The following is a 108,983-nucleotide window of genomic DNA, read 5'->3' on the forward strand; positions in this document are numbered from 1 at the left end:
CACCGTCATCGCGGTGGAGACGGGGGCCGACGCGCTGGCGCAGCTGGAGGACGGCGCGCCGAAGGTGGTGCTGCTCGACCTCCAGCTTCCCGACATGAACGGGATGGAGGTGCTGAAGCGCATCAACGCCCAGGCCCTGCCCTGCGCCGTCATCGTCATCACAGCCCACGGATCGGTGAAGGCGGCGGTCGAGGCGATGCGCTACGGCGCCTACGATTTCCTGGTCAAGCCCTTCTCCGCCGACCGGCTGGTCGTCACCGTGCGCAACGCGGTGGAGCGGCTGCGGCTGGCCCAGATCGTCGACAGCTTCGAGAAGGATCTCGGGCGCGCCCGCTACCACGGCTTCATCGGCTCCTCGCTGGCGATGCAGGCGGTCTACCGCATCGTCGACAGCGCGGCCTCGTCGCGCGCCACCGTCTTCATCACCGGCGAATCCGGCACCGGCAAGGAGGTCTGCGCCGAGGCGATCCACCGGCAGAGCCAGCGCGCCTCGCGGCCCTTCATCGCCATCAACTGCGGCGCCATCCCGAAGGATCTCATGGAAAGCGAGATCTTCGGCCACGTGAAGGGCTCCTTCACCGGCGCCGTCGCCGACCGCGAGGGGGCGGCCGCCCGCGCCGACGGCGGCACCCTGTTCCTCGACGAGATCTGCGAGCTCGCCCCCGACCTCCAGACCAAGCTGCTGCGCTTCATCCAGACCGGCACCTTCACGCCGGTCGGCGGCTCGAAGCTGGAGAAGGTCGATCTGCGCATCGTCTGCGCCACCAACCGCGACCCCCTGCGCGAGGTCGAGGAGGGGCGGTTCCGCGAGGACCTCTATTACCGCCTGCACGTCATCCCCATCCACCTGCCGCCGCTGCGCGAGCGCGAGGACGACGTGCTGGAGATCGCCCGCCATTACCTGGCGGACTTCGCGGCCGAGGAGAAGAAGGGCTTCCTCCAGTTCTCCCCCGAGGCCGAGCAGGCGCTGCGCCATTACCACTGGCCGGGCAACGTCCGGCAGTTGCAGAACGTCGTGCGCATCGTCGCGGTCCTGCACGACGGCGACACGGTGCGGCTGGACATGCTGCCGGCGCCGCTGGGAAGCCTGTCGCCGGCCCCGGGATCTCCAGGAACGCCGGCCGCCACCCCGGCTCCCGGCCCGGCGGCCCCGGCCGCGCGTCCCCCCGCCCCGCTGACCCCCGACGCGATCAAGCCGCTGTGGGAGGTCGAGAAGGACGCCATCGAGGACGCCATCGCCGCGTGCGACGGCAACATCCCGCGCGCCGCCGCCCTGTTGCAGATCAGCGCCTCGACCATCTACCGCAAGCGCCTAGCCTGGCAAGCGGAAGGCAAGCTCTGACCGCCCTTTTCTGGCGGTGCAGCACAATAGTGGAAAGACCACCAACAGCACCGATGGATCGAGCCGGGTCGCAATCGGCTTATTTCCCGCGCGCCGTCCACCGTCGATAGGCCTATGTCGTGAGACGGAATTGCCCGCAACCGCAGCCTGCGGCTAGCTTCCCCGCACATTGTCTTGGTTTCGCTTGTCCGACGCGTGCTTTGCCGGCGGTCAGCGACCGATCATCCAGGGAGAAGCCCAATGACCACCGGCACCGTGAAATGGTTCAACACCACCAAGGGTTATGGATTCATCGCCCCGGAGGCCGGGGCCAAGGACGTGTTCGTCCACATCACCGCCGTCCAGCGGTCCGGCCTGCACGCGCTGTCGGAAGGCCAGCGGGTGCAGTTCGAGGTGTCGCGCGGCAACAACGGCAAGGATTCCGCCGTCAACATCAGCGTCGTCGAGTGAGCGGCGGCTGACGCCTCAATCGAGATAGCCGGCGGCGCGGTAGGCGGCGATGGCCTCGCCGGCAAGGCGGGGAATGTCGCCGCGCAGCGCCTCCGCCGGGGCCGCGGCGCCGTCGCGGCAGGCCATCTCCAGGGCGCGGGCGGCGGCGCAGAGGGAGCGGGCGCCGAAGGTCCCCGCCGTGCTTTTCAGGGTGTGCGCCTCGCGCGTCAGCAGGGCGAGGTCGGACAGGCCGGCGATGCGCTCCACCCGTTCCCGCGTCTCGGCGACGAACTGCCGCAGCACCTCCCCCAGCAGCTCCGCCCCCAGATCCTGGCCGAGTTGCGTCAACACCTCCGGATCGAGCACCCCGCCGTCCTCGTCCGCCGCCGCCGCCGCGCAGGGCGCCGGGATCTCCCGCTCGGCCGCCGGCCTCAGCCAGCGCGCCACGGTGTCGAGAAGCTGCGCGCGGTCGATCGGCTTGCCGACATGGTCGTTCATCCCGGCCTCGCGGCAGCGGGCGCGGTCGCCGTCGCCGACGTCGGCGGTCATGGCGACCACCGGCACCCTCCCCGCCGCCCCCGGCAGGCCGCGCAGCAGGCGGGTGGCGGTCAGCCCGTCCATCTCCGGCATCGACACGTCCATCAGGATCAGGTCGAAACCGCCGTCCTGCGCCGCCATCACCGCCTCCAGCCCGTTGCCGGCCGTCTCGATCCGGTAGCCGGCGGGGGCCAGGATGGCGGTGACCAGCGTCTGGTTCAGCGGGCTGTCCTCGACGACCAGGATGCGGCGCGGCGCGGTCGGCTCCGGTTCCGTGGGGAGAAGCGGCGAAGGCATGGAACGGGCTTTCCGGAAAGGCGGACGGACGGATTCACTGTAGGAGCGCCGGGGCGGCGCGTCCACGCCGCTCCGGCCGGGATCCGCCCTCCCGCACCGGATTTCCGATCGTCATCGCCGCCGAACGGGGTAGCGGGCGGCGAATTCCCGCGCCGCACGGCCCCGATGCCATGGGCGGACGCTTCAAATCGGCGCGCCGCGCCGGTATGGTGGCGCCCTTGGCGGCGTGCGCCCCTCGCTCCAGCCCTTCGCTTCAGGCGGTTTCGCAGACGATGACCATACCCAACAGCTACCGTTCCGGTCCCGACGAACGCGGGCATTTCGGCGTCTATGGCGGCCGCTTCGTCGCCGAGACGCTGATGCCGCTGATCCTCGACGTGGAGAAGGCCTACCACGAGGCCCGCGCCGACCCCGCCTTCGAAGGCGAGATGCGCCAGCAGCTCAAGCAGTATGTCGGCCGCCCCAACCCGCTCTATTACGCGGAGCGCCTGACGCAGCATCTCGGCGGCGCCAAGATCTACTTCAAGCGCGAGGAGCTGAACCACACCGGCGCGCACAAGATCAACAACTGCATCGGCCAGATCCTGCTGGCCCGGCGCATGGGCAAGACCCGCATCATCGCCGAGACGGGCGCCGGCCAGCACGGCGTGGCGACCGCGACGGTCTGCGCGCTCTACGACATGCCCTGCGTCATCTACATGGGCGAGACCGACATCGCCCGCCAGGCGCCCAACGTCTTCCGCATGAAGCTGCTGGGGGCCGAGGTGCGCGCCGTGACCTCCGGCGCCAAGACGCTGAAGGACGCGATGAACGAGGCGCTGCGCGACTGGGTCACCAACGTCGCCGACACCTTCTACATCATCGGCACCGCCGCCGGCCCGCATCCCTACCCGACCATCGTCCGCGACTTCCAGTCGATCATCGGCGACGAGGTGCGGACCCAGATGCAGGAGCTGGAGGGCCGGCTGCCCGACTCGCTGATCGCCTGCGTCGGCGGCGGCTCGAACGCCATCGGCCTGTTCCACCCGTTCCTCGACGAGCCGACGGTCAAGATGGTCGGCGTCGAGGCCGCCGGGCGCGGCATCGACAAGGGGCCGCTCGACCACGCCGCCTCGATCAACGGCGGCCGGCCGGGCGTGCTGCACGGCAACCGCACCTACCTGCTCCAGGACGAGGACGGCCAGATCCTGGAAGGCCACTCCATCTCCGCCGGCCTCGACTATCCCGGCGTCGGGCCGGAGCACAGCTGGCTGCACGATGCCGGCCGGGTCGAGTATTCGGCGGCCACCGACGCCGAGGCGCTGGAGGCCTTCCAGCTCTGCGCGAAGACCGAGGGCATCATCCCGGCGCTGGAATCCGCCCACGGCCTCGCCGAGGTCATCAAGCGCGCGCCGACCCTGCCGAAGGACCATCTGATGGTGCTGTGCCTGTCCGGCCGCGGCGACAAGGACATCTTTTCCGTGGCCCAGCATCTGGGAGTTTCCCTGTGAGCGCCGATCCGATTGCCGATGGCCGCATCGCCCGCCGTTTCGCCTCGCTGAAGGCGGAAGGCCGCGCCGGCCTGATCACCTTCATCACCGCCGGGGATCCCGACGCCGCCACCTGCCAGGCCCTGCTCGACGGGCTGCCGGCGGCCGGCGCCGACCTGATCGAGCTGGGCATGCCCTTCACCGACCCGATGGCGGACGGCCCGGCGATCCAGGCCTCCTCGCTGCGGGCGCTGGCCGGCGGCATGTCGGTGCGCCGGACGCTGGAGCTGGTGCGCGGCTTCCGGACCAGGGATGCCGACACCCCGATCATCCTGATGGGCTACTACAACCCCATCGATTCCTACGGGGTCGACCGCTTCCTGGCCGACGCCAAGGCGGCCGGGGTCGACGGGCTGATCGTCGTCGACCTGCCGCCGGAGGAGGACGACGAGCTGTGCATCCCGGCGCTGAAGGCCGGGGTCAGCTTCGTCCGCCTGACGACGCCGACCACCGACGACCAGCGGCTGCCGGCGGTGCTGACCAACAATTCCGGCTTCATCTACTACGTGTCGATCGCCGGCATCACCGGCACGGCCAGCGCCGCCAACACCGCCGTCGACGCGGCGGTCGCGCGGCTGAAGCGCCACACCGCCCTGCCGGTCGCCGTCGGCTTCGGCATCAAGACGCCGGAGCAGGCGGCGGAGATCGCCCGCGTCGCCGACGCGGCGGTGGTCGGCTCGGCCATCGTCACCCGTCTGGCCGACGGGCTGGACGCCGACGGCAAGGTCAAGCCGGGCACGATCGAGGACGTGCTGGGCTTCGTCCGCGAACTGGCCGACGGCGTGCGCGGGGCGCGCGGCTGACGAAAGCCGCGCCGGACCGTTCCGCCCTTTGACTCGGGCGGAACGGTTTACAAGCGCCGGAAAGAGCATTACGACACCGGCAACACGATCGCTCACGGCGACCGGCCGGCCCCATCGCCCGACGCGGCGACGACCGCCAGCGGGATTCAGTGCATCGCCGTGCCGTTGAAAGGCGTTCCATGAACTGGCTCACCAACTACGTCCGTCCCAAGATCCGCGCCCTCTACGCCCGCAAGGAGGTTCCCGACAACCTCTGGCACAAGTGCCCGAGCTGCGAGGCGATGCTGTTCCACCGCGAGCTGGAAGAGAACCTGCACGTCTGCCAGCATTGCGGCTTCCACATGCGGCTCGACCCGATCAAGCGGCTGGAATCGATCTTCGACGACGGCGCCTATGACGGCGTGGAGCTGCCCAAGTCGGTCGCCGACCCGCTGAAGTTCCGCGACCAGAAGCGCTACACCGACCGCCTGAAGGAAGCCCAGACCAAGACCGGCCGCACCGACGCCATCGTCGTCGGCGACGGGCGGATCGGCGGCCAGCCGGCCGTGGTCGCCGCCTTCGACTTCGGCTTCATGGGCGGCTCGATGGGCATCGCCGTCGGCGAGGGGCTGCTGACCGCCGCCAAGCTGGCGGTGGCGAAGAACGCGCCGCTGGTCGTCGTCCCGGCCTCGGGCGGGGCGCGCATGCAGGAAGGCATCCTGTCGCTGATGCAGATGCCGCGCACCACCATCGCGGTGGAGATGGTCAAGGAAGCCGGCCTGCCCTACATCGTCGTGCTGACCGACCCGACGACCGGCGGGGTCACCGCCTCCTTCGCCATGCTGGGCGACATCCACATCGCCGAGAAGGGCGCGCAGATCGGCTTTGCCGGCGCCCGCGTCATCGAGAGCACGATCCGCGAGACCCTGCCGGAAGGCTTCCAGCGCTCCGAATACCTGCTGGAGCACGGCATGGTCGACATGGTCGTCCACCGCCGCGAGCTGCGCGGCACGCTGACCCGCGTCATCGACCTGCTGACCCGGCCCCGGCGGGCCGAGCCGGACGACACCGACTTCGTCGCCGCCCAGGCGGTCGAGGCCGAGATCATCCCGCCCGCGCACCCCGCCGCGATCCAGGCCGGCGACGACTGACCCCGACACGTCTTCCAACCCCGCGCGGCCGCCATGACCGATCCGACCAAGGCTCCGACCATGGGCCCGACCCGTTCCGACCCCGTGCTGGAGCGCCTGAAGGGGCTGCATCCCAAGGTCATCGACCTGTCGCTGGACCGCGTGCACCGGCTGCTGGCGGCGCTCGGCCATCCGGAACGGCGGCTGCCGCCGGTGGTCCATGTCGCCGGCACCAACGGCAAGGGCTCGACCGTCGCCTTCCTGCGGGCGATGCTGGAGGCAGCGGGTTACCGGGTCCATGTCTACACCTCGCCGCATCTGGTGCGCTTCCACGAGCGCATCCGGCTGGCCGGCGCCCTGATCGACGACGACCACCTCGCCTCCCTGCTGGAGGAGTGCGAGCGGGCCAACGCCGGCGGCCCGATCACCTTCTTCGAGGTGACGACGGTCGCCGCCTTCCTCGCCTTCTCCCGCGTGCCGGCCGACGTCGTGCTGCTGGAGACGGGGCTGGGCGGGCGGCTCGACGCCACCAACGTGGTCGACCGGCCGGCTGTGACGGCGATCACCCGCATCTCCTACGACCACCGGCAGTTCCTCGGCAATTCGCTGATGGAGATCGCCAGCGAGAAGGCCGGCATCTTCAAGCCGGGCGTTCCTGTGGTGCTGGCCGTGCAACCGGCCGCCGACGCGCTGAAGGCGCTGAGCCTGCGGGCCGGCGCCATCGGCGCGCCGATCCAGGAGTGGAGCGCCACGCCGCAGCCCGGCGGCTTCCGTTTCGAGAGCGCGAAGCGCCGCGTCGACCTGCCGATGCCCGGCCTGCCCGGCGCGCACCAGATCGGCAACGCCGGGCTGGCGCTGGCCTGCCTCGACCATCTGCCGCTGGCGGTGGACGACGCGGCGGTGATCCGGGGGCTGGCCGCCGTGGAATGGCCGGCGCGGCTGCAACGTCTGCGGCGCGGCCCGCTGGTCGAGGCCCTGCCGGTGGACTGGGAGCTGTGGCTGGACGGCGGCCACAACGATTCGGCCGGCGAGGTGCTGGCCCGGCAGGCGGTCGATTGGGCGGCCGCCCCGGACGCCTCCGGAGACTCTTCCGGGGCGGCCGGTGAAGCGCCGCGCCCGCTGCTGCTGATCTACGGCATGCTGGCGAGCAAGGACCCCTATGAGTTCCTCGCCCCGCTGGCCCCCTTCGCCCACGCCATGCGCACCGTGGCGATTCCCGGCGAGGAGGCCTCGCTGACCGCCGAGGAGTCGGCCGAGGCCGGGCGGACCTGCGGCATCCAGGACACCGCCGCCGCCGCCGGCGTCGCCGAAGCGCTCGCCAGCCTGACGGAAGGGCGCGACGGCCCGGCCCGCGTGCTGATCTGCGGATCCCTCTATCTCGCCGGGGCGGTCCTGGCGGAAAACGGCTGAGCCCGGCCGCTGGGTCCCGCCGCTCAGCGCTTGCGGCGTCCGTCCAGCTCCAGCATGCCCCGCAGGGCCGCGATGGTCTTGCTGAGCGGGCTGGAGTCGCTGTCCGCCTCCGCGCGCTTCTTCCCGGCGGGCGGCGCGGGTTTCTCGGGCGAAAGCTCCATCGGAGCCTCCTCCGGGGAGTCCGCGGCCGGAAACTCCTCCGCGCGGCCGAAGGACGGCCGGACGACGACCGCCGGCTTGGCGGGAAGCGGTTTGGAGAGGGGCGGATCGTCGTCCTCGACCAGATCGCGCAAGGCCCTCATGGCCTCCTCGATCTCGCGCTCCTGGGCCGAGCGCTTGGGGCTTCCCCCCGCCTTCGCCGCCCGGCCCACCTTGCCCGGAGCCTTGACGGCGGGCGGCTCGTCCGGAACGGCGGCGTCAAAAATGGCGGATTCGGCACCGGCATGGCCGGAGTCCTTCGGGTCGTCCGGCGGCGCGGGGGGTTCGGCGGACGGACGGGTCTTGCGGCGGATGGGCACCGGCTTCGGCTCGACCGCCGCGTCCTCGATCATCGAGCGCAGCGCCGCCAGGGTCCTGTCGAAGCCGTCGCCGTCGTTGGCCGGCACCGGCTTCGCCGGGCGCTCGGCCTTGGGAGACGGCGCCGGCCGTTCGGGATCGCGGATGGCGAAGGCGACGATGTCCTCGTCGGCGGGTTCCTCCTCGCCGCTTTCCCCACCGGCCTCATCCCCGCCCCACCCGGAATCGTCGCCGGACACATCGACCTCGTCCCAATCCTCGTCGGAATCGTCGAACCCGGTGCGCGCGAACACCTTGTGGGAAAAGACCGGCGGCAGATCGGAATCGTCGTCCCCATCCCCGTCGTCTCCGTCGTCCCGGTCCCCCGCCTCGTTCACGGCCTCATCCACCAGGGCGGGTTTCGGCGCGGCCCGCCGGCCGGCGTCCTCCGGGTCGGCATCGGCCAGATCGGCGTCGGCGAAGAAACGGCGCATGGCGGCCAGGGTTTCGTCGAGCGGACCCTCGTCCGCCCCGGCGGTCGCCACATCCCGCTCGGCGGGTTCGAAGCCGGTCTCGCCGGCCGGCTCCCCCTGGCGGCTGTCCAGGCGGGCGGCCATGTCGGCCAGCGACACCGGCTCCCACAGCGGCCGCGCGTCCGCGTCGGCGGGGCCGTCGGCCGCAAGCTCCTCCAGATCGCGCGTGACCTTGCCGAAGGCGGGAGACCGGACAGGGGGCGGTTCGTCCCAATCGGTTTCGGCCAGATCCGTTTCGGCGAGATCGGTTTCGGCCAGATCGATCGCAGCCGGCCCCGGCGCGGCCACCAGCGGTTTCGGCGCCGCGAACGGCTTGAAGGCCGGCAGGGAATCCTCGGGATCGTCCAGCCCGCTCCAGGGCGGCGGGGAAACGGCGGCCCTGGCGGCGGCGGGCTTCTCCGAACCGCGGACCGAGGCCAGCAACCCCTGGAGGGCGGCCAAGGGAGCGTCGAAGGAGAGATCGTCGGGGGGAGGCGCCGCATCCCCGGCGAAACGGTCCGGCACCGCCGGCCGGCTTTCGGTGTCGCGGGCCTCGCAGCGCGAGCAGCGGTAGTGCGGCGCGATGGACAGCACGGGATAGTTCGGGCCGAAACGCCGTTCCAGGATGGAACGCGGCAGGATGCCGCCATGCCCGCAGGCACGGCAGCGCAACTGCACGTCGACGTCGATGTCGCGAAGGAACAGCATGCGGGCCATGGCCGCAGTATAGCCAAGCGGCCAAGCCTTTCCCAAGAGTTTCGGGCGCTTGGAGGGGCGGCGCTTGTGACCTCGGGCGGCGGCTGTCATGGTGGCCGGCGGGGCGGAGACGACGCGAAGGAACCGGCATGGCCGTGGACGAGAACCATGTCCCGTCGCCCTGCGTGCGGCTGTGCACGCTGGACGGGGCCGACGTCTGCCTGGGCTGCTTCCGCAGCATCGGGGAGATCAAGGCGTGGGGCGGGCTGGACGCCGACGGGCGGCGCGCCGTCCTCGCCGGGGCGGAGCGGCGCCGCGCGCAGGCAGCGCCGTCCCCCTGGAGGATGGCGGTCGTCAGGCCGCGCGGGTGACCGTCAGGCCGAGGACGGCGAGGCTGGCGCTGAAATCCTGGAACTTGCGCAGGTAGCGCGGCTTGTAGGCGTCGAAGTCGGCGGCGATGGCCGCGTCGGCGTCGGCGGCCTTGGCGAACTCCGCGACACGGTGCGGGTTTTCCGCCCGGTACAGCGCGAAGGCGCCCTGGGTGACCAGATCGTCGGCAATCATGGATGCGTCCTCGAAGGAAACGGTGGAACGTGAGGCGGCCAGCCTACGCCCACCCCTCCCCCTCGGCAATGCTGCGTCGCAACATCACACCACGACGCCACGCAACGCCGCCATGCGGTCACGGTCGACCCGGATGCGGTCGAGATGCTGGGCGACCACCGCCGTGATCGGCAGCGGCAGATCCTTGGACAGCGCCACGTCGTAGAGGCGGATGCACTCGTCCTCGCCGCGCTCCACCTCGGTGATGATGGCGGCGCGGTCGTGGCCCATCACGGCGGCCTTCAGTTCCAGGAAGAAACGGTGGGCGCCGCCCAGCATCGTGCCGCCCATGTCCGGCGCCCCGCCCTGCTCGGCGACGAGGCGCTGAAGCTCGCGGACGATGGCGCCGCGCTGGGCCGCCAGATCGTTGAACAGGGCCTTGAGGTCGTCGGCGTCGGCGCTTTCGGCGGCCTGCCGGTAGCCCTCGTGGCTGTCCTCGACGATGCGGATGAGGTCGTTGAGCGTGTCGACGATCTCGTTCTTTTCCATGACGGCTGCCCTCCCGTGCGCGCTGCCCCACCGCAGCACAACCTCCGGCCCCGCCAAAGGTTCCCGGACCGGCCGGGGTCGCCCATCGGACTCCCCCGCCGCGCTCCGGACCGTCAGGCCGCGGCCAGCGAGGCCGGCGGGGAGACGGCCGCCACGGGCCGCCGGGTACGGGCGCGCCACAGGCTCCAGGAATGGCCAGCCAGCGCCATGACGTCCGATCCCAGCCCGAAGACTGAGCCGGCCAGCGCGTTGTGCCCCGCCCCGACCAGCGTCGCCGACAGGAAGAACAGGCGCATCGCCGCCACCTCGGTCTGCCAGCGCCCCAGCGTCGCCAGGATGAAGCCGCCGGCCGACAGCGCCGACATCGGCCCCTGCCACGTCAGGGCGGCCACCACCAGCGCGGCCGGCAGGGTCGCGGCGAACAGCGCGTTCAGCCGCCAGGACCGCCGACGCGGGTAGGAGGCGGCCATCTGGACCAGGCCGAGCACGCACATCAGCGTGCCGGTGCGGGCGCCCAGGCACAGGAAATGGATGACGAACAGGAGGGAGGCCGCCGCCTGCGCCGCCAGGATCGCCCGGCGGTCGGTCATCAGGGTCGACAGTGTGCCGAGCGCCAGCCCGGCGAAACCCGTCACCGTCACCAGGGACAGCGCCTGGATCAGATCGGACAGGGACGGCAGGTGATGAAGCAGGAACACCATGATCGGGTCGCTTTCGCCTTGTGGTCATGCCGCGTTGCAGCAAAGGCGTCGGACCCTAGGCGCCGGTGGTTAACCGGATCTGAAGCGGGGCGTGATCAAGTCCGGGCGGAAATGCGCCGCCCTTGTGACACACCTCCGGCCGTACCCTCCGATGGGAGAGGCGTGAGCGCGGCCGCATCGCCGCCTGTTGCCGGACCGTCACGCCGCGCATGGCCACGGGCGCTCCGCCGCGTGGCGGTTTCCCTCCGCTCGCGGGCCGCTCGGGGCGGGGCGGGAAGACGGCGGAGACGGCGCTGTGTTGCTCCCGCCACAGGGGAGGACGGACTTTCGCCAAGCTGTACGGTTATCGGGGGCGACACTGGTGGAATCCTTCGGCTTTCCCTGAGGAGGCACCCCTCACGGCATACCCCCAGGGGGCAGGAGACGGGTTTTCCTATCCCTTCGTGACGTTGGTTTTGCCGCACCGCACCGTCATTCTCCGCCCCGTCATCGCCGGGGGACGGCGGCACAAGGGGAATTCGACATGACGCTCACCATGCACCGGCCACCGCTCACGCGATCCGAAGACAGGAGCGCGGACAGCGGCGGCGACACGCCGGTCTGCTGCTCCTGCGGGCAACCGATCCGCAGCGGGGAGCCGCACTGGGCTGGCGATGCCCAGAACCGCGCCTGGCACTACGGCTGCGCCGAACGGGCGGGCGTCACGCTGACGTGGAGCCGGATTCGCCAGCGGATGACCGCGGGAGCGTCGCGGTAAGGGGCGGATCGCCGTCCCGCCGCCCATCCGGCAAAGCGGCGGCCGGCTGGCCGAGGACGGAATCCCGGCCACGCTGGAAGGCGGTCCGTTCGGCGGCGAGGATGGCGTCGGTCAGCTGGCGCTCGAAATCCCGCTCGACCAGCGTCGAGAACAGGTCGATGCGGAAGCGCGCCTGAAGGGCGCGGCTCAGCCGTCGGGCGCGTTCGGTGGGTGGCATGGCGGCGTCTTCCCAAGCGGTGGGCAACGGAACCGTCAGGGTAAGGCCCGGAGCGGTCCGGGCAACGGCGCAACGGAGGGTTTCGCGGGTGCGAAAGATGTGGACCCTTCGGCCTGCGGCTCTGTTGGACGGAGAGTCCGAATGTCCAGCCCCGACACCAGCCCCAACGGAGGACCGACGATGAAAGGCAGCCCGCGCAGCCTCTGGCTGTCCATGACCAACCGGATGGCCAATCAGGCGATCGGCTGTTGGAGCGTCCTGTTCGCCAACGCGGCGAAGCGCAACCAGTCCGCCTTCCTGAAGAGCCTGACGGCCCCGCCGAAGCCGCCGTCCAAACCGAAGAGGGCCAGGAAGGCCAGGCACGGCTGAACGGGGCGCGGATGGTTCGCGTGCGGCGTCGTGATCCGGCATGGCGGCCCGGCCGTAGAACCGGCATGCCCTTCCCCAACGCCCCACCAACGGACCGCCCGCGATGACCTCCCGTCCTTCCTTCCGCGCCGCCGCGCTCGCCGCCGTGCTCGTCCTGGCCGGGCCGGTCGCCGCCCTGGCCGCCAGCGCCCATGATTTCATCTTCAAGGGCATCGACGGCCAGCCGCTGCCGCTGGCGCAATTCGCCGGCAAGGCCGTCCTGGTGGTGAACACCGCCTCGCAATGCGGCTTCACCCCGCAATACAAGGGGCTGGAGGCGCTGTGGCAGCGCTATCGCGACCGCGGGCTGGTGGTGGTCGGCGTGCCGTCCGACGATTTCGGCGGGCAGGAGCCGGGCAGCGCCGCGACCATCAAGGATTTCTGCGAGGTCAACTACAGCATCGACTTCCCGCTGGCCGACAAGACGGTGGTGTCGGGCGACGGCGCCCACCCCTTCTACCGCTGGGCCGGCGACGAGCTGGGCTTCCTCGCCAAGCCGCGCTGGAACTTCCACAAATATCTGGTCGGGCCGGACGGCCGGCTGATGTCCTGGTTCTCCACCGTCACCGACCCCGAGTCGGACCGCGTGCGCGAGGCGATCGAGGCGCTGCTGCCGCCGAAATCCTGAACGGCGACTCCGGACCGCCCCTACTCCACCGCCTGCCGCAGCGCCGCCGCCCCCGCCCAGGGGGCGAGCGGCAGCGCCGCCGCCAGGATGCCGGCGAGCAGCAGCAGGTGCGGGCGCGGCGTCAGGCTATTGATGGCGGCGTCGATGGCGCCGGCCCCGAAGATCAGCACCGGGATGTAGAGCGGCAGGATCAGCAGCGACAGCAGCACCCCGCCGCGCCGCGCGCCCAGCGTCAGCGCGGCGCCGATCGCCCCGATCAGGCTGAGGATCGGCGTGCCAATCAGCAGCGTCAGCACCAGCGCCCCGAAACCGGCCGCGTCCATGTTCAGCAGCACCGCCAGCAACGGGGCGGCGACGATCAGCGGCACGCCGGTCACCAGCCAGTGCGCCAGCGTCTTGGCGACCACCACCGCCTCCAGCGGCAGCGACGACAGCGACAGCAGCTCCAGCGAGCCGTCCTCGTAGTCGGTCAGGAACAGCCGTTCCAGCGACAAGAGCGAGGCGAGCAGCGCCGCCACCCAGATGACGCCGGCCGCGATGCGGGCGAGGATGTTCGGCTCCGGCCCGACGCCGAAGGGGAACAGCACCACGCACAGCACGAAGAACATCACGGCGATGGTGGCGTCCGACCCCTGGCGCAGCGCCAGCCGCAGGTCGCGCCCGACCAGTCGCAAAAAGCGGTTCACGCCGCGTCCTCCCTTTCCTCGTCCCCATCGACGCCATCGTCGCCGTCACCATCGTCGCCGTCCGCGTAGGGCGCGAAATCGTCCAGATGCAGTTCCTCGCCGCCGGGGGTCGCGATGTCGGTGTGGGTCGACAGCACCACCATGCCTCCGCCGGCGCGATGCTCGGCGATCAGCCCCTCGAACAGCGCGATGGCGGCGCGGTCGAGCGCCACGGTCGGCTCGTCGAGCAGCCACAGCGGCTTGGGCGCCGCCAGCAGGCGGGCCAGATTGAGCCGCCGCTTCTGCCCGGCCGACAGGTAGCGCCCGGGCACGGCGGCGATGTGCGGCACGCCCAGCCGCTCCAGCGCCGTGCGCGCGTTGGCGTCCGGGTCGGCGGCGCCGCCCAGCGCGGCCCAGAAGGCGAGATTCTCGGCCGCCGTCAGCACCGGCTTCACCGCGTCGAGATGCCCGACATACTGGATTTTCGTCCGGTGCTGCTCGGGCTCGTCGGCGACGGCGACCCCGTCCCAGCTCAAGCGCCCGCGGATCGGCTTCAGCAGGCCGGCCATCACCCGCAGCAGGCTGGACTTGCCGCTGCCGTTGGGGCCGAGCAGCACCAGGGCGCCGCCAGGGGCGAGGCTGAACTCCAGCCCGGTGAAGACCAGCCGGTCGCCGCGCAGGCAGCTCAGCTCGGATCCGGCGAAAACAGGCATGGCGGCTATCGGGGGTCGCTGTGGCGGGGCGGAGGCGCTGCTATAGCACAGCCCGCCCGCGGGACCGGAGAAAGAAAGCCGCAAAAAAGAAACGGCCATCGCGAGGGGGTTCTCGCGATGGCCGCGCGTCCAGCCGGGGTCTGGCTGGGAACTGCTCGGCCGGCAACTCGCCGGTGCGGGCGTTAGGGGGGACGCCGGTTCGCACCCTGATGCGGCTGCCGATTGGTTGCCCTTACGACTAATCCAAGAAAGTGGCAAAATTTTGATCGATTGCAGCGGCCCCGGCCCGGCGCCGCCCGTCTTCGGTGACAGAACCGTGACCGATGCGCCGTCGCGGCGAAGAGTTGTTTTGAATCAATGGCGGGCGCCGCCGGTTGCGACAGGGTGTGGCCGCCCGCCGACCGGTGGGCGGGTCCGGGGCGGCCGCCCCGCGACGCTCCCCTTCGTGGAAACTGGACACCGAATCATGCCGGCGCTCGCGGACGTCTTTCTCGCCATGCCCCCCATCGCGCGGGTGGTCTTCGTGCTGGGCCTGGTCTCGGCCGTCGGGCTGGCGCTGGGGCACATCAAGCTGCGCGGGGTGGGGCTGGGCATCGGCGGCGTGCTGTTCGCCGGCATCGCCGGCGGCCACCTCGCCAAGGAGGGCGGAGTCACCTTCAACCCGGAGATGATGGACTTCATCCGGGATTTCGGCCTGATCCTGTTCGTCTACACCATCGGCATCCAGGTCGGCCCCGGCTTCTTCGCCGCCCTGCGGCGGACCGGGCTGACGCTGAACCTGCTGGCGCTGCTGATGGTCGGGCTCAGCGTCCTGCTGACCGCCCTGCTGGCGGCGAGCGGCCTCCTGTCGCTGGGCTCGTCGCTCGGCGTCTTCGCCGGCGCGGTGACCAACGCCCCGGCGCTGGCCGCCAGCCAGCAGGTGCTCAAGGAGGTCGGGGCAGGCGCCGCGGTGATGGCGCTTCCCGGCCTCGCCTTCGCCGTCACCTACCCCTTCGGCATCGCCGGCAACCTGCTGGCGATGGCCGCCGTCCGCATCCTGTTCCGCATCGATCCGGAGGCCGAGGCCAAGGCCTTCGAGGACTGCCGCCGCTCGGAGGTGTCGGCGCTGGAGACGATGGATCTGGCGGTGCGCAACCCGGCGCTGGACGGCGTGACGCTCGGCGAGGTGACGCGGCTGGAGTCGCTGGGGGTCATCGCCTCGCGGCTGCTGCGCGACGGGCGTCTCCAGGTGCCGCACGCGGCGACCCGGCTGAGGCTCGGCGACGTGCTGCACGTCGTCGGTCCGCGCCCGAGGCTGGAGGAGGCGCGCGCCCTGCTCGGCCAGGAATCGGACGTGCCCCTCACCACCAAGGGCACCGACCTGCGCTGGGAGCGCATCGTCGTCACCGCCAACGGCGTGCTTGGCAAGTCGATCGCCGCGCTGAATCTCCAGGACGCGCACGACGTGGTGGTCAGCCGGGTCAACCGGGCCGGCGTCGAGCTGGTGCCGAACGCCGCGCTGAAGCTTCAGTTCGGCGACATCCTGACGGTGATCGGCAAGCCCGACAGCCTGCGCGCCGTCGGCCGCGTCTTCGGCAATTCCGAACGCCGGCTCCAGCAGGTCGAGATGATCCCGGTGTTCCTCGGCATCGCGCTGGGGGCGGCGCTGGGCGCCATCCCGATCTTCCTGCCCGGCATGCCGGCGCCGCTGCGGCTGGGGCTGGCCGGCGGGCCGCTGATCGTGGCGCTGGTGCTGGCGCGCATCGGCCACATCGGCCCGCTCGTCTGGTTCATGCCGCCGGCCGCCAACCTGGCGCTGCGCGAGATCGGCATCGTGCTGTTCCTGGCCGTGCTCGGCATCGCGTCGGGCGACCGCTTCGTCGAGACGCTGGCGAGCGGGGCCGGCTGGCCCTGGATGCTGTGGGGCGTGCTGGTGACGCTGGTCCCGCTGGTCGTCACCGGGCTGGTGGCGCGCGGGGTGATGCGGCTGAACTTCCTGACGATCTGCGGCGTCCTGGCCGGGGCCCAGACCAACCCGCCGGGGCTGGCCTACGCCAACGCCCTGATGGCGTCGGAGGCGCCGGCGCTGGCCTACGCCACCGTCTACCCGCTGTCGATGTGCCTGCGCATCCTGGCGCCTCAGGTCATCGTCCTGCTTTTGTGGTGACGGCACCCTTTTGTGAGGAAGACACCCTTTTGTGAAGAAGACACGGGCGACGCTGTGAAATCCGCGTTGCGGAACCCACACGCGGCGGTCTAGCCTGTGCCGCATTGGTCAGTCCACAACCACCGCCGGTTTCCCGCATGCACCGACACCCGCCCGTCAGCGACACCGCCCCCGCCGCCGTCGTCGTGGAGGATCTTCACAAGCGGTTCGGCGAGCTGGAGGTGCTGAAGGGGGTGTCGCTGACCGCGCGGGAAGGCGACGTCATCACGCTGATCGGCTCGTCGGGATCGGGCAAGAGCACGCTTCTGCGCTGCATCAACATGCTGGAGATCCCCGACGACGGCCGCATCGTCATCGGCGGCGAATCGATCGGCCTGAAGAAGATCCGCAACGGCCGCGTCACCGTCCCCGCCGACGCCCGGCAGGTGGAGCGGATGCGCACCCGGCTCGGCATGGTGTTCCAGAGCTTCAACCTGTGGACCCACATGACGATCCTCCAGAACGTCATCGAGGCGCCGGTCCATGTGCTGGGCGTGCCGAAGGCGGAGGCCGTCGACCGCGCCCGCATGCTGCTGGACAAGGTCGGCATCCTGTCCAAGGCCGACTCCTACCCGATCCAGCTCTCCGGCGGGCAGCAGCAGCGCGCCGCCATCGCGCGGGCGCTGGCGATGCAGCCCAAGGTGATGCTGTTCGACGAGCCGACCTCGGCGCTCGACCCCGAGTTGGTCGGCGAGGTGCTGCGCGTCATCCGCCAGCTGGCGGACGAGGGCAGCACCATGATCCTGGTGACGCACGAGATGGGCTTCGCCCGCGAGGTGGCGTCCAAGGTCGTCTTCCTGCACCAGGGCCGCATCGAGGAGGAGGGGGCGCCGGACAAGGTGCTGACCAACCCCGATTCGGAGCGCGTGCGGCAGTTCCTCTCCCGCCACCTGTCCGGGGCGGCCTGAGGCATCCTTTCGCTTGAAACTTTTCCAGGAAATCGTGACGCTCGAAAGCGTGTGCGAACCGAACCGCCCGTGTTGAACAAGGGCAAACCGAACAGAGGAGTTTTCCCGTGAAGAAGATCGTTGCGGCTCTGGCGCTCGGCGCCCTGATGGCGGTCACCGGCGGTGCGGCCGAGGCCAAGGACTGGAAGAAGGTCCGCATCGCCACCGAGGGCGCCTACGCCCCGTGGAACGCCACCGACCCGTCGGGCAAGCTGGTCGGCTTCGAGATCGACCTCGCCAAGGAGCTGTGCAAGCGCATGGAGGCCGAGTGCGAGATCGTCGCCCAGGATTGGGACGGCATCATCCCGGCGCTCCAGCAGGGCAAGTACGACGGCATCATGGCCGCCATGTCGATCACCGACGAGCGCAAGAAGGTCATCGACTTCACCAACCCCTACGGCACCGAGCCGTCGATGTTCGGCATCCTGAAGACCTCGCCGTTGGCCGGGACCAAGTTCGACGTCGAGCGCTACGACCTGACCAAGGAGACGCCCGAAGGCAAGGCCGCCATCGCCAAGCTGGACGAGGTGCTGAAGGGCAAGACGGTCGGCGTCCAGACCTCCACCATCCAGGCCAACTTCATGGAGAAGCTGCTGCCGAAGGTGACGGTCCGCACCTACGACAAGCTGGACAACGCCGGCATCGACATGGCCGCCGGCCGCGTCGACGCGATCTTCGGCGACCGGTCGGCGGTGGCCGCCATCCTCGACGCCGATACGGCCAAGAACATGACCCTGTGGGCCCCGGCCTTCTCGCGCGGCGTGCTGGGCGAGGGTGTGGGCGTCGGCCTGCGCAAGGCCGACAAGGACCTGAAGGAGAAGCTCAACAAGGCGATCGCCGACGCCAACAAGGACGGCACGATCACCAAGCTGAGCACCCAGCATTTCGGCTACGACATCGCGATCAAGTAAGGATACGAGCGAACACGGCCTCTCCATCCGCACCGTCCGTCATGACCGGGCCAGCCCCGGTCATCCACGCGGAACCTTGGGATTCGCCCGTGGATGCCCGTGCCGAGCACGGGCATGACGCGTCGGACGGAAGGCGGAGCGGCTGTCCACCCACCCCGATCCTTACCTGAGCGGCCCATGCTCGAACTTCTTTCCTTCGGACCGAACGGCTGGGGCGGACAGCTCCTGACCGGGCTGGCGATGACCATCGCCGTGTCGGTGTCGTCCTTCGCGCTGGGCATCCTGTTCGGATCGGCGGGCGCCGCCGCCAAGCTCAGCCACAGCCTCCTCCTCAACGGCATCGCCGAAATCTACACCACCGTCGTGCGCGGCGTGCCCGAGCTGCTGGTCATCTACCTGCTGTTCTTCGGCGGCAGCGGCATGATCATGGCCGTCGCCGGGGTGTTCGGCTACGAGGGCTACATCGAGATCAACGCCTTCAGCATCGGCGTCGCCGCCGTCGGGCTGATCTCCGGCGCCTATTCGACCGAGGTCATCCGCGGCGCGGTGCAGTCGGTGCCCCCCGGCCAGATCGAGGCCGCGCGCGCCTGCGGGATGAGCCGCTGGCTGATCCTGCGCCGCGTCCTGGCGCCGCAGACCCTGCGCTACGCCCTGCCCGGCCTCGGCAACGTCTGGCAGCTCACGCTGAAGGACACCGCCCTGATCTCGGTGACGGCGCTGGCCGAGATCATGCGCGTCGCCCACGTCGCCGCCGGCTCCACCCGGCAGCCGTTCCTGTTCTATACCACCGCGGCGGTGCTCTACCTGCTGCTCACCACCGTCTCGACCGCGCTGTTCGAGCGGGCGGAGCGGCACGCCAACCGCGGCGTCCGGAGGGCCTGAGCTGATGGATTGGGAACTGATGTGGGACAGCCTGCCCAAGCTGCTCGGCGCCCTGCCGGTGACGCTGGAGCTGGTCGGCGGATCGCTGCTGCTGGGCGCCGTGGTCGCCTTCGTCACGGCGCTGCTGCGCCTGTCGGGCAACCGCGTTGCGGAAATCCTCACCACGGCCTACGTCTTCGTGTTCCGCGGCACGCCGCTGCTGGTGCAGATCTTCCTGATCTACTACGGGCTCGGCCAGTTCGAGTTCGTGCGCGACAGCGTTCTGTGGCCCTTCCTGCGCGAGCCGATGTGGTGCGCCATCCTGGCGCTGACGCTGAACACCGGCGCCTACACCAGCGAGATCCTGCGCGGCGCCATCCTGTCGGTGCCGCTGGGGCAGGTCGAGGCGGCGCGCGCCTGCGGCATGTCGCGGGCGCTGGCCTTTCGTCGCATCGTCCTCCCGGTGGCGGTCCGCCAGATGCTGCCGGCCTACGGCAACGAGGTGATCCTGATGGTCAAGGCCAGCTCGCTGGCCAGCACCATCACGCTGCTGGAGGTCACCGGGCTGGCCCGCAAGATCATCTCGCAGAGCTTCGCGGTGTTCGAGATCTTCATCCTGGCCGGCGCCATCTACCTGCTGCTGAACTTCCTCGCCTCCCGCCTGATCAAATACGCGGAATGGCGGATGACGCCCTACCTGCGGGCGCGGGCCTGACGGCGCCTTCCCGCAAGGACGCCTCCTGCGACAAAACAGCACCGGCCGCCCGCGCCGGCCCATCCCCGCCACCGGCGGAAAGGGCCGGAAGCGGGCGGCCGCGCCGTGTTGTGACAATCTCTCATACCATGGTCTGACCGCCCCAACTTCCTGACTAAGATCAAGGCGAAACCCCTCGCGCTCCGGCATACATGCGCCTATATCCTCGCCAAGCGCGACCGAAGGTCATGTCCTGGGGCCAGTCAATGCATCGTTTCGCCAACCCCGCCCGCTTCCTGCGCCTGTCGGCCGCATTGCTGCCGTGGAGCGCCGGTGCGGCCGTGATCCTGACGATCGTCGGGCTCTATCTCAGCCTGTTCGGCTCGCCGCCCGACTACCAGCAGGGCGAGACGGTGCGGATCATGTACATCCATGTGCCCGCCGCCTGGATGAGCCTGTTCGTCTACACCAACATGGCCGTCGCCGCCGGCGCCGGGCTGGTGTGGAAGCACCCGCTGGCCGACCTGTTCGCCAAGGCCGCCGCGCCCATCGGCGCCGGCTTCACCTTCGTGTGCCTCGTCACCGGCTCGCTGTGGGGCGCGCCGATGTGGGGGACCTGGTGGGTGTGGGACGCCCGGCTGACCAGCGTGCTGATCCTCTTCTTCCTCTATCTCGGCTACATGGCCCTGGTGAACGCCTTCGACGATCCGCAGCGCGGGCTGCGGGCCGGCAACGTCCTGCTGCTGGTCGGCATCGTCAACGTGCCGATCATCAAGTTCTCGGTCGACTGGTGGAACACGCTGCACCAGCCGGCCAGCGTGGTGAAGATGGGCGGTCCCAGCATCGACCCCACCATGCTGCTGCCGCTGCTGGTGATGGCCGGGGCCTTCACCGCCTACTTCGTCGCGGTGGTCCTGCTGCGCCTGCGGACCGAGATCACGCAACGCAGGATCCAGACGCTGCGCCTGAGCGCGGCCGGCGAGGGAGCGCAGGGATAACGCCATGACAGACTTTCTCTCGATGGGTGGTTACGCCGCCTTCGTCTGGCCCGCCTACGCCATCGCGGCGCTGGTGCTGCTGGGCCTGCTGCTGGCCACCTGGAAGGGGTTGCGCGACGCCGAGACGACGCTGAAGGCGCTGGAAAGCGCCCGTCCGGCGCGTCGCCGCACCCGCCCACGGGCCGATGGGAAGCCCGACACGGCCGCCGGAACGCCGGCGGGAGCGAGTGAAGGATGACCAGGAAAAAGCGCCGCCTCTACATGCTTGGCCTCGCCCTGCTCGGGCTGGGCAGCGCCACCGCCCTGACGCTGACCGCGTTCCAGGACAACATCGTCTTCTTCTACAGCCCGACCCAGTTGCAGACCCAGCAGGTCGGCGACCGCAGCTTCCGCCTCGGCGGGCTGGTCGAGGAGGGCAGCGTCCGCAAGTCGACCGACGGTCTGGTCACCGAGTTCCGCGTGACCGACACCGCCCACACCATCGACGTGAGCTACCGCGGGCAGCTGCCCGACCTGTTCCGCGAGGGCCAGGGCGTCGTCGCGGAAGGCAAGCTGACCAAGGGCGTCTTCGTCGCCCGCGAGGTGCTGGCCAAGCATGACGAGAACTACATGCCGCCGGAGGTCTCGGAGGCGCTGAAGCAGGCCGGCGTCTACAAGGACGCCAGGAACGGCGCCCATCCCGGCGCGGCCCCCTCCGGCGCGCCCGGCACGGCCCAGGCCGCCACGGCGAAATAGTCCACGTCCGCCCGTCAGGGACGGCTTCGAGGTCGACATTCAAGGAGCAGCGGGACCGTGATCCCCGAACTTGGCCATTACGCGCTGGTGCTGGCGCTGTTCGTGGCGCTGGTGCAGGCCGGCCCGCCGCTGGTCGGCGCCGCCACCCGCAACACCGCCTGGATGAACGTCGCCGGCCCTGCCGCCGTCGCCCAGATGCTGCTGGTGCTGGTCGCCTACGGCGCGCTGACCTGGGCCCATGTGGTGTCCGACTTCAGCGTGCAGAACGTGGTGCAGAACAGCCACTCGCTGAAGCCGATGCTCTACAAGGTGTCGGGCGTCTGGGGCAACCACGAGGGCTCGATGATCCTGTGGATCGTCATGCTCTCGGTCTTCGGCGCCGCCGTCGCGGTGTTCGGCCGCAACCTGCCGCCGACGCTCAAGGCGCGCGTGCTGGCGGTGCAGGGCCTGATCGGCATCGGCTTCCTGCTGTTCATCCTGGCGACCTCCAACCCCTTCATCCGGGTGATCCCGCCGCCGCTCGACGGCAACGACCTGAATCCGCTGTTGCAGGATCCCGGCCTCGCCTTCCACCCGCCCTTCCTCTACGCCGGCTATGTCGGCTTCTCGATGGCCTTCTCCTTCGCGGTCGCGGCCCTGATCGAGGGGCGGGTCGATCCCGCCTGGGCGCGCTGGGTGCGGCCCTGGACGCTGGCCGCCTGGTCGACCCTGACCATGGGCATCGCCATGGGCTCCTGGTGGGCCTATTACGAGCTGGGCTGGGGCGGCTGGTGGTATTGGGACCCGGTCGAGAACGCCTCCTTCATGCCCTGGCTGGCCGGCACCGCGCTGCTGCACTCCGCCATCGTCGTGGAGAAGCGCGACGCGCTGAAGAGCTGGACCATCCTGCTCGCCATCGTCACCTTCTCTCTGTCTTTGATGGGCACCTTCCTGGTGCGCTCGGGCATCCTGACCTCGGTCCACGCCTTCGCGGTGGATCCGGCGCGCGGCGTCTTCATCCTGGTGCTGCTGGCGATCGCCACCGGCGGTTCGCTGCTGCTCTACAGCCTGCGGGCGCCGACGCTGAAGGCCGGCGGCCTGTTCGCCCCGGTCAGCCGCGAGGGCGCGCTGGTGCTGAACAACCTGCTGCTGTCCACCGCGACGGCGACGGTGTTCATCGGCACGCTCTACCCGCTGTTCCTCGACGTGCTGAATCTGGGCAAGGTCTCGGTCGGCCCACCTTTCTTCAACGCGACCTTCCTGCCGGTGGCGATCCCGATGGTCGCCGCCATGGTGGTCGGCCCCTTCCTGTCCTGGAAGCGGGCGGATCTGGGCGCGGCGCTGACCCGGCTGTGGGTGGCCGGCATCGCCGTGGTCGTCATGGTCGCCGTCGCCGCCTATCTGACGGCCGGCGGCGGACCGCTGCTGGCGCTGGTCGGCATCGCGCTGGGGGCCTGGGCCTTCGTCGGCTCGCTGGTCGAGTTCGCCGAGCGCATCCGCCTGTTCCGCATCCCGGTGAAGGACAGCTGGAACCGCGCGGTGCATCTGCCGCGCAGCGCCTGGGGCATGACGATCGCGCACGCCTGCGTCGGGCTCGCCATCTTCGGAATGACCGGCACCTCGGCGTGGCAGACCGAGTCGATCTCGGCCATGAAGCCGGGCGACACCGCCAGCCTCGCCGGCTACGAGTTCCGCTTCGACAGCATCGGCACGGTGCCGGGGGCCAACTACCGCGCCGACCGCGCCGTCTTCACGGTCAGCAAGGACGGCGTTCCCTTCGCCACCCTGACGCCGGAGCGCCGCAGCTACCCGGTCACCCGGATGACGACCACCGAATCCGCCATCCACACGACGGTCTTCTCCGACCTTTACGTGGCGCTGGGCGACCCGACGCAGAACGGCACCGCCTGGATCGTCCGCATCTACCACCACCCGCTGGTGCCGTGGATCTGGATCGGCGGCGTCGGGATGATGCTGGGGGGCTTCGTCAGCCTGACCGACCGGCGCTTCCGCATCGGCGCGCCGGAGCGCCGCCGCGCGGCCAAGCCCGCCGTCCAGCCCGCCGAGTAGCGCGGACAAGTAAGGATACACCCCTATGCGCCGCCTGCTCTACCTGCTGCCCTTCCTGCTGTTCATCGGCGTGGGTGTGGCTTTTTACCTGGGATTTCAAAGGGATCCTCGCGACATCCCGTCGGCCCTGATCGACAAGCCGGTGCCGTCCTTCGAGCTGCCGCCCTTACCCGGCCGTCCCGAGGGGTTGTCGGCGGAGCGGCTGAAGGGCGACGTGACGCTGGTCAACGTCTTCGCCTCCTGGTGCATCCCCTGCAAGGCGGAACACCCGATCATCACCCGGCTGGCCCGCGAGCAGGGCGTCACCGTCCGCGCCATCAACCACAAGGACAAGGCCGAGGACGCGCTGGCCTGGCTGGCCCGCAACGGCGATCCTTACGCCAGCATCGGCGCCGACCTCGACGGGCGGGTGTCGATCGACTGGGGAGTCTACGGCGTGCCGGAGACCTTCCTGGTCGACCGCCAGGGCCGCATCCGCTTCAAGCATGTCGGACCGCTCACCCCGCAGGTGGTGGACGAGCAGATCCTCCCGATGGTCAAGCATCTGCGGGGGCAGGGATGAGGCGGCTCCTTCTCGCCGCCGTCCTGGCGCTGTCTGCTCCCATCCTGGCCGCCGCCCCGGCGCTCGCGGTTCAGCCGGACGAGGTGCTGCCCGACCCGGCGCTGGAATCCCGCGCGCGGGAGATCAGCAAGGAGCTGCGCTGCCTCGTCTGCCAGAACCAGTCGATCGATGACAGCAACGCGCCGCTGGCCCGCGACCTGCGCGTGCTGGTGCGCGAGCGGCTGAAGGCGGGCGACAGCGATGCCGGCGTGCTGGGCTACGTCACCGACCGCTATGGCGATTACGTGCTGCTGCGCCCGCCCTTCAAGGCGACGACGCTGCTGCTGTGGGTGGGGCCTTTCGCGATCCTGCTGCTGGGCGGGGTGGCGACCGCGCTGTTCCTGCGCGGCCGGCGCGGGGTGGCCGCCGGGGCGGACACCGTGCCCCTGAGCGATGACGAACGGCGGCGGCTCGACGCGCTGCTGCGGAAAGACGACGCGTGATGCTGTTCTGGATTCTCGCCGCCGCGCTGACGGTGGCTGTTCTGCTGCTGATCCTGCCGCCGCTGCTGAAGCCGGCGGACGCGGCGCCCGCCCGCGACGACTACGACCGCGAGGTCTACCGCGACCAGCTCGACGAGCTGGAGCGCGACCTTGCGCGCGGCGTCATCAGCCCGGCCCAGGCCGAGGCGGCAAAGGCCGAGATCGGCCGCCGCATGCTGGCGACCGCCCAGCCCGCTCCGCAGCCGGCCGCCCGTCCCGCCCGCTCGGCGAAGGCGCTGGCGATGGTGCTGGCCCTGACGGTGCCGGTGGGGGCGCTGGCGGTCTATGGCGCGGTCGGCCGTCCGGACCAGCCGGCCCGGCCGCTCGCCTCGCGCAACCTGGAGCAGGAGCGCGGCGGTCCGCCGAAGAGCGTGCTCGCCGCCATCGACAAGCTGAAGCAGCAGTTGGCCGAAAGCCCGGACGACGCCCAGGGCTGGGCCATCCTGGGCCAGGCCTACGTCAAGATGAACCGCCCCGCCGAGGCGGCCGACGCCCTGCGCCGCGCGGTGGCGCTGAACAAGGACGACCTCGAGCTGCTTGGCCTGTTCGCCGAGACGCTGACCGAGGCCAACGACGGCACCGTCCCGGAAGAGGCGCGCGCCGCCTTCGACGGCGTGCTGGCCAGGGATCCGAAGGACGCCCGCGCCCGCTTCTTCGCGGCGCTGGCCCGCCATCAGGCCGGCGACCAGCGCGACGCGCTGGAACGCTGGCGCGCCCTGCTCGCGGAATCGCCGGCCAACGCGGCGTGGGTGCCCACCGTGCAGGCGCAGATCCGCGAGGCGGCCATCGCCCTCAACCTCGACCCCGCCGCCGTGACGCCGAACCCGCTGCCCGCCGAGGAGACTCCCGCCACCGCGCAGGCGCAGGGACAGCCGCAACAGCAGCCCTCCGCCGAGGAGCGCGAGCAGATGGTGCGCGGCATGGTCGACGGCCTCGCGGCGCGGCTGGCAGCCGACCCGTCGGACATCGACGGCTGGGTCCGGCTCGTCCGCTCCTACAACGTGCTGGGCGAGCCGGCCAAGGCCCTGGAGGCGGCCCGCAAGGCCCGTGAACGGGCGCCCGACCGGCCCGACGTGCTGGTCGTCTACGCCAGCTCCATCCTTCAGAACCAGCCGCGCAGCGACCCGCCCGCGCCGATGCCCGAGGAGGCGACCGCCGCCCTGCGCAAGGCGCTGGCCGGCGACGCCACCAACCGCGACGCGCTATGGCTGCTCGGCCTCGACGCGATGACGGTGGGCCGCAAGGCCGAAGCCACCGACTACTGGACCCGGCTGATCGCCCAGTTCCAGCCGAACGACCCGGAATACGCGCTGTTGAAGACGCGTTTGGACGCGTTGAAGACGGGAAGCTGAGCGGCGTTCCAGCCCGGACTTTCCCGCCGGATCATGGCCGCGCTACACTGGCGGCCATGATCGTGCTCTTCACGGATTTCGGGCTGTCCGGCCCCTACACCGGGCAGGTCAAGGCGGTGCTGGCGCGGCAGGCGCCGGGTGTGCCGGTGATCGACCTGTTCGCCGACGCCCCCGCCTTCGACCCACAGCTCTCCGCCTATCTGCTGGCCGCCTACGCCCCCGCCTTCCCATTGGGGAGCGTCTTCGTCTGCGTCGTCGATCCCGGCGTCGGCACCGACCGCCGCCCGCTGGTCGTCGAGGCCGACGGGCACCTTTTCGTCGGTCCTGACAACGGCCTGTTCGAGCTGGTCCGCCGCCGCGCCGCCAGCGTCCGCGCCTGGAGCATCGATTGGCTGCCGGACCGTCTGTCCGCCAGCTTCCACGGCCGTGACCTGTTTGCCCCCGTTGCGGCGCGTTTGGCGACCGGACGGGAGGTGGAGCGCACCGTCCTGCCGGACGGCGCCGTCGCCCGCCCGGATTGGCCGGACGATCTGCCGCGCATCGTCTATGTCGACGTCTACGGCAACGCCATGACCGGCCTGCGCGCCGCCACGCTGCCCGAGGATGCGGTCCTGACGACCGGTGGGCGGACGATGCGCCGGGGCCGCACCTTCGCCGACGCCGAACCGGGCGAGGCGCTGTGGTACGAGAACGCCAACGGGCTGGCGGAGATCGCCGTCAACCGGGGCCGCGCGGATGTGGAGCTTGGGCTTCGGGTCGGTTCGGAGGTGAGCATTACCCGGACCTCAATCCCCTTTCCCCCCCGGGGAGAGGGTTAGGGTGAGGGGGTTCCGCCTGCCGGACGCTCCCCGCCACCGATCCCCCCATCCCGGCTCTCTCCCCGAGGGGCGGGAGAGGGGGGATCTTCACACCCTCAGCTCATAGACCGCGACCGGGTCCGCCAATCCCTTGACCGTGTGGTGGCCGATGGCATCGAGCCGGTGACCGCCGCCCTCCCCGTCCGCCCTGACCAGCGCCGCGAAGGCCGCCGAGGTCAGCACCGTGCGCTCCAGCCGGCCGCACAGCCCCTCGATGCGGCTGACCAGATTGACCGCCGGGCCGATCACCGTGAAGTCCAGCCGCTCGGTCGAGCCGATGTTGCCGTACATCACCTCGCCGACATGCAGCGCGATGCCGCAGCGCAGGGTCGGCTGGCCCCAGGCGGCCCGCTCGGCGTTCTGCGCCGCCATGGTGGCGAGCGCGTCGGCCGCCGCGTTCAGCGCCTTCACAGCGGCGGCGGCGTCGCTTCCGTCCTCCTCCCCGGCCAGGGGAAAGATCGCCAGCATGGCGTCGCCGATGAATTTCAGGATCTCGCCGCCGTGGCGCTCCACCGCGTCGCCCATCGATTCGAAATAGCCGTTCAGCAGCGCGATCAACTCCTCGCGCGGCAGCCGGTCGGCCAGCGGGGTGAAACCGCGCAGGTCGCAGTACCACAGCACGGCGCGGACGTCGGCCCCGGTGCCGCGCCGGATGTCGCCGGACAGGATGCGGGCGCCGGTCTTGCGGCCGACGTAGGTGTCGAGCACCGTCGCCGCCAGCCGCCGCAGCGCCAGCGTCTCCAGCACCGTGCCGAGCGCCGGCAGAAGGGCGTCGAGCAGCGCGAGATCGTCGGTGGAGAAGCCTCCCGCCCGGTCGGTGGCGAAGCTCATCGCGTTGCGCCGCCCGCCGGCGAACAGCACCGCCATCGCCGCGTAGTCGGTCAGGCCCGTCGCGCGCAGTTCCCCCAGCACCGGGTAGGGCCAGGGCGCTTCCATCCGCTCCAGCGGGTAGCGCATGCCGTCCGCCCCCTCGTCGATCAGCGCGGCGAAGGTGCTGGTGCGGTAGGGCTCCAGCAGTTCGGTGCCGTGCGGGGCGGTGACGGCCTCGATCGCCGGATCGCCCCGGCGCCAGAAATAGACCATCGAGCGGATCTGCGGGTGGAGCAGTTGCAAGGCCAGCACGCAGCGCGCCAGCGGCACGCCGGCGGCGATCAGCCGGCCGCAGAAATCCTCCACCAGGGACTCGGCATCGGGCGCGTGGCGTCCCTCCCGCAGCAGCCAGCCGACGACCGAGGCGGCGTCATGGGACGGGGAGGATGGGGCGGCGTGCCCGGTCCGCGAAATCGTCACAACGAAATAGCCCCAAAGGAATAACCGGACCAATCCGGTGCTTGATCCGGCCGGCGATTCTGCCCAAATTTCAGGAGCGCCGCCAGCCCAGTTCGGCGCCGATGGAGGATAGCACCATGTTCATTCAGACCGAGCAGACGCCCAACCCGGCGACTCTCAAGTTCCTGCCGGGGCGAGACGTGCTCGGACGCGGCACCGCCGACTTCACCAGCCGCGAGGACGCCGCCCGCTCGCCGCTCGCCCAGCGCCTGTTCGAGATCGACGGCATCGCCGGCGTGTTCCTGGGCGCCGATTTCGTCACCATCACCAAGACCGACGCCAAGGACTGGTTCCTGCTGAAGCCGTCGATCCTCGGCGTCATCATGGAACACTTCACCGCCGACCGTCCGGTCCTGCTGAGCGACGCCGGCGACGGCCACGCCGCCAGCAGCGGCGACGACGACGAGATCGTCGAGCAGATCAAGGAGCTGCTGGACACCCGCGTCCGCCCATCGGTGGCGCAGGATGGCGGCGACATCACCTTCCAGGGCTTCGACAAGGGCGTCGTCTATCTGGCGATGAAGGGGGCCTGCTCCGGCTGCCCCAGCTCGACCGCGACGCTGAAGCACGGCATCGAGAACATGCTGCGCCACTACATCCCGGAAGTGGTCGAGGTCCGGGCGGTCCAATGACGCCGGACAGCGCCGCGACCAGGTAAGGATAGGACGGAAAAAGGGGCGCTCCCGCGTGGGAAGCGCCCCTTTTTCGTGGCCTGAGCCCCGGCTTTCCTTACCCGCCCCTCCCCCGCCGACGCGGGAAAGGAACGGATGGGAAGCGACCGCGGTCAGTCGGCCTTCTTGGTCAGGTCCTCGCCGGTGGCCTGGTCGACCTGCTTCATCGACAGCTTGACCTTGCCGCGGTCGTCGAAGCCGATGACCTTCACCTTCACGGCGTCGCCCTGCGACACCACGTCCGACACCTTGCCGACGCGCTGCTGCGCCAGCTCGGAGATGTGGACGAGGCCGTCGCGCGAACCCAGGAAGTTCACGAAGGCGCCGAAATCGACGACCTTCACGACCTTGCCGGTGTAGACCACGCCCAGCTCCGGCTCGGCGACGATGCCCTTGATCCACTCGATGGCGGCGTCCGACTTCTTCTGGTCGACCGCCGAGACCTTGACGGTGCCGTCGTCGTCGATGTCGATCTTGGCGCCGGTCTGCTCGACGATCTCGCGGATCACCTTGCCGCCGGAGCCGATCACGTCGCGGATCTTCTCCTTCGGAATGTTGATCACGGTGATGCGCGGGGCGTTCTCGTTGACGCCGTCGCGGGCGCCGGTCAGCGCCTTCGACATCTCGCCAAGGATGTGCAGGCGACCGTCCTTGGCCTGGGCCAGGGCGATCTTCATGATCTCCTCGGTGATCGAGGTGATCTTGATGTCCATCTGCAACGCGGTGACGCCGACTTCCGTCCCGGCCACCTTGAAGTCCATGTCGCCGAGATGATCCTCGTCGCCCAGGATGTCGGACAGCACGGCGAAGCCGGTGTCTTCCTTGATCAGGCCCATGGCGATGCCGGCGACCGGACGCACCAGCGGCGCGCCGGCGTCCATCAGCGACAGCGAGGTGCCGCAGACGGTGGCCATCGAGGAGGAGCCGTTCGACTCGGTGACTTCCGACACCACGCGGAGCGTGTAGGGGAAGTCCTCCTTCTTCGGCAGCAGCGGGTGGATGGCGCGCCACGCCAGCTTGCCGTGGCCGATCTCGCGGCGGCCCGGCGAGCCCATGCGACCGGCCTCACCCACCGAGTACGGAGGGAAGTTGTAGTGCAGCATGAAGTGCTCGCGGTACTCGCCCTCGAGCGCGTCGATGATCTGCTCGTCCTGGCTGGTGCCGAGCGTGGTCACGACCAGCGCCTGGGTCTCGCCACGGGTGAACAGCGCCGAACCGTGGGCGCGCGGCAGCACGCCGACCTCCGAGACGATCGGGCGGACCGTCTTGGTGTCGCGGCCGTCGATGCGGCGGCCGGTCTTCAGCACCGCCCCGCGCAGGATGTCGGCCTCGAGCTCCTTGAACTCGGTGCCGATCTGCTGGGCCTCGTACTCGGCGGCCAGCGTCTCCAGGGCCTTCGCCTTGGCGGCGCCGACCTTCTCGTAGCGCGACTGCTTGACCGTCTCGGTGTAGGCGGCCTCGACGTCGGCGCCGACGGTCTCGCGCAGGCGGGCCTTCAGGGCCTTGCGGTCGTAGGCCGGCTCCGGCAGGTCCCAGGGCTCCTTGGCGGCCAGCTCGGCGAGGTCGATGATCGCCTCGATGACCGGCTGGAAGCCGCTGTGGCCGAACATGACGGCGCCGAGCATGACCTCCTCGGTCAGCTCCTTGGCCTCCGACTCGACCATCAGCACGCCTTCGGTGGTGCCGGCGACGACGAGGTTGAGATCGGTGTCCTCGACCTCGTCGGCGGTCGGGTTCAGGATGTACTGACCGTTCTTGTAGCCGACGCGGGCGGCGCCGATCGGACCGAGGAACGGAATGCCCGAGATCGTCAGCGCGGCCGACGCGCCGACCATCGCGACGATGTCGGGATCATTCTCGAGGTCGTGGCTGAGGACGGTGCAGACGACCTGGGTCTCGTTGCGGAAACCCTCGGCGAACAGCGGACGGATCGGACGGTCGATCAGGCGGCTGACCAGCGTCTCCTTCTCCGTCGGGCGGCCTTCACGCTTGAAGAAGCCGCCGGGAATCTTGCCGGCCGCGAAGGCCTTTTCCTGGTAATTGACCGTCAGCGGGAAGAAATCGACGCCCGGCTTCGGCGCCTTGGCGGCGACGGCGGTGCAGAGGACGGTGGTGTCGCCATAGGTCACCAGGACGGCGCCATTGGCCTGACGGGCGATCTTGCCGGTCTCCAGGACCAGCTTGCGCCCACCCCATTCGATTTCTTTACGATGCACAGTGAACATGATTTTTTCCTTCCATCCGACGCCCAGGACGGCCGGATTGCCGCCCGAGACCGGGGCCGCCAGTCGTAAGGCCCCGCAGAGAGTAAAAGCGTTGGAAACGACAACAGAGATTGATGCGAAAAAGGCCGGTCCCCCGATCGAGGATCGGGGCCGGCCTGTCCATCAAAAAGCTCTAAAGATCAATCGCGTCGCAACAGGAAGACGTGCTGAAAAACGCGACGCCCCAACCGGCGCGCCGCACCCGCCGGAACCCGAGGGTGCGGCGAGGCGGCGGCTGGCTGGGGCGTCGTATCCGGTCACGGTCTGGACAGCGCGCCGATCAGCGACGCAGGCCCAGGCGCTCGATGAGCGTGGCGTAACGGGAATTGTCCTTCTTCTTGAGATAGTCAAGAAGACGACGGCGCTGACCGACCATCACCAGCAGACCACGGCGGGAGTGGAAGTCCTTCTTGTGGCTCTTCAGGTGTTCGGTCAGGTTGCTGATCCGCTCGGTCAGGATCGAAACCTGGACTTCGGGCGATCCGGTGTCAGCCTGGCCGCGCGAATATTCCTTGATCAGCTCCTGCTTGCGCTCGGGCGTAATCGACATCGGGGTCTCCTAAATCGTCAAAGGTTGAGGACGCGCACCGGACGGACCTCCGCCCCCTCGACACGGGCCAGCGCCACCGGCTTGCCGCCGAAAAGCGCAATGACGGTGCCATCCCCAGCGGCAGCCCCGCGAAGCGCTTCGAGGCGTTCGCGATCCTGCCGGGTGAGGAGAGCCACCGTCTGGCCATGTCTCAGTCGGTGCGCTTCCGCTTCGGTCAGGGCCAGCGCCGGGATGTCGTCCAGCGCGGTCTCGATCGGCAGCAGAAGTCGTTCGACGGCGGCACCTTGCTCCAAGGTTGCCAGTTCGTCCAGGGAAATCGCGCCGTCCAGCGTGAAAGGGCCGACGCGCAAACGGCGCAGCAGATGGACGTGGCCGACCGTTCCCAACGCCACGGCGAGGTCGCGGGCCAGCGAACGGACGTAGGTGCCCTTGCCGCAATCGACCTCGAACAGGGCGTGGTCGTCGTCCGGCCGCTCGACCAGGTCGAAGCGGTCGATGCGGACGCGGCGGGTGGCCAACTCGACGGTGCCGCCCTCGCGGGCGATGTCGTAGGCGCGCTCGCCGTCGATCTTGATGGCGGAGAATTGCGGCGGCACTTGGTCGATGTCGCCGAGGAAGGCCGGCAGAGCCGCCCGGATCGCCTCGTCCGAGGGCCGGACGTCGGAACGCTCGACCACCGGGCCCTCGCGGTCGTCGGTGGTGGTGCGCTCGCCCCAGCGGACGCCGAAGCGGTAGGTCTTGGCGCCGTCCATGGCGTAGGAGACGGTCTTGGTCGCCTCGCCCAGCGCGATCGGCAGGATGCCGCTGGCCAACGGGTCGAGCGTGCCGCCATGGCCGCCCTTGTCGGCGTTCAGCAGGCGCCGCACCTTGGACAGCGCCTGCGTCGAGCCCATGCCTTCGGGCTTGTCGAGCACGATCCAGCCATGGATCGGCTCGCCCTTGCGCTTACGAGCCACGGCGCCCGCCCTTGCCGGCCTCGTCCGCGTCGCTTTCGTCCGCGTCGTCGAGGTCGGGATCGTCGCCGTCCTCCTCGTCGCCCTCCTCCTCGTCCCAGGAATCGTCCTCGTCATCCTCGTCGTGGTCGTCGTCGCCGTTGACGCGGCCGAGGTCGCGGGCGACCGCCGGGCTGTGCAGGATGGTGTCGATGTGCTGGGCGTAGTCGAAGGAGGTGTCGCCCTCGAAGGTCAGGGTCGGGGCGTGGCGCAGGTTGACCATGCGGGCGACCTGCCCGCGCAGGAAGGCGGCGGCGCGGCGCAGCGCCGTGTGCGCCTCGTCCATCCGGCCGCCGCCCAGCGTGGTGAAGAACACCGTCGCGTTGCTGAGGTCGGGGCTGATCCGCACCTCGGTCACGGTGATGTTCAGCCCGGAAAGCTCCGGATCGTGGAAATCGCCGCGGCGGAACAGATCGGCCAACGCGTGGCGCAGTTCCTCGCCGACGCGCAGTTGCCGCTGGGACGGGGGTTTGCCGGCGTTGATCGCGCCGCGATTCTTGCTCGCCATGGTCGCTGTCTTTCGTGAATGTCTTGCCCGCCGGATGGCCCGGAACCGGGTTTTCTGGCCGGAAGGCCCTGGAATTCTAGAGGTCGGTCGGCGGCGACCGTGGTCAAGCCGCCCGGACAGTTTCCCAAGCCGGGACGGCTGTCCGGACCCGCGTCCGACGGAAGACGGAAGCGCGTCCCCCGCTTCCGAGGGGGAGAAGCGGAAAGCCCGCCCATCCCCGGCAGGACACCGGGAATGGACGGGCGATCCGAACAACCACCGCTCGCTTGGACGAGGCCTTACAGCTCGCGGGCGATTTCCTCGATCTCGAAGGCTTCGATCTGGTCGCCCGGCAGGATGTTGTCGTAATTCTCGAAGGCCATGCCGCACTCGTACCCTTCGCGGACCTCCTTGACCTCGTCCTTGAAGCGCTTGAGCGTCTTGAGCGTGCCCTCGTGGATGACGACGTTGTCGCGCAGCAGGCGGACACCCGCACCACGCTTGACGGTGCCCTGGGTGACCATGCAACCGGCGACCTTGCCGACCTTGGTGATGTTGAACACCTCGCGGATGGTCGCGTAGCCGATGAAGCGCTCGCGCAGCGTCGGGGACAGCAGACCGGTCAGCGCCGCCTTCACGTCGTCGATCACGTTGTAGATGATCGAGTAGTAGCGGATCTCGACGCCGTCGCGCTTGGCCAGATCGCGGGCCTGCGGGTTGGCGCGGACGTTGAAGCCGATGATCATCGCGTTCGACGCGTTGGCGAGCGTGATGTCGGATTCGTTGATCGCACCGACCGAGTTGTGCAGGACGCGGACCTTGACCTCGGTGTTGGTGGCCGTGAGCTTCTCCAGCGAGCTGGCGATGGCCTCGATCGAGCCCTGCACGTCGCCCTTGATGACGACCGGCAGTTCCTTGGCCTCGCCGGCCTGGATGCGGCTGAACATGTCCTGGAGCGAACCGCGCGCCGTGGCCGCGTTGCTCGCCTCGCGCTTCTTGCGCTGACGGAACTCGGCGATCTCGCGGGCACGGGCTTCCGATTCCACCACGGTGAAGTCGTCGCCGGCCAGCGGGGTGCCGTTCAGGCCCAGCACCTCGACGGGGACGGCGGGGCCGGCCTCGTTGACGTTCTGGCCGCGGTCGTTGATGAGCGCGCGGACACGGCCCCACTCGGCGCCGGTCACGAACACGTCGCCGACCTTCAGCGTGCCGCGCTGGACCAGCACGGTGGCGACCGAACCACGGCCGCGCTCCAGCTTCGCCTCGATGACGACGCCTTCGGCGGTGCGGTTGGCGTTGGCGCGCAGCTCCAGGATTTCGGCCTGGAGGAGGATGGCCTCCTCCAGCTTGTTCAGGTTGCGCTTGGCCTTGGCCGACACCTCGACGTCGAGCACGTCGCCGCCCATCTCCTCGACCACCAGCTCGTGCTGGAGCAGCTCCTGGCGGACGCGCTCCGGCTTGGCGTCCGGCAGGTCGCACTTGTTGATGGCGACGATGATCGGAACCTTGGCGGCCTTGGCGTGACGGATCGCCTCGATGGTCTGCGGCATGACGCCGTCGTTGGCGGCGACCACCAGCACGACCACGTCCGTGACGTTGGCGCCGCGGGCGCGCATCTCGGTGAAGGCCGCGTGGCCCGGCGTGTCGATGAAGGTGATCTTCGCACCCGACTCCAGCTGCACCTGATAGGCGCCGATGTGCTGGGTGATGCCGCCGGCCTCGCCCGACACCACGTCGGTCTGGCGCAGCGCGTCGAGCAGCGAGGTCTTGCCGTGGTCGACGTGGCCCATGATGGTGACCACCGGCGGACGCGACACCAGGACGGCGCCCTCCTCCTCGGTCGCCCGCAGGCCGATCTCGACGTCCGACTCGGACACGCGGCGGACGCGGTGGCCGAACTCGGTGATCAGCAGCTCGGCGGTGTCGGCGTCGATGGTCTGGTTGATCGTCGCCATGACGCCCATGCGCATCAGCGCCTTGATGACGTCCGCACCGCGCTCGGCCATGCGGTTGGCGAGTTCCTGGACCGTGATGACTTCCGGCAGCACGACGTCGCGGGTGACCTTGGCGGTCTCCTGGCGGCTCATCAGACGCAGACGCTCGCGTTCGCGGGCACGGCGGACGGCGGCCAGCGACCGGGTGCGGTCGCCGCCATCGTCGCTGAGCGCCTGCGACACGGTCATCTTGGCGCCCTTGCGGCGGTCGGCGCCGACGGGAGCCTTGGCGGCGGGCCGCGCCGGCGCGGCCTTGGCCGGGCCGGGGCCGCCACGGCCGCCCTTGCGGCGGTTGTCGTCCTCCTCCTCGGCGCGGGCCGGAGCCGCGGCGCCGGGCAGGGTGCGGCCGGGAGCGGCGTCCGAACCCGGACGGGCCGGAGCGGCCGACGAACCGGGGCGCGACTCGCCCGAGCGGGACGGGCCGGCACCGGCGGTGCGGGGGCCCGCACCGTCGCGGGCGCCGTCGCGGCGCGGAGCGGCGGCCTCGGCCTCGCGGCGCTTGGCCTCCTCGGCCTCCTTGCGCCGGGCTTCCTCTTCCTTGCGGCGGGCCTCGGCCGCCTCGGCGACCTTGCGCTCCTCCTCCTGGATGGCGCGCATCTCGGCCATCTCGCGCTCGCGGAGGGTCTCGGCGTCCAGGATGACGGGCGGGGCTTCCTCGACCGGGGCCGGCGGCGGGGCGAGCGCGGCGGCGGCAGCCGCCTCGGCGGCGGCGGCCTCGGCGCGGGCGGCCTCCTCCTCCGCGTCGATGCGGCGCTGCTCGTCGGCCTGCGCGGCACCCTGCAGGGCGCGCATGCGGGACGCCAGCTCCTCGCTGGTCAGCTTGCGGCCGGCGGTCGGGGCGCCACCGCCGCGGGGGCGCTGGCCGGCTCCGCCGCGGATGGGGAGGCCCTGGGCGGCTTGGCGCGCGGCGGCACCGCCGTCGGCGATGCCGGGCACGGCGCCCTTTTCAACATGACGCTTGCGCTTGACCTCGACGGTCACCGGTTTGGACCGGCCATGGGAGAAGCTCTGCCGGACCTGGGTCTCGACCGGCTTCTTCGACTCCAGCTTCCCTTTGCCGGCGCCGGAGTTGAGGTGCAAGACTTTCTTCTGGTCCTGGTCGTTGCTGTCGGTCATCGGTTCCCGAATGGTCAGACGTTACATCGCAGGCCGGCCGGCGCCATCGCCGACTCCCAAGCCCTTATCAGACATCCCCTGCTCACGTTGTTCGCAGGGGCCCTTCAGTCCTTTGAGGCGCGCCGCGTCACGAGCCAGCCCCTTGGCCAGCCTGCCCCGCGCCACCACCGCGTGCACCGCGTGATCGCGCCCCAGGGCGGCGGCCAGATCGGCCGACGCGAAGAGATCGATCACCGGCAGCGACGGCGCGAGCGCCGTCACCTTGCCGCGCTGGTCGAGCGAACCGTCGGCGGCCTCGACCAGAAGGGCTGGCGGGGGACCCGCGCGACCGACCTGGTTGACCTTCAACGCCTCGCGCACCTTCTCGTACCCGGCGAGAACGTGGCCCGCACGGCGGGCGAGGCCCAGACCGTTCAGACAACGCCGTTCCAGCAGCCGCTCCAGCCTTTCGGCCAGATCCGGCGGCACCCTCACCGCCCGGCGGGCGGCCTTGGCGAAGACGGACTTCCCCATGGCCTTCGCCAGCGCCGCCCGATCCGCCGTGACCCACAGGCCCCGGCCGGGCAGCGATTCCTCAAGGTCGGGAACCACCTCGCCGTCCGGCGCGATCACGAAGCGGATCATGCCGTCCTTGCGCTGCACGGCGTGCGAGACGATGCAGCGGCGCAGAGGCCCCTTCTCGTCGTCGGCCGGCAGATGTTCCCCCGCCCCGTCCCCGAACTCGTTCCCAAGCTCGTTCGTCGTCTCCGGCACCGCGCCCTCCCCCGTCTCGGGGGTGTCGGCGGCGTCCGGTGCCTGTGCGTCGTTCCGCGCGGTCATCCGTTCGTCATCCGCCTTCCGCGGTCCCAAAACCGATCAATCCCTGCACACCAGACCAATCAGGCCTGGGCGCCCTGCCCGTCCGCGGCGGTCGCACCGCCGGCCGGAGCCTCGCCGCCCTCACCGTCGAACCAGTGGGCGCGCGCGGCCATGATGATCTCGTTGGCCTCATCCTCGGTCGGGCCGTCCTTGCCGAGAATCTCGACCAGTTCGTCGCCCGCCAGATCGGCCAGATCGTCCAGCGTCTTCACGCCGGCCTCGCCCAGCTTCACGAGCTGCGACGCGGAGCAGCCGGTCAGCTCGGCGACCACGTCCTCGACGCCCAGCTCCAGCCGGCGGTCGTTGGCCTCGCTCTCGCGCACGTCCAGGAAGGCGAGCGCGCGCTGCTTCAGCTCGTCGGCGACCGACTCGTCGAAGCCCTCGATCTCGGCCAGCTCCTCGGTCTCGACGTAGGCGATCTCCTCGACCGAGGTGAAGCCTTCGGCGACCAGCAGGTGCGCGATCACGTCGTCGACGTCCAGCGCCTGCATGAACAGGCCGGAGCGGTTGTGGATCTCCTCGGAGCGGCGCTCCGATTCCTCGTTCTCGGTCAGGATGTCGATGTCCCAGCCGGTCAGCATCGAGGCGAGGCGGACATTCTGGCCGCGGCGGCCGATGGCCAGCGAGAGCTGGTCGTCGGGCACCACCACCTCGATGCGGCGGTTCTCGTCGTCGAGCACGACCTTGGCGACCTCGGCCGGGGCCAGCGCGTTCACGACGAAGGTCGCGGCCTCGCTCGCCCACGGGATGATGTCGATCTTCTCGCCCTGCAACTCGCCGACGACCGCCTGGACGCGGCTGCCGCGCATGCCGACGCAGGCGCCGACCGGATCGATCGAGCTGTCGTGGCTCAGCACCGCGATCTTGGCGCGCGAGCCCGGGTCGCGGGCGACCGCCTTGATCTCGATGATGCCGTCGTAGATCTCCGGCACTTCCTGCGCGAACAGCTTCGCCATGAACATGGGATGCGTGCGCGACAGGAAGATCTGCGGGCCGCGGGCTTCCTCGCGGACGTCGTAGATGTAGGCGCGGACGCGGTCGCCGTTCTTGAAATGCTCGCGCGGCAGCAGCTCGTCGCGGCGCAGGATCGCCTCGGCGCGGCCGAGATCGACGGTGACGTTGCCGTACTCGACGCGCTTGACCAGACCGTTGACGATCTCGCCGTTGCGGTCCTTGTATTCGTTGAACTGCCGCTTGCGCTCGGCGTCGCGCACCTTCTGCACGATGACCTGCTTGGCGGTCTGCGCGGCGATGCGGCCGAAATCGATGGGCGGCAGCGGATCGACCAGGAAGTCGCCGACCTTGGCGCCGGCCTTGCGGCGCTGCGCGTAGGGCAGGGTGACCTGCGTCGCCTCGTTCTCCACCGTCTCGACCACCTCCAGATGGCGGGTCAGATGGATGTCGCCGGTCTTGCGATCGATGCGGGCGCGGATGTCGTGCTCATGGCCGTACTTGGAGCGACCGGCCTTCTGAATCGCCTGTTCCATCGCCTCCAGGACTTCGTCCCGGTCGATGTTCTTTTCGCGGGCGACCGCGTCAGCGACTTGCAGCAGTTCCATCCGTTACACTTCCTGGCGGCGTGTGGTCTTGCGAAATGCCGGGCTGGGGATCAACCCTGCGCGTCCTGGCTGGCGCGGATCAGATCGTCCGTCAGAACCAGCTTGGCGCGCAGAATGTTGTCGAACTCCAACCGGGCGGCTCCCTGTTCGGTTTCGATGCACACGAGGCCGTCCTCGACGCCCTTCAGCATGCCCCGGAAGCGCTTGCGCCCGTCCGACGACGCCAGCCGGGTGTCCAGCTTGGCCTCGAACCCCGCGAAGCGCTCGAAATCCTTCAATCGGGTCAGCGGCCGGTCGATGCCGGGCGAGCTGACCTCAAGCGTGTAGGCGTCGCGAATGGGATCTTCCACGTCCAGCAGGGCCGACACGGAGCGGCTGATGTCGGCGCAATCCTCGACCGTCATGGCCGCGCCGTCGGCGCGCTCCGCCATGATCTGGAGGACCGCCCGCTGGCCGCCGGAGATCTGGACGCGCACGACCTCGTAGCCCATGGCCTCGACCGACGGCGTGATGATCTGTTCGATGCGACCTGTTGCGTCCATTCCACCTGACCCAAGCCTGCGGCCGGGATTGAACCGGACGAGGTTTCCATAGGCTGATAAAAAAATAAGTGGGCCGAAGCCCACCCGCAATGCGTCCCGCCGGCCCAGTTTCCCGGGCCGTCGATCCGTATGAGGTTCCGTGAGGGCTGAATATAGTCATTCCGCCCGTTCCCGCAAGCCTTTTCCCTGGCATTGCCCGGACGTGCAAGCGAGGTTGGCATCACGGGCAAGTTCTTCGGGGGAAAAAGGGATGATCCTGGAAGCGGCGCTGCTGACGATCGGGAAGGAACGGCGGGTGGAATTCGAACGGGCGATGGCCGAAGCACGGCCCTTGATCGCCGCCACCCCCGGCTTTCGCGGCATGGAGCTGCGGCCTTGTCTGGAGGATGCCGGCCGTTACCTGCTGCTCGTCCGGTGGGACCGGCTGGAGGACCACACGGAGGGCTTCCGCGGCTCGGACCGCTACGCGGGATGGAAGCAACGGCTCCACCACTTCTACGACCCGTTCCCGGTCGTCGAGCATTTCGCCGAGCCGGTGGTCGCGGCGCCGGATCCGGCCAGCCCGTAACCCCTACAGCACCTCATGACCGTGCCTGGCACGGTCATCACAGGCGTCCGCATGGATGACCGGGACGAAGCCCGGTCATGACGGGAAGGCAGAGCCTCACCCCCGCGGCTTGCGGACGAAGCGCAGGAACACCGGCTTGCGGCCGGCGGCGATGGCCTTCTCCTCGTAGCGGGTCGCCGGCCAGTCGGCCGGGCGGACGCGCCAGTCGGACGGGACCCGCGCGGTCCACTCGAAATCCGGGTGCTTGACCGTGTGCTCCAGCATCCAGCGAACCAGCCCCATGTCGTCGCTGGCCAGCCGCAGCTCAGCTCCGTCCTTCAGGACGCGGGCGAGGCGGGGCAGATTCTCCGGCCCGATGAAGCGGCGGTCGGCGTGGCGCTTCTTCGGCCAGGGATCGGCGAACAGCACGAAGGCCCGGCCGATCGAGGCGTCGGGCAGGGCGTCGAGCAGCGGGCGGGCGTCGTCGGGCAGCACCCGCACATTCCCCAGCTTGTCGTCGTCCAGCAGACCGAGCAGGGCGGCGACGCCGTTGACGAAGGGCTCGGCGCCGATCAGCCCGATCTCCGGGTTGTGGCGCGCCTGCCAGGCGAGGTGATGGCCGCTGCCGAAGCCGACCTCCAGCCAGACGTCCTGCGCCGGTTCGGACTGTCCGGGCCGGGTGAACAGGGCCTGCGGGTCGACGCGCTCGCCGGGCTTCGGCACCGGGATCTCCAGCGTCGGCAGCAGCGTGTCGAGCAGTTCGGTGCGGCGCTTGCGGAGCGGGCGCCCCTTGCGGCGGCCGAAAAGACGGTTGGACGAATCGGCGGAATCGAAGGGTTGGTCGGTCATGACGTCGCGGCGCGCTTTTCGATGAACGGGGGATGTCGGGGGCAGGGGAAGGCAGGGCCCTCAAAACAAAGCAGGGGCCGTCGCCGGCCCCTGCTGTCGTCTCGTCGGGTGAGGACCCGGCTCAGCGGAAGGCGCTGCGCAGGTCGGCCACCAGATCGGTCTTCTCCCACGAGAAGCCGCCGTCCACATCCGGCTCGCGGCCGAAATGGCCGTAGGCGGCGGTGCGGGCGTAGATCGGCTTGTTCAGGCCCAGATGCGTGCGGATGCCGCGCGGGCTGAGATCGACCAGCTGCTGGAGGATCTCCGACAGGCGGTCCTCGTCGACGTTTCCGGTGCCGTGGGTGTCGACATAGACCGACAGCGGCTTCGACACGCCGATGGCGTAGGACACCTGGATCGTGCACTTCTCGGCCAGTTCCGCCGCGACGACGTTCTTGGCGAGGTAGCGGGCGGCGTAGGCGGCCGAACGGTCGACCTTCGTCGGATCCTTGCCGGAGAAAGCGCCGCCGCCGTGCGGGGCGGCACCGCCATAGGTGTCGACGATGATCTTGCGGCCGGTCAGGCCGGCGTCGCCGTCCGGGCCGCCGATGACGAAGCGGCCGGTCGGGTTGACGTACAGGTTCGCCTCGTCGCACATCCAGCCCTGCGGCAGGCAGTTGACGATGTGCGGACGGACGATCTCGCGCACGGCGTCCTGGTCCAGCCCTTCGGCGTGCTGGGTCGAGAGCACGATGGCGGTGGCGCCGACCGGCTTGCCGTCGACGTAGCGCAGCGTGACCTGGCTCTTGGCGTCGGGCCCGAGCTGGGGAGCGGCGCCGGAGTGGCGGGCCTCGGCCAGCGACTTCAGGATGGCGTGGGAATAATAGATCGGGGCCGGCATCAGCGCCGGGGTCTCGCGGCAGGCATAGCCGAACATGATGCCCTGGTCGCCGGCGCCTTCATCCTTGTTGCCGGCGGCGTCGACGCCGACCGCGATGTCGGCGGACTGGGAGTGGACGAGGCACTTGACGTCCATCTTCTCCCAATGGAAACCGTCCTGCTCGTAGCCGATGTCCTTCACCGCGGCGCGGGCGACCTCGACCAGCTGGTCAACCTTGATGCTGTCGGGGCCGCGGACTTCGCCCGCCAGCACGACCTGGTTGGTGGTGGCGAGCGTCTCCACCGCGACGCGGGCCTGCGGGTCGTGCGACAGATACAGATCGACAATGGCGTCCGAGATGCGGTCGCAGACCTTGTCGGGATGGCCTTCCGACACGGATTCGCTGGTGAAGACGTAGTTAAGCTTGGCCACGGGGAACCTCGGCTTTTCGCGGTGCGCTATTTCACAAGTCGAAACGACAGATCGGTACAGCGCCCGCAGGACACCGACCCAACCCGGTATTTGACAAGGATTCCCGCCGCGGTCAAGCAAACTCCCGACTGCCCGTGTCCTTGACCTGGGACGATCACGGACATCCACCAAGACAACGAATGGGGAATGCGGCCGAGCTTCGCATTCCCCCTTCGGTGGGGCTCATGGCGCGCCGTTATTCCGCCGCTTCGGCGACGGCCGCGTTGGCGACGGCCTTGGTCAACTCGAACAGGCGCTTGCGCACCGACGGGTCGTTGATCTTGTAGTAGGCGCGGACCAGCTCCAGCGTCTCGCGCTTGGCCATCGGGTCCGGCTCGTAGCCGCCGGTCGGCCGCTCTTCCGAACCCGCCGCGTCATCCTCGTCGTCCACGCGGGCGGCGGCAGCCTCGGCCGGCATGTCGTCGAAGAAGAAGGACACCGGAACGTCCAGGACGCGGCTGAGGTCGAACAGGCGCGACGCGCCGATGCGGTTGGCGCCGCGCTCGTACTTCTGCACCTGCTGGAAGGTCAGGCCGATGGCCTCGCCCAGCTTCTCCTGGCTCATACCCAGCAGCGTCCGACGCAGACGGACGCGCGATCCGACATGCACGTCGATCGGGTTCGGCTTTCCGGTCTTCGGACGGCCGGCGCCCGCACGGCGCCCGCGCGGCGCCCCAGTAGCTGCTTGCATCTCGTTTATCCCTGTAACAGTTGTGCAACTTTGATACGACATATCCACGTATGCAGTCAAGCCCGCGTCCTCGCTTCCCTGGCGCGTGGCCACGGCCACGCCCGGGTTGCGCCGGCGGCATCGGTCAACGGTGATATCGAGAGAGCATCGCTCCGAGAAAACAACCCAGAAGCATTAGGCCGAAAATCATGTCCCCGACACGCCCATAGAGCGTGGTTCCAGGCGGCGCTTTCGGCAATGTGGTGTCGATGATCCCTCGTTCACCCAGACCAAGCGACTTTGTCACACGCCCGTAGGCGTCCACCAGCCCGGAAATACCCGTATTGGCAACTCGGACAAGCGGCAGACCTTCCTCCACCGCGCGAACCTGGTTGATCGCGAAATGCTGGTGCGGTCCGGCGGTGCGGCCGTACCACGCGTCGTTGGTCAGGTTGAGCAGCCACTGCGGCCGGTTGTGGGGATCGGTCACGGCGCCGGGGAAGATGCCCTCGTAGCAGATCAGCGGGCTGACCGGCGGGATGCCGTTCAGGCGCAGCGTCGTCGGGCCGGGACCGGGGGAGAACTCGGCCCCGTTGCCGGCGATGGCGCCGACCGGCAGCCAGCGGCGCAGCGGCATGTATTCGCCGAAGGGCACCAGATGGAACTTGTCGAAGGAGCCGGCCACGGCGCCGCTGCCGTCGAGCGCCACGAGGCTGTTGTAGTAGCGCCGCTCGCCCTCCGCGTCGACCGCGCTGCGCGGGGCGCCGGTGATCAGCAGACCGCCGGAGGGGACGACCGACCCCAGCACCTGCCGCACCCGCGCGTCGCCGTCCAGGAAGAAGGGAACCGCGGTTTCCGGCCAGATGACGTGGGTGACCGGCTCGGCCGAGGGCGTGGCGGAAAGATCGAGGTGAAGCTGGACGTTCTTCTCGCGCTCGCCGGGGGCCCATTTCAGGCGCTGGTCGATGGCCGCCTGGACCAGCCGCAGCCGCACGCCCGGAACCGTCTCGTCCGACGCGGTGGCAAGCCGCCACGCCCCCCAGCCGGCCAGCGCCGCGAACAGCGCCAGCCCGGCGGCCAGCGCCGTGCCGGCGCGGCGCGGCCGGATGCCCGGATCGGGCAGGGCGGCGGGCAGGGACGCGACCAGCACGGTCAGCAGGGTCAGGCCGTAGATGCCGACCAGCGACACGCTTTGCAGGACCGGCGGCACCCCGACCCAGCCATAGCCGAGCAGGTTCCAGGGAAAGCCGGTGAAGACGTGCCCGCGCAGCCACTCGAACAGCGCCCAGCAGGCGGCGAACAGCAGCGGTCCCGCCAACCCGGCGCCGAGACCCCGCGCGCGCAGGGCATGGAACAGCCAGGCCGCGCCGCCGGTGAACATCGCCATCAGGATCGGCAGGCCGGCGGCCGACAGCGGCAGCGCCCACCAGAAGCGCTCGATGTCGGTGAACAGGGCGGCGCTGACCCAGTAGAGCCCGAGCAGATGATGGCCGAAGCCGAAGAACCAGCCGATGGCGAAGGCCCGCCGCCCGGTCGCGGCGCCGCCCAGCAGCCAGATCAGCCCCGGAAAGGCGACCAGCAGCAAGGGCAGGGCGTAGGCGGGGGGCAGGGCGAGGGTGGCGAGTCCGCCCAGCGCCGCTGCCATGGCCAGCCGCCGCCAGCCGGTGAGCGACGCGAGACGCGCGGACACACGGCCCAGCCGGGCCGGAACGGGCAGCGTGTCGGTCACGGTCAAAAGGGAAAACTCCGGCAGCGGCAGAGGCAACGCTGCCCATAAGTGGTGCCGCGCGGAGAGGCTGCAAGCCCGATCAAGGACTTGCCCCCGCTCCAGCCCACCCCTGCGGCGCAGGGGAGGGTCGAAGCGGGGGCATGGCTCGCGGCGTTGCGTGGAACGTCCGGAGGACGGTCAGGCCGTCTCGGCGAGATCGGAGCTGTTCGCCGGCGCGTTGCGCACGCGCAGGCGCTTCAGGCGGCGGGAATCCGCCTCGACGATCTCGAATTCGAGGCCCGACGGGTGGATCAGCATCTCGCCACGCGCCGGCACCCGGCCGGCGAGCGAGACGACCAGACCGCCCAGCGTCTCGATGTCCTCGCGCTCCTCCTCGGTCAGCACCGGGCCGACGCGCTCCTCGAAATCCTCGATGGGCAGGCGGGCGTCGGCGATCAGGCTGCCGTCGGGGCGTTCGACCAGGCGCGGCGCGGATTCCTCGTCGTGCTCGTCCTCGATCTCGCCGACGATCTCCTCGACCAGATCCTCGATGGTGACGAGGCCGTCGATGCCGCCGAACTCGTCCACCACCAGCGCCAGATGGCGGCGGCTCTGCCGCATCTGCACCAGCAGGTCGAGCACCGGCATGGAGGGGGCGACGATCTTGACGTCGCGGACGATGCCCTTCAGGTCCGCCTCGGCGGCGTTGCCCTGGGCCTGCCGGGCCATCACCGACAGCACGTCCTTGATGTGGATGACGCCGACGACGTCGTCGAGCGTCTCGCGGTACACCGGCAGGCGGGAATGCCCCTCCTCGGCGACCTTCTGGACCAGCGCGGGAAGCGGCGTGTCGATGTCCACCGCGATGATGTCGGCGCGCGGCACCATGACGTCGGCCACGGTCGTCTCGCGCAGCTTCAGGATGTTGGTGAGCAGCGCGCGTTCGCCGGCCCCCACCGAACCCTCCTCCTCGTCCAGGTCCCCGATCAATTCCTCGATCGTGGCGCGGAGCGTGGAGTCGCCACGCCCGCCCCAGACGGTGCGGACCCACCCCTTGACGAGGTGCCCCAGGGAATTCTGCTCTTCTTCGGCCCCGTTCTCACGGGGCGTCCGACTGTCGGAAATTTCGCTCATCGGTCCGGCGGTTCATGGTTGGTCGGGTCCGCTCCGTCCGGACTGTCCGGCAGGAGACGGTTGGCGGCGTACGGATCGGCGATGCCGAGATCGGCGAGCAGCCGGGTTTCCAGCGCCTCCATCTCCTCGGCCTCGTCGTCCGTCTCGTGATCATACCCCAGCAGATGCAGAACACCATGCACCACAAGGTGGGTCATGTGGTCCGCCGGGGCCTTGTTCTGTTCGGCGGCCTCGCGCCGGACCGTCTCGAAGGCGAGGATGACGTCGCCCAGCAGGACGGGCGCGCCCTCCACCGGTTCCGGCTCGTCGGCCTCGGTCAGGGCGAAGGACAGCACATTGGTCGGCTTGTCCTTGCCGCGGTAGTCGCGGTTCAGCTGGTGGACCAGCGCGTCGTCGGCCAGCACGACCGACAGTTCGGCCGGGCCATCCTCCTCGTCGTAGATGGCGGCGAGCGCGGCGAGCGCGGCCTTCTCGGCCAGCCATTCGGCGTTCTCGGCCCAGTCGCCGGCCTCGCGGGATACGGTGACGTCCACGGCCATCACGGCGTTCCCTCCCCGTTGGAGGTTGGTCTCGGCACCGGCCGCGCGGCCTCGGCCCGCCCATTCTCCAGCTTCTGGGCGTCGGCGCGGTCGTAGGCGCGGATGATGCGGGCGACCATCGGGTGGCGCACCACGTCGGCGTCGGTGAAATGGACAAAGCGGACGCCCTCGACCCCCTTCAGGATGTCGAGCGCGTCGCGCAGGCCCGACCGGGTGCCCGACGGCAGGTCGATCTGCGAGATGTCGCCGGTCACCGCCATGCGTCCGCCCTCGCCCAGCCGGGTGAGGAACATCTTCATCTGCATCGGCGTGGTGTTCTGCGCCTCGTCGAGGATGACGAAGGCGTTGCCGAGCGTCCGGCCGCGCATGAAGGCGAGCGGCGCGATCTCGATCTCGCCGGATTCCAGCCGCTTCTTCACCTGCTCGGCCGGCAGCATGTCGTGCAGCGCGTCGTAGAGCGGGCGCAAGTAAGGATCGACCTTCTCCTTGAGGTCGCCGGGCAGGAAGCCCAGCCGCTCCCCCGCCTCGACCGCCGGGCGCGACAGCACGATGCGGTCGACCTGGCCGGTGGTCAGCAGCGCCACCGCCTGGGCCACCGCCAGATAGGTCTTGCCAGTGCCGGCCGGCCCCAGCCCGAACACCAGCTCGCTTTCCGCCAGCGCCTGGAGATAGGCCGCCTGCATCGGCGAGCGCGGGGTGATGGCGCCGCGCTTGCGGGTGCGCAGCGTGATCTCCGCCCGCGTGATCCCGCTGCCGCCCCCGGCCCCGCCAGCCGCCCGGGCCTCCTCGGCGCCGGGCGAGGTCGCCATGCGGACGGCGCCGTCGACCTCGCCGGGACCGACCGCCATGCCGCGCGTCAGACGCTCGTACAGCGAGTCCAGCGCGGCCCGCGCCGCCTCGGCGGCGTCGGGCGGGCCGGACACGGTCAGCGTGTTGCCGCGCGAGATCAGCGACACACCCAGCAGGGTCTCGATGCGGGCGAGGTGGCGGTCATGCTCCCCGTACAGCATCGGCAACAGCCGGTTGTCCTCGAACTGGACGTCGATCCGCCGGTCGGGCTGGCCGTTCAAGCGCTTGCCTCCAGGGAATGGGCGGGCTGGGAATGGGCCGTCGTGCTGTGCTCGCCGGTGACGACGACGCCGGTCAGGCTGCTGGGCCGCGCCTCGACGATGCGGACCTCGACGATGCGGCCGAGCAGCCGCTCGTTCGCCTCGGCGTGGACCGACTGCATCCACGGGCTGCGGCCGAGCAGCTGCCCGTCGCGCCGTCCGACGCGATCGAACAGCACTTTCATCGTGCGGCCGACGAAGCCGTGGTTGAAGGCGACCTGCTGCGCGCCGATGAGCTGCTGGAGGGCGGCGAGGCGTTCCTCCTTCACAGGCTCCGGCACCTGCCGGTCCTCCAACGCCGCCGGGGTGCCGGGGCGCGGGCTGTACTTGAAGCAGTAGGCCTGGGCGTAGCCGACATCCGAGACCAGCTTCAGCGTCGCCGCGAAGTCGGCGTCGCTCTCGCCGGGGAAGCCGACGATGAAGTCGCCGGACAGCGCCAGATCCGGGTTGACCGTCTTCAGACGGTCGACGAGGCGGCGGTAATCGTCGGCGCTGTGCTTGCGGTTCATCGCCGCGAGGATGCGGTCCGACCCCGACTGCACCGGCAGATGCAGGTACGGCATCAGCTGCGGCACCTCGGCATGGGCGCGGATCAGCTCCTCGTCCATGTCGCGCGGGTGCGAGGTGGTGTAGCGGATGCGCTCCACCCCGTCGATCTCCGCCAGCTCGCGGATCAGCCGGCCCAGCCCCCAGGTCGAGCCGTCGGGACCGTCGCCGTGCCAGGCGTTGACGTTCTGGCCGAGCAGGCTGATCTCGCGCGTGCCGCCGGCCGCCAGCCGTTTCGCTTCCAGAAGGATCTGCGCGGCCGGCCGCGAGAATTCGGCGCCGCGGGTGTAGGGGACGACGCAGAAGGTGCAGAACTTGTCGCAGCCCTCCTGCACGGCGAGGAAAGCGGCGGCCCCCTGGCTGACCGCCTCCTCGGGCAGGAAGTCGAACTTGGATTCGGCCGGGAAATCGGTGTTCAGCACGCTGCCGGCGGCGCGGGTCGCCTTGGCGACCATCTCCGGCAGGGTGTGGTAGGTCTGCGGGCCGAAGACCATGTCGACGAAGGGGGCGCGGGCGACGATCTCCTCGCCCTCGGCCTGGGCGACGCAGCCGGCGACGGCGAGGATCATCCGGCCGTCGCCGGACGAGTCCGCGGCGGTCCCCCCGGCGGCGGCGGCCTTCTCGTCCTTCAGGATGCGCAGGCGGCCAAGCTCCGAGAAGACCTTCTCGGCGGCCTTCTCTCGGATGTGGCAGGTGTTGAGGATCACCATGTCGGCGCCGTCGGGTTCATCGACCGGACGGTAACCCAGCGGTGCCAGGACGTCCGCCATGCGGGCGGAGTCGTAGACGTTCATCTGGCAGCCCCAGGTCTTGATGAACAGCTTCTTGCTCAACCCGCTCCCTTCCGCACAAAAACGAATAGCGCGCTCACACCGGACGGTGTGGCGCGCGCGGCGCCGGTCCGCCGGAGCCGCTCATCGCGTGATGGTAGCACAGGCGGGGCGAATCGAGTCAATGCTCGTCCGTCCCGCCGATCATCCCACAGATCATCCTGGGCCACGGGTCATCCGGAGCCGGGGGTCCGCCGTCACGCGGCGCCGACCGCCATGTCGGCCCACATCCGGTCGCGCCAGGTCCGGGAGAAGAGAAAAGACAAGGGTGCCGCCGCCTCCGTCGCCGCCGGCAGCGCCGGAACCGCCGTTTCCGCCCGCCCGATCATGCCGGACGCGCCGTCCAGCGCGCCCTCGACCAGCTCCAGGCCGAGCAGCCGGTCCATGTCCACCGGACCCGGCATCTGCATGCCGAGCGTCAGGTTCCGCGTGAAGCCGAACCGCTCGTAGTAGGGGGCGTCGCCGACCAGGATGACGGACTTGTAGCCGAGCGCGATGGCCTTGTTCAGGCTCATCCGGATCAGCTTGCTGCCCAGCCCGCCGCCCTGGAGATGCCCCGCCACCGCGATGGGGCCGAGCAGCAGGGTCGGGGTGACGCCGCCGACCAGGACCGGCCAGTAGCGGATGGTGCCCTCCAGGATCTCGTTGCCGTGCTCGTCGTGGTCGATGGCGACGAGGTTCAGCTCGGGGATCGAGCCGACGCCGTCCCGCAGCCGGTAGGCGGTCTTCTGGAGCCGGCCGGGGCCGAAGGACGCGTCGAGCAGGGCTTCGATGACGGGCGCGTGCCTGGGCTGTTCGGTGGTGATGATCATATGCGATGGCTCCCGGTCGGAAGAGGGTCTTCTCAGAGCGGGTCGCGCCGTCGCCGGAGGCCGGGGATCAGGTCCCTTCGATGCCTTTGGCGTTCGCACGCGACCCAAGGACGGCCGCACCCGCGTTCTGCGGTGCGAGGCTCCGTCGTCGGATGCGAAGGGCGTGCGAACGAGACATGTGGAAGGCTCATCGGCCGTTGCTGGGACTTGCGCATATATCATCGGCACCCCCCCGTCGCAAGACCGTGTTGGCCCCAGGGGAACGCATGACTGCATCAATCTGCGCGCGTGCTTTTCCGGCACTTTCCACAGGGCGGTGTTCCGGGCTTCCGGACGCGGCCCTCCGCCGATCCGGCCCCTCATTCTGGACAGGGGATGACCCCCGCCCTTATGCTGGTCGCCTTCCGCGATTCGTCATGCCAGCAAAGCTCCAGGCCGCGCCATGTACACCGCCGTCACCCGCGCCATCCGCGTCACCGTCCAACCCGTGTTCCTGGAGGACCAGTCGGCCCCCGCCGAGGGGCGCTACGTCTGGGCCTACCATGTCCGCATCGAGAACGAGGGCAGGGAGACGGTGCAGCTCCGCACCCGCCACTGGCGCATCACCGACGCCATGGGCCGCGTGCAGGAGGTGCGCGGGCCGGGTGTGGTCGGCGAGCAGCCGGTTTTGGAACCGGGCGGTCATTTCGAATACACCAGCGGCACGCCGCTCGGCACGCCGTCGGGCATCATGGCCGGCAGCTACGGCATGGAATCGTCGGATGGGCGGCCGTTCGACGTGACGATCCCGGCCTTCTCGCTCGACAGCCCGCACCAGCCGATGCGGCTGAATTGATGTTTTTCCCGCCGCCGTGATCGTCCCAGGGTTGAAAGCGGCGAAACCAATGCCATGTCGATTTCGCCGAAAGGCGGATGACGGGGCGGCTTTCCGTTGAACGGCCTATGATCCGCGCGAGGCCCGGCATCGTATCGATGCGCAATCCGGATCACTCCCAACCGAATCCGGACATCGAGAACCAGCCACCGAAAGGTTTTTCCCCGTGACGGCTCCCAAGATTCCGCTCGTTGAGAACGTGCTTCGCGGCCCCGGCGGACTCCCGCGCTCCGGCGCGTCCGAGACCACGCGCCCGTCCCGCGCCGAGGCGGAGGAGGCCGTCCGCACCCTGCTGCGCTGGGCCGGCGACGACCCGGCGCGCGAGGGGCTGCTCGGCACGCCCGACCGCGTCGTCCGCTCCTACGAGGAGTTCTTCGCCGGCTACGGCACCGACCCGGTCGAGCTGCTCCAGCGCACCTTCGAGGAGACCGACGGCTACGACGAGATGGTCGTGCTGCGCGACATCCGGGTGGAGTCCTACTGCGAGCACCACATGGTGCCGATCATCGGCAAGGCGCACGTCGCCTACCTGCCCAAGCACCGGGTGGTCGGCATCTCCAAGCTGGCCCGGCTCGTCGAGGCCTACGCCAAGCGCCTGCAAATCCAGGAGAAGATGACGGCGCAGATCGCCAACACCCTCGACCAGGTGCTCCAGCCGGAGGGTGTCGCGGTGGTGATCGAGGCGCAGCACCAGTGCATGACGACGCGCGGCGTCCACAAGACCGGCGTCACCATGGTGACCAGCCGCATGCTCGGCGCCTTCCGCACCGACCCGTCGACCCGGCGGGAGTTCCTGACCATGATCGGCAACCCGTCCTCGCGCGGCGAATAAGGGCGGCGCTCGCGGTTGACGCAACCGGCGCCCTCTCTGCTAAAGTTTCGTGCGTTTAATAAGAAACGCACGAAACTTTAGCCTTTTGATGACGAGCGGATTCACGCTCCAAACCGATTCCGGTTTTACGCGATCCGCTCTAAGCTCGCGCCTTCGACAGTGCGGAAAGCGGCAGGGGGCGATGGCGGCGAAGGTGACACCGGCGGTCAACGCGGCGAAGGCGGCGGGGGTGAGCTACCGGCTGCTCGAATATGTCTACGATCCCGCCGCCGACGCCATCGGCCTGCACGCCGCGTCGGCCCTCGGGCTGGATCCGGCCATCGTCTACAAGACGCTGATCGTCCAGCTCGAGCCCAAGGGGCTGGCCTGCGCGGTGATCCCGGTGGCGGCGAAGCTGGATTTGAAGGCCATCGCGGCGGCGGCCAAGGCGAAGAAGGCCGACCTCGCCGACCCGGCGCTCGCCGAGAAGACCACCGGCTACATGGTCGGCGGCATCAGCCCGCTCGGCCAGAAGAAGGCGCTTCCGACCTTCGTCGACGCCAGCGCCGAGGGCCTGCCCGAGATGGTGGTGAACGGCGGCCGGCGCGGCTTGCAGATCGTCCTGGCGCCGGCCGATCTGGCCAAGGCGACCAGGGCGGTGGTCTGCCCGATCACGGCGCATTGAGCCGTGCGTCGGGTGCTGGGCGCCAAAGGCGTTGAGCGTTGAAAGGGAATGGCGACCCCGGCAGGACTCGAACCTGCTGCCCCAAGTTTAGGAAACTTGTGCTCTATCCAGATGAGCTACGGGGCCGCTGCGCACGACCATAGCGGCTTTGGCGCGGGATGCCAACCGCGCAGACGAGGCTGCGCGCGGCCGCCTCAGTCCGAATAGCGCTCCTCCGTCCAGGGGTCGGCATGGTTGTGGTAGCCGCGGACCTCCCAATAGCCCGGACGGTCCTCCGCCAGCAGCTCGATCCGCTTCACCCACTTGGCGCTCTTCCAGAAATAGAGCCTGGGCAGGACGATGCGCACCGGGCCGCCATGGTCGCGGCCGATCGGTTGCCCCTGCCATTTGGTCGCCAGCAGAACGCCGTCCGCGTCGAAATCCGCCAGCGCCACGTTGGTCGTGTAGCCGTCCGACGAATGGAAGACGACGAAGCGCGCCTCCGGCTTCGGCCGGGCCAGCGCCAGCAGGCGGCGGGCGCTCACCCCCTCCCACCGGTTGTCGTAGCGCGACCAGGTGGTGACGCAGTGGATGTCCGACAGGAATTGCTCCTGCGGCTGCGCCTGGAGATCGTCCCAGCGCCAGGACAGCGGGCTCTCCACCAGACCGTCCACGGTCAGGCTCCAGCTCCGCTCGGTCACGCCGGGCGTGACGCCGAGGTCGAGCACCGGCCAGTCCTCGACCAGCCGCTGGCCGGGCGGCAGGCGGTCGCGGGCCGGGTCGGCGGCCTGCCCGGTCAGCGCGCGGCCGTCGCGCGCCCATTGCTCCTTGGCGGCGACCAGCCTGGGGCGGACGGCGCCCTCGCTGCCGGGATCGGCGGGTTCCGCCGGGGCTGGAGACGCGCCGGGAGTCTTCGGGGGAATCTCGGCCATGGCCGGTCCTCGCGCAGTGAAACGTGACAGGAAACGGGCGGCGGCCCGCAGCCGTGACTTAAAAAAGGTCCCGCCGGTCGGGTTGGCAAGCGGGTAAGGGGAGATTAACTTCCCGAAGCTCCGATGACTGCCGAGTGACCTGTTGATGGATCGGTACCGAATGCCTGCCGCACGCTCCCGCTGGTCGACCCGCCTTCTCGGCGGATTGGCGGCCCTGCTTCTGCTGGCCCTGTCCTGTGGACTGTCCGCGCCCGGCTTCGCCGCGGCCCCCGCCGCCGGCGGGGCGCCGCTCCCCGTGGCGGCCCCGGCGGCATCCGGCGGCGCGCCGGTCGCGGCCGGCGAGCCGACGATCCAGCAGCTGGAGGCGATGGTCTCCACCCTGGAGAATCCGGAGGCCCGCGCCCGGCTGGTCGAGCAGCTCCGCGCGCTGGTCGCCGCGCAGAAGGGGCTGACCCAGGCCAAGGAGGCGGAGGGCGAGTCGGCCCTGCCGCAGACCATCGGCGCCAAGGCGCTGTCCTTCCTGGCCGAGCGCATGGATGTGGTCAGCCGGCAGCTCGTGCAGGTCGCCAACGTCTTCGCCGACCTGCCGGGCGCCATTTCCTGGGTGCAACGCCAGATCGAGGATCCGTCGGCGCGCGAGCGCTGGGTGCAGATCGGCATCCAGCTCGCCCTGATCCTCGCCATCGGGGCGGTGGTCGGGTTCGGGGTCCGCCGTCTGCTGAACCGGCCGCGCCACGCGCTGGCCGCCCGTCCGGTCTCCTCGACGCTGGTGCGCATCCCGCTGCTGCTCGGCCGCGCGCTGCTGGAGCTGGCGCCGATCGTCGCCTTCATCGTCGTCGCCTACACCATCCTGTCGGTGACCGAGCCGGGGCCGCGCGTGCGGCTGGTCGCGCTCGCCGTCGTCAACGCCACCGTCATCATCCAGGTGCTGCTGATCGGCGTGCGCCTGCTCTTCGCGCCCGAGGCGGCCAACCTCCGCCTGATCCGCACCAGCGACGAGGGCGCGCGCCGGGCCTACATCTGGACGCGCCGCCTGATCGCCGCCGCCGTCTACGGCTATTTCCTGGCCGAGGGCGCCTATGTGCTGGGCCTGCCGCTCGGCGCCTACGGGGCGCTGCTGAAGCTGCTGGGCGTGGTGATCGCCGGCATGCTGATCGTGCTGATCCTGCAAAACCGCGTCGGCGTCGCCGAATGGATGCGCGGCAACCCGCTGTCCGGCAACGGCGACCCGCTGGCCACCGCCCAGCGCGAGGCCGAGGGGCAGGGCGCCGTGCTGCGCACGGCGCGGCGGCGCTTCGCCGACATCTGGCACGTGCTGGCAATCCTGTATGTGGTCGTCACGCTGGGCGTCTGGGTGCTGAACGTCTATGGCGGCTTCGAGTATCTCGCCCGCGCCACCGCCATCACCGTGGTCGCGGTCGCCGTCGCCCGGCTGCTGGTCGGCGGGCTGAACCGCACGCTGCGGCGCGGCCTTCGCATCAACCGCGAGATGCAGGGCACCCTGCCGCAGCTGCACGAGCGCGCCTACTTCTACCTGCCCATCGTCCAGCGCTTCGGCAAGACGGTGATCTGGGTGGTGGCGCTGGGCGTGGTGCTGAACGGCTGGGGCATCGACACGCTGGCCTGGGCCGAGTCGGCGATCGGCCGGCGCATCGTCGGCAGCGTCGTCTCGATCAGCCTGCTGCTGGCCGGCGCCGTGGTGGCCTGGGAGGTCGTCAGCGCGATGATCGAGCATTTCCTCGCCTCGACCGACCGCAACGGCACGAAGATCGAGCGCAGCGCCCGCATGCGCACCCTGCTGCCGCTGCTGCGCAACGCCTTCCTGATCCTGCTGGTGACGATGGTGTCGCTGATCACGCTGTCGGAACTGGGCGTGAACATCGCGCCGCTGCTGGCCGGCGCCGGCGTCGTCGGTCTGGCCATCGGTTTCGGCTCCCAGACGCTGGTCAAGGACATCATCACCGGCCTGTTCATCCTGTTCGAGGACACGGTGTCGGTCGGCGACTCGGTGGATGTCGGCGGCGGCCATTCCGGCACGGTGGAGGCGATCTCGATCCGTTCCATCCGCCTGCGCGACGGATCGGGCGCCGTGCACTCCGTGCCGTTCAGCGCCGTGACCACGGTGAAGAACATGAGCAAGGACTTCTCCGTCACCCTCTTCAACGTGACGGTGTCCAACCGCGAGGATCCCGACCGCATCATCGCCGTGCTGAAGGAGATCGGCGCCTCGGTGCAGGCCGAGCCGCAGTTCGCCGCCGACATCCTGAACCCGCTGGAGGTTCTCGGCGTCGACAAGCTGTCGGACACCGGCATCAACATCCTGGCCCAGTTCAAGACCCGTCCGACCCGCCAGTGGGGCGTCGCCCGCGAGTTCAACCGCCGCATGAAGAAGCGGTTCGACGAGCTGGACATCTCCATGCCGACCCAGTCGATGCAGCTCGTCGTCGGCCAGAACACCCACGACCGCGCGCTGGCGGAGGCGCTGAGCCAAGGGTCCTGACGCGAAAGACCGGCGACCGCCCTACACCGAACGAAACGCGAAACGTTCGGCGGGCCCGCGCGTTTATTCCCCATGGCCGTCCCCTCGCGGGACGGCCGGTCCGGGACGACGCGGCGGGGAGTGGACGTTCGATGAGCGAGGTGTTTTCCCGTTTCGCCCGCTGGATGGAGCGCCTGTCCGGACGGCCGGGCGCCTTCGTCACCGCCTTCGGCGTGGTGCTGCTGTGGGGCGCCACCGGGCCACTGTTCCACTTCTCCGACACATGGCAGCTGGTCATCAACACCGGCACGACGATCGTGACCTTCCTGATGGTGTTCGTCATCCAGAACGCCCAGAACCGCGACACCCAGGCGATCCACCTGAAGCTCGACGAGCTGATCCGCGCCAGCAAGGCCGCGCGCAACGGCATGATCGATCTGGAGAATCTGCCGGAAAGCGATCTCAGGAAGGTCAAGGACAGCTTCGAGAAGCTGGCCAGGACCGCCGACTGCCTCGACCACCGGATCGACGAGAAGCTCGAGAAGGCGGTCGAGCGCGAGGTGGAGCGCGAAGTCGACGAGGAGTTGACCGAACGCGGCCTCACCACCGACGGCCGGGGCTGACGACCCGCCCGGCCGCCCCTATCCGGCGGGGGCCGGCGGGCAGGGCGGGCGGCGCCACGCCCGCAGCGCCTCGTCCAGAGCGCGCGCGAAGGCCGTCCGCTCCGCCGGCGACAGGAAGGCGCCGACGCCGACCGACTGCCCGTGCGAGGACAGCGTGACCTGCCGCCCCTCCGCCGACCGCTCGTCGTGGCTGACCCTCAGCCAATGGGGATGGAAACGCCAGCGCCGTTCCGGCGCCTTCCAATGGACCCGCTGCACCGTCAGCTCGGCCTCGGTCAGGCGGACGCGCTCGTACTGGCGGGCGGCGCGGTAGTTCACGCGGAAGGCCAGCCACAGAACCAGCACGTCGAGCCCGCAGAAAGGGATGACCGGCCACGCCCCGTTCGCGGCGAAGACGCCGGCCACCATGAGATTCAGCAGGATGACGACGCCCATCAGCGTCCGGAAGCCGCCGCGCCCCAGGCTGCGGTGGGGGTGGAGGATGGCGTCGAAGAACAGGCGGGACGGTCCGACGCTCGCGGATGCATCCCCGGGCGTGTCGGTTGGCCGGTCGCTGGGCATCGGCGGATGGTAACGGAGAAGCTTCTGCGGAGAAACGGCGCGATCGGGGGATCAGGCCTCGCCTCGCGTTCGGGACGCCAGCTTACGCCGCCCGCGACACCAGCGGAATCGCCCCGCCATGGAGCACCCAGGCCATGGCGCTCCCGCAATCCGCCTCGAAGCCGTCGGGCTGGACGAAGATGCGCACCTGATCGTCGGTGCCGGCCTCGATCATCGCGTCGGCGAGGACCGACGCCCATTGCCAGTCGCTGAGCAGGATGGCGCAACGCTGGTGCCCGCAGGTCCGCGCCAGCCGCATCAGCCCGACCAGCAGTTCCGGGCGGAAGCCGCCCTCGGCCTGGAAATGGTCGAACTCGATCAGGCTGGTCCAGGCGCGCTTCTGAAGGGCGTAGGCCGCGCATTCATGCTCAACCCGGCGGATCAGCGTGTCGCGCTGCCCGACGGAAAGGGCGCCCTGAAGCCGCAGACGCAAGCCCCAGTCCAGCACCTCCACCTGGAAGGTTCCCATGTCCGCCTTCTCCCCCAAGCCCGGGACCGAGTCCCGCCGCCATCGCCGCCGATCAAGACCGCCGCCAATCGTTTCGGAAACGGTTCTTTTTCTTGGGCGTCCGCCGAACAAACCGGCGACGATCACAGGAATAGCAAAACGGACAACCGGACGAAAGGCCGGATTCTTTACGAAATCTGTCGAAGCATGTTGACGCTCAAGGGAACCACCGCCGGTTTACACGAAGGAGACTCGAAATGTGATGAAATTCGCGAAAAATATACTCCGCTTCCCGGCAATCCGCCGCCCCGGCACAGCCGCCGCTGGCCGGAACGGCGGCTTGCGGCTATGCTCGCGCCCATGAAGCCCGCCGCCATCCAGGAATTCTTCCGCCGCCTCGCCGCCGTCAACCCGGAACCGCGCAGCGAGCTGGAGTACGTCAATCCCTACACGCTGCTGGTCGCCGTCGTGCTGTCGGCCCAGGCAACCGACGTCGGCGTCAACAAGGCGACCGGACCGCTCTTCCGCACCGTCACCACGCCGCAGGCGATGGTCGCGCTGGGGGAGGAGAGGCTGCGCGGCTTCATCAAGACCATCGGCCTGTTCAACACCAAGGCCAAGAACGTCATCCGCCTGTCGGAACTGCTGATTGAGCGCCACGGCGGCGAGGTGCCGCGCGACCGCGAGGCGCTGGAGCAGCTTCCCGGCGTCGGCCGCAAGACCGCCAACGTCGTCCTCAACGTCGCCTTCGGCGAGGAGACCATCGCCGTCGACACCCACATCTTCCGCGTCGGCAACCGCACCGGGATGGCTCCCGGCAAGACGCCGGACGCGGTGGAGGCGAAGCTGCTGAAGGTGGTGCCCAAGCCCTACCGGCGGCACGCGCACCATTGGCTGATCCTGCACGGCCGCTACGTCTGCAAGGCGCGCAAGCCCGACTGCCCGGTCTGCACGGTCGCCGACCTCTGCGCCTTCAAGGACAAGATCATCGCCTGACGGGCGCGGCCCCGGTTTTTCCGCCCCGACGGGATTTTCTCATGAAAACGCCCGGCGCGGCGGGTGCCGGCCGGGCGCGTTCGGGCGCGGGCGCGCGACGGTCAGATGGCGTCCGCCGGAACCGCGACCGGGATCTCGACCGGAGCCGGAGCCGACGTCGGAGCCGGGGCGGCGGCCTTGGGGGCCGCGCTGTAGATCTGGATGTCGCCGCGCAGCTGGCCGCCGGCCTCGACCGCCAGCTCGCCATACTTGATCGAACCGGTGATCTTGCCGGTCGCGCGCACGGTCAGCCGGCCGCGCACGGCGATGTCGCCCTCGAAGCGGCCGCCGATGTCGGCCTCGTCGATCTCGACCGAGCCCTTGAACAGGCCGCCGTCGGCGATCTCGATGGAGCGGCCCTCGCGCAGCTTGGCCTCCACCGTGCCCTCGACCACCAGCACGTCGCAGGAGCCGATCTCGCCCGACAGGGAGATGTCGCGGCCGACGATCAGGCGGCGCTGCTCCGGCAGGGGAGCCAGCGGGGCCGCCGCCGGGGCACCCAGCGGCGCGCCGAGCGGGGCGGAGGGGCTGCCGAGACCGGCCGGCTGGCGCGGGGACACGCCGGGGACGTCGACGGTGCGGCGCGGCACGTCGGTCTTGAAACCGGCGCCCGGAAGGGACGGAGCGGTCGGGGGCTTCGGGCTGCTGCTGTTCATCTCGGGTCCCTTGACGGAAGGCGTCGGAGCGGAAGAGGGGGGCTGGGCGGCGGCCAGGGCGGCGCTCATGCCTCCAGCCGGAGCGGGAGCCGGCGCGGGTGCTGACGCTGGTTGGGGGGCGGACGGCGCGGGCGTCGCCAGCGAGGCCAGGGGCGACAGGGTGGTGGCCGGCTCGGCGGGCCGGGCGACGGGCGCGGGTGCCGGAGTCGCGGCGACGCTGTCGGGTTTGGGCGCGGCGGGCGGAGTCTTTCGTCCGAACAGCATGAACGGTGATCCCCAATCAGGAAACGCGGGTGGGCTGACGGCCGACGCCGCGCGTGGACACGGCGTTCCGTCGGATCGTCCGGTGAGCCCGGACGCGACCGCGCCGCTAGCGGCGTAACACGGTCATCCGGCCCGCCGCAAGGGGCCTGTCATGGACTGGAGGACATGGACCATGAAGGCACTGGCGACGACCGGGACCAGCAGGTTGACGAAGGGAATCGACGAAAGAAAGGCGATGATGACGCCGGCCAAAAAAGGTTTCAGCGGGTACGACCGCCGCAACGCCCGCGCTTCGCGCCGGTCCATCCGGCGGTGGGCCACCATCTCGAAATACTCGCGGCCCAGCAGATAGCCGTTGACCGTGTAGAAGACGACGAGATTCAGGCCGGGGGCGGCGATGTAGAGCGGCAGGGCAACGAGGTTGACCGCCAGCACCAGCGCCAGGAAGCGCAGCGCCGTCCACAGATCGGCCAGCCAGCCGCTGGGGCGCGGCGGCGGCAGGTGGGGGTAGTGGCGGGCCTCGACCCGGCCGACCACCTCGTCCAGGAAGAAGCTCGACACCGTACCGACCGTGGCCGGAAACAGCAGCCACGCCAGGATCAGCACGACCAGCCCGCCCAGCAGGTCGACGACGCCGTCGACCCAGACGTTGCCGGTCAGCGGCGTGTGGAACAGCGCCCACCAGACGGAAACGGACAACAGGGCGTAGGCCAGCGCCGAGGACAGCACGGCGATCCACACCACCCGGCGGGCGCGCGGGTCGGAGAGCTGGCCGAAGGCAAGGAACAAAGCGCGGATCATGCGGGGTTCCGTGTAAGGAAAGGGCGGCGCCCGCTTATCTACGGTGCCGCCTCCCCGCGTTCCAGGCTGCACCGCCCGATTTCCCGGCCACGTCATGCCCGTGCCGGCACGGGCATGACGGAACGGGGAAACCGACGCCCCGTCAGGGCGCCGGGCTGAACAGCAGGGCGGCGTTGGTCCCGCCGAAGCCGAAGGAGTTGGACAGGACGTGGCGGATCCGCCGCTCCTTGGGAACCAGCGGCACAAGGTCGAGGTCACAGCCCTCCGACGGGTTCTCCAGGTTCAGCGTCGGCGGCGCCACCTGGTCGCGCAGCGCCAGGATGCCGTAGATCGCCTCCACGGCACCCGCCGCGCCCAGCAGATGGCCGGTCGCCGACTTGGTCGAGGACATCGACACCGAACCGGCCGCCGCCCCGAACAACCGCTTGACCGCGAGGATCTCCACCGGGTCGCCGGCCGGGGTCGAGGTGGCGTGGGCGTTGACGTAATCCACCGCGTCCGGCGCCACGCCGGCCCGCTTCAGCGCGGCGCGCATCGCCCGGAAGGCGCCGTCGCCGTCCTCGGCCGGCGAGGTGATGTGGTGGGCGTCGCCCGACATCCCGTAGCCCGTCACCTCGGCGTAAATCGTGGCGCCGCGGCGCCTGGCGTGCTCCAGCTCCTCCAGCACCAGCACGCCGGCGCCCTCGCCCATGACGAAGCCGTCGCGGTCGCGGTCCCACGGGCGCGACGCCCGCGCCGGGTCGTCGTTGAAGCCGGTGGACATGGCGCGGGAGGCGCAGAAGCCGGCGATGCCGAGCCGGCAGATCGCCGCCTCGGTGCCGCCGGCCAGCATGACGTCGGCGTCGTCCGACGCGATCAGCCGCGCCGCGTCGCCGATGGCGTGCGCGCCGGTGGCGCAGGCGGTCACCACCGCGTGGTTCGGCCCCTGGAAGCCGAAGCGGATCGAGACGTGGCCGGACGCCAGATTGATCAGGTTCGACGGCACGAAGAAGGGCGAGACGCGGCGCGCCCCCTTCTCGTGCAGGGTCAGCGCCGTTTCGGCCAGGCCGGGCAGGCCGCCGATGCCGGAGCCGATCATCACCCCGGTGCGCTCCAGCGCCTGCTGTTCGGTCGGGCGCCAGCCGGAATCGGCGACGGCCTCCTCGGCGGCGGCCAGCGCCAGCAGGATGAAGCGGTCCATCTTGCGCTGGTCCTTGGGCGGCACCACCGCGTCGGGGTCGAAGGCCCCCTCGCCGGCAGCCGGGATGTGCCCGGCGATGCGGCAGGGCAGGTCGCCGGTCTCGAAGCCGGACAGCGCGCCGATGCCGCTGTCGCCGTTCAGGATGCGGCGCCAGTTGTGGGCCACGCCGGTTCCCAGCGGAGTGACGGCGCCCAGGCCGGTGACGACCACTCGTCTCATCGAACGTCTTCCCTGTGTTGTGTGCCGGTGTGGTGTTGTGTGCCGGTGTGGTGCGTGCCCGCATGGCTCGCCATGTCGGCCGCGACCCGCCCGGCGGCAATGGGGCGGCCGCTGTCGCGGTCGACCAGCAGCGGACGGACGGTCGCCCCGCTGTCCTTGCAGACCAGCCGGAAGGCCCCCTCCGGCATCAGCCAGCGGTTGCCCCACTCCGCCATCGCCAGCAGCACCGGCAGGAAGTCGCGGCCCTTGTCGGTCAGCCGGTACTCGTGGCGCAGCGGCCGCTGCTGGTAGGGGTGGCGCTCCAGCAGCCCGGCCTCGACCAGCGCCCGCAGGCGGCGGGCCAGCATGTTGGTGGCGAGCCCGACGCCGCGCTGGAACGCGTCGAAGCGGGTGCTGCCGAGCATGGCGTCGCGCAGGATCAGCAGCGTCCACCAGTCGCCGACCGCGTCGAGGCTGCGGGCGATGGGGCAGGGGGCGTCGGCGAGGCGGGTGCGCTTCATGGCGGCGACTGTCCCACAGTCACTTTCATGATGCAAGCGACCGCCCGGCCGGCGCGCTTGTGAACGACGACGCCGCCGCTATACTCGCGCCGCAACGCGAATCCCTCCCCGACACGCATATCACATCAAGGAGCGCCCATGGCCTCGGCCGCCTACGACGTCACCGGCATCGGCAACGCCATCGTGGACGTCATCGCCCACGCCGACGACGCCTTCCTCGCCGCCAACGCCATCGAGAAGGGCGCGATGACCCTGATCGATTCCGCCCGCGCCGAGGAGCTGTACGGCCGCATGGGGCCGGGCGTCGAGGTGTCGGGCGGCTCGGCCGGCAACACCATGGCCGGCATCGCGCTGCTCGGCGGCGCGGGCGCCTACATCGGCAAGGTCGCCAAGGACCAGCTCGGCGACGTGTTCGGCCACGACATCCGCGCCTCGGGCGTCGCCTTCGCCAGCGCGCCGCTGCTTGGCGGGGCGCCGACCGCGCGCTGCCTGATCCTGGTGACGCCGGACGCCCAGCGCTCGATGAACACCTACCTCGGCGCCTGCGTCGAGCTGGGTCCGGAGGACGTCGACGAGGCGCTGATCGCGTCGTCGCAGGTCACCTATCTGGAAGGCTACCTGTGGGACCCGCCCGGCGCCAAGGAGGCCTTCCGCAAGGCGGCCGCCATCGCCCACGCCGCCGGACGCAAGGTGTCGCTGTCGCTGTCCGACAGCTTCTGCGTCCACCGCCACCACGCCGAGTTCGTCGATCTGGTGGAGACGCACGTCGACATCCTGTTCGCCAACGAGCACGAGATCGGCGCCCTCTACGGCACCGACCGCTTCGAGGACGCGCTGGAGGCGGTGAAGCGGCTGGGCAAGACCGCCGCCCTGACGCGCAGCGAGAAGGGCTCGGTCATCGTCTCGGCCGGCTCGGTCGTCGAGGTTCCGGCGGAGCCGGTCGGGCGCGTGGTCGACACCACCGGGGCGGGCGACCTCTACGCCTCCGGCTTCCTGTTCGGCTTCACCCGCGATCTTCCACCGGCGGTCTGCGGGCGCATCGGCGCCATCGCGGCGGGCGAGATCATCAGCCATGTCGGCGCCCGGCCGGAGGCGGACCTGCGCGCGCTGATCGCCGCCAAGGGCCTGCTGTAACGCGTCCTGCGTCCCAAAATGCAGTTGCGGCGCACCGCGATTGCATTTTGGGAGGCGACCGCGCTCCTACATCTGCCCTTCCACCTCCGGCCGCTCCGGGGTGGTGACCCTCTTCGTCAGCAGATCCGACGCAGTCTGCGGATCGGGAGCGGCGACCGCCCAGCGCGCCGGCCGGTCGTCGCGCGGCACCGTGAGAAGCCACAGCTTGTCCTTCTCGCCGAAGCGTTCGCTCAGAAGCTCATACTCCCGCCGCCCCTCGCCGCGCAGCGCGTTCAGCCGCGTCTGCGCCGCCTCGACCTCCTCCTGCTTGTCGGCCAGCGCCTTTTCCAGGTGACGCAACGCCCCGTCCTGCTGGCGCACCGAGCGGCGGACGCTGCTGAGGTCGCGCTCCAGATCGGCGTGGCGCTTGTCGAGCACGGCGCGGCGGCGCTGGACCATCAGGACATGGCGCGCGGCGCGCGCGGCCGAGGCCAGGATCCAGGCCAGACAGGCCAGGAGCAGCAGCGTTTCCAGCACCGGAACCATCAGATCCACGCGACCGAGGGCGGCGTTCATGACGGGCACTCCAAAACCGTGGCGTCTCCGGCGACGGGCCGCTTCCGCGACGGCCCCGGCAGCGCCGCGGCCGGCATGATCCTTGCTGCTCCCGTGCCCGGATGAGGGAACGGCAGCAAGCGGCATGCCAGGAGGAGGCGATGACGATCGAAGGATTTTTCGGAGCGGTCCTGCCGGTCGCGGCGATGCTCGGGATGACGGCGCAGCTCGCCTTGCTCGGCGTCCGTCGCGGCTGGGAGGCCATGGCCGGGCTGGACCAGGCGCGCCGGGCGCTCACCCCCCTGCACGAGCGGTGGACGTTGGAGAACGAAGCCCTCCAGGAGGTCCGCCGCAAGGTGGAGGACGCCGAAAAGCGCCTCTCCATCGCCGAGCAGACCCTGCGGCAGACACAGCGCGAGATCGCCAGGACGGAGGGCGCGCCTCCCAGCTTCCTCCACCGCCTGGGCCAGCCCGGACCCGGCGTCCGGCCCTTCCGGGCCGAGGTCAGCTTCGACAGCGCCAGCGCGCGCGCCGTCGGACGCGCGGTCAACCCGGTCTGGTTCCAGGCCAACCGGCTGATCATCCACGCCACCGACCTCGACGCCGCGCGGCGCGAGGCCGACCGCGCCTTTCCCGACAAGGGCGGCTTCATGAAGAGCTTCAACGCCTCCGCCGGCGCCATGGCCCGCGTCTCCTCCGGGCGCTGACCGCGGCGCCCCGACCGCGCGGCGTCGACCCGGCTTCCGCCGGCCGGCCGGGTCGGGTAAGCTGCCCCACCTTTCCTGGCCGGCGATCCCCTCCCATGCAAGTCTATCTGCCGATCGCCGAGATGTCGGTCAACGCGCTGCTGGTGCTCGGCATGGGGTGGCTGGTCGGCTTCCTGTCGGGCATGTTCGGGGTCGGCGGCGGCTTCCTGATGACGCCGCTGCTGATCTTCATCGGCGTGCCGCCGGCCGTCGCGGTCGGCACCCAGGCCAACCAGCTCGTCGCCGCCAGCGTGTCGGGCGTGCTGGCCCACTGGCGGCGCGGCAACGTCGACGTCAAGCTGGGGGTGGTGATGCTGGCCGGCGGCGTGGTCGGCACGGCGCTCGGCGTCTGGATCTTCGCGATCCTCCAGCGGCTCGGCCAGATCGACATCGCCATCACCCTGTCCTACGTCTTCTTCCTCGGCACCATCGGCGGCATGATGCTGGTGGAGAGCAGCCGCGCCCTCATCCGGCGCCGCGCCCCCACCGCAAGGCGCGGCAAGCTGCACCGCCACATCTGGCTGCACGGCCTGCCCTTCAAGATGCGGTTCCAGCGCTCCAAGCTCTACATCTCGGCGCTGCTGCCGGCGGGGATCGGGCTGGTCGGCGGCATGCTGGTGGCGATCATGGGCATCGGCGGCGGCTTCCTGCTGGTGCCGGCGATGATCTATCTGCTGAACATGCCGGCGGGTCTGGTGGCCGGCACCTCGCTGTTCCAGATCATCTTCACCACCGCCGCCGCCACCCTGTTGCAGGCCGCCACCAACCAGACGGTCGACGCCATGCTGGCCCTGCTGCTGCTGATCGGCGGCGTCACCGGCGCCCAGTCCGGCACCAAGATGGGAAGCCGGCTGCGCGGCGAGCAGGCCCGGCTGCTGCTGTCCTGCATCGTCGTCGCGGTGGCGCTGAAGCTGGCCTGGGATCTCTTCGCCCGGCCGGAGGATCTCTTCACCCTGACCTCGGGAATGACGTGATGGTTTCGCTGTCGAAACGTCGTCTGGTCCAGGGGGCGGCGGCGCTGGGCGGGCTGCTGCTGGGCGGCACGCTGGCGGCCACCGTGTGGGCCCAGCAGCTCGTCGCCGACCTGTCGAGCCACCTGATCGCCATCACCACCGGCTTCACCGGAACCGAGGTCGTGCTGTTCGGCACCACCGACGGGGCGGGCGACGTCGCCATCGTCGTCACCGGCCCGCGCGTGCCCGCCACCGTCCGCCGCAAGGAGCGGATCGCCGGCATGTGGATCAACACCGACAGCGTGCGCTTCGAGCAGGTCCCCAGCTTCTACACGGTGGCGACCAGCCGGCCGCTCGACCAGCTCGTCGGTCGCCCGGTGCTGGAGCGCCACCAGATCGGCCTGCCGCAGCTCCAGCTCGGCCCGCGCGAGACGCTGGAGCCCGACGAGCTGGCGGCCTTCCGCGCCGCCCTGATCCGCAACAAGCAGCGCGCCGGCCTCTACGCCCTGACCTTCGGGCAGGTCGCCTTCCTGGGCGACCGGCTGTTCCGCACCAACATCTATTTTCCAGCCAACGTCCCGACGGGGTTGTACAATGTCGAGGCGCTGCTGATCCGCAACGGCGAGGTGGTGAGCGCCCAGACCACGCCGCTGGTGGTGTCGAAGATCGGCTTCAGCGCCGAACTCTACGACATCGCCCGCCACCGTCCGGTCGTCTACGGGGTGGCCGCGGTGGTCGGCGCGGTCGCGGCCGGCTGGGCGGCGGGCGCCGCCTTCCGCCGCGTGTGAACGACAAAAGAACCAAGGGGGGTTGAGATGACCGAGACGACCGAAACCTCGCCGCCGACCTCGCCGCCGCCGGTGCGCATCTTCCTGGTCGTCGTCGACGACAGCCCGGAGCTGAAGGTGGCGCTGCGCTACGCCTGCCTGCGCGCCCGCAAGTCGGGCGGCAAGGTGGCCCTGCTGACCGTGCTGGAGCAGGGCGAGATGCAGCATTGGCTGGCGGTGGAGAACCTGATCCGCGAGGAGCAGCGCAACGAGGCCGAGCTGATGCTCCAGAAGCTGGCCCGCGAGGTCAACCAGCTCACCGGCACCCTGCCGGCGCTCTACGTCCGCGAGGGCAACCCGCACGAGGAGGTGCTGGCCCTGATCGCCGAGGAGCCGAGCATCTCCATCCTGGTGCTGGCCGCCGGCACCGACCCGGAGGGGCCGGGGCCGCTGGTGTCCTACTACACCGGGCGGGGGCTGGGAAAGCTGCGCATCCCGCTGACCATCGTGCCGGGCGGCCTGAGCAACGATGCGCTGGACGCGATCACGTAAGGATGGGAGGCGGGGTTTCCCGCCGCCCCTCACACCGTCTTGGTGTCGAGCGCGTAGCCGGCCGACCGCACGGTGCGGATCAGGTCCAGCTCGGTCTCCTCGTTCATCGCCTTGCGCAGGCGGCGGATGTGGACGTCGACGGTGCGCGGCTCGACATAGACGTCGTGGCCCCACACCAGATCGAGAAGCTGCTCGCGCGAGAAGACCCGCCCCGGATGCTGCATGAAATGGCGCAGCAGGCGGAATTCGGTCGGGCCGAGATGCACGTCGCGGCCGTTGCGCCGCACGCGGTGGGCCGCCAGATCCATCGTCACGTCGGCGAACTGGAGCGTTTCGTCGGTCATCCCCGGCGAGGCGCGGCGCAGCACCGCGCGCATGCGGGCGACCAGCTCGGTCGGTGAGAAGGGCTTGGTGATGTAGTCGTCGGCGCCGGAGTTCAGACCGCGCACCCGGTCGCCCTCTTCCCCGCGCGCCGTCAGCATGATGATCGGGATGTCGCGGGTCTTGGCGTTGCGGCGGAGCTGGCGGCAGACCTCCAGCCCGCTCATCAGCGGCAGCATCCAGTCGAGCAGGACGATGTGCGGGGTCTGCTCCCCGGCCAGCAGCAGGGCTTCCTCGCCGTCGGTGGCGGTGGCGACGCGGAAACCCTCTTTTTCCAGATTGTACTTCAGCAGGGTAACGATGTCGGCCTCGTCCTCGACGACGAGGGCGAGCGGCTTCAACGCCGCGTTCATGGTGGCTCCGTTCACTGCGCGCGGCTCGACATTACCCAGCATCTTCGCTTCCTTCAACACGACAACTTCAAGTCCGCCTGGAACGCCCTCTCCCGCCCCGGGAGAAGGAGGGGACCCACGGAGCGGGGAGGGTGAGGGGCTATCGGTGGCATGGATCGAACCGCACGCCCGATCGCCCCTCACCCTTCCCACCGCTTCGCGGTGGGCCCCGAGGTCGCTCGCAAGTCTCGCGACCGCGCGCCACCTACGATCGCCTTCGGCGCTCGTCCGGCCTGCGGCCGTCGACTCTGCGCCCTCTCCCGGGGCGGGAGAGGGACACGCAAAGAATCAGCCGTAGCGGCCGGTGATGTAGCCCTGGGTGCGCTCGTCGCGCGGGTTGGTGAAGATCTCCTCGGTGTCGTCGCACTCCACCATGTCGCCCAGATGGAAGAAGGCGGTCTTCTGCGAGACGCGGGCCGCCTGCTGCATGTTGTGGGTGACGATGACGATGGTGAAGTTCTCGCGCAGCTCGTCGATCAGTTCCTCGATGTGGGCGGTCGCGATGGGGTCGAGCGCCGAGCAGGGCTCGTCCATCAGGATCACCTCGGGGCTGACGGCGATGGCGCGGGCGATGCACAGGCGCTGCTGCTGGCCGCCGGACAGGCCGGTGCCGGGCTCGCGCAGGCGGTCCTTCACCTCGTTCCACAGGCCGGCGCGCTGGAGCGACTTCTCGACCACCTCGTCCAGCTCGTCGCGGCCCGACGCCATGCCGTGGATGCGCGGGCCGTAGGCGATGTTGTCGTAGATCGACTTGGGGAAGGGGTTCGGCTTCTGGAACACCATGCCGACGCGGGCGCGGAGCTGCACGGCGTCGATCGACTTGCCGTAGATGTCCTCGCCGTCGAGCGCGATCAGTCCCTCGACCCGGCAGTTCTCGATGGTGTCGTTCATCCGGTTGAGACAGCGCAGGAAGGTCGACTTGCCGCAGCCCGACGGGCCGATCAGCGCCAGCACCTTGTTTTCCTGAATCTCGACGTTGATGCCCTTCAGCGCCTGCTTGGCCCCGTAGAACACCTTGACGTCGCGGGCGATCATCTTGTTCGGCACGGCCGGGGCCGAGCGCACGGCGGCCGGGGCGCCGGTGTGGGTCTGGGTATGGACGCTCATGGCTTACCACCGCCTCTCGAATTTCTTGCGCAGGAAAACGGCCAACCCGTTCATCAGGATCAGGAAGCCGAGCAGGATCATGATCGCCGCCGAGGTGCGCTCCGTGAAGGCGCGCTCGGGACTGTCGGCCCACATGTAGATCTGCACCGGCAGCACGGTGGCGCTGTCGGTCCAGCCGTGCGGGATGTCGACGATGAAGGCGACCATGCCGATCATCAGCAGCGGCGCCGTCTCGCCGAGCGCGCGGGCCATGCCGATGATGGTGCCGGTCAGGATGCCGGGCATCGCCAGCGGCAGCACATGGTGCGTCACCGTCTGCAAGGGCGAGGCGCCGATGCCCAGCGCGGCCTCGCGGATCGAGGGCGGCACCGACTTGAGCGCGACGCGGGCCGAGATGATGATGACCGGCAGGGTCATCAGCGCCATCACCAGACCGCCGACCAGCGGCGCCGAGCGCGGCAGGCCGAAGAAGCCGAGGAACACCGCCAGGCCGAGCAGGCCGAAGATGATCGACGGCACGGCGGCGAGGTTGTTGATGTTGACCTCGATCAGGTCGGTCCACTTGTTCTTCGGCGCGAACTCCTCCAGGTAGACCGCCGCGGCGATGCCGATGGGAACCGACAGCGACATGGTGACCAGCAGCGTCAGCAGCGAGCCGACGATGGCGCCCCAGATGCCCGCCTGCTCGGCCTCGCGGCTGTCGCCGGCGCTGAACAGGGTGGTGTTGAAGCTCTGCACCAGCGCGCCCTTGGCGACCAGCGCGTCGACCGCGGCGATCTTGGCGTCGTTCAGCCGGCGCTCGGACTCCGGCCCGCTGCGGGTGAAGTAGCCCTTCACGAACTGGTCGACCTCGTCGTCCGCGCGCACCCAGACGGTCCGGGTGGTGCCGACGATCGACGGGTCGCGCGTCACCATCGCTTCCAGCTCATAGGGCGCGCCCGACGACAGCAGCTCGTTCAGCGTGCGGCGCGCACTGCGCTCGGTGATCTCCGGGAACTGCGCGTAGAGCCCCTGGCGCAGGATGGCGGTGTAGTTGCGCTCCTCGACCTGCGCCTTGTCGAAGGCCACCTCGACGCGGACCTGGGCCTGCCAGAAGGCGGTGTAGCCCTTGGTGACGATCGAGCTGAGCAGGACCACCAGCATCAGCGAGGCGATGGCGATGGCGGCGATGCCGGCGATCTTGAAGTTCCGCTCGGCGGCGTAGCGGGCGCGCAGCCGGCGGGCAAAGGCCTCGCTCTGGTAATGGGATTTGGCGGCGGTGACGGACATGGCCCGCGTATCCTGTTGCACGAGATCAGTCATATTTCTCTCGATACTTCTGGACCACCCGCAGGGCGACCATGTTGAGGGAGAGCGTGACGAGGAACAGCACGAGGCCGAGGCCGAAGGCCGACAGCGTCTTGGGGCTGTCGAACTCCTGGTCGCCGACCAGCAGCGTGGCGATCTGCGTCGTCACCGTGGTGACCGCCTCCAGCGGGTTGGCCGTCAGGTTGGCGGTGAGGCCGGCGGCCATCGTCACGATCATCGTCTCGCCGATGGCGCGGCTGACCGCCAGCATCACCGCGGCGACGATGCCGGGCAGGGCGGCGGGCAGCACGACCTGGCGGATCGTCTCCGACTTGGTGGCGCCCAGGCCGTAGGAGCCGTCGCGCAGGGACTGCGGCACCGCGTTGATGACGTCGTCCGACAGCGAGCTGACGAAGGGGATGATCATCACGCCCATGACGATGCCGGCCGACAGCGCCGATTCCGAGCTGACGTCGAGGCCGAGATTCTGACCCATTGTGCGCACGAAGGGCGCCATGGTCAGGGCGGCGAAGAAGCCGTAGACCACGGTCGGGATGCCGGCCAGAATTTCCAGGATCGGCTTCAGCCAGGTGCGGACAGTCGGGTTGGCGTATTCCGACATGTAGATGGCGGACATCAGCCCGATCGGCACGGCGACGACCATGGCGATCACGGTGATCAGCAGCGTGCCGGCGAACAGCGGGATGGCGCCGAAGGAGCCCGACGAGCCGACCTGGTCGGCGCGCATCGCCATCTGCGGGCTCCAGTGGGTGCCGAACAGGAACTCCAGCGGCGACACGGCGGAGAAGAAGCGCAGCGCCTCGAACAGCAGCGACAGCACGATGCCGACGGTGGTCAGGATGGCGACCATCGAGCAGACGATCAGCGCGATGCTGACGACCCGCTCCACCCGGTTGCGGGCGCGGAGATCCGGGCCGATGTGCTGGCGCCCGTAGGCCAGCCCGAGCGCCGCGAGGCTGGCGCCGATGACCAGCAGGCTCCAGCCGCTGATGGCGTGCAGCGCGTTGTAGTGCTTGGCGGCGGCGGCGACGTCGGGGTCGGACTCGCGGCCCGTCGAGATGCCGTGGGCGATGTTGAGGATGTCGGCCTTGAGCAGGCTGAGGCTCTGGGTGTCGCCCGTCGTCAGGCGCGCGGGCAGGGAGGCCAGGACCATCTGCATGATCAGCCAGCCTTCCGACGCGGTCCACAGCACGAACAGGAACAGGGCCGGCAGGCCGGCCCACAGCGCGACGTAGAAGCCATGATAGGAGGGGACGGAATGAAGCTCGACGACGCGCCCGCCAACGGAGGCGGCCGCCCGCGTCCGGCCCATCTGGAAGCCGATCACGGTGAGCAGGGCCAATATCAGGACAAGAACGGTGATCTGCATGCGGAACCGCCGGGGCCAGGGCGAAGGTCGGGGGCGAGGACAATGCCCGCTTCGATACGGCGGGCGGCGGCCCCGATCAAGGCCGCCGCCCGCGCGTCACGGCAGGATCAGAGCTGCAACGGCGTCAGGTTCATGGCCGAGGTGCGGGCCGCGTCGCGGGCGTCCTTCGGCTCGGCGATCAGGCCCTTGTCGGACAGGTAGCCGTCGTCGCCGACCGCGCGCTCCGAGGTGTACTCGGCGATGAACTCGCGGATGCCGGGGATGACGCCGGCGTGCGCGTTCTTGACGTAGACGTAGAGCGGACGCGACAGCTCGTACTTGCCGCCGGCGACGTTCTGGGCGGTCAGCTCGACGCCGTCCATCTTGGCGGCCTGGAGCTTGTCGCGGTTCTGGTCGATGTAGCTGTAGCCGAACACGCCGAAGGCCGACGGGTTGGCGTTCAGCTTCTGGACGATCAGGTTGTCGTTCTCGCCGGCCTCGACGTAGCCGCCGTCTTCGCGGATGGTCATGCAGGCCTTCTCGAAGGCCTTGTCGTCGGTGACGATCTTCTTGACCTCGGGAACCTTCTTGCAGCCTTCGAGCATGGCCAGCTCGTTGAAGGTGTCGCGCGTGCCGGAGGTCGGGGGCGGGCCGAGCACCTCGATCTCGGCGTTCGGCAGCTTCGGATCGATGTCCGACCACTTCTTGTAGGGGTTGGCGACCATCTTGCCGTCGACCGGCACGTCCTTGGCCAGCGCCTTCCAGATGACGGCGGTGGTCAGCTCGATCACCGGGGCCTTCTTGGAGTAGGCCAGCGCGATGCCGTCGAAGCCGATCTTCAGCTCGGTGATCTGCGTGACGCCGTTGGCGGCGCACTGCTCGACTTCCGACTTCTTGATGCGGCGCGAGGCGTTGGCGATGTCCGGGTGGGCCGGGCCGACGCCGGCGCAGAACAGCTTCAGGCCGCCGCCGGTGCCGGTCGACTCGACGACCGGGGTCTTGAACTTGCCGCCCTTGCCGAAGGCCTCGGCGACGGCGGTGGTGAAGGGAAACACGGTCGAGGAGCCGACCGCGCGGATCTGGTCGCGCGACTGGGCCTGGACGGTGCCGGTGGCGGCGACGGACAGAGCCACGGCGGCGGCCGCGGTGAAGACGTGCTTCCTGGTGATCACGGGTAATCCCTCCGATGAACCGGTGGCCGATGGCCGGTGGAGTTGGGGCGCGGCCCGCTGGGCTGGCGCCGGGTTGCGGCCGGGTTCGTGCCCGGTCGCGTTGGGCCGGACCTTAGTCGGGGAGGGCGACGCAATGATTACGGTTCAATGACAGTTTCGTGACGGCGACCGCTGGATGTCCTAGCCGGCCGTCCGCCGTTCCGCCTGGGCGGCGGCGCCGTCGGCGGCGGAAGACAGGGAGGGGGCGGCGGCGGGCAGATAGGCGGTGAAGGCGCTGCCCACCCCGACCTCGCTCTCGATGGTCAGCCGGCCGCGATGGCGGTTGAGGATGTGCTTGACGATGGCCAGCCCCAGCCCGGTGCCGCCCATCGCCCGCGAGCGCGCCGCGTCGACCCGGTAGAAGCGTTCGGTCAGACGCGGCAGGTGGGTGCGGGCGATGCCGTCGCCCTGGTCGCGCACCGCCACCGACACCATGGCGGTGCCGCCCCGTCCGCCGCGCCGCCCGGCGGCGGGCAGCCCGGTGAAGCCGACCGCCGCCCCGTCGACCAGCGCCGCCGACACCGTCACGTCGGTGTCCTCGCGGGTGTACTTGATGGCGTTGCTGACCAGATTGAGGAAGACTTGCGTCAACTGGTCCTGGTCGCCGATGACCGCCGGCAGCCCCTCCGGCGCGTCCAGCCGCAGGCGGATCCGGCGCTGGGCGGCCTTCAGCTCCAGGCTGGCGATGACGTTCTCCAGCTCCTCCACCACGTCGACGCGGCCGTTCGGCGGCATGTGCTCGTCCAGCTCGATGCGCGACAGCGACAGCAGGTCGCTGACCAGGCGGGTCATCCGGCTGGCCTGATCCTGCATGATCGAGAGGAAGCGCTCCTGCGCCTCGGAATCGTCGCGGGCGGGGCCGCGCAGCGTCTCGATGAAGCCCAGCAGCGAGGACAGCGGCGTGCGCAGCTCGTGGCTGGCGTTGGCGATGAAGTCGGCGCGCATCTGCTCGGACCGGCGGGCGGCGGTGACGTCGTGCAGCGTCAGGATCGCCATGCGCGCGACGGTCGCGGCCGGGGCCGGACCCTCGGCCTCCGCGCCCGGATTCGGGACCGGATCGAGCGTCCGGTCCGGGGCGGGCAGAGTGCGCTGGAACGGTTTCACCTGCGCCTCGAAGGTGCGCTCCACCGGAACCGGCAGGGTGAATTCGATGACGCGGGAGGCGCCGCCGCGCAGCACGGAATCCACCGCCTCCAGGACGTTCGGGTTGCGCAGGGTCGAGGCCAGCTCCCGCCCGACCACCTTGTCGCCGAACAGGCCGCGCGCCGCGAGGTTGGCGCGGGTCACCTGCCGCTCGGCGTCGATCAGCAGCAACGGGTCGTGCAGCGCGTCGAAGATGGAAGCGTTGGCGTCGAGCTGCGCCTGGACCCGTTCGGTCCGCCGCGCCCCCACCCGGTGCAGCCGGGCGACGGCGGCGGTCAGTCCGGCCAGCGCCGATGGAACGCCGGGCGGAGTCGCCGGGACGTCCCCGCTTTCCCCGCCGAGCCGGTTGGCGTAGTCGGTGACGGCGGCGATGTCGCGGTGATGGCCACGCACCGCCAGGACGGCCCCGGCCAGCCCCAGCGCCCCGCCCCCGAAAGCCGCGAGGCCGGACAGACCGCCGGTGCGGACCGCGAGCACCAGCGCGACCAGCAGGGGCGCCAGCATCAGGATGAGGGCGAGGATCAGGCGGGGGGGCGGCATCGCCTTGAGGCGCATGGGCGGCACCGGGGTGATGGAGGGAAGGAACGATCCGCCCTTCTACACCATCACGGTCGTAGGCGCGCGACGGTCAAAAAAGATTCACATGGCGCGTGGCGGCGCGGATTCGGGAGCGGATCCAGGGTGGGCTCCGGGCCGGATCCTGGGCGGCTTCGCCGCCATTGACTCCGGTAAAATGGATGATAATTCTATTATAATAGAAAACACCGGATCGACCATCGACGCCCGCCTCGCCGCCCGACTGCGGGGACTGCGGGGCGAGCGCAACCTCACCCTCGACGGGCTCGCCGCGCGGGCCGGCGTCAGCCGCTCGATGATCTCGCTGATCGAGCGCGGCCAGAGCAGCCCGACCGCCAGCGTGCTGGAGCGGCTGGCCGCCGGCCTCGGCGTGACGCTCGCCTCGCTGTTCGCGGAGGAGGAGCGGCCCGACGCGCCCCCCGTCGCCCGGCGGGCCGACCAGACCGTCTGGCGCGATCCGGAGAGCGGCTATCGGCGCCGCAACCTGTCGCCCCCCGGTTTTCCGTCACCGATCGAACTGGTCGAGGTGGTCCTGCCGCCCGGCACCCGCGTCGCCTACGACAGCGCTTGGCGCGCCGCCGCCGTCCACCAGCAGCTCTTCATTCTGGAGGGGGAGATCACGCTGACGGTGGGCGACGACACCCACCGGCTGGCGGCCGGCGACTGTCTGGCGATGCGGCTCGACCGGCCCACCCGCTTCCACAACCCCGCCACGGTCCCGGCGCGCTACCTCGTGGCCCTCACCACCGAAGCCGCGCCAGCCGGGCAGGGCGATGCCAAACGCCGAGGAGTCCCGCCATGACCGAACACAGCCTGTCCATCCGTTCGCTCGGCGCCGAGGAGGCGGTCCGCCGAAACGCCGAGCTGGCCGCGCTTCTCATCGATTGCGTGGAGGGCGGGGCGTCCGTCGGCTTCCTGCTTCCGGTCGACCGGGAAAGGGCCGGCACCTTCTGGCGGACAGTCGCCGAGGGGCTTGCCGCCGGCAGGCGGATCCTGCTGGTCGCCGAGGACCAGGCGGACGGCAGCCTGCTGGGCACGGTGCAGATCGTGCTCGGCCAACCGGAGAACCAGCCGCATCGCGGCGACCTGTCCAAGATGCTGGTTCACCGCCGCGCGCGGCGGCGGGGCATCGGCGCCGCCCTGATGGACGCCGCCGAGGATGCGGCGCGGTCGGTCGGGAAGACGCTGCTGGTGCTCGACACCTCGACGAAGGAGGCCGAACGCCTGTACGAGCGCGCCGGCTGGGTGCGGACCGGAACAATCCCCGGCTACGCCCTCATGCCCGACGGCCGTCCCGGCCGGACAACCTTCTTTTACAAGCATCTCTGAGTTCGAGAGGCACACCCGTCCTGACCGGGCTTGGCCCGGTCAGGACGGGTGAAGTGCTCAAGCCCCTTCGGAGGGTGGAGCCGTCCTTACCAGGGCAGCGAGTCGTGCGCCGCCAGCGCGGCGGCCGTCACGATGTCGTTGACCGACGAGCCCATGCTGACGATCTGCGCCGGCTTGTCGAGGCCGATCAGCAGCGGGCCGATCATCTGCCCACCGGCCATCTTGTTCAGCAGCTTGGCCGAGATGTTGGCGGAGTGCAGGCCCGGCATGATCAGCACGTTGGCCGGGCCGGACAGCCGCGAGAAGGGGTAGACCCGCTTCATCAGGGCGTAGTCCAGCGCGACGTCGGCCGACATCTCGCCGTCATACTCGAAATCGACGCGGCGGTTGTCGAGGATCGCCGCCGCCTCGCGCAGCGGGTCGGTGTTCGGGTGCGGCGTCTGCCCGAAGTTCGAGAAGGAGAGCAGCGCCACGCGCGGCTCGTGCCCCATCTGGCGGGCCTTGGCGGCGGCGCCGATGGCGATGTCGGCCAGCGTCGCCCCGTTGGGACGCACATGCACCGTGGTGTCGGCGATGAAGACGGTGCGGTTGCGCGTCACGAAGACGTGCAGGCCGAACACCGGCTCGTTGGCCTTGGGGTCGATGACCCGGCGGATCTCCTCGAAGGCAACGCCGAAGCTGCGGGTCAGGCCGGTCACCATGGCGTGGGCGTCGCCCTGCGCCACCATGCAGGCGGCGAAGACGTTGCGGTCCTGGTTGACCATCCGCTGGCAATCGCGCAGCAAGGCGCCCTTGCGTTGCAGACGGCGGTAGAGGTGGTCGCTGTAGCGGCGGTTGGCGTCGGACAGGCGGGCGTTGTGGATTTCGAACTGGACGTTCGGCTGCCCCATCGCCACGAGCTGTTCCTTGATGACCTCCTCGCGGCCGATCAGCACCGGCGTGCCGTAGCCGCCGGAACGGAAGGCCATGGCGGCGCGGATGGTGCGCTCCTCCTCGCCTTCGGCGAAGACGACGCGGCGCGGGTTGGCCCGCACCTTCTCCAGGATCAGCTCCAGGCTGTCGGCGGTCGGATCCAGGCGGGTGCGCAGGGAATGCCGGTAGCCGGAGATGTCGACGATCGGCTTGCGCGCCACGCCGGATTCCATGGCGGCCTGCGCCACGGCGGCCGGGACGGTGACGATCAGGCGCGGGTCGAAGGGCACCGGGATGATGTAGTCGGCACCGTAGCGCAGGCGGCGGCCGGAATAGGCGGCGTCGACCTCGTCCGGCACGTCCTCGCGCGCCAGGGCGGCGAGCGCCTTGGCGGCGGCGACCTTCATCGCCTCGTTGATGGTGGTGGCGCGGACGTCGAGCGCGCCGCGGAACAGGTAGGGGAAGCCGAGGACGTTGTTGACCTGGTTCGGGTAGTCGGAGCGGCCGGTGGCGACAATGGCGTCGGCGCGCACCGCCTTGACCTCCTCCGGGGTGATCTCCGGGTCGGGGTTGGCCAGCGCGAAGATGATCGGCTTGGCCGCCATCGACTTGACCATCTCCTGGGTCATCGCCCCCTTGGCCGACAGCCCGACGAAGACGTCCGAGCCGGCGACCGCCTCCTCCAGCGTCCGCTTGTCGGTGTCGACCGCGAAGGAGGACTTCCACTGGTTCATGCCCTCGGTGCGGCCGCGATAGACCACGCCCTTGGTGTCGCACAGGATGATGTTCCCGCGCGGCACGCCCATGGTGCAGAACAGCTCGGCGCAGGCGATGCCCGCGGCGCCGGCGCCGTTCACCACCATCGTGACGTCCTTGATGTTGCGCCCGGTGATGTCGCAGGCGTTGATCAGGCCGGCGGCGGCGATGATGGCGGTGCCGTGCTGGTCGTCGTGGAAGACCGGGATGTCGAGCAGCTCGCGCAGCCGCTCCTCGATGATGAAGCAGTCGGGCGCCTTGATGTCTTCCAGGTTGATGCCGCCGAAGCTGGGGCCGAGGAAGCGCACGCAGTTGACGAACTCGTCGACGTTCTTGGTGTCGACCTCCAGGTCGATGCCGTCGACGTCGGCGAAGCGCTTGAACAGCACCGCCTTGCCTTCCATCACCGGCTTGCCGGCGAGCGCGCCCAGGTCGCCCAGCCCCAGCACCGCCGTGCCGTTGGAGATGATGGCGACGATGTTGCCCTTGGCGGTGTAGTCGTAGGCGAGCGACGGATCCTCCGCGATGCGCAGGCAGGGGACCGCCACGCCGGGGGAGTAGGCGAGCGCCAGGTCGCGCTGGGTCGTCAGCGGCTTGGTCGGGGTGATCTCCAGCTTGCCGGGGCGCCCGCTGGAATGCAGCAGCAGGGCTTCCTCGTCGGTGACGCGCTTGGTCTCGGACAACGTGGGCTCGGACATGGGGGTCTCGTGTTCCTCAACGGATGTTTGATGCCCGCCGGTCGTCTTTGATCCTGGAGCGGTGGCGCTGCCGACGGTGGGGGCCGGATGTTAGTCCCCGGAAGCGGCGCTCGCCAAGCCCGCTGTCGCACGAATCATGCAGAAAAGCGGTCTTACGCGACACATCGCGTCATGTCAGCGCTAACCTGTGCCGCTTTTCTCCCCATCCTCCCGCCTTGCGCATGCCCCGGATGCGAGGCTGGACGCGATGGGGCGGAGCCGGTAGCTTGCCGCCCGTTCACGACCATCCCCGACAACCGATTTCTGGATGATGCCCATGCGCCCCTCCGGCCGCGCCTTCGACCAACTGCGCACCGTTTCGCTCGAACCCGGCTTCAGCAAATACGCCGAGGGCTCCTGCATGGTGCGGTTCGGCAACACGCATGTGCTGTGCACCGCCAGCGTCGACGAGACGGTGCCGCGCTTCCTGAAGAACACCGGGCTGGGCTGGGTCACGGCGGAGTACGGCATGCTGCCGCGCTCCACCCACAGCCGCACCGACCGCGAGGCCGCCAAGGGCAAGCAGTCGGGCCGCACCCAGGAGATCCAGCGCCTGATCGGCCGTGCGCTGCGCGCCGTCACCAACCGCGCGGCGATGGGCGAGAAGCAGATCAAGATCGACTGCGACGTCATCCAGGCCGACGGCGGCACCCGCACCGCCGCCATCACCGGCAGCTATGTCGCCCTGCATCTGGCCTTCCAGCACCTGATCCAGATCGGCGCCTTGAAGACCATGCCGCTGACCGATCAGGTCGCCGCCGTGTCCTGCGGCATCTACAAGGGCAACGCGGTGCTCGACCTCGACTACCCCGAGGACTCGTCCGCCCAGGCCGACGCCAACTTCGTGCTGACCGGCAAGGCCGGCATCGTCGAGATCCAGGGCACCGCCGAGGAAACCCCCTTCAGCGAGCCGCAGTTCAACGAGCTGCTGGCGCTCGCCCGCAAGGGGGTGAACGAGCTGGTGGCGCTCCAGAAGTCCGTGCTCGGCATCGCCTAACCCCGGACCATCGATCGAGAGGGCCAGTCCATGACCGCTCCCCGCCGTTTCACCGGCGACACGCTCGTGATCGCCAGCCACAACAAGGGCAAGGTCCGCGAGATCGCCGACCTGCTGGGCCCCTACGCGGCCAACTTCACCACGGCCGGGGAGCTTGGCCTGCCCGAGCCGGAGGAGACCGGAACCAGCTTCGTCGCCAACGCCGAGCTGAAGGCCAAGGCCGCGGCCGCCGCCGGGCACGTCGCGCTCGCCGACGACAGCGGTCTGGTGGTGCCGGCGCTGAACGGCGACCCCGGCATCTACTCCGCCCGCTGGGCCGGGCCGGAGAAGGACTTCGCCATGGCGATGCGCAAGGTGGAGGAGGGGCTGACCGGCAAGACCGACCGCTCCGCCTATTTCGTCTGCGCCCTGTCGCTCGCCTGGCCGGACGGCCATGTCGAGACGGTGGAGGGCCGCTGTTACGGCACGCTGGTGTGGCCGCCGCAGGGTCCGCGGGGCTTCGGCTACGACCCGATGTTCCGCCCGGACGGCTTCGAGCAGACCTTCGGCGAGATGGATCCAGCCCGCAAGCACGAGATGAGCCATCGGGCCGACGCCTTCCGCCAGCTCGTGGAGCGGTGCTTCCGGTGACCAGCGACCCCGGTTTCGCCATCTACGTCCATTGGCCGTTCTGCAAGTCGAAGTGCCCCTACTGCGACTTCAACAGCCATGTCCGCGAGCGGGTCGACCACGCCCGCTGGCGCGCCGCCCTGGTCCGCGAGCTGGAGCATTACGCCGGCCTGACGGCGGGGCGCACCGTCACCTCGGTCTTCTTCGGCGGCGGCACGCCGTCGCTGATGGAGCCGGAGACGGTCGGCGCGGTGCTCGACCGCATCGCCGCGCTGTGGCCGGTGGCGCCGGGGCTTGAGGTGACGCTGGAAGCCAACCCGACCTCGGTCGAGGCCGACAAGTTCCGCGCCTTCCGCAACGCCGGGATCAACCGGGTGTCACTCGGCATCCAGTCGCTGAACGACACGGATCTCCGCTTCCTCGGCCGCCAGCACAGCGCCCATGAGGCGACCGGCGCCATCGCGCTCGCCGCCCGTCTCTTCGACCGCTTCTCCTTCGATCTGATCTACGCCCGGCCCGGCCAGAGCATCGCCGCCTGGGAGGCCGAGCTGCGTCAAGCGCTCGACCACGCGGTCGGTCACCTGTCGGTCTACCAGCTCACCATCGAGGAGGGGACCGCCTTCTTTCCCCTCCACGCCCGTGGCGATCTGGTGCTGCCCGACGAGGATCTGGCCGGCGACCTTTACGAAGCGACGCAGAGCCTGCTGTCCGGCGCCGGCCTGCCGGCCTACGAGATTTCCAACCACGCCCGCCCCGGCGAGGAAAGCCGCCACAACCTGACCTATTGGCGCTACGGCGACTATGTCGGCGTCGGGCCCGGCGCCCATGGCCGGCTGACGCTGGAGGGCGAGAAATTCGCCACCCGCGCCCACCGCGCCCCGGAAATCTGGCTGGAACGCGTCGAGCGCGACGGCCACGGCGCCGCCTCTCCCGACCCCATCGACCGGACCGCGCGCGGCACCGAACTCTTGATGATGGGCTTGCGCCTGACCGAAGGCATCCGGCTCGCCCGCCTCGCCGAGGAAGCCGGCCGCGATCCGTTGGACGTCCTCGACCAAGCCGCCCTCAAGCGCCTGATCGACGGCGGCTTCCTGGCCCTCGATGCCGAACGGCTCCGCGCGACCCATGAGGGCCGTCAGCGGTTGAACGCCGTGCTGGGCAGCCTGCTCGCCTGATTCCCCTTCTCCGCGAGGACGGGGGAGGGCCGGGGTGGGGCCCCGTGTCCCTTCACCAAGGAGGAGCTTCCCCGCCATGCTCATCAGCCTCATCGTCGCCGCTTCCACCAACGGCGTGATCGGCCGCGACGGCGGTCTTCCCTGGCATCTGCCGAGCGACCTGAAGCGCTTCAAGGAACTGACGCTCGGCAAACCCATTCTGATGGGCCGCAAGACCTGGGATTCCCTGCCGCGCCGCCCTCTGCCCGGCCGCGACAACCTCGTGGTCAGCCGCCATCACCCGGCCGGAGAGCACGACGGCGCCCGATGGTTCACAAGCTTGGACGGCGCCGTCACCTGGGCACGTGAAAGCGGCGCGGCGGAACTGTGCGTGATCGGCGGCGCCGCGCTGTTCCGCGAGGCGCTGCCCATCGCCAACCGCCTGCATTTGACCCGCATCGAGCGGGACACCGACGGCGACACGATCATGCCGCCGTTGGGGCCGGGCTGGAGCGAAATCCAAAGCAGCGACCGCTTCGAGGAGAACGGCCTGCCCTTCCGCTACATCGACTGCGAGCGCGTCCCGGCCTGACCGGCTGGGACGGCCTCAGTCCTCGCCGCCCAGCCGGTGCAGCACGTCGTCGAGCTGGTCGAGGGTCTGGTAATGGATGGTGATGGTGCCGCGCTGCCCCTGCGGGTTGATCGCCACCTTCAGACCGATCCTGGCCGAGATTTCCTCTTCCAGATTGATCAGGTCGACGTCCTTCATGGCCGGAGCGGGAGCCGGGGCCGGACCGGATCCACCGGCGCCCTTGCGGGGCTTGGGCTGGTCGCCGCCGCGCATCAGCTCCTCGGTCTGCCGCACGTTGAGGCCGCGCTGCACCACCTCGCGCGCCACCGAGACCGGATCCGTCGAGGTCAGCAGGGCGCGGGCGTGACCGGCGGTCAGCGCACCGTCCTGCACCATGCCCTTGACGGGATCCGGCAGGGCCAGCAGACGCATCATGTTGGCGACGTGGCTGCGGCTCTTGCCGACGGCGCGGGCCAGATCCTCCTGGGTGTGCTCGAACTCGTCCATCAGGCGGCGGTAGCCCTCCGCCTCTTCCAGCGGGGTCAGATCCTGGCGCTGGATGTTCTCGATCAGCGCGATTTCCAGCGCCTCGCGGTCGCTGAGATCGCGGATGACGACCGGCACCTCGTGCAGGCCGGCGATCTGCGCGGCGCGCCAGCGACGCTCGCCGGCGATCAGTTCGTAGGAGTTGGCCGCCTCGCCGTCACGGCGGACCAGCAGAGGCTGGAGGATGCCCTTGTCGCGGATCGACTCGACGAGGCCCTGGATCGCCTCCTCGTCGAACTTGCGGCGCGGCTGGTAACGGCCGGGATGAACGAACTCGATGGGCACCTGCTTGGACTGGCGCACCTTGTCGAGCTGCGAGTAATCCTCCGTCGCCTCGCCGAAGAGGGCGGACAGGCCACGGCCAAGACTGGCGCGGCGCGCCCCCCCGCCATCCAAACGCTTGGCGTCGTCGATCATGCGCACAGCCTCTTTTCGCGGCGCAGCACCTCGCCCGCCAGATGGATGTAAGCCTGGGATCCCGGGCAGCGCATGTCGTAGATCAGCACCGGCTTGCCGTGCGACGGCGCCTCGGAGACCTTGACGTTGCGCGGGATCACAGTGTCGTAGACCTTCTCGCCGAAGAAGCCCCGCACGTCGGCCGCGACCATGTCGGACAAATTGTTGCGTTTGTCGAACATGGTCAGCACGACCCCGTGGATGTCGAGGTTCGGGTTGAAGGCGCGCTTGACCCGCTCGATGGTGCGGATCAGGTGGCTGAGCCCCTCCAGCGCGTAGAATTCGCACTGCAACGGCACCATGACGGCGTGCGAGGCGACCAGCGCGTTCAGCGTCAGCAATCCCAGCGCCGGCGGGCAGTCGATCAGCACATAGTCGTATTCGAGCGCGCTGTTGGCGACCGCCTCGCGCAGCCGGAACTCGCGCCGCTCGGCCGAGACCAGCTCGATCTCGGCGCCCGACAGATCGACCGAGGAGGTGATGATCGACAGGTTCGGCACCGCCGACGCGATCGCCGCATCCTCCAGTGCCACATTGTCGAACAGCACGTCGTAGATGCCGACGCGGCGGTCCGAGCGCGGGATGCCGAGGCCGGTCGAGGCGTTGCCCTGCGGGTCGAGGTCGATGACGAGCACGCGCTTGCCGATGACGGCGAGCGCGGTGGCCAGATTGATGGTCGTCGTCGTCTTGCCGACGCCACCCTTCTGGTTCGCGATCGCGACCACGCGGGCGAGGGAGCTGGTGACGGCGGACATGGCAGCCTCTTGGGAAGCCTGAGAGCGGGAAGAGGGCGGATTCGCGGCATCAGCCATGGTCGGTCTCACCACGCTCGATGCCGCTGACGCGCAGGATGGTGCCGGTCGGGTCGCTGCGGCTCTCGAAACGCTCGGTCCGCATCTTCCAATATTTGGTGGTAGCGGTCAATTCGTCGTCCAGGTTCTGGCCCTTCAGAAACAGGCCGGTGCCGCGCGATCCCAGGAAGGGAAAGGACCAGCCCAGCAGATCCGCCAACGGCGCCAGGGCGCGGGCGGTCACAACGTCGGCCTCGATGCCGGTGACGGTTTCGATCCGCTTGTTGTGGACGGTGACCGAGGCCCCGGCCACCCGCGCGGCTTCGCGCAGGAAGGCGGCCTTGCGCGAATCGCTCTCGACCAGATGGACCTCGGGAACGCCGAGGATGGCGAGAACCAGACCGGGAAAGCCGGCGCCGCTGCCCAGATCCACCAGCACCCGCGTGCCGTCCGGCAACAGGGGGTGGAGCTGGGCGGAGTCGAGGAAATGGCGGCGCCACAGATCGGGCAGGGTGGAGGGGCCGACGAGGTTGATCCTCGGTTGCCACTTCCTCAGCACGCTTTCATAGGCGGCAAGACGGTCCAATGTTTCACGTGAAACACCGATGTCATCCTGGAAAGCCTGCGCGTCGAACACTGTCATCACTCCGCCGCCTGCAAATCGCGCCGCTTCACATGACGCAGCAGCGCCACCAGCGCCGCCGGGGTCATGCCGGGAATGCGCGCCGCCGCGCCGAGCGTCGCCGGCCGCGACTGGCGCAGCTTCTGCCGGATCTCCGCTGACAGGCTGCCGATGCCGTCGACATCGAGATCGTCGGGCAGAGCCAAAGCCTCGTCCTTGCGGAAGGCGCGGATGTCGGCCTCCTGGCGTCCGAGATAGCCGGCGTACTTGCCGTCGATCTCAAGCTGTTCCGCGATGTCGGCCGGGATCTCCGCCAGTTCCGGCCACAGCCGGGCAAGCACCGCAAGATCCGTGTCCGGATAGCGCAGCAGGTCGGCGGCGCTGCGGCGAACCCCATCCTGGTTCACCGCGATGCCCTGGCGGGCCAGTTCCACCGGCGTCGCCTGCAAGGCGTTGACCAAAGCCCGGCCGGCCTGGAGCGCCTCGCTCTTGGCGGCGAACACGTCGCGGCGATGGGAGCCGACGCAGCCGATGGCGACACCCTTGGCGGTCAGGCGCTGGTCGGCGTTGTCGGCCCGCAGCAGCAGCCGGTACTCGGCGCGCGAGGTGAACATCCGGTAGGGCTCGTTGGTGCCGCGCCCGATCAAATCGTCGATCAGGACGCCGATGTAGCCGTTGGCGCGGTCGAGCACGAAACCGTCGGCGGATCCGCCGGCTACCAGGGCGGCGTTGATCCCGGCCATCAGCCCCTGGGCGGCGGCCTCCTCATAGCCGGTGGTGCCGTTGATCTGGCCGGCGAGGAACAGGCGCGGCGCCCGGCGGGTTTCCAGCGTCGGCTTCAACTCACGCGGGTCGACGTAATCATACTCGATGGCGTAGCCGGGACGGATCATCTCGGCCCGCTCCAGACCCGGCATGCTCTTGAGGATGCCGAGCTGGACATCGCGGGGCAGGGAGGTCGAGATGCCATTCGGGTAGACGGTGTGGTCGTCCAGCCCCTCCGGCTCCAGGAAGATCTGGTGCCGTTCCTTCTCGGCGAAGCGCACCACCTTGTCTTCGATGGACGGACAGTAGCGCGGGCCGGTTCCGGTGATCTGGCCCGAGTACATCGGCGCGCGGTGCAGGTTGGCACGGATCAGCGCGTGCGCTTCCGGCGTCGTCCAGGTGATCGCGCAATCGACCTGCGGCGTGTCGATCCGTTCGGTGAGGTAGGAGAAGGGCGGCGGCGGCAGATCGCCCGGCTGCTTCTCCAGCGCGTCCCAATCGATGGTGCGCCCGTCGAGGCGCGGCGGCGTCCCCGTCTTCAGCCGGCCAAGCGGAAAGCCCAGCCGGGCCAGCGTGTCGGACAGGCCGAGGGAGGGCGCCTCGCCGACCCGGCCGGCCGGGGTGCGTTCCTCGCCGATGTGGATCAGGCCGCGCAGAAAGGTGCCGGTCGTCAGAACCACCGCGCCGGCGGCGATGGACTCACCGGAGCCGGTCACCACACCGGCGATCCGTCCCCCGGCATCGACGATCAGGTCCTCGGCACCGCCGGCCTCGATGAACAGGTTGGGCTGCTCGGCCAACAGGGCCTGCATCGCCTGACGATACAGCTTGCGGTCGGCCTGGGCGCGCGGGCCGCGAACGGCGGGGCCCTTGCTGCGGTTGAGGATGCGGAACTGGATGCCGCCACGGTCGATGGCCTTCGCCATCACGCCGTCGAGCGCGTCGATCTCCCGCACCAGATGCCCCTTCGCCAAGCCGCCGATGGCCGGGTTGCAGGACATCTCGCCGATGGTTTCCACCTTGTGGGTCAGCAGCAGCGTGCGCGCGCCCATGCGCGCCGCGGCAGCGGCCGCTTCACAGCCGGCGTGACCGCCACCGACAACGACGACATCGAAGGTACGGGGGGGAAAAGTGTGCATGGCCGGGACCATAACCGAAGCGTCCCGCCACGCCAAGACCCTGCTCCCGCCGCCGGATCGCGGCACCCATGTTTCACGTGAAACACGGGCGCCGCATCGCCGCCCGCATCGGCCGCCCGCGCCGGTCCATTCGCCGCCGGACTATTTGCCGATGCAGAAATCCCGGAAGATGATGTCCAGCAAATCCTCGACATCGACCCGCCCGGTGATACGGCCGAGCGCGCGGCTGGCCAGCCGGATGTCCTCCGCCGCCAGCTCCGGCAGGGGCGCCGACAGGGCGCGGAGCAGGGCGGTCCGGCACTCGTCCAGAGCGGCGCGGTGCCGAGCGCGGGTCAGGCTGGGTGTGCTGCCCACCGCCAGCCGGTCGGCGCTAAACGCCGTTAAACGCTTTTCCAACTCAGCCAGCCCGTCGCCGTTGCGGGCGGAAAGCAGCACCGGCGTCACACCGGCGATCACCGGAACGGGAGCGCCGGACAGGTCGCTCTTGTTCACGACGACGACCGTGTCGGCGTCAATCAGGGCGACGGTTGCGGGGTCGAGGTCGGGCAGGGCGGAGGCGTCGAAGACGGCAATCTTCACGTCGGCGCGCATCGCCCGGTCCCTGGCCCGCCGGATGCCTTCCTCCTCCACCTCGTCGGCGGCGGCCTCGCGCAGGCCAGCGGTGTCGGCGAGCACCACCGGATAGCCGCCGAGGTCGAGATGCACCTCGATGACGTCGCGCGTCGTGCCGGCGCGGGCCGAGACGATGGCCGCGTCGCGGCGGGCGAGCGCGTTCAGCAGGCTCGACTTGCCGGCGTTGGGCGCGCCGACGATGGCGATGTGCAGTCCCTCGCGCAGCCGTTCGCCCCGGCCGCCGTCGTCGAGATGCCGGGCGATCTCCGCGACCAGCGTCTCGACCACCGGGCGCACCGCGTCGGCCACGCCGCCGGGCAAATCCTCGTCGGCGAAATCGATGTCGGCCTCGATGTGGGCGAGCGACCGGGTGAGACGGTCGCGCCAGCCCTCGTAAAGCCGGCCGAGCGCGCCTTCCATCTGACGCAGAGCCTGCCGGCGCTGCGCGGTGGTCTCGGCGCCGATCAGGTCGGCGACGGCCTCCGCCTCGGTCAGGTCGAGCTTGCCATTCTCGAAAGCGCGCCGGGTGAACTCGCCGGGTTCGGCCAGCCGCAGGCCGGGCTGGGCCGACAGCGCCTCGATCACGCCGGACACCACCGCGCGCCCGCCATGAAGGTGAAGCTCGACCACATCCTCGCCGGTGAAGCTGGCGGGGGCGGCGAAGCGCAGCACCAGCGCGTCGTCCAGCGCGTCGCCGGTCGCCGGATCGCGCAGGCTCGCCAGCACGGCGCGGCGCGGCTCCGGCGGCGGACGGCGGGTGAGGGCGGCGAGGGCGTCGCCCGAAGCCGGCCCCGAAACGCGAACCACCGCCACACCGGATCGGCCGGGGGCGGTGGCGAGCGCGAAAATCGTCGCGGTCATGACCATGCCATCGTCATGGGCCGGTCAGCCGCGCTGGTCGGGACGAAGCTCCCGCTGCTCGGCCGTCAGCATCAGACGGTCGACCCGGCGGCCATCCCGCAGATGGGTCAACAGGATCTCGTCGACGTCGGCGGTGCTGCGGTAGGTGTACCAGACGCCCTCCGGATAGATGACCAGGGTGGGGCCGAGTTCGCAGCGGTCGAGACAGCCGGCGGAGTTGACTCGGATCTTGCCGTCGAACCCCAGTTCGCGGGCGCGGGCCTTCATGTAGTCGCGGAGCTTCTCGGCCCCCTGGGCGGCGCAGGAGCCGCGCTTGTGCCCGTCGGGGCGGCGGTTGGTGCAACAGAAGACATGGGCTTCGAAATAGGGTGTCTGATCGCTCACTTTCGTCCTTCCTGCCCCAGGGCCGAGGCCATCTGGGTCCAAAACATCTTCTGAATCTGCTCCATGCCCTGGATGCCGGCGGGAAGCCAGGTCTTCAGCATGGTTTCGGGGTCCATGGCGTGGAGATTGGCCTGCATGCGGTCCTGGATCTCCCGCATCATGGCGTCCTGCATCGGCTTCACGTCGGGCAGGCCGAGGAAATGCCGGGCCTCTTCGGGGGTGCAGTCGATGTCGATGCTGATCTTCATGCCAAACCCTTTCGACGCGGGCGGGCCGGGCGCCCGCCGAGGTGAGTGTTCGAGGGTGAATTTTTAGGGTTGAGCGCCGCATCGCCTCATGCCCCACTATACAGATAGGGTGCGTTGGCGCAACGCCACCTCCGCGCCATTTGGTTTCCGAACGTCTCGTTGTCCAACGCCTCACCGATGGGAACCCGCCATGACGGCCGAACCGCCGGGTGCCAGCCTGCCCAGTGCCAGCCTGCCCAGTGCCAACCAGCCCAGCGCCAACCGGCTGGGCCGGGAGACCAGCCCCTACCTGCTCCAGCACAAGGACAACCCCGTCCACTGGATGCCCTGGGGACCGGAGGCCTTCGCGCGCGCGCGCGCCGAGAACAAGCCGGTGCTGCTGTCGGTCGGCTACGCCGCCTGCCACTGGTGCCACGTCATGGCCCATGAGAGCTTCGAGAATCCCGCCATCGCCGGGCTGATGAACGAGCTGTTCGTCAACATCAAGGTCGACCGCGAGGAACGTCCCGACGTCGACCAGATCTACCAGTCGGCCCTGGCGCTGCTCGGGCAGCAGGGCGGCTGGCCGCTCACCATGTTCCTAACCCCCGAGGCGGAGCCCTTCTGGGGCGGCACCTATTTTCCGCCGGCGCCGCGCTATGGCCGCGCCGGCTTCCCCGACGTGCTGCGGGGCGTCGCCGGGACCTACGCCGAGGAGCCGGACAAGGTCACCCGCAACGTCTCCGCCCTGAAGGACGCCTTGAACGGGATGGCCGAGAACCGCGCCGCCGAGACCATCGGGGCCGGCGTGCTCGACGATATCGCGGCGCGCTTGCTGCGCGAGGTGGATCCGGTCCATGGCGGCATTGGCTCGGCCCCGAAATTCCCCCAGGTCCCCCTGTTCGAGCTGCTGTGGCGGGCGTGGCAGCGCAGCGGAAAGGCTCCGTTCCGCGAGGCGGTGGTGACCACGCTGGCCAACATGGCGCAGGGCGGCATCTATGACCATCTCGGCGGTGGCTTCGCCCGCTACTCGGTCGACGAACGCTGGCTGGCGCCGCATTTCGAGAAGATGCTGTACGACAACGCCATGCTGCTCGATCTGCTGACCCTGGTCTGGCAGGAGACGCGCGATCCCCTGTTCGAGACGCGCATCCGCGAGACGGCCGGCTGGGTGCTGCGCGAGATGGTCGCCGAGGGCGGCGGCTTCGCCGCGACGCTCGACGCCGACAGCGAGGGGGAGGAAGGCCGCTTCTACGTCTGGAGCGAGGCGGAGATCGACCGGCTGCTCGGCCCCGAGGCCGGCTTCTTCAAGCAGGTCTACGACGTCACCGCCCATGGCAACTGGGAGGGCACCAACATCCTGAACCGGCTGGGCCGGCTGGATCTGGCCGGCGCGGAGGCCGAGGCGAAGCTGGCGGCGTCCCGCGACACGCTGCTGCGGGCGCGGACGCGGCGGGTACGGCCGGGCTGGGACGACAAGGTGCTCGCGGACTGGAACGGGCTGATGATCGCGGCGTTGACCCACGCCGGACTGGCGCTGAACGAGCCGGACTGGATCGCCGCCGCCGGACGGGCCTACGCCTTCGTGCGCGACCGGATGCAGGACGGGAACCACCGGCTGCACCACAGCTGGCGCGGCGGGCAGACCCGCACCCCCGGCATGCTCGACGATTACGCCGGAATGGCGCGCGCCGCCCTGGCCCTGCACGAGGCGACGGGGGATCCGGCGGCGCTCGACCAGGCTCGGGCCTGGGCCGCGGTGCTCGACGCCCATTTCTGGGACCAGGGGAAAGGCGGCTATTTCTTCACCGCCGACGACGCCGAGGGGCTGATCGTCCGCACGAAGAGCGCCTTCGACAACGCCACGCCCAACGGCAACGGCACCATGCTGGCCGTGCTGGCGACCCTGTTCCACCGCACCGGCGAGGAGTCCTACCGGAAGCGCGCCGAGGCGCTCGCCGCCGCCTTCTCCGGCGAACTGAACCGCAACTTCTTCCCGCTGCCGACCTTCCTCAACGCGGTCGAGCGGCTGCACGCGCCCTTGCAGATCGTCATCGTCGGCCCGCCCGGCGCGGCGGAAACCGAGGCGCTGCGCCGGACCGTGCTGGAACGGTCGCTGCCCAACCGCATCCTGACCCTGCTGCCGCCGGGGGCGGATCTGCCCGCCGGCCATCCCGCCCAGGGCAAGGGGATGAGGGACGGCCGGGCCACCGCCTATGTCTGCGCCGGCATGACCTGCTCGGCGCCGGTCACCACGCCGGCGGATCTGGCCGCGGCCCTGCCGACCGCCCATCCCGCACAAGGCCGGCCCTGACCGGAACCGGCCCTTCACCCAGCCCATTATCCCAGCCCACAATCAAGGAGTCTCGCGATGGGACGTTTGACCGTCGACAGCCCGCTCGGGGACCTGCTGCTGTCCAGCGCGGACGGCGCCCTGACCGGGGTGAGCTGGGGCCGCGTCGACGGCGACCGGCCCGACACCGTGCTCGACGCGGCAGCACGGCAGTTGGAGGCCTATTTCGCCGGGACGCTCCTGTGCTTCGATCTTCCGCTGAAGCCGGCGGGAACGCCGTTCCGCCAGAGCGTCTGGTCGGCGATGCTGGCGATCCCCTATGGCGGCACCGCGACCTATGGCGGAATGGCCCGCGCGCTGGGCAGCGGGCCGCGCGCCATCGGCGGGGCTTGCGGCGCCAACCCGATCCCGATCATCATCCCCTGTCACCGCGTGCTCGGCAGCGGCGGCGCGGCCGGCGGCTATTCGGGGCAGGGCGGGCTGGAGACGAAAGCCTGGCTGCTCGACCTGGAGCGACGCCATGCGCCCACACAGCCGGAACCGATCAAAGCCCAGCTTGCCCTGCTGTGACGGGCGCATGAGAGAAACCAACGAACCACAACGATAGGGAACGACGCCACCATGGTTCACGCGATCCGCATCCACGAGCAAGGCGGACCCGAGGTTCTGCGCTGGGAGGAGATCGAGGTCGGGGAACCCGACCCCGGCCAGGTCCGCATCCGCCAGACGGCGGTCGGGTTGAACTACATCGACACCTACCATCGGTCAGGCGCCTACAAGCTGCCGGCCTTTCCGGCCATCCTCGGCACCGCCGCGACCGGAATCGTCGAGGCGGTCGGGCCGGACGTCACCACCCTGAAGGCGGGCGAGCGCGTCGGCTACGCGCCGCTGATCGGCGCCTACGCCGAGGCACGGCTGGTCCCCGCCGACCGGCTGGTGCCGCTGCCCTCCTGGATGGACGAACAGGCGACCGCCGCCATGCTGCTCCAGGGGCTGACCGCGCAATATCTGCTGCGCTCGACCTACGCGGTGCAGCCGGGCGACACCATCCTGGTGCAGGCGGCGGCCGGCGGGGTCGGGCTGCTGCTCTGCCAATGGGCCAAGCATCTCGGCGCCACCGTCATCGGCACCGTCGGCTCGGACGAGAAGGCCGAGCTTGCCAAGGCGCACGGCTGCGACCATGCCATCGTCTACACCCGCGAGGATTTCGTGACGCGGGTGAAGGAGATCACCAACGGGCAGGGTGTGCCGGTGGTCTATGACGGGGTCGGCAGGACCACCTTCCTGAAGGGGCTCGACTGCCTGCAACCGCGCGGGCTGATGGCGCTGTTCGGCGCCGCGTCGGGCGCCCCGGAGCCGCTGGATCTGGGGGTGCTGGCGGCCAAGGGATCGCTCTACGTGACCCGGCCGACGCTGTTCACCTACGTCGCCAAGCGCGAGGATCTGATGGGGGCGGCGGCGGATCTGTTCGACGCCGTGAAGGCCGGCGGCGTGACCATCAAGGTCAACCAGAGCTTCCCGCTGCGCGACACCGCCGCCGCGCACCGGGCCTTGGAAGCGCGGGAGACCACCGGCTCGACGGTGCTGCTTCCGTAAGGGGCGCGTCAAGACAACCGCTTCATCGTCATGCCCGGCTCAAGGCCGGGCATGAGGTGCTTCGGAGGCTTGCCGCCGCTGTTTCCCCCTATCGCCCTGGCGGGGCCGGCGCTACTCCGCCAGCCAGAGCGGATTCTTCAGCTTCTTGAGGAGATCGGCGTGCGCGGCGGTCTCCTCCTCGCTGACGGCGAAGACGCGGGCCTCGCGGAAGGGACGGTCGATGCGGACGGACGAACCGCCGCCGCCCTTGGACGCCGGGCCGGAGGCGAGCGCCAGACCGGCCTGCCGGCCGCCGAGCAACTCCAGATAGACGTCGGCCAGAAGCTGGGCATCGATCAGGCCGCCATGCAGCGTGCGGTTCGAATTGTCGACCCCGAAGCGTTTGCACAGCGCGTCCAGCGTGGCCGGCGAGCCGGGGAACTTCTTCCGCGCCATCGCCAGCGTGTCGATGGCCCGCTCCTTCGGCATCGTCGGGTAGCCGGCGATCTTCAGCTCCCAGTTCAGGAAGGCCATGTCGAAGGCGGCGTTGTGGATCACCAGCGGCGCGTCGCCGATGAATTCGACGAAGCTGGCGGCGACGTCGGCGAAGACCGGCTTGTCGGCCAGGAATTCGTTGCCAAGCCCGTGGACCGCGAAAGCCTCGGCCGGCATGTCGCGCTCGGGATTGATGTAGACGTGGAAGCGCTCGCCGGTCGAGACATGGTTGACCAGCTCGACGCAGGCGATCTCGACCAGCCGATGACCCTCCTCCGGCTTGAAGCCCGTGGTCTCGGTGTCGAGAACGATTTCACGCATGATGGATCCGCCCCTGGTTAACCGTGCTTGGGCCTGAACCTCGACCCGGACTTGGGTTGATAGCCGCGCACCGGCCAGTGCCGGCCGCGGCGGCCGCGAAGGTCGTGCACAATGCACCGAAGCGCCCGCCGCGTCACCAGCCGACCGGCCCCGGTCGGCACGACGTAATCGGCGCGCCGCCGTTTCTCCGCGTCCGGGGTCTGGCGGGCGAGGATGCCGGCGAACTTCTCCGCCGTCATGCCGGGGCGGGCGAGGACCCGCGCCTTCTGCACGACGAAGGGGGCCGACACCACGACGGTGAGATCGACCCGGCCTTCGCCGCCGGTCTCGAACAGCAGCGGGATGTCGAGCACCGCGACCTTGGCGCCGCGCCGCGCCGCGCGGGCGAGGAAATCGCGCTGCGCCGACTGGACCATGGGATGAAGGATCGCCTCCAGCCGGCCAAGCGCCGCCGGGTCGCGGAACACCGCCGCACCCAGCGCCCGGCGATCGACCGCCCCGTCGATCACCACGCCGGGAAAGGCGGCGTCGATGGCCGGGACAGCCCGGCCGCCCCTGGCGAGCAGGCCGTGAACCACCGCGTCGGAATCGCAGACCGGCGCGCCCATCGCCGCCAGCATGCGGGCGGCCGTGCTCTTGCCCATGCCGATGGAGCCGGTCAGGCCCAGCACGATCATCGACCGATCACCCTTCCAGCACGAAGCGGGCCAGATCCGCCGTCACCTCCGGCTCGACGCCGAACCAGGCCGCGAAGCCGGGGCGGGCCTGGTGCAGCAGCATGCCGATGCCGGTGACCACCGGGTTGCCGCGCCGCCGCGCCGCCGCCAGCAGCGGGGTGTCCAACGGCACATAGACGATGTCGTTGACGACCGCCGCGACGGGCAGGGCGCGCAGGTCGAGGTCGAGCGGCGGCTGGCCGGTCATCCCCTGGGTGGTGGTATTGACCAGCAGGGCGGCACCCTCCAGCGCCGTTTCACGTGAAACCCACGGCGCCACCGTGATCGGTCCGCCGATGTCGGTGGCCAGCTCCTCGGCGCGCGCGTCGGTGCGGTTGATCAGCCGAACCTCCGGCGCGCCGGCGTCGAGCAGGGCGACGACCACCGCCCGTGCCGCGCCGCCGGCACCGACCACCACGGCGGGCCCCCGTTCGGCGCACCAGTCCGGCCGGTCCGCCTTCAGGCTTTCCACGAAACCGAAGCCGTCGGTGTTGCCGCCCTCCAGCGTGCCGTCATCATGGACGACGATGGTGTTGACGGCGCCCATGCGCCGCGCGGTGTCGTCCAGCCGGTCGACGGTGCGGAAGGCGATCTCCTTCAGCGGCACCGTGACGTTGCAGCCGCGGAAGCCCAAGGCGGGCAGGGCACGGATCGCCTGCTCGGCGCGCTCCGGCGCCACCGCCAGCGGGACATAGGCCCCGTCGATGCCGTAGCGTTCCAGCCAATGCCCATGCAGCCGGGGCGAACGCGAATGGCCGATCGGCCAGCCCATCACCCCGGCCAGCTTCGCCTTGCCGCTGATCGTCATTCCGTCCCCGCTCCATGAACGCGCAGAAACCCGAGCAGCGGCAGCAGCGGCAGCCCGAGGATGGTGAAGAAATCGCCGTCGACCCGCTGGAAGAGCTGGGCGCCCAGCCCCTCCAGCTGGTAGGCCCCGACCGAATGCAGGACGTCGTCGCCGGCGCGGTCGAGATACTCGTCGAGGAAGGCGTCGCTGAAGCGCCGCATGGTCAGCTTCGCGCGGTCGATCTTGTGCCACAGCCGCTCGCCGTCGCGCACCACCACGGCGCAGCTCACCAACTGATGGGTCTTGCCGCGCAGGGCGAGAAGCTGGTCGCGGGCGGCGGCGCGGTCCGCCGGCTTGTCGAACCAGACGCCTTCGCACTCCAGCATCTGGTCGGCGCCGATCACCAGGGCACGCGGATGGCGGCGGGTGACGCGCTGCGCCTTCAGCTCGGCCAGGGCCTCGGCCACCGCGTCGGCCGGCACGCCCTCGGCGCGGCCGGCGAGCTTCACCTCCTCCTCGTCGACCAGCGGCTTGTCGAGGATGGCGGTCAGGCCGGCGCGCTCCAGCATCGCGGCGCGGGTGCGCGAACCGGAGGCGAGGACCAGCGTCGGTGCGCCTGCGGCGGAAGCGCTCACGAGATGCCGCCCTCGGGCTTGCGCCCGTCCGGCATCAGACCGCCGGTCTGCCGACGGGCGAGCAGCATCATGATCTCCGACGCCGTCTCCTCGATGGAGCGGCGCGAGACGTCGATGACCGGCCATTTGCGGCGGCTGAACAGGCGGCGCGCCTCGGTCACCTCGTTGCGGACGATCTCCGGATCGGCGTAGGTCGAGGTCTCGCCCTGGTTGAGAAGCTTCAGGCGGTTGCGGCGGATCTGGACCAGCCGGTCGGGATCCTTGGTCAGCCCGACGATCAGCGGACGGGTCAGCAGATCCACCTCCGCCGGCAGGCTGGTGCCGGGGACCAGCGGGATGTTGGCCGCCTTGATGCCGCGGTTGGCCAGATAGATGCAGGTCGGCGTCTTCGAGGTGCGCGACACGCCGATCAGGATGACGTCGGCCTCGTGCAGGTCCCAGTTCGACTGCCCGTCGTCGTGCGACAGCGCGAAGTCCACCGCGTCGATGCGGCTGAAATATTCGGCGTCCAGCGCGTGCTGGCGGCCGGGCTGGCGCTGGGATTCGACGCCGAGATAGGCGGCGAGCGCGTTGATCAGCGGATCCAGCACCGGGATGCAGGGCACCTGCATCTCGCGGCAGAAATCCTGGAGCCTGCGGCGCAACGTCTCATCCACCAGGGTGAACATGACGAGGCCGGGCTTGTCCTTGATCCCCTCCAGCACGAGGTCGAGCTGACGGTCGGTGCGGACCAGGTTCCAGAAATGCTCGACCGGACGCACGTCGTCGAACTGGATCACGCAGGCGCGCGCCACGCTGTTGATCGTCTCGCCCGTTGCATCGGACACGAGATGTAGATGGAACTGTTTCATCCGTCCCCAACATGCTGTGGAGAATTCGGCGCCAACCTGTGGACAACCGGATCCCCCTCCGTTCCATACAGAATCCGGGACTCCCCGTCCCCCTCGCGGCCCCCCGCCGAACAAGTCGGCCGACCGGTTCGCAAGCTGGGAGAATCCGCCGTTCGCCACGGTGTTATCCACGGGACTCCCGCGCTTCCATCTATAGCATTTCCGCCGTTTCCGCGGGTAGCCCTCCGAATCGTCCACAGGCTGACGCACAGCCCCGGATCCGGCCCCGGATCTGTGGATGAATCCGGGGAGGACGGGGATCACCGTTATCCACAGGCATCCACCACCTCCTCTTCCTTTCTCCCTTTAAAAAGAATAGTGAAGAGGTAGGAACAAACCCGACCGGGAACGCATCGTCTTGTCCGCTTCCAGCACGCCCGACACCGCCGCCAAGCCCGCCCTGAAGCCGATGCTCGCCGCGCTCGCCGGCGAGACGCGGTCGCGTCCGCCTTTCTGGCTGATGCGTCAGGCCGGCCGTTACCTGCCGGAGTACCGCGAGCTGCGGGCGAAGGCCGGCAGCTTCCTCGACCTCTGCTACAATCCCGACTTCGCGGTCGAGGTCACCCTCCAGCCGTTGCGCCGCTATGGCATGGACGCGGCGATCCTGTTCTCCGACATCCTGGTGGTGCCGCACGCGCTCGGCCAGCCGCTCGCCTATCTGGAGGGGGAAGGGCCGAAGCTGGACCCGATCCGCGGCACGGCGGAGCTGTCCCGCCTGTCGCGCGACCGCTTCCACCAGACGCTGGAGCCGGTCTACGAGACGGTGCGGCGGCTCACCACGGCCATCCCGGCCAACGCCTCGCCCGACACCACGCTGATCGGCTTCGCGGGGGCTCCCTGGACCATCGCCTGCTACATGGTCGAGGGGGGAGGGTCCAAGGAGTACGCCCACGTCAAGCGCTGGGCCTACGGCGATCCTGCGGGCTTCGCGCGGCTCATCGACCTGCTGGTCGAGGTCACCGCCGATTACCTGTGCGCCCAGATCGAGGCCGGGGCGGAGGTGGTCCAGCTGTTCGACAGCTGGGCCGGGGTCCTGCCGATCGGTCCGTTCCGCCGCTGGGTCATCGAGCCGACGCGGCGGATCGTCGCACTGGTCAAGGCGCGCCATCCCGACACGCCGATCATCGGCTTCCCGCGCGGGGCCGGCCACGCCTATCAGGATTACGTGGCGGACAGCGGGGTCGACGCCGTCGGGCTCGACACAACCGTGTCGCCGTTGTGGGCGGCGCGCAACCTTCAGACCCGCCTGCCGGTGCAGGGCAATCTGGATCCGATCCTGCTGGCGACCGGCGGCAAGGCGTTGAGCGAGGGGGCGGCGGAGATCCTCGAAGCCTTCTCCGACCGCCCCTACGTCTTCAACCTGGGGCATGGCGTGATCCAGACCACGCCGCCGGAGCATGTCGGCGCCCTCGCCGACCAGATCCGCCGCTGGCCGGAGCGCGGCTGAGAGCTGGAGGCGGATCCGCCCTCGGATCCGCCCCCGCCGGAGGGCCGGCGGTCAAGCCGCTGAGAAAGTTGAGGGCAGGGGACTGGACACGGACGCGGCGACGCTCCAGTTTACCGCTCCATGCCCGCCCCCTCGTCCCCTCCGCGACGCCTCGCCGTCGTCCTCTTCAACCTCGGTGGCCCCGACGCCCCCGAGGCGATCCGGCCGTTCCTGTTCAACCTGTTCGCCGATCCGGCGATCATCCGGTTGCCGAACCCCTTCCGCTTCCTGGTCGCCAGCCTGATCTCCGGGCGGCGGGCCAAGCCGGCGACGGCCATCTACGCCCATCTCGGCGGCAGGTCGCCGCTGCTGGAGAACACCGAGGCGCAGGCCGCGGCGCTCGAAGCCCGGCTCGGATCCGAGCCGGGGTTGGGAGGAACGGAGTCGCGGGTCTTCGTCGCCATGCGCTACTGGCACCCGATGAGCGCCGAGACGGCGGCCAAGGTGAAGGCCTACGACCCGGATCTGGTCGTGCTTCTGCCGCTCTACCCGCAATTCTCGACGACGACGACCGCCTCCAGCGCCAAGGCGTGGCGCGAGGCGGCCGACACGGTCGGGCTGACGGCGCCGACCCGGCTGGTCTGCTGCTACCCCACCCAGGCCGGCTTCATCGACGCCGCCGCCGACCGGATCCGGCCGCTCTACGAGGCGGCGCGGGCGTTCGGCACGCCGCGCGTCCTGTTCTCCGCCCACGGGCTGCCCAAGAAGGTCGTGACCGGCGGCGACCCCTACCAGTGGCAATGCGAGCGGACCGCCGAGTCCATCGCCGCGGCGCTCGGCGTCGACCATCTCGACTGGGTGAGCTGCTACCAGAGCCGGGTCGGGCCGATGGAGTGGATCGGGCCCAGCACCGACGAGGAGATCCGGCGGGCCGGACGCGACGGCGTGCCGATCCTGGTGGTGCCGATGGCCTTCGTGTCGGAGCATTCCGAGACGCTGGTCGAGATCGAGATCGAGTACCGCCACCTGGCCAAGGAGGCCGGCGTGCCGCATTTTACCCGCGTGCCGACGGTGGGCGTGCACCCCGCCTTCATCGAGGGGCTGGCGCGGTTGGTCGGCCAGACGCTGGCCGGCGACAGGCCGGCCTGCTCGCAGAACGGCGGCCGGCTCTGCCCCGCCACCTTCTCCGGCTGTCCGCAGCCGGGGCGCTGACCCAACGAAGACACCAAGACGGAACGAGGGGGTTGTCCGGTGCTGTATCTGTGGATCAAGGCGCTGCACGTCGTCAGCATCATCGCCTGGATGGCCGGGCTGCTCTATCTGCCCCGGCTGTTCGTCTACCACACCCAGGCCGCCCCCGGATCCGAGGCGTCGGAAACCTTCAAGGTCATGGAGCGACGCCTGCTGCGCGCCATCATGGACCCGGCGATGACCGCGGCCTACGTCTTCGGCATCACCATGATCGTGCTGGAGCCGGCCTGGATGAAGCAGGGCTGGCTGCACGGCAAGATCCTGCTGGTGTTGCTGATGACCGCCGCCCACATCATGATGGGCCGCTGGCAGAAGGCCTTCGCCCAGGACCGCAACACCCGGTCGCAGCGCTTCTACCGGATCGCCAACGAGGCGCCGACCCTGCTGATGATCGGCATCGTCGTCCTGGTCATCGTCAAACCCTTCTGATTCGGGGAAAAAAGCGGGGGTTCCACGGCCCGGCGGTTCCGCTTTCGTTTGACTTGGCGCCGCCGATCCGATAAGTCTGTTTCAACCACGGGGTTTTTCGTCCCGTGGCACCCCACACCCACATCTGCCGATCCGACGCTCTGTTCTTGAGCCGGGCACGGTGGCTGGCGAGTCCCTTCACGCTCGCACGGCGCCACCCGTTGCCCAACCGACGCGACCGCTTCGCGCCAAGCGCTGTCGGCCGGGATTCCAGGCACTCCCCCGCAAAGACCCATCAGACGATGATCTCACAGGCATCCCCATGCATCTCCAAGAGCTGAAGTGCAAAAGCCCCGCTGAACTTCTGGCGTTCGCGGAGGAGTTGCAGATCGAAAACGCCAGCACCCTGCGCAAGCAGGATATGATGTTCGCGATCCTCAAGCAGCTGGCCGAAAACGACGTGCCGATCTTCGGCGACGGGGTGCTGGAGGTGCTTCAGGACGGCTTCGGGTTCCTGCGCTCGCCCGAGGCGAATTATCTGCCGGGTCCCGACGACATCTATGTCAGCCCGAGCCAGGTCCGCCGCTTCGGCCTGCGCACCGGCGACACGGTTGAGGGGCAGATCCGGTCGCCGAAGGACGGGGAGCGCTACTTCGCGCTGCTCAAGGTCAACACGATCAACTTCGACGCGCCCGACAAGGTGCGTCACCGCATCAACTTCGACAACCTGACGCCGCTCTACCCGGAAGAGCGCATCCGGATGGAGGTCGAGGACCCGACCAAGAAGAACCTGACCGGCCGCATCGTCGATCTGGTCTCCCCGCTGGGCAAGGGGCAGCGCGGCCTGATCGTGGCGCCGCCGCGCACCGGCAAGACGGTGATGCTCCAGAACATCGCCCATTCCGTCGCCACCAACCACCCGGAAGCCTACCTGATCGTCCTGCTGATCGACGAGCGTCCGGAAGAAGTGACCGACATGGCGCGCTCGGTGCGCGGCGAGGTCATCAGCTCCACCTTCGACGAGCCGGCGACCCGCCACGTCCAGGTCGCCGAGATGGTGATCGAGAAGGCCAAGCGGCTGGTCGAGCACAAGCGCGACGTCGTCATCCTGCTGGATTCGATCACCCGTCTGGCACGCGCCTACAACACGGTGGTGCCGTCGTCCGGCAAGGTGCTGACCGGCGGCGTCGACGCCAACGCCCTGCAACGGCCCAAGCGCTTCTTCGGCGCCGCGCGCAACGTCGAGGAGGGCGGCTCGCTGACCATCATCGCCACCGCGCTGATCGACACGGGCAGCCGCATGGACGAGGTGATCTTCGAGGAGTTCAAGGGCACCGGCAACTCGGAGATCGTGCTGGACCGCAAGCTTTCCGACAAGCGCACCTTCCCGGCGATCGACATCTCGAAGTCGGGCACCCGCAAGGAAGAGCTGCTGGTCGACAAGGGAACCATGTCGAAGATGTGGATCCTGCGCCGGATCCTGATGCCGATGGGCGTCACCGACGCGGTCGATTTCCTGGTCGACAAGCTGAAGCACACCAAGTCGAACAGCGAATTCTTCGAGAGCATGAACCAATAGTCCAACGGGACTTGGTCATGAAAAAGGCGGGGGGCCGAAAGCCTCCCGCCTTTTTCATGCGTGGGTCATGCCCGACCGGATCCGGCGGCCGATCCTCGGACCGCTGTCCTCAGAACGGCGGCTGCTGGGGCTGCTGCTCGGCGGCGGCCTGGGCGCCGCCCTGGCGGTGGTACAGGTCGGCGAAGTCGATCGGGTTGACCAGCAGCGGCGGATAGCCGCCGTCGCGGGTCGCCGTCGACACGATGGCGCGGGCGAAGGGGAACAGCATGCGCGGGCCTTCGATCATCAGCACCGGGCGGTGATGCTCCTGCGGCAGGCCGGGGAGCTGGAACAGGCCGCCGTAGGACAGCTCGACGATGAAGGCGACGGTCTCGCCCTGGCGGGCCTCGCAGCGGAGCTGGAGGGTGACCTCGTAGACGTCCTCGCCGACCATCTGGGCCTGCACGTCGACGCCGATGTTGACCTGCGGCTGCGGCTGGTTGGGCAGCAGGCTCTGCGGGGCGTTGGGGTTCTCGAAGGACAGGTCCTTCACATACTGGGCCAGGACATGCATCGGCAGCGAGGACGCCTGCTGGGACGGCTGTTCGGCGCCATTGATCTGCGGATCGGACATAACAAGCTCCTGAATCGCCGGTCCGGCCGTCCTGGGGGCGGCGGGCCGTGACGGGTTTGGGGTGGAAAAGCTTTCGCCAGACGGCTGGCTATCACGGATCCGGCGGGCTGCCAACGGAAAGGTCAGGGCCGGCCGGACCCATCGGGAGGGGCCTTTCCCCATTGGGATTCGGACAGGCGCCGGGTTCCCTCGGCCTCCGCCGGGGTGTTCTCCGACACGTCGCGGTAATCGCCGTCGATCACCCCCGGTTGCGGCTGGAACGGGCCGCCGCGATGGCCGGCGGCGCCGAAGCCTGGCCCGGCTCCCGAGGCGGATCCGGCTCCGAAACCACCGTCCGGACGGCCGGATCCGGCCCCGGATCCGGCCCCGAAGGCGGGACCGCCGAAGACCTGGAAGCGGCTCTGGCCGGCCATCATCCGCGCCAGCAGCCAGCGGCCGGCGCCACGGCGCAGGGGGCGGATCAGCAGGGCCAGCCCCAGCAGGTCGGTGAGGAAGCCGGGGATGAGCAGCAGGATGCCGGCGACGACCTCGCAGAATCCGTCGAGCACGGTGCCGATCGGCGCCTCGCCCCTCGCGGCGGCGGCCTGGGCGCGGGTCAGCGCGGTCAGGCCGCGGTGGCGGATCAGGAAGATGCCGAGCAGGGCGGACAGCGCAAGCAGCCCGATGGTCGGCCCGGCGCCGATCCAGTCGCCGACCTGGATGAAACCGACGATCTCCAGGATCGGCAGAAGGAGGATCAACAGCAGGGGATTCATGGCTGTCCTTGCTCTTCGGGCGTTCAGGCCCTATCTACACTTGGCTAGGACGTCCGGTCGATGACCTGGAATTGGCAGCCGGGACGTCCATATGGTCGATGGTTCGAGCTACACGTAATGTGGCTCCACCGGCGGGTCCAGGGGTGCCGCCCCGATTGGGGGCCCCGGAACCGGCTAGATCGCAATCGGAAGGATCGAACGATGGGAGATGGGTTCGTGTTCATCGAGATCGTAATCTTCGCGATGATCGCGGCGTTTCTCGTCTATCGGCTGCGCAGCGTCCTGGGGCGCCGTACCGGCGAGGAGCAGCAGCGGCCGAATCCCTTCACGCCGAACCCCAGCCGGCCGGACAACGTCGTGGCGATGCCCGACCGCAACCGCCCGCGTCCCGATGACGCACCCGTGTCGGACGAGCCGGTGTCGCTGGCCGTGGCGCTGGAACAGATCAAGGCCGCCGACCCCAGCTTCGACGAGAAGCATTTCCTGGAAGGCGCCAAGGCCGCGTTCCGCATGATCGTCGAGGCCTTCGCCCGCGGCGACACCGCGACGCTGCGTCCGTTGCTGGCCGACGACGTCTACGAGAATTTCGCCCGCGTCATCCGCGACCGTCAGGCCGCCGGGGAGAAGCACGAGGTTCTGGTCGAGATGATCCGGGAGGCCGACGTCGCCGAGGCGCGGCTCGACGCCAGCCGCACCGCCATCGTGACGGTCAAGCTGGTCTCCGACCAGATCAACGTCGTGCGCGACCGCAGCGGCGCGGTGGTCGACGGCGACCCGAACGCGGTGGTCGAAGCGACCGACATCTGGACCTTCAGCCGCAACACCCGCGCTCGCGATCCGAACTGGGCGTTGACCGAAATCCACGTCGCCACTTGATCCGGGGCCACTTGATCCGGCGCCGTCCGGCCCGTGCCACGGCCCTGGCCTTCGCCGGGGCCGTTGCCTTGTGGCTCGCCGCCTGCGACCGCAAGGAGGAGGCCAAGGCGCCCCCGCCGCCCGAGGCGCTGACCCTGACCCCGGTCGCCTTCGTCGACCTGCCGGGATGGAACGCCGACCGGCTCTCGGAGGCGTTGCCGGCTCTGGCGAAATCCTGCGGGCGTTTTGCCGCCTTGCCGGTGGACCGTGCGGTTGGGCCGGCCGGGGTGGGGGGACGCGTCGGCGACTGGCGGGAGCCCTGCGCCCGGCTCGCCACCGTTCCGGCTGGGGATGACGCCGCCGCGCGGGCCGTCTTCGAATCGCACTTCATCCCCTATGCCGCCGCCAACAACGACGACCGCAAGGGGCTGTTCACCGGCTATTACGAAATCGAGCTGGAGGGCAGCCGCAGCCCGGATCCGGTCCACGCCACGCCGCTCTACAGGCGCCCCGACGATCTGGTGATGGTCGATCTCGGCGAGTTCGCCGAGCGCTGGAAGGGCGAGCGCACCGCCGGCCGCGTCGTCGACGGACGTCTGAAACCCTTCGAGGACCGCGCCGCCATTGAGGCCGGCGCCCTGCGCGGCAAGGGGCTGGAGCTGGTCTGGGTGAAGGACCCGGTCGCCGCCTTCTTCCTGCACATCCAAGGCTCCGGCCGCGTCCGCCTGCCCGACGGGACGGAGATGCGCGTCGGCTACGCCGGGCAGAACGGTCACAAATACGTTGCCATCGGCAAGGAGTTGATCGACCGCGGCGCGCTGAAGCGGGAGGAGGTTTCACTCCAGACCATCCGTGCCTGGCTGCTCGCCAACCCCGGCGAGGCGGCGGCGGTGATGAACAAGAACCCCTCTTACGTCTTCTTCCAGACGCTGAAGGGCGACGGCCCGAACGGCGCCCAGGGCGTGGCGCTGACGCCGGGGCGCAGCCTCGCGGTGGATTCCAAGTTTCTGCCCTACGGCGTGCCGGTCTGGCTCGACGCGCAGGACCCGCTCGACGCCACGCAACCGCTGCGCCGGCTGCTGATCGCCCAGGACACCGGCGGCGCCATCCGCGGCCCGGTGCGCGGCGACGTCTTCTGGGGTCATGGCGAGGAGGCCGAGCGCAAGGCCGGCGTCATGAAGAGCCCCGGCGGCTACTTCATCCTGCTGCCGAAGACGGTGGTGGTGACCGCCCAAAACGCAACCCAAGCCACCGCCCAAAAATGAAAAGGGGCGCCGGATCCGGTCCGGCGCCCCTTTTCATGTTTCACGTGGATCACTCGAACCGGATCAATCCGGCTTGACCATCCGTCCCAGGTCGTGGCCGCCGAGGATGTGAATGTGCAGATGCGGCACGTCCTGGCGGGCGGCGGCGCCGCAGTTGGAGATGATGCGGTAGCCGGGCTCGGCGGCGCCGACCTGACGGGCGATGTCGCCGACCGTGCGGAACAGGGCGGTGATCTCGGTGTCGGAGGCGTTGGCGGTGAAGTCGTCCATGTCCACATAGGCGCCCTTGGGGATCACCAGGATGTGGATCGGCGCCAGCGGCTGGATGTCGTGGAAGGCGAGCACATGCTCGGTCTCCAGCACCGTCTTGTTGGGAATCTCGCCGCGCAGGATGCGGGCGAAGACGTTGTTCGGGTCGTAGCTCTTGCTGGCCATGGACGTGCGTTCCCCCTTGGTCCGATGGATGTCCGATGAGAGTCCGACGAGGGACCCGTCAGGGCTTGCGGGCTTTCTTCTCGTCGATGCCGCTGGTGCCCTCGCGCTGGGCCAGCTTGTCCCAGACCTCGGCCGGATCCAGCCCGGCGTCGGCCCACAGCACCAGCAGGTGATAGAGCAGGTCGGCCGATTCCGCGGCGAGGGCGGCCTTGTCGCCGCGCACCGCCTCCAGGATGGCCTCGACCGCCTCCTCGCCGACCTTCTGGGCGATCTTGGCGGTGCCCCGGCTGTAGAGCTTGGCGGTGTAGGAGCTGTCCGGGTCGCCGCCCTTGCGCGCCAGAACGGTGGCGTAGAGCCGGTCCAGCACCTCGGCGGAATTGGAGGCGGATCCGGCGGCCGGCTTGGCGTTCTTTCCGTCAGCCATGGGCTGTGGCCCCCGCCGTCAGCGCCGGGCGCACCGGAATGCCGGCCTCGGCGAGCGCCGCCTTAGCCTGCCCGATGGTGTAGGTGCCGAAATGGAAGATCGAGGCGGCGAGCACGGCGGTGGCGTGGCCCTCGCGGATGCCCTCGACCAGATGGTCGAGCGTGCCGACGCCGCCCGACGCGATCACCGGCACCCGCACGCTGTCGGCGACCTTGCGGGTCAGCGCCAGATCGAAGCCGCTCTTGGTGCCGTCGCGGTCCATCGAGGTCAGCAGGATCTCGCCGGCGCCGTTGCCGACCATGCGCTGCGCCCACTCCACCGCGTCGAGCCCGGTGGCGTTGCGGCCGCCATGGGTGAAGACCTCCCACTTGCCGGGGGAGACCTGCTTGGCGTCGATGGCGACGACGATGCATTGCGCGCCGAACTTCTCGGCCGCCTCCTGCACGAACTCCGGCCGGTGGATGGCGGCGGTGTTGATCGACACCTTGTCGGCGCCGGCCAGCAGCAGCTTGCGGATGTCCTCGACCACCCGCACCCCGCCGCCGACGGTCAACGGCATGAACACCTGCTCGGCGGTGCGGCGCACCACGTCGTAGATGGTGTCGCGGTTCTCGTGGCTGGCGGTGATGTCGAGGAAGGTCAGCTCGTCGGCCCCCTCGCGGTCGTAGACGCGGGCCTGCTCGACCGGATCGCCGGCGTCGACCAGATCGACGAAGTTGACCCCCTTGACGACCCGGCCGTCCTTGACGTCCAGGCAGGGGATGACGCGCATCTTCAGCATCAGTCGGCGTCCTCGACGGCGGGGGCGGAGAGCAGGGCGAGCGCCTCCTGCGGGTCGATGCGCCCGTCGTAGAGCGCGCGGCCGCAGATCACGCCCTCGATGCCGGTGTCCTCCTCCAGCTTCAGCGCGCGCAAATCCTCCATCGACGACACGCCGCCCGACGCGATGACCGGCGTCGTCAGGTGGAAGGCGAGGTCGGAGGTGGATTCCACGTTGACGCCGCCCATGGCGCCGTCGCGGTTGATGTCGGTGTAGATGATGGCCGCGACGCCGCAATCCTCGAACTTCAGCGCGAGGTCGAGCGCCTTGATGTCCGAGGTCTCGGCCCAGCCGGCGACGGCGACGTAGCCCTCCCGCGCGTCGATGCCGACGGCGACCTTGCCGGGGAACTCGCGGCAGGCGGCCTTGACCAGATCCGGGTCGCGCAGCGCCACGGTGCCGAGGATGACGCGGCTGACGCCCTTCTCCAGCCACATGCCGATGGTCTTCAGGTCGCGGATGCCGCCGCCGAGCTGCACCGGGATGGTGACCGCCTGGAGGATGCTCTCTACGGCGGCGCCGTTCACCGGCTTGCCCTCGAAGGCGCCGTTGAGATCGACGAGGTGGAGCCATTCGAAGCCCTGGCTCTGGAACAGCCTTCCCTGGTCGCCGGGGTTGGTGTTGAAGACCGTGGCCTGGCTCATCTCGCCGCGCAGCAGGCGGACGCAGGCACCGTCCTTGAGGTCGATGGCGGGGTAGATGATCATCGCGGCGTCTCGTCCTGTGGCGTGGCTTGATCGAGGTCTTTGGAATAGAAATATCCGGCGGTGCGGACGCCCTTCACCAGCGCGTAGAAGGGGTGGGTGCCCCAGCGCTTGAAGCCGAGCGTCTCGTAGAGCGCGATCGCCGCCTCCTGGGTCTCGCGGACGTCCAGGTTGAGGGCGCGGAAGCCGCAGGCGACCGCCTCGGCCTCCACCGCCTGCGTCAGGCGGCGGGCCAGCCCGTGGCCGCGCGCCCAGGGGGCGACGAAGGCGGTGGTCAGCGACGCGGCGTGGCCCTGCGCCTCGTTGTTGCGCGGCGGCTTGACCAGCTGGGCCGATCCGGCGATCACCCCGTCGAGCCGGGCGACGAACAGGATGCGTTCGGGCACGACCAGCACGCCCTTCCAGTAGCGCTCCATCACGTCGCGCGGCGGCGGTTCGACCCAGCCGAAACCGCCGCCCGCCTTGATGGCGTCGTCGGCGGCGTCGCACAGGTCGTGCAGGTCCCCGGTCTTGAGCGCTTCCACCCGCTCGATGGCGACGTCCGCCATCGTTCAGGCCTTCCAGCGCAGGAAGTTGGCGATCAGGGCGAGGCCGGTCGCCTGGCTCTTTTCCGGGTGGAACTGGGTGCCGACCAGATTGTCGCGCCCGACCACCGCGGCGAAGGGACCGCCATACTCGGCCGACGCGATCAGCGTCTCCGGGTCGGCCAGCTTGAAGTGATAGGAATGGACGAAATAGGCGTGCGCGTTCTCCGGCAGCCCGGCCAGCACCGGGTGGGGGCGGCGGACGTTCAGCTCGTTCCAGCCCATGTGGGGAATTTTCAGGGCCGGATCCGCCGGCTCCAGCGTCGCCACCTCGCCCTTGATCCAGCCCAGCCCCTCGGTCACGCCGTATTCGCGGCCGCGCTCGGCCATCAGCTGCATGCCGACGCAGATGCCGAGGAAGGGGCGGGCGCGGCGGTGGACGACCTCCTCCAGCGCTTCCAGCATGCCGGGGACCTCGGACAGGCCGCGCTTGCAATCGGCGAAGGCGCCGACGCCGGGCAGCACCACCCGGTCGGCGCGGCGCACCGCGTCGGCGTCGGAGGTGACGAGAACCGTGGTGGAGGCTTCGGCTTCGCCGGCCGCCCGCTCGATCGCCTTGGCGGCGGAGCGCAGGTTGCCGGAGCCGTAGTCGATCAGCGCGACCGTTTGCATGGAGGTGGGGAACCTTACGTCAGATCGGATAGAGCCCAGTCGGAGGGGGCGGCGCTCCTGGGGAGGACCCTCAGAGGGAGCCGCCGAGCGTGCCCTTGGTGGAGGGCACGGCGTCGCGCTTGCGCGGGTCGATGTCGACACCGGCGCGCAGCGCGCGGGCAAGCGCCTTGTAGCAGCTTTCCACGATGTGGTGGTTGTTCTCGCCGTAGAGAGTCTCGACGTGCAGGGTCACGCCGGCGGCCATGGCGAAGGCCTGGAACCATTCGCGGAACAGCTCGGTGTCGAAATCGCCGATCTTGTCGCGGGTGAAGGCGACCTTCCAGATCAGGTAGGGCCGGTTGGAGAAGTCCAACGCCACCCGCGTCAGCGTCTCGTCCATCGGCACGTAGGCGTGGCCGTAGCGCTGGATGCCCTTGCGGTCGCCCAGCGCCTTCGCCACCGCCATGCCGATGGCGATGCCGCTGTCCTCGGTCGTGTGGTGGTAGTCGATGTGCAGGTCGCCGTCGGCCAGCACCGTCAAATCCATCAGGCTGTGGCGCGACAGCTGCTCCAGCATGTGGTCGAGGAAGCCGATGCCGGTCTTCACGTCGTAGACGCCGGTGCCGTCCAGGTTCACCGCGACCCGGATGCGGGTCTCGGTCGTGTTCCGCTCGATCGAGGCGCGGCGGGCGCCGTGGGAAGGGCTCTGGTCCATGGGGTTTTTGTAGCAGGAAGCGGTTGCCCGCGCCAGCGGCCGCAAGCCTTGTCAAGTGGGTCCATGGTCCGGGGAGCGATCCGACGATTGTTGTACGATGGTGTGCGGGTTACAGTGTTTTGCACCGAATGCGTGCATAACAGGATATGGGAACCGCCTTGCGCCGCCTTGCCCCGGCCTTGCTGCCCGCTCTCGTCGCGCCGCTGCTCGGCGGCTGCCTAGCCTCCGCGCCGCAACCGCGGCCGACGCTGGCGCCACCCGTCGCCGCCGGAACCACCGAACCGCTGCGCTTCGCCGAGCTGTCGATCGGCTCGATGCGGCGCGGGACCGAGATCGGGCGCTATGTCTGGGGCATCGACTGCGCGCCGCCCTACGACACGGTTTACTGGACCAGCGGCGCCAACATGCGGCGCGGCTCGACCTTCGACGAGCGTTTCGACGAGGTGATGGCTGCGGCCGGCTTCGACGTGGTCGGGCGGCAGGGGGGACCGGACGCGCCCGGCGCCACCCGCAACCGGGCGCGCTTCACCGTGCAGGGCGACCTGCGCGACGTCCGGCTGGAGCTGTGCCACCGCTCCAACTGGCTGACCGGGGCCGACAAGGGCAGCTCGGGCAGCGGCAGCGCGCGCGTGGACTGGACCGTCTACGACGCGCGCAACGGCCGTCTGGTCCACCGCGTCTCCACCACCGGCACCAGCCGGCAGGATGGCGGCGTTCCCCAGGGCGACACGCTGCTGGTCGAGGAGGCCTTCGCGTCGGCGGCGGAACGCCTGGCGGCTGACGGCGGCTTCCGGGCGGTGCTGACGCGCGGCGGGTCGCCGGCCGGCGGCCATTCACCCGTCCCCGGCGGCGCGTCGGCGGCGGGGCTTCCACCGCTGGACGCGCCGCGCATCGACACGGCCCTGATCATTCGGACACCGGCGGCCGATGGCGGCGGTGCGGAGGATCCGACCGCCCGTGCCGGCGCCGCCCAGGTGCGGGCGGGGGAGGGCTATGGGTTGGTCATCGGCGAGGTGCCGGGCGAGACCGGCCGGGACTCCCTGCTGCTGGTGCCCGGCGTCGGCCTCGGCGACGGCGTCACCGTGCGGCCGGCGCGCGGCGTCACCCTGGACGGCCGGGTCGAGGGGCGCGACGCCGCCAGCGGGCTGGCGCTGGTCCGGGTTCCGGCCCGGCTGACGGCGGTTCCCGTGCGGGGCGGGACGGTCGAGGTCAGCGAGCCGGTCAGCGTGGCGATGCGGCGCGGCGCGGTCTCCGCGGCCGGCATCGTCGGCGCCGTCCGGCCGGATCCGGTGCGCGGGATCGCGGTGATCCAGGCGGATCTGGGCTCGGTCGCCCTGTTCGGCGCGCCGGTCGCGGCCGGCGACCCGCTGATCGACGAGGCCGGGGCGGTGGTCGGGGTGGCGCTCGGCCCGCAGGCGATGTCGGCCGCGACGCCGCCGGGGCTGGTCGCCTTCCTGCCGGTCGGGCCGCTGCTGGCCCGCATGGGGGCGGATCTGCTTGACGCAAGTCCGGCGCCCCTGCGCCGGTCCCGAACGGCGGCGGAGTTGCGTCAACCGGACAGGGACGGGCGGGGAAGCCGGTTGCGTCGGGCCGGGCGTGACGGGGCGTTCGACGAAGAGCCTGACGGCGAAGGTGACGGGGAACTTGACGAGGCGGGCGACCCTCCCACATAGACCGGATGCCGGACGCGCA

General features: G+C 69.9%; 113 protein-coding genes and 1 tRNA gene (1 of these 114 running past the window's edge). 51 read left to right on the forward strand and 63 right to left on the reverse strand.

Going from position 1 to position 108,983, the window contains the following annotated elements; all coding sequences use genetic code 11:
- Positions 1-1,342, forward strand: partial view of a sigma-54-dependent transcriptional regulator gene (locus JN22_RS19130; protein WP_085555458.1) — the 3' portion only. It extends 89 nt beyond the left edge of the window; 1,342 of the gene's 1,431 nt are visible here — the last part of the coding sequence; its start codon lies off the left edge, out of view; it ends in the stop codon at positions 1,340-1,342.
- A gap of 240 nt (positions 1,343-1,582) precedes the next feature.
- Entirely contained in the window at positions 1,583-1,792 is a 210-nt protein-coding gene (locus tag JN22_RS19135; protein WP_085555459.1) for a cold-shock protein, read from the forward strand.
- Between the two features lie 15 nt (positions 1,793-1,807).
- On the opposite strand, the gene JN22_RS19140 is transcribed toward JN22_RS19135, so the two are convergent.
- Positions 1,808-2,605, reverse strand: a complete 798-nt coding sequence (locus JN22_RS19140; protein ID WP_085555460.1) for a response regulator — start codon at positions 2,603-2,605, stop codon at positions 1,808-1,810.
- A 272-nt stretch (positions 2,606-2,877) separates the two neighbouring features.
- Between JN22_RS19140 and trpB the strand changes: the two genes are divergently transcribed.
- The 4 genes from trpB (at position 2,878) to JN22_RS19160 (ending at position 7,456) form a co-directional block, all read left to right on the forward strand.
- Entirely contained in the window at positions 2,878-4,095 is a 1,218-nt protein-coding gene (gene trpB / locus JN22_RS19145; protein WP_085555461.1) for a tryptophan synthase subunit beta, read from the forward strand.
- A complete protein-coding gene (trpA, locus tag JN22_RS19150; protein ID WP_085555462.1) occupies positions 4,092-4,937 on the forward strand; it encodes a tryptophan synthase subunit alpha in 846 nt (281 codons plus the stop codon). The genes trpB and trpA overlap by 4 nt, the downstream gene beginning before the upstream one ends.
- A 179-nt stretch (positions 4,938-5,116) precedes the next feature.
- Entirely contained in the window at positions 5,117-6,067 is a 951-nt protein-coding gene (accD, locus tag JN22_RS19155; protein ID WP_085555463.1) for an acetyl-CoA carboxylase, carboxyltransferase subunit beta, read from the forward strand.
- Between the two features lie 33 nt (positions 6,068-6,100).
- Positions 6,101-7,456, forward strand: coding sequence for a bifunctional folylpolyglutamate synthase/dihydrofolate synthase (locus tag JN22_RS19160; RefSeq protein WP_085555464.1), 1,356 nt, complete (start codon positions 6,101-6,103; stop codon positions 7,454-7,456).
- A gap of 23 nt (positions 7,457-7,479) precedes the next feature.
- Here JN22_RS19160 and JN22_RS19165 read toward each other — a convergent pair whose 3' ends face one another.
- Positions 7,480-9,171: a hypothetical protein gene (locus JN22_RS19165; protein WP_143268360.1), complete on the reverse strand. Its 1,692-nt coding sequence runs from the start codon at positions 9,169-9,171 to the stop codon at positions 7,480-7,482.
- A gap of 137 nt (positions 9,172-9,308) precedes the next feature.
- On the opposite strand from JN22_RS19165, the gene JN22_RS19170 reads away from it, so the two are divergent.
- Entirely contained in the window at positions 9,309-9,530 is a 222-nt protein-coding gene (locus JN22_RS19170) for a DUF1289 domain-containing protein (protein ID WP_085555466.1), read from the forward strand.
- Here JN22_RS19170 and JN22_RS19175 read toward each other — a convergent pair.
- From JN22_RS19175 to JN22_RS19190, 4 genes are all read right to left on the reverse strand, one after another.
- Positions 9,514-9,723 (reverse strand): hypothetical protein, encoded by a 210-nt coding sequence (locus JN22_RS19175; protein ID WP_085555467.1) that lies wholly within the window; start codon positions 9,721-9,723, stop codon positions 9,514-9,516. The genes JN22_RS19170 and JN22_RS19175 overlap by 17 nt on opposite strands.
- Positions 9,724-9,807: 84 nt before the next feature.
- The gene (locus tag JN22_RS19180) at positions 9,808-10,251 is read right to left on the reverse strand and encodes a ferritin-like domain-containing protein (RefSeq protein WP_085555468.1); all 444 of its coding nucleotides are present in this window, start codon (positions 10,249-10,251) and stop codon (positions 9,808-9,810) included.
- Positions 10,252-10,364: 113 nt separating this feature from the next.
- Positions 10,365-10,952: a YgjV family protein gene (locus JN22_RS19185; protein WP_085555469.1), complete on the reverse strand. Its 588-nt coding sequence runs from the start codon at positions 10,950-10,952 to the stop codon at positions 10,365-10,367.
- Between the two features lie 701 nt (positions 10,953-11,653).
- A complete protein-coding gene (locus JN22_RS19190) occupies positions 11,654-11,926 on the reverse strand; it encodes a hypothetical protein (RefSeq protein WP_085555470.1) in 273 nt (90 codons plus the stop codon).
- Positions 11,927-12,067: 141 nt separating this feature from the next.
- Here JN22_RS19190 and JN22_RS19195 point away from each other — a divergent pair, with 141 nt between their 5' ends.
- Together JN22_RS19195 and JN22_RS19200 are read left to right on the forward strand one after the other, a co-directional pair.
- A complete protein-coding gene (locus JN22_RS19195) occupies positions 12,068-12,295 on the forward strand; it encodes a hypothetical protein (RefSeq protein ID WP_143268361.1) in 228 nt (75 codons plus the stop codon).
- Positions 12,296-12,398: 103 nt separating this feature from the next.
- A complete protein-coding gene (locus tag JN22_RS19200; protein ID WP_085555472.1) occupies positions 12,399-12,962 on the forward strand; it encodes a glutathione peroxidase in 564 nt (187 codons plus the stop codon).
- Between the two features lie 20 nt (positions 12,963-12,982).
- On the opposite strand, the gene ccmB is transcribed toward JN22_RS19200, so the two are convergent.
- Both ccmB and ccmA read right to left on the reverse strand, forming a co-directional pair.
- A complete protein-coding gene (ccmB, locus tag JN22_RS19205) occupies positions 12,983-13,648 on the reverse strand; it encodes a heme exporter protein CcmB (RefSeq protein ID WP_085555473.1) in 666 nt (221 codons plus the stop codon).
- On the reverse strand, positions 13,645-14,340 hold the full coding sequence (gene ccmA, locus JN22_RS19210) for a heme ABC exporter ATP-binding protein CcmA (RefSeq protein WP_085555474.1): 696 nt from the start codon (positions 14,338-14,340) through the stop codon (positions 13,645-13,647). Before ccmA ends, ccmB begins: the two co-directional genes overlap by 4 nt.
- A gap of 466 nt (positions 14,341-14,806) precedes the next feature.
- Between ccmA and JN22_RS19215 the strand changes: the two genes are divergently transcribed.
- The 13 genes from JN22_RS19215 to JN22_RS19275 all read left to right on the forward strand — a co-directional run bounded on the left by JN22_RS19215 (position 14,807) and on the right by JN22_RS19275 (position 26,973).
- Positions 14,807-16,486, forward strand: a complete 1,680-nt coding sequence (locus JN22_RS19215) for a putative transporter (protein WP_211099673.1) — start codon at positions 14,807-14,809, stop codon at positions 16,484-16,486.
- A gap of 137 nt (positions 16,487-16,623) precedes the next feature.
- Positions 16,624-17,433 (forward strand): ABC transporter ATP-binding protein, encoded by an 810-nt coding sequence (locus JN22_RS19220; protein ID WP_085555475.1) that lies wholly within the window; start codon positions 16,624-16,626, stop codon positions 17,431-17,433.
- Positions 17,434-17,540: 107 nt separating this feature from the next.
- Positions 17,541-18,383 (forward strand): lysine/arginine/ornithine ABC transporter substrate-binding protein, encoded by an 843-nt coding sequence (locus tag JN22_RS19225; RefSeq protein WP_085555476.1) that lies wholly within the window; start codon positions 17,541-17,543, stop codon positions 18,381-18,383.
- A gap of 177 nt (positions 18,384-18,560) precedes the next feature.
- Positions 18,561-19,265 (forward strand): ABC transporter permease, encoded by a 705-nt coding sequence (locus JN22_RS19230; protein WP_085555477.1) that lies wholly within the window; start codon positions 18,561-18,563, stop codon positions 19,263-19,265.
- Positions 19,266-19,269: 4 nt separating this feature from the next.
- Positions 19,270-19,959 carry an ABC transporter permease gene (locus JN22_RS19235; RefSeq protein WP_085555478.1) on the forward strand — a complete coding sequence of 230 codons (690 nt, stop codon included), beginning with the start codon at positions 19,270-19,272 and terminating at the stop codon, positions 19,957-19,959.
- A gap of 245 nt (positions 19,960-20,204) precedes the next feature.
- Complete coding sequence (locus JN22_RS19240; protein ID WP_085555479.1) at positions 20,205-20,936, forward strand: heme ABC transporter permease; 732 nt, start codon at positions 20,205-20,207, stop codon at positions 20,934-20,936.
- 4 nt (positions 20,937-20,940) lie between these two features.
- A complete protein-coding gene (gene ccmD / locus JN22_RS19245) occupies positions 20,941-21,174 on the forward strand; it encodes a heme exporter protein CcmD (RefSeq protein WP_085555480.1) in 234 nt (77 codons plus the stop codon).
- The gene (gene ccmE, locus JN22_RS19250) at positions 21,171-21,671 is read left to right on the forward strand and encodes a cytochrome c maturation protein CcmE (RefSeq protein ID WP_085555481.1); all 501 of its coding nucleotides are present in this window, start codon (positions 21,171-21,173) and stop codon (positions 21,669-21,671) included. The genes ccmD and ccmE overlap by 4 nt, the downstream gene beginning before the upstream one ends.
- Before the next feature lie 57 nt (positions 21,672-21,728).
- Positions 21,729-23,720 (forward strand): heme lyase CcmF/NrfE family subunit, encoded by a 1,992-nt coding sequence (locus tag JN22_RS19255; protein ID WP_085555482.1) that lies wholly within the window; start codon positions 21,729-21,731, stop codon positions 23,718-23,720.
- A gap of 25 nt (positions 23,721-23,745) precedes the next feature.
- Entirely contained in the window at positions 23,746-24,282 is a 537-nt protein-coding gene (locus JN22_RS19260; RefSeq protein ID WP_085555483.1) for a DsbE family thiol:disulfide interchange protein, read from the forward strand.
- The gene (locus tag JN22_RS19265) at positions 24,279-24,764 is read left to right on the forward strand and encodes a cytochrome c-type biogenesis protein (protein ID WP_085555484.1); all 486 of its coding nucleotides are present in this window, start codon (positions 24,279-24,281) and stop codon (positions 24,762-24,764) included. Before JN22_RS19260 ends, JN22_RS19265 begins: the two co-directional genes overlap by 4 nt.
- The gene (gene ccmI / locus JN22_RS19270) at positions 24,764-26,155 is read left to right on the forward strand and encodes a c-type cytochrome biogenesis protein CcmI (protein WP_085555485.1); all 1,392 of its coding nucleotides are present in this window, start codon (positions 24,764-24,766) and stop codon (positions 26,153-26,155) included. The genes JN22_RS19265 and ccmI overlap by 1 nt, the downstream gene beginning before the upstream one ends.
- Before the next feature lie 56 nt (positions 26,156-26,211).
- Positions 26,212-26,973, forward strand: coding sequence for an SAM hydrolase/SAM-dependent halogenase family protein (locus tag JN22_RS19275; protein ID WP_085555486.1), 762 nt, complete (start codon positions 26,212-26,214; stop codon positions 26,971-26,973).
- A gap of 87 nt (positions 26,974-27,060) precedes the next feature.
- Here JN22_RS19275 and JN22_RS35255 read toward each other — a convergent pair whose 3' ends face one another.
- Positions 27,061-28,302 carry an adenylate/guanylate cyclase domain-containing protein gene (locus JN22_RS35255; RefSeq protein ID WP_223677792.1) on the reverse strand — a complete coding sequence of 414 codons (1,242 nt, stop codon included), beginning with the start codon at positions 28,300-28,302 and terminating at the stop codon, positions 27,061-27,063.
- 116 nt (positions 28,303-28,418) lie between these two features.
- Here JN22_RS35255 and JN22_RS19285 point away from each other — a divergent pair, with 116 nt between their 5' ends.
- Positions 28,419-28,973, forward strand: coding sequence for a NifU family protein (locus tag JN22_RS19285; RefSeq protein WP_085555487.1), 555 nt, complete (start codon positions 28,419-28,421; stop codon positions 28,971-28,973).
- 152 nt (positions 28,974-29,125) lie between these two features.
- On the opposite strand, the gene pnp is transcribed toward JN22_RS19285, so the two are convergent.
- The 8 genes from pnp to rimP form a co-directional block, all read right to left on the reverse strand.
- Entirely contained in the window at positions 29,126-31,237 is a 2,112-nt protein-coding gene (gene pnp / locus JN22_RS19290) for a polyribonucleotide nucleotidyltransferase (RefSeq protein ID WP_085555488.1), read from the reverse strand.
- 319 nt (positions 31,238-31,556) lie between these two features.
- Positions 31,557-31,826: a 30S ribosomal protein S15 gene (gene rpsO, locus JN22_RS19295; RefSeq protein WP_085555489.1), complete on the reverse strand. Its 270-nt coding sequence runs from the start codon at positions 31,824-31,826 to the stop codon at positions 31,557-31,559.
- Positions 31,827-31,843: 17 nt separating this feature from the next.
- Positions 31,844-32,782 (reverse strand): tRNA pseudouridine(55) synthase TruB, encoded by a 939-nt coding sequence (gene truB, locus JN22_RS19300; protein WP_085555490.1) that lies wholly within the window; start codon positions 32,780-32,782, stop codon positions 31,844-31,846.
- Positions 32,772-33,326: a 30S ribosome-binding factor RbfA gene (rbfA, locus tag JN22_RS19305; protein WP_085555491.1), complete on the reverse strand. Its 555-nt coding sequence runs from the start codon at positions 33,324-33,326 to the stop codon at positions 32,772-32,774. Before rbfA ends, truB begins: the two co-directional genes overlap by 11 nt.
- A gap of 278 nt (positions 33,327-33,604) precedes the next feature.
- The gene (gene infB, locus JN22_RS19310) at positions 33,605-36,415 is read right to left on the reverse strand and encodes a translation initiation factor IF-2 (RefSeq protein WP_085555492.1); all 2,811 of its coding nucleotides are present in this window, start codon (positions 36,413-36,415) and stop codon (positions 33,605-33,607) included.
- 21 nt (positions 36,416-36,436) lie between these two features.
- The gene (locus tag JN22_RS19315) at positions 36,437-37,234 is read right to left on the reverse strand and encodes an RNA-binding protein (protein ID WP_085555493.1); all 798 of its coding nucleotides are present in this window, start codon (positions 37,232-37,234) and stop codon (positions 36,437-36,439) included.
- A 59-nt stretch (positions 37,235-37,293) separates the two neighbouring features.
- On the reverse strand, positions 37,294-38,832 hold the full coding sequence (gene nusA, locus JN22_RS19320) for a transcription termination factor NusA (protein WP_085555494.1): 1,539 nt from the start codon (positions 38,830-38,832) through the stop codon (positions 37,294-37,296).
- A gap of 50 nt (positions 38,833-38,882) precedes the next feature.
- Positions 38,883-39,374, reverse strand: coding sequence for a ribosome maturation factor RimP (gene rimP, locus JN22_RS19325; RefSeq protein WP_085555495.1), 492 nt, complete (start codon positions 39,372-39,374; stop codon positions 38,883-38,885).
- Between the two features lie 250 nt (positions 39,375-39,624).
- Between rimP and JN22_RS19330 the strand changes: the two genes are divergently transcribed.
- Positions 39,625-39,942, forward strand: a complete 318-nt coding sequence (locus JN22_RS19330; RefSeq protein ID WP_085555496.1) for an antibiotic biosynthesis monooxygenase family protein — start codon at positions 39,625-39,627, stop codon at positions 39,940-39,942.
- Positions 39,943-40,038: 96 nt separating this feature from the next.
- Here JN22_RS19330 and trmB read toward each other — a convergent pair whose 3' ends face one another.
- The 9 genes from trmB to JN22_RS19375 all read right to left on the reverse strand — a co-directional run bounded on the left by trmB (position 40,039) and on the right by JN22_RS19375 (position 49,448).
- On the reverse strand, positions 40,039-40,770 hold the full coding sequence (gene trmB / locus JN22_RS19335; RefSeq protein ID WP_085555497.1) for a tRNA (guanine(46)-N(7))-methyltransferase TrmB: 732 nt from the start codon (positions 40,768-40,770) through the stop codon (positions 40,039-40,041).
- A 121-nt stretch (positions 40,771-40,891) separates the two neighbouring features.
- Positions 40,892-42,061: a methionine adenosyltransferase gene (gene metK, locus JN22_RS19340; protein ID WP_085555498.1), complete on the reverse strand. Its 1,170-nt coding sequence runs from the start codon at positions 42,059-42,061 to the stop codon at positions 40,892-40,894.
- Positions 42,062-42,296: 235 nt separating this feature from the next.
- Positions 42,297-42,791 carry a helix-turn-helix domain-containing protein gene (locus tag JN22_RS19345; protein ID WP_085555499.1) on the reverse strand — a complete coding sequence of 165 codons (495 nt, stop codon included), beginning with the start codon at positions 42,789-42,791 and terminating at the stop codon, positions 42,297-42,299.
- A 124-nt stretch (positions 42,792-42,915) separates the two neighbouring features.
- Positions 42,916-44,499, reverse strand: coding sequence for an apolipoprotein N-acyltransferase (gene lnt, locus JN22_RS19350; protein ID WP_223677942.1), 1,584 nt, complete (start codon positions 44,497-44,499; stop codon positions 42,916-42,918).
- 177 nt (positions 44,500-44,676) lie between these two features.
- Positions 44,677-45,612 (reverse strand): hemolysin family protein, encoded by a 936-nt coding sequence (locus JN22_RS19355; RefSeq protein WP_085555501.1) that lies wholly within the window; start codon positions 45,610-45,612, stop codon positions 44,677-44,679.
- Entirely contained in the window at positions 45,609-46,151 is a 543-nt protein-coding gene (gene ybeY / locus JN22_RS19360) for an rRNA maturation RNase YbeY (protein WP_085555502.1), read from the reverse strand. Before ybeY ends, JN22_RS19355 begins: the two co-directional genes overlap by 4 nt.
- Positions 46,151-47,221 (reverse strand): PhoH family protein, encoded by a 1,071-nt coding sequence (locus JN22_RS19365; protein ID WP_223677793.1) that lies wholly within the window; start codon positions 47,219-47,221, stop codon positions 46,151-46,153. The genes ybeY and JN22_RS19365 overlap by 1 nt, the downstream gene beginning before the upstream one ends.
- Positions 47,218-48,639: a tRNA (N6-isopentenyl adenosine(37)-C2)-methylthiotransferase MiaB gene (gene miaB / locus JN22_RS19370; protein ID WP_085555503.1), complete on the reverse strand. Its 1,422-nt coding sequence runs from the start codon at positions 48,637-48,639 to the stop codon at positions 47,218-47,220. Before miaB ends, JN22_RS19365 begins: the two co-directional genes overlap by 4 nt.
- A gap of 194 nt (positions 48,640-48,833) precedes the next feature.
- On the reverse strand, positions 48,834-49,448 hold the full coding sequence (locus JN22_RS19375) for a GNAT family N-acetyltransferase (protein WP_085555504.1): 615 nt from the start codon (positions 49,446-49,448) through the stop codon (positions 48,834-48,836).
- 442 nt (positions 49,449-49,890) lie between these two features.
- Here JN22_RS19375 and apaG point away from each other — a divergent pair, with 442 nt between their 5' ends.
- The 3 genes from apaG (at position 49,891) to ybaK (ending at position 51,818) form a co-directional block, all read left to right on the forward strand.
- Positions 49,891-50,283 carry a Co2+/Mg2+ efflux protein ApaG gene (gene apaG / locus JN22_RS19380; RefSeq protein WP_085555505.1) on the forward strand — a complete coding sequence of 131 codons (393 nt, stop codon included), beginning with the start codon at positions 49,891-49,893 and terminating at the stop codon, positions 50,281-50,283.
- Positions 50,284-50,521: 238 nt separating this feature from the next.
- A complete protein-coding gene (gene folE, locus JN22_RS19385) occupies positions 50,522-51,154 on the forward strand; it encodes a GTP cyclohydrolase I FolE (protein ID WP_085557246.1) in 633 nt (210 codons plus the stop codon).
- Positions 51,155-51,335: 181 nt separating this feature from the next.
- Complete coding sequence (gene ybaK, locus JN22_RS19390; protein ID WP_179166193.1) at positions 51,336-51,818, forward strand: Cys-tRNA(Pro) deacylase; 483 nt, start codon at positions 51,336-51,338, stop codon at positions 51,816-51,818.
- 49 nt (positions 51,819-51,867) lie between these two features.
- Here ybaK and JN22_RS19395 read toward each other — a convergent pair.
- Both JN22_RS19395 and JN22_RS19400 read right to left on the reverse strand, forming a co-directional pair.
- Positions 51,868-51,944: transfer RNA gene (locus JN22_RS19395), tRNA-Arg, on the reverse strand.
- Between the two features lie 68 nt (positions 51,945-52,012).
- Complete coding sequence (locus JN22_RS19400) at positions 52,013-52,729, reverse strand: sulfite oxidase-like oxidoreductase (RefSeq protein ID WP_085555506.1); 717 nt, start codon at positions 52,727-52,729, stop codon at positions 52,013-52,015.
- A 160-nt stretch (positions 52,730-52,889) separates the two neighbouring features.
- Between JN22_RS19400 and JN22_RS19405 the strand changes: the two genes are divergently transcribed.
- Positions 52,890-55,229: a mechanosensitive ion channel domain-containing protein gene (locus tag JN22_RS19405; RefSeq protein WP_143268362.1), complete on the forward strand. Its 2,340-nt coding sequence runs from the start codon at positions 52,890-52,892 to the stop codon at positions 55,227-55,229.
- Positions 55,230-55,360: 131 nt separating this feature from the next.
- The gene (locus tag JN22_RS19410; protein WP_085555508.1) at positions 55,361-55,831 is read left to right on the forward strand and encodes a low affinity iron permease family protein; all 471 of its coding nucleotides are present in this window, start codon (positions 55,361-55,363) and stop codon (positions 55,829-55,831) included.
- Between the two features lie 18 nt (positions 55,832-55,849).
- On the opposite strand, the gene JN22_RS19415 is transcribed toward JN22_RS19410, so the two are convergent.
- Positions 55,850-56,392: a DUF2244 domain-containing protein gene (locus tag JN22_RS19415; RefSeq protein WP_085555509.1), complete on the reverse strand. Its 543-nt coding sequence runs from the start codon at positions 56,390-56,392 to the stop codon at positions 55,850-55,852.
- Between the two features lie 82 nt (positions 56,393-56,474).
- Positions 56,475-56,900 carry a hypothetical protein gene (locus JN22_RS19420; RefSeq protein ID WP_085555510.1) on the reverse strand — a complete coding sequence of 142 codons (426 nt, stop codon included), beginning with the start codon at positions 56,898-56,900 and terminating at the stop codon, positions 56,475-56,477.
- Positions 56,901-57,227: 327 nt separating this feature from the next.
- Here JN22_RS19420 and nth point away from each other — a divergent pair, with 327 nt between their 5' ends.
- Positions 57,228-57,875 (forward strand): endonuclease III, encoded by a 648-nt coding sequence (nth, locus tag JN22_RS19425; RefSeq protein ID WP_223677794.1) that lies wholly within the window; start codon positions 57,228-57,230, stop codon positions 57,873-57,875.
- A 101-nt stretch (positions 57,876-57,976) separates the two neighbouring features.
- On the opposite strand, the gene JN22_RS19430 is transcribed toward nth, so the two are convergent.
- The 4 genes from JN22_RS19430 to JN22_RS19445 all read right to left on the reverse strand — a co-directional run bounded on the left by JN22_RS19430 (position 57,977) and on the right by JN22_RS19445 (position 61,534).
- Entirely contained in the window at positions 57,977-58,834 is an 858-nt protein-coding gene (locus JN22_RS19430) for a bactofilin family protein (RefSeq protein ID WP_085555511.1), read from the reverse strand.
- Between the two features lie 123 nt (positions 58,835-58,957).
- A complete protein-coding gene (locus JN22_RS19435; protein WP_143268363.1) occupies positions 58,958-59,635 on the reverse strand; it encodes an EI24 domain-containing protein in 678 nt (225 codons plus the stop codon).
- Positions 59,636-59,777: 142 nt separating this feature from the next.
- Entirely contained in the window at positions 59,778-61,034 is a 1,257-nt protein-coding gene (gene fabF, locus JN22_RS19440; RefSeq protein ID WP_085555512.1) for a beta-ketoacyl-ACP synthase II, read from the reverse strand.
- Positions 61,031-61,534: a winged helix-turn-helix transcriptional regulator gene (locus JN22_RS19445; protein WP_085555513.1), complete on the reverse strand. Its 504-nt coding sequence runs from the start codon at positions 61,532-61,534 to the stop codon at positions 61,031-61,033. The genes fabF and JN22_RS19445 overlap by 4 nt, the downstream gene beginning before the upstream one ends.
- Positions 61,535-61,672: 138 nt before the next feature.
- On the opposite strand from JN22_RS19445, the gene JN22_RS19450 reads away from it, so the two are divergent.
- The gene (locus tag JN22_RS19450; protein ID WP_085555514.1) at positions 61,673-62,668 is read left to right on the forward strand and encodes an adenosine kinase; all 996 of its coding nucleotides are present in this window, start codon (positions 61,673-61,675) and stop codon (positions 62,666-62,668) included.
- Positions 62,669-62,734: 66 nt separating this feature from the next.
- Here the strand turns inward: JN22_RS19450 and JN22_RS19455 are convergent, their stop codons facing one another.
- On the reverse strand, positions 62,735-63,223 hold the full coding sequence (locus JN22_RS19455) for a hypothetical protein (RefSeq protein WP_223677795.1): 489 nt from the start codon (positions 63,221-63,223) through the stop codon (positions 62,735-62,737).
- 140 nt (positions 63,224-63,363) lie between these two features.
- Between JN22_RS19455 and JN22_RS19460 the strand changes: the two genes are divergently transcribed.
- The 4 genes from JN22_RS19460 (at position 63,364) to JN22_RS19475 (ending at position 66,220) form a co-directional block, all read left to right on the forward strand.
- Complete coding sequence (locus JN22_RS19460) at positions 63,364-63,909, forward strand: hypothetical protein (RefSeq protein WP_085555515.1); 546 nt, start codon at positions 63,364-63,366, stop codon at positions 63,907-63,909.
- A gap of 95 nt (positions 63,910-64,004) precedes the next feature.
- Complete coding sequence (locus JN22_RS19465; RefSeq protein ID WP_085555516.1) at positions 64,005-64,922, forward strand: sulfite exporter TauE/SafE family protein; 918 nt, start codon at positions 64,005-64,007, stop codon at positions 64,920-64,922.
- Positions 64,922-65,689, forward strand: coding sequence for a TIGR02186 family protein (locus tag JN22_RS19470; RefSeq protein WP_085555517.1), 768 nt, complete (start codon positions 64,922-64,924; stop codon positions 65,687-65,689). The genes JN22_RS19465 and JN22_RS19470 overlap by 1 nt, the downstream gene beginning before the upstream one ends.
- Positions 65,690-65,716: 27 nt before the next feature.
- Entirely contained in the window at positions 65,717-66,220 is a 504-nt protein-coding gene (locus JN22_RS19475) for a universal stress protein (RefSeq protein ID WP_085555518.1), read from the forward strand.
- Between the two features lie 29 nt (positions 66,221-66,249).
- On the opposite strand, the gene phoB is transcribed toward JN22_RS19475, so the two are convergent.
- The 6 genes from phoB to JN22_RS19505 all read right to left on the reverse strand — a co-directional run bounded on the left by phoB (position 66,250) and on the right by JN22_RS19505 (position 73,665).
- Entirely contained in the window at positions 66,250-66,954 is a 705-nt protein-coding gene (gene phoB / locus JN22_RS19480) for a phosphate regulon transcriptional regulator PhoB (protein WP_085555519.1), read from the reverse strand.
- 327 nt (positions 66,955-67,281) lie between these two features.
- Positions 67,282-68,100, reverse strand: a complete 819-nt coding sequence (gene pstB, locus JN22_RS19485; protein WP_085555520.1) for a phosphate ABC transporter ATP-binding protein PstB — start codon at positions 68,098-68,100, stop codon at positions 67,282-67,284.
- Positions 68,101-68,103: 3 nt separating this feature from the next.
- Positions 68,104-69,402 carry a phosphate ABC transporter permease PstA gene (gene pstA, locus JN22_RS19490; RefSeq protein ID WP_085555521.1) on the reverse strand — a complete coding sequence of 433 codons (1,299 nt, stop codon included), beginning with the start codon at positions 69,400-69,402 and terminating at the stop codon, positions 68,104-68,106.
- A complete protein-coding gene (gene pstC / locus JN22_RS19495; protein ID WP_085555522.1) occupies positions 69,395-70,777 on the reverse strand; it encodes a phosphate ABC transporter permease subunit PstC in 1,383 nt (460 codons plus the stop codon). The genes pstA and pstC overlap by 8 nt, the downstream gene beginning before the upstream one ends.
- Before the next feature lie 107 nt (positions 70,778-70,884).
- On the reverse strand, positions 70,885-71,925 hold the full coding sequence (locus JN22_RS19500; RefSeq protein WP_085557250.1) for a PstS family phosphate ABC transporter substrate-binding protein: 1,041 nt from the start codon (positions 71,923-71,925) through the stop codon (positions 70,885-70,887).
- 183 nt (positions 71,926-72,108) lie between these two features.
- Positions 72,109-73,665: an ATP-binding protein gene (locus tag JN22_RS19505; RefSeq protein WP_085555523.1), complete on the reverse strand. Its 1,557-nt coding sequence runs from the start codon at positions 73,663-73,665 to the stop codon at positions 72,109-72,111.
- A gap of 178 nt (positions 73,666-73,843) precedes the next feature.
- On the opposite strand from JN22_RS19505, the gene JN22_RS19510 reads away from it, so the two are divergent.
- Together JN22_RS19510 and JN22_RS19515 are read left to right on the forward strand one after the other, a co-directional pair.
- The gene (locus JN22_RS19510; protein ID WP_085555524.1) at positions 73,844-74,488 is read left to right on the forward strand and encodes a helix-turn-helix domain-containing protein; all 645 of its coding nucleotides are present in this window, start codon (positions 73,844-73,846) and stop codon (positions 74,486-74,488) included.
- Positions 74,485-75,015 carry a GNAT family N-acetyltransferase gene (locus JN22_RS19515; protein ID WP_085555525.1) on the forward strand — a complete coding sequence of 177 codons (531 nt, stop codon included), beginning with the start codon at positions 74,485-74,487 and terminating at the stop codon, positions 75,013-75,015. The genes JN22_RS19510 and JN22_RS19515 overlap by 4 nt, the downstream gene beginning before the upstream one ends.
- An 86-nt stretch (positions 75,016-75,101) precedes the next feature.
- Here JN22_RS19515 and JN22_RS19520 read toward each other — a convergent pair whose 3' ends face one another.
- Complete coding sequence (locus tag JN22_RS19520) at positions 75,102-77,381, reverse strand: NADP-dependent malic enzyme (RefSeq protein ID WP_179166194.1); 2,280 nt, start codon at positions 77,379-77,381, stop codon at positions 75,102-75,104.
- Positions 77,382-77,697: 316 nt separating this feature from the next.
- On the opposite strand from JN22_RS19520, the gene rph reads away from it, so the two are divergent.
- The 4 genes from rph (at position 77,698) to JN22_RS19540 (ending at position 80,772) form a co-directional block, all read left to right on the forward strand.
- Positions 77,698-78,417 carry a ribonuclease PH gene (gene rph, locus JN22_RS19525; RefSeq protein ID WP_085555526.1) on the forward strand — a complete coding sequence of 240 codons (720 nt, stop codon included), beginning with the start codon at positions 77,698-77,700 and terminating at the stop codon, positions 78,415-78,417.
- Between the two features lie 30 nt (positions 78,418-78,447).
- Entirely contained in the window at positions 78,448-79,047 is a 600-nt protein-coding gene (gene rdgB / locus JN22_RS19530; RefSeq protein ID WP_085555527.1) for an RdgB/HAM1 family non-canonical purine NTP pyrophosphatase, read from the forward strand.
- Positions 79,044-80,201: a radical SAM family heme chaperone HemW gene (gene hemW, locus JN22_RS19535; RefSeq protein ID WP_223677797.1), complete on the forward strand. Its 1,158-nt coding sequence runs from the start codon at positions 79,044-79,046 to the stop codon at positions 80,199-80,201. Before rdgB ends, hemW begins: the two co-directional genes overlap by 4 nt.
- A 76-nt stretch (positions 80,202-80,277) precedes the next feature.
- On the forward strand, positions 80,278-80,772 hold the full coding sequence (locus tag JN22_RS19540; protein WP_085555529.1) for a dihydrofolate reductase: 495 nt from the start codon (positions 80,278-80,280) through the stop codon (positions 80,770-80,772).
- Between the two features lie 15 nt (positions 80,773-80,787).
- Here the strand turns inward: JN22_RS19540 and JN22_RS19545 are convergent, their stop codons facing one another.
- The 7 genes from JN22_RS19545 to JN22_RS19575 all read right to left on the reverse strand — a co-directional run bounded on the left by JN22_RS19545 (position 80,788) and on the right by JN22_RS19575 (position 87,175).
- A complete protein-coding gene (locus JN22_RS19545) occupies positions 80,788-81,714 on the reverse strand; it encodes a ParB/RepB/Spo0J family partition protein (RefSeq protein ID WP_085557252.1) in 927 nt (308 codons plus the stop codon).
- Positions 81,711-82,508 (reverse strand): ParA family protein, encoded by a 798-nt coding sequence (locus JN22_RS19550; RefSeq protein WP_085555530.1) that lies wholly within the window; start codon positions 82,506-82,508, stop codon positions 81,711-81,713. The genes JN22_RS19545 and JN22_RS19550 overlap by 4 nt, the downstream gene beginning before the upstream one ends.
- Before the next feature lie 49 nt (positions 82,509-82,557).
- Positions 82,558-83,187 (reverse strand): 16S rRNA (guanine(527)-N(7))-methyltransferase RsmG, encoded by a 630-nt coding sequence (rsmG, locus tag JN22_RS19555; RefSeq protein WP_085555531.1) that lies wholly within the window; start codon positions 83,185-83,187, stop codon positions 82,558-82,560.
- Positions 83,187-85,070, reverse strand: a complete 1,884-nt coding sequence (mnmG, locus tag JN22_RS19560; RefSeq protein ID WP_396021953.1) for a tRNA uridine-5-carboxymethylaminomethyl(34) synthesis enzyme MnmG — start codon at positions 85,068-85,070, stop codon at positions 83,187-83,189. The genes rsmG and mnmG overlap by 1 nt, the downstream gene beginning before the upstream one ends.
- 141 nt (positions 85,071-85,211) lie before the next feature.
- Positions 85,212-86,543: a tRNA uridine-5-carboxymethylaminomethyl(34) synthesis GTPase MnmE gene (gene mnmE / locus JN22_RS19565; RefSeq protein ID WP_085557253.1), complete on the reverse strand. Its 1,332-nt coding sequence runs from the start codon at positions 86,541-86,543 to the stop codon at positions 85,212-85,214.
- 24 nt (positions 86,544-86,567) lie between these two features.
- On the reverse strand, positions 86,568-86,927 hold the full coding sequence (locus tag JN22_RS19570) for a (2Fe-2S) ferredoxin domain-containing protein (RefSeq protein ID WP_085555533.1): 360 nt from the start codon (positions 86,925-86,927) through the stop codon (positions 86,568-86,570).
- Positions 86,924-87,175 (reverse strand): DUF6489 family protein, encoded by a 252-nt coding sequence (locus JN22_RS19575; protein ID WP_085555534.1) that lies wholly within the window; start codon positions 87,173-87,175, stop codon positions 86,924-86,926. Before JN22_RS19575 ends, JN22_RS19570 begins: the two co-directional genes overlap by 4 nt.
- A gap of 190 nt (positions 87,176-87,365) precedes the next feature.
- On the opposite strand from JN22_RS19575, the gene JN22_RS19580 reads away from it, so the two are divergent.
- Genes JN22_RS19580 through JN22_RS19590 form a run of 3 tightly spaced genes read left to right on the forward strand, consistent with a single transcriptional unit; the run spans position 87,366 to position 91,043 of the window.
- Positions 87,366-89,468: a thioredoxin domain-containing protein gene (locus JN22_RS19580; RefSeq protein WP_085555535.1), complete on the forward strand. Its 2,103-nt coding sequence runs from the start codon at positions 87,366-87,368 to the stop codon at positions 89,466-89,468.
- A gap of 57 nt (positions 89,469-89,525) precedes the next feature.
- Positions 89,526-90,017, forward strand: coding sequence for a methylated-DNA--[protein]-cysteine S-methyltransferase (locus JN22_RS19585; protein WP_085555536.1), 492 nt, complete (start codon positions 89,526-89,528; stop codon positions 90,015-90,017).
- Between the two features lie 51 nt (positions 90,018-90,068).
- Positions 90,069-91,043 (forward strand): quinone oxidoreductase family protein, encoded by a 975-nt coding sequence (locus tag JN22_RS19590; RefSeq protein WP_085555537.1) that lies wholly within the window; start codon positions 90,069-90,071, stop codon positions 91,041-91,043.
- Positions 91,044-91,154: 111 nt separating this feature from the next.
- Here the strand turns inward: JN22_RS19590 and dnaQ are convergent, their stop codons facing one another.
- The 5 genes from dnaQ to JN22_RS19615 are packed head-to-tail and all read right to left on the reverse strand — an operon-like array spanning position 91,155 to position 94,827.
- Entirely contained in the window at positions 91,155-91,838 is a 684-nt protein-coding gene (gene dnaQ, locus JN22_RS19595; protein ID WP_085555538.1) for a DNA polymerase III subunit epsilon, read from the reverse strand.
- Between the two features lie 17 nt (positions 91,839-91,855).
- Positions 91,856-92,515, reverse strand: a complete 660-nt coding sequence (gene coaE, locus JN22_RS19600) for a dephospho-CoA kinase (protein WP_085555539.1) — start codon at positions 92,513-92,515, stop codon at positions 91,856-91,858.
- 7 nt (positions 92,516-92,522) lie between these two features.
- Positions 92,523-93,362 carry a shikimate dehydrogenase gene (locus JN22_RS19605; protein ID WP_085555540.1) on the reverse strand — a complete coding sequence of 280 codons (840 nt, stop codon included), beginning with the start codon at positions 93,360-93,362 and terminating at the stop codon, positions 92,523-92,525.
- Positions 93,359-93,976 (reverse strand): Maf family protein, encoded by a 618-nt coding sequence (locus JN22_RS19610; RefSeq protein ID WP_085555541.1) that lies wholly within the window; start codon positions 93,974-93,976, stop codon positions 93,359-93,361. The genes JN22_RS19605 and JN22_RS19610 overlap by 4 nt, the downstream gene beginning before the upstream one ends.
- Complete coding sequence (locus tag JN22_RS19615; RefSeq protein ID WP_085555542.1) at positions 93,973-94,827, reverse strand: pyruvate, water dikinase regulatory protein; 855 nt, start codon at positions 94,825-94,827, stop codon at positions 93,973-93,975. The genes JN22_RS19610 and JN22_RS19615 overlap by 4 nt, the downstream gene beginning before the upstream one ends.
- Positions 94,828-95,275: 448 nt before the next feature.
- Between JN22_RS19615 and hemE the strand changes: the two genes are divergently transcribed.
- The 4 genes from hemE (at position 95,276) to rho (ending at position 99,530) form a co-directional block, all read left to right on the forward strand.
- The gene (hemE, locus tag JN22_RS19620) at positions 95,276-96,313 is read left to right on the forward strand and encodes a uroporphyrinogen decarboxylase (protein ID WP_085557254.1); all 1,038 of its coding nucleotides are present in this window, start codon (positions 95,276-95,278) and stop codon (positions 96,311-96,313) included.
- Between the two features lie 120 nt (positions 96,314-96,433).
- Positions 96,434-97,504, forward strand: a complete 1,071-nt coding sequence (gene hemH, locus JN22_RS19625) for a ferrochelatase (RefSeq protein WP_085555543.1) — start codon at positions 96,434-96,436, stop codon at positions 97,502-97,504.
- A 39-nt stretch (positions 97,505-97,543) separates the two neighbouring features.
- A complete protein-coding gene (gene hemJ, locus JN22_RS19630; protein ID WP_085555544.1) occupies positions 97,544-97,972 on the forward strand; it encodes a protoporphyrinogen oxidase HemJ in 429 nt (142 codons plus the stop codon).
- 301 nt (positions 97,973-98,273) lie between these two features.
- Positions 98,274-99,530 (forward strand): transcription termination factor Rho, encoded by a 1,257-nt coding sequence (gene rho / locus JN22_RS19635; protein WP_085555545.1) that lies wholly within the window; start codon positions 98,274-98,276, stop codon positions 99,528-99,530.
- 109 nt (positions 99,531-99,639) lie between these two features.
- Here rho and secB read toward each other — a convergent pair whose 3' ends face one another.
- Together secB and JN22_RS19645 are read right to left on the reverse strand one after the other, a co-directional pair.
- Positions 99,640-100,143 (reverse strand): protein-export chaperone SecB, encoded by a 504-nt coding sequence (secB, locus tag JN22_RS19640; protein ID WP_085555546.1) that lies wholly within the window; start codon positions 100,141-100,143, stop codon positions 99,640-99,642.
- A 122-nt stretch (positions 100,144-100,265) separates the two neighbouring features.
- Entirely contained in the window at positions 100,266-100,898 is a 633-nt protein-coding gene (locus JN22_RS19645) for an FxsA family protein (RefSeq protein WP_085555547.1), read from the reverse strand.
- A gap of 216 nt (positions 100,899-101,114) precedes the next feature.
- Between JN22_RS19645 and JN22_RS19650 the strand changes: the two genes are divergently transcribed.
- Together JN22_RS19650 and mltA are read left to right on the forward strand one after the other, a co-directional pair.
- Positions 101,115-101,774: a Tim44/TimA family putative adaptor protein gene (locus JN22_RS19650; protein ID WP_317852931.1), complete on the forward strand. Its 660-nt coding sequence runs from the start codon at positions 101,115-101,117 to the stop codon at positions 101,772-101,774.
- An 11-nt stretch (positions 101,775-101,785) separates the two neighbouring features.
- Positions 101,786-103,018 carry a murein transglycosylase A gene (gene mltA, locus JN22_RS19655; RefSeq protein WP_085555549.1) on the forward strand — a complete coding sequence of 411 codons (1,233 nt, stop codon included), beginning with the start codon at positions 101,786-101,788 and terminating at the stop codon, positions 103,016-103,018.
- Between the two features lie 63 nt (positions 103,019-103,081).
- Here the strand turns inward: mltA and JN22_RS19660 are convergent, their stop codons facing one another.
- The 7 genes from JN22_RS19660 to hisB all read right to left on the reverse strand — a co-directional run bounded on the left by JN22_RS19660 (position 103,082) and on the right by hisB (position 107,291).
- Entirely contained in the window at positions 103,082-103,453 is a 372-nt protein-coding gene (locus tag JN22_RS19660; RefSeq protein WP_085555550.1) for a histidine triad nucleotide-binding protein, read from the reverse strand.
- A 58-nt stretch (positions 103,454-103,511) separates the two neighbouring features.
- Positions 103,512-103,877 (reverse strand): phosphoribosyl-ATP diphosphatase, encoded by a 366-nt coding sequence (locus tag JN22_RS19665; RefSeq protein WP_085555551.1) that lies wholly within the window; start codon positions 103,875-103,877, stop codon positions 103,512-103,514.
- A complete protein-coding gene (hisF, locus tag JN22_RS19670) occupies positions 103,870-104,658 on the reverse strand; it encodes an imidazole glycerol phosphate synthase subunit HisF (protein WP_085555552.1) in 789 nt (262 codons plus the stop codon). The genes JN22_RS19665 and hisF overlap by 8 nt, the downstream gene beginning before the upstream one ends.
- A complete protein-coding gene (gene hisA, locus JN22_RS19675) occupies positions 104,658-105,404 on the reverse strand; it encodes a 1-(5-phosphoribosyl)-5-[(5-phosphoribosylamino)methylideneamino]imidazole-4-carboxamide isomerase (RefSeq protein WP_085555553.1) in 747 nt (248 codons plus the stop codon). The genes hisF and hisA overlap by 1 nt, the downstream gene beginning before the upstream one ends.
- A complete protein-coding gene (locus JN22_RS19680) occupies positions 105,401-105,949 on the reverse strand; it encodes a GNAT family N-acetyltransferase (protein ID WP_085555554.1) in 549 nt (182 codons plus the stop codon). The genes hisA and JN22_RS19680 overlap by 4 nt, the downstream gene beginning before the upstream one ends.
- Positions 105,950-105,952: 3 nt before the next feature.
- The gene (gene hisH / locus JN22_RS19685; RefSeq protein ID WP_085555555.1) at positions 105,953-106,597 is read right to left on the reverse strand and encodes an imidazole glycerol phosphate synthase subunit HisH; all 645 of its coding nucleotides are present in this window, start codon (positions 106,595-106,597) and stop codon (positions 105,953-105,955) included.
- 70 nt (positions 106,598-106,667) lie between these two features.
- Entirely contained in the window at positions 106,668-107,291 is a 624-nt protein-coding gene (hisB, locus tag JN22_RS19690) for an imidazoleglycerol-phosphate dehydratase HisB (RefSeq protein ID WP_085555556.1), read from the reverse strand.
- A 158-nt stretch (positions 107,292-107,449) separates the two neighbouring features.
- Here hisB and JN22_RS19695 point away from each other — a divergent pair, with 158 nt between their 5' ends.
- The gene (locus JN22_RS19695) at positions 107,450-108,964 is read left to right on the forward strand and encodes a S1C family serine protease (protein ID WP_143268366.1); all 1,515 of its coding nucleotides are present in this window, start codon (positions 107,450-107,452) and stop codon (positions 108,962-108,964) included.
- The last annotated feature ends 19 nt before the right edge of the window (positions 108,965-108,983 follow it).

Origin of the sequence: Azospirillum agricola (assembly GCF_020005195.1) — a bacterium.
Lineage (GTDB): Bacteria > Pseudomonadota > Alphaproteobacteria > Azospirillales > Azospirillaceae > Azospirillum > Azospirillum agricola.

What these genes read in the sequence shown, in the direction of transcription:
- JN22_RS19135 (WP_085555459.1), top strand. Translation starts at nt 1,583, where the DNA reads ATGACCACCGGCACCGTGAAATGGTTCAACACCACCAAGGGTTATGGA.
- JN22_RS19140 (WP_085555460.1), bottom strand. Translation starts at nt 2,605, where the DNA reads ATGCCTTCGCCGCTTCTCCCCACGGAACCGGAGCCGACCGCGCCGCGC.
- trpB (WP_085555461.1), top strand. Translation starts at nt 2,878, where the DNA reads ATGACCATACCCAACAGCTACCGTTCCGGTCCCGACGAACGCGGGCAT.
- accD (WP_085555463.1), top strand. Translation starts at nt 5,117, where the DNA reads ATGAACTGGCTCACCAACTACGTCCGTCCCAAGATCCGCGCCCTCTAC.
- JN22_RS19160 (WP_085555464.1), top strand. Translation starts at nt 6,101, where the DNA reads ATGACCGATCCGACCAAGGCTCCGACCATGGGCCCGACCCGTTCCGAC.
- JN22_RS19165 (WP_143268360.1), bottom strand. Translation starts at nt 9,171, where the DNA reads ATGCTGTTCCTTCGCGACATCGACGTCGACGTGCAGTTGCGCTGCCGT.
- JN22_RS19170 (WP_085555466.1), top strand. Translation starts at nt 9,309, where the DNA reads ATGGCCGTGGACGAGAACCATGTCCCGTCGCCCTGCGTGCGGCTGTGC.
- JN22_RS19175 (WP_085555467.1), bottom strand. Translation starts at nt 9,723, where the DNA reads ATGATTGCCGACGATCTGGTCACCCAGGGCGCCTTCGCGCTGTACCGG.
- JN22_RS19180 (WP_085555468.1), bottom strand. Translation starts at nt 10,251, where the DNA reads ATGGAAAAGAACGAGATCGTCGACACGCTCAACGACCTCATCCGCATC.
- JN22_RS19185 (WP_085555469.1), bottom strand. Translation starts at nt 10,952, where the DNA reads ATGGTGTTCCTGCTTCATCACCTGCCGTCCCTGTCCGATCTGATCCAG.
- JN22_RS19190 (WP_085555470.1), bottom strand. Translation starts at nt 11,926, where the DNA reads ATGCCACCCACCGAACGCGCCCGACGGCTGAGCCGCGCCCTTCAGGCG.
- JN22_RS19195 (WP_143268361.1), top strand. Translation starts at nt 12,068, where the DNA reads ATGTCCAGCCCCGACACCAGCCCCAACGGAGGACCGACGATGAAAGGC.
- JN22_RS19200 (WP_085555472.1), top strand. Translation starts at nt 12,399, where the DNA reads ATGACCTCCCGTCCTTCCTTCCGCGCCGCCGCGCTCGCCGCCGTGCTC.
- ccmA (WP_085555474.1), bottom strand. Translation starts at nt 14,340, where the DNA reads ATGCCTGTTTTCGCCGGATCCGAGCTGAGCTGCCTGCGCGGCGACCGG.
- JN22_RS19215 (WP_211099673.1), top strand. Translation starts at nt 14,807, where the DNA reads ATGCCGGCGCTCGCGGACGTCTTTCTCGCCATGCCCCCCATCGCGCGG.
- JN22_RS19220 (WP_085555475.1), top strand. Translation starts at nt 16,624, where the DNA reads ATGCACCGACACCCGCCCGTCAGCGACACCGCCCCCGCCGCCGTCGTC.
- JN22_RS19230 (WP_085555477.1), top strand. Translation starts at nt 18,561, where the DNA reads ATGCTCGAACTTCTTTCCTTCGGACCGAACGGCTGGGGCGGACAGCTC.
- JN22_RS19235 (WP_085555478.1), top strand. Translation starts at nt 19,270, where the DNA reads ATGGATTGGGAACTGATGTGGGACAGCCTGCCCAAGCTGCTCGGCGCC.
- JN22_RS19240 (WP_085555479.1), top strand. Translation starts at nt 20,205, where the DNA reads ATGCATCGTTTCGCCAACCCCGCCCGCTTCCTGCGCCTGTCGGCCGCA.
- ccmD (WP_085555480.1), top strand. Translation starts at nt 20,941, where the DNA reads ATGACAGACTTTCTCTCGATGGGTGGTTACGCCGCCTTCGTCTGGCCC.
- ccmE (WP_085555481.1), top strand. Translation starts at nt 21,171, where the DNA reads ATGACCAGGAAAAAGCGCCGCCTCTACATGCTTGGCCTCGCCCTGCTC.
- JN22_RS19260 (WP_085555483.1), top strand. Translation starts at nt 23,746, where the DNA reads ATGCGCCGCCTGCTCTACCTGCTGCCCTTCCTGCTGTTCATCGGCGTG.
- JN22_RS19265 (WP_085555484.1), top strand. Translation starts at nt 24,279, where the DNA reads ATGAGGCGGCTCCTTCTCGCCGCCGTCCTGGCGCTGTCTGCTCCCATC.
- ccmI (WP_085555485.1), top strand. Translation starts at nt 24,764, where the DNA reads ATGCTGTTCTGGATTCTCGCCGCCGCGCTGACGGTGGCTGTTCTGCTG.
- JN22_RS19275 (WP_085555486.1), top strand. Translation starts at nt 26,212, where the DNA reads ATGATCGTGCTCTTCACGGATTTCGGGCTGTCCGGCCCCTACACCGGG.
- JN22_RS19285 (WP_085555487.1), top strand. Translation starts at nt 28,419, where the DNA reads ATGTTCATTCAGACCGAGCAGACGCCCAACCCGGCGACTCTCAAGTTC.
- pnp (WP_085555488.1), bottom strand. Translation starts at nt 31,237, where the DNA reads ATGTTCACTGTGCATCGTAAAGAAATCGAATGGGGTGGGCGCAAGCTG.
- rpsO (WP_085555489.1), bottom strand. Translation starts at nt 31,826, where the DNA reads ATGTCGATTACGCCCGAGCGCAAGCAGGAGCTGATCAAGGAATATTCG.
- rbfA (WP_085555491.1), bottom strand. Translation starts at nt 33,326, where the DNA reads ATGGCGAGCAAGAATCGCGGCGCGATCAACGCCGGCAAACCCCCGTCC.
- infB (WP_085555492.1), bottom strand. Translation starts at nt 36,415, where the DNA reads ATGACCGACAGCAACGACCAGGACCAGAAGAAAGTCTTGCACCTCAAC.
- JN22_RS19315 (WP_085555493.1), bottom strand. Translation starts at nt 37,234, where the DNA reads ATGACCGCGCGGAACGACGCACAGGCACCGGACGCCGCCGACACCCCC.
- nusA (WP_085555494.1), bottom strand. Translation starts at nt 38,832, where the DNA reads ATGGAACTGCTGCAAGTCGCTGACGCGGTCGCCCGCGAAAAGAACATC.
- rimP (WP_085555495.1), bottom strand. Translation starts at nt 39,374, where the DNA reads ATGGACGCAACAGGTCGCATCGAACAGATCATCACGCCGTCGGTCGAG.
- JN22_RS19330 (WP_085555496.1), top strand. Translation starts at nt 39,625, where the DNA reads ATGATCCTGGAAGCGGCGCTGCTGACGATCGGGAAGGAACGGCGGGTG.
- trmB (WP_085555497.1), bottom strand. Translation starts at nt 40,770, where the DNA reads ATGACCGACCAACCCTTCGATTCCGCCGATTCGTCCAACCGTCTTTTC.
- JN22_RS19345 (WP_085555499.1), bottom strand. Translation starts at nt 42,791, where the DNA reads ATGCAAGCAGCTACTGGGGCGCCGCGCGGGCGCCGTGCGGGCGCCGGC.
- JN22_RS19355 (WP_085555501.1), bottom strand. Translation starts at nt 45,612, where the DNA reads ATGAGCGAAATTTCCGACAGTCGGACGCCCCGTGAGAACGGGGCCGAA.
- ybeY (WP_085555502.1), bottom strand. Translation starts at nt 46,151, where the DNA reads ATGGCCGTGGACGTCACCGTATCCCGCGAGGCCGGCGACTGGGCCGAG.
- JN22_RS19375 (WP_085555504.1), bottom strand. Translation starts at nt 49,448, where the DNA reads ATGATCATCACCACCGAACAGCCCAGGCACGCGCCCGTCATCGAAGCC.
- apaG (WP_085555505.1), top strand. Translation starts at nt 49,891, where the DNA reads ATGTACACCGCCGTCACCCGCGCCATCCGCGTCACCGTCCAACCCGTG.
- ybaK (WP_179166193.1), top strand. Translation starts at nt 51,336, where the DNA reads ATGGCGGCGAAGGTGACACCGGCGGTCAACGCGGCGAAGGCGGCGGGG.
- JN22_RS19400 (WP_085555506.1), bottom strand. Translation starts at nt 52,729, where the DNA reads ATGGCCGAGATTCCCCCGAAGACTCCCGGCGCGTCTCCAGCCCCGGCG.
- JN22_RS19405 (WP_143268362.1), top strand. Translation starts at nt 52,890, where the DNA reads ATGCCTGCCGCACGCTCCCGCTGGTCGACCCGCCTTCTCGGCGGATTG.
- JN22_RS19410 (WP_085555508.1), top strand. Translation starts at nt 55,361, where the DNA reads ATGAGCGAGGTGTTTTCCCGTTTCGCCCGCTGGATGGAGCGCCTGTCC.
- JN22_RS19415 (WP_085555509.1), bottom strand. Translation starts at nt 56,392, where the DNA reads ATGCCCAGCGACCGGCCAACCGACACGCCCGGGGATGCATCCGCGAGC.
- JN22_RS19420 (WP_085555510.1), bottom strand. Translation starts at nt 56,900, where the DNA reads ATGGGAACCTTCCAGGTGGAGGTGCTGGACTGGGGCTTGCGTCTGCGG.
- nth (WP_223677794.1), top strand. Translation starts at nt 57,228, where the DNA reads ATGCTCGCGCCCATGAAGCCCGCCGCCATCCAGGAATTCTTCCGCCGC.
- JN22_RS19430 (WP_085555511.1), bottom strand. Translation starts at nt 58,834, where the DNA reads ATGCTGTTCGGACGAAAGACTCCGCCCGCCGCGCCCAAACCCGACAGC.
- JN22_RS19435 (WP_143268363.1), bottom strand. Translation starts at nt 59,635, where the DNA reads ATGATCCGCGCTTTGTTCCTTGCCTTCGGCCAGCTCTCCGACCCGCGC.
- fabF (WP_085555512.1), bottom strand. Translation starts at nt 61,034, where the DNA reads ATGAGACGAGTGGTCGTCACCGGCCTGGGCGCCGTCACTCCGCTGGGA.
- JN22_RS19445 (WP_085555513.1), bottom strand. Translation starts at nt 61,534, where the DNA reads ATGAAGCGCACCCGCCTCGCCGACGCCCCCTGCCCCATCGCCCGCAGC.
- JN22_RS19450 (WP_085555514.1), top strand. Translation starts at nt 61,673, where the DNA reads ATGGCCTCGGCCGCCTACGACGTCACCGGCATCGGCAACGCCATCGTG.
- JN22_RS19455 (WP_223677795.1), bottom strand. Translation starts at nt 63,223, where the DNA reads ATGAACGCCGCCCTCGGTCGCGTGGATCTGATGGTTCCGGTGCTGGAA.
- JN22_RS19460 (WP_085555515.1), top strand. Translation starts at nt 63,364, where the DNA reads ATGACGATCGAAGGATTTTTCGGAGCGGTCCTGCCGGTCGCGGCGATG.
- JN22_RS19465 (WP_085555516.1), top strand. Translation starts at nt 64,005, where the DNA reads ATGCAAGTCTATCTGCCGATCGCCGAGATGTCGGTCAACGCGCTGCTG.
- JN22_RS19470 (WP_085555517.1), top strand. Translation starts at nt 64,922, where the DNA reads ATGGTTTCGCTGTCGAAACGTCGTCTGGTCCAGGGGGCGGCGGCGCTG.
- JN22_RS19475 (WP_085555518.1), top strand. Translation starts at nt 65,717, where the DNA reads ATGACCGAGACGACCGAAACCTCGCCGCCGACCTCGCCGCCGCCGGTG.
- phoB (WP_085555519.1), bottom strand. Translation starts at nt 66,954, where the DNA reads ATGAACGCGGCGTTGAAGCCGCTCGCCCTCGTCGTCGAGGACGAGGCC.
- pstB (WP_085555520.1), bottom strand. Translation starts at nt 68,100, where the DNA reads ATGAGCGTCCATACCCAGACCCACACCGGCGCCCCGGCCGCCGTGCGC.
- pstA (WP_085555521.1), bottom strand. Translation starts at nt 69,402, where the DNA reads ATGACTGATCTCGTGCAACAGGATACGCGGGCCATGTCCGTCACCGCC.
- pstC (WP_085555522.1), bottom strand. Translation starts at nt 70,777, where the DNA reads ATGCAGATCACCGTTCTTGTCCTGATATTGGCCCTGCTCACCGTGATC.
- JN22_RS19505 (WP_085555523.1), bottom strand. Translation starts at nt 73,665, where the DNA reads ATGCGCCTCAAGGCGATGCCGCCCCCCCGCCTGATCCTCGCCCTCATC.
- JN22_RS19510 (WP_085555524.1), top strand. Translation starts at nt 73,844, where the DNA reads ATGGATGATAATTCTATTATAATAGAAAACACCGGATCGACCATCGAC.
- JN22_RS19515 (WP_085555525.1), top strand. Translation starts at nt 74,485, where the DNA reads ATGACCGAACACAGCCTGTCCATCCGTTCGCTCGGCGCCGAGGAGGCG.
- JN22_RS19520 (WP_179166194.1), bottom strand. Translation starts at nt 77,381, where the DNA reads ATGTCCGAGCCCACGTTGTCCGAGACCAAGCGCGTCACCGACGAGGAA.
- rph (WP_085555526.1), top strand. Translation starts at nt 77,698, where the DNA reads ATGCGCCCCTCCGGCCGCGCCTTCGACCAACTGCGCACCGTTTCGCTC.
- rdgB (WP_085555527.1), top strand. Translation starts at nt 78,448, where the DNA reads ATGACCGCTCCCCGCCGTTTCACCGGCGACACGCTCGTGATCGCCAGC.
- JN22_RS19540 (WP_085555529.1), top strand. Translation starts at nt 80,278, where the DNA reads ATGCTCATCAGCCTCATCGTCGCCGCTTCCACCAACGGCGTGATCGGC.
- JN22_RS19545 (WP_085557252.1), bottom strand. Translation starts at nt 81,714, where the DNA reads ATGATCGACGACGCCAAGCGTTTGGATGGCGGGGGGGCGCGCCGCGCC.
- JN22_RS19550 (WP_085555530.1), bottom strand. Translation starts at nt 82,508, where the DNA reads ATGTCCGCCGTCACCAGCTCCCTCGCCCGCGTGGTCGCGATCGCGAAC.
- rsmG (WP_085555531.1), bottom strand. Translation starts at nt 83,187, where the DNA reads ATGACAGTGTTCGACGCGCAGGCTTTCCAGGATGACATCGGTGTTTCA.
- mnmG (WP_396021953.1), bottom strand. Translation starts at nt 85,070, where the DNA reads ATGCACACTTTTCCCCCCCGTACCTTCGATGTCGTCGTTGTCGGTGGC.
- mnmE (WP_085557253.1), bottom strand. Translation starts at nt 86,543, where the DNA reads ATGACCGCGACGATTTTCGCGCTCGCCACCGCCCCCGGCCGATCCGGT.
- JN22_RS19575 (WP_085555534.1), bottom strand. Translation starts at nt 87,175, where the DNA reads ATGAAGATCAGCATCGACATCGACTGCACCCCCGAAGAGGCCCGGCAT.
- JN22_RS19580 (WP_085555535.1), top strand. Translation starts at nt 87,366, where the DNA reads ATGACGGCCGAACCGCCGGGTGCCAGCCTGCCCAGTGCCAGCCTGCCC.
- JN22_RS19585 (WP_085555536.1), top strand. Translation starts at nt 89,526, where the DNA reads ATGGGACGTTTGACCGTCGACAGCCCGCTCGGGGACCTGCTGCTGTCC.
- JN22_RS19590 (WP_085555537.1), top strand. Translation starts at nt 90,069, where the DNA reads ATGGTTCACGCGATCCGCATCCACGAGCAAGGCGGACCCGAGGTTCTG.
- dnaQ (WP_085555538.1), bottom strand. Translation starts at nt 91,838, where the DNA reads ATGCGTGAAATCGTTCTCGACACCGAGACCACGGGCTTCAAGCCGGAG.
- coaE (WP_085555539.1), bottom strand. Translation starts at nt 92,515, where the DNA reads ATGATCGTGCTGGGCCTGACCGGCTCCATCGGCATGGGCAAGAGCACG.
- JN22_RS19605 (WP_085555540.1), bottom strand. Translation starts at nt 93,362, where the DNA reads ATGACGATCAGCGGCAAGGCGAAGCTGGCCGGGGTGATGGGCTGGCCG.
- JN22_RS19615 (WP_085555542.1), bottom strand. Translation starts at nt 94,827, where the DNA reads ATGAAACAGTTCCATCTACATCTCGTGTCCGATGCAACGGGCGAGACG.
- hemE (WP_085557254.1), top strand. Translation starts at nt 95,276, where the DNA reads ATGCTCGCCGCGCTCGCCGGCGAGACGCGGTCGCGTCCGCCTTTCTGG.
- hemH (WP_085555543.1), top strand. Translation starts at nt 96,434, where the DNA reads ATGCCCGCCCCCTCGTCCCCTCCGCGACGCCTCGCCGTCGTCCTCTTC.
- rho (WP_085555545.1), top strand. Translation starts at nt 98,274, where the DNA reads ATGCATCTCCAAGAGCTGAAGTGCAAAAGCCCCGCTGAACTTCTGGCG.
- secB (WP_085555546.1), bottom strand. Translation starts at nt 100,143, where the DNA reads ATGTCCGATCCGCAGATCAATGGCGCCGAACAGCCGTCCCAGCAGGCG.
- JN22_RS19645 (WP_085555547.1), bottom strand. Translation starts at nt 100,898, where the DNA reads ATGAATCCCCTGCTGTTGATCCTCCTTCTGCCGATCCTGGAGATCGTC.
- JN22_RS19660 (WP_085555550.1), bottom strand. Translation starts at nt 103,453, where the DNA reads ATGGCCAGCAAGAGCTACGACCCGAACAACGTCTTCGCCCGCATCCTG.
- JN22_RS19665 (WP_085555551.1), bottom strand. Translation starts at nt 103,877, where the DNA reads ATGGCTGACGGAAAGAACGCCAAGCCGGCCGCCGGATCCGCCTCCAAT.
- hisF (WP_085555552.1), bottom strand. Translation starts at nt 104,658, where the DNA reads ATGCTGAAGATGCGCGTCATCCCCTGCCTGGACGTCAAGGACGGCCGG.
- hisA (WP_085555553.1), bottom strand. Translation starts at nt 105,404, where the DNA reads ATGATCATCTACCCCGCCATCGACCTCAAGGACGGTGCCTGCGTCCGC.
- JN22_RS19680 (WP_085555554.1), bottom strand. Translation starts at nt 105,949, where the DNA reads ATGGCGGACGTCGCCATCGAGCGGGTGGAAGCGCTCAAGACCGGGGAC.
- hisH (WP_085555555.1), bottom strand. Translation starts at nt 106,597, where the DNA reads ATGCAAACGGTCGCGCTGATCGACTACGGCTCCGGCAACCTGCGCTCC.
- hisB (WP_085555556.1), bottom strand. Translation starts at nt 107,291, where the DNA reads ATGGACCAGAGCCCTTCCCACGGCGCCCGCCGCGCCTCGATCGAGCGG.